Origin of the sequence: Limosilactobacillus reuteri subsp. simiae (assembly GCF_020784875.1) — a bacterium.
Lineage (GTDB): Bacteria > Bacillota > Bacilli > Lactobacillales > Lactobacillaceae > Limosilactobacillus > Limosilactobacillus reuteri_H.
Map to the genome: position 1 here is coordinate 1 of NZ_JAJGUI010000089.1, position 87,484 is coordinate 87,484.

Consider the following 87,484-nt stretch of genomic DNA (forward strand, 5'->3'; position numbering starts at 1 on the left):
TAATGGTCCTTTAGAAGGCATCAATCGCAAAATCAAAACTCTAAAACGAACTTGTTATGGTTTTGCCAATCAAAAATTTTTCTTTTTAAGAATCGATTGTATTTTTTCGTAAAAAAAAATACCCCCTACATTTTCGTAGGAAGTATTTTTAGTCAACCATACCAGTTGACAGATATCCAAAAAATTGAGGCTAATCACTTTCGATAGCCTCTTTTTACGAATATTGTTACGATATCGTGGAAATTAATTACCTTCTAAAATTTTCTTAGCATCTCTAATTTGTTGACGAACTTGATCAAAACCAGTTCCACCATAAGAATTCCGCCGTTCAACCGCGACTTTAGGTTGTAAGCAGGTATAAACATCTTCTTCAATTTTGGGCGAAATCTTTTTATATTCGTCTAATGGAATATCAACAAGATTTGTCCCTGTCTTAAGTCCCTTCAATACTAGCTCACCGACAATCTCATGCGCTTCCCTAAATGGAATTCCTTTAGTAGCGAGATAATCTGCTAATTCAGTGGCATTAGAAAAGTCATGATGAGTTGCATGCTCCATGGCTTCTTTCTTTACTTGAAGGGTGGCAATCATCCCTGTCATGATCTTGATGCTTGGAAGAATCGTCTTCACCGCGTCGAATAATCCTTCCTTATCTTCTTGCATATCCTTGTTATAAGCAAGCGGAAGTCCCTTCATTGTCGTTAATAAGCCAAAAAGATCACCATAAACTCGCCCAACTTTACCACGAATCAATTCTGCCATATCAGGGTTCTTCTTTTGGGGCATAATCGAACTACCAGTAGAATATGAATCTGCCAATTCTAAATAGCCAAATTCATAACTACACCAATAAATCAGTTCTTCACATAACCGTGACAAGTGCATCATCAAAATACTTGCGTTACTTAAAAATTCAAGGGCAAAATCCCGATCAGAAACGGCGTCCAGTGAATTATGATATGGTTCAGCAAAACCTAAATACTTTGCACTTAATTGTCGATCAATTGGGAAAGTGGTCCCAGCTAAAGCAGCCGCTCCTAGGGGTGATAAATCCGTGTGCTGCTGGTTAAATTCAAAACGTTCAACATCTCGCTGAAACATTTGGAAATAAGCCATGAGATAGTGCCCATACGAAATTGGCTGAGCATGTTGCATATGAGTGTACCCTGGCATAATCGTTTCAACATTTTCTGCTGCTTTATCTACTAATTCTGCCTGTAAGTTTTTCAATTCATTAATGATAATGGGCAACCGCTTCTTTACATATAAATGAAGGTCAGTTGCAACTTGATCATTTCTGCTCCGCCCAGTATGAAGCTTACCAGCAACGGGGCCAATTTCTTCTGTCAGCAATGCCTCAATATTCATATGAATGTCTTCATTGTCAATCGAAAATGGGAGTCCTTCACTAGTTAATCGCTCACGTAACTTCTTGAGTCCAGCAATAATCTTATCAGCATCATCTGCTGATAAGATTTGTGTTTCTTTCAGCATTTTTACATGGGCTAATGAGCCTTCAATGTCTTCTTGAGCCATTTCTTGATCAAAACTGATTGACGCATTAAATTGGTTAACTAGTTGGTCACCGGCTTCTTCAAACCGGCCACCCCACATTCTCTTAATAGGCATCGCTTGTATTCTCCTTTACTTTCTTTTTATTTTTGTTTTGTACTTGAGCATAGACCTTATCTGGTAATTCCCAAAGTTTAATAAAGCCAGTAGCAGCTTCTTGGTCAAATTCATCAGCAGAAGTGTAAGTTGCCAAGTTCTTATCATAAAGTGAATTTGGTGATTTCCGACCTTCACAGATTACATTTCCCTTAAATAATTTAACCCTTACCACTCCATTAACAACCGCTTGTGATTCATCAATAAAAGCAACTAAAGATTTCATTAATGGTGAATACCAAAGCCCATTATAAATAATTTCACTCATCTTTTGTTCAATTAATGGTTTAAAGTGCGCTACTTCCCGTTCTTGGGTCAGGTCTTCCAAGTCTTTATGGGCTGCCAATAAAACAGTTGCAGCTGGGCATTCATAAATTTCCCGTGACTTAATACCAACAAGCCGGTTTTCAACGTGATCAATCCGACCAATCCCATGACTACCAGCTAATTTGTCCAATTTCATAATTAACTGGTCAAGCGGCATTTCTTCACCATCAATTGCTGTAGGAACCCCTTCATTAAAGGTAATTTCAATTGTGGTTGGGGTATCAGGGGCTTCTTCAATTGAAACTGTCCGATCATATGCATCAGCAGGTGCCGCAGCCCATGGATCTTCAAGAATTCCACATTCATTTGCCCGGCCCCATAAGTTCTCATCAATAGAATAAGGACTAGCCTTTGTGATTGGAACAGGAATGCCATTATCCTTAGCGTATTGAATTTCTTCTTCCCGTGACCAGTGCCAATCCCGAATTGGATCTTCAATCTTCATATCTGGTGCTAAAGCATGAATGCCTGCTTCAAACCGAACCTGATCATTTCCCTTTCCAGTACAACCATGGGCAATAGCAGTCGCACCGTATTGATTAGCAACTGCAACTAGTTTTTGAACGATTAAGGGACGAGAAAGTGCTGAAACTAATGGGTACTTTTGCTCATACATTGCATGGGCTTGAAGAGCTGGTAATACAAATTGTTCAGCAAAGTCACGCTTGGCATCAATCACTACTGACTTCCACGCACCAACTTGAAGACCCTTTTCCTTAATCGCTTCAAGGTCTTTTCCTTCACCCACATCAATACAACATGCAATTACGTCATACCCCTTATTTTTGAGCCACGCAATTGCAACTGAAGTATCTAAACCACCAGAATAAGCTAAAACAATTTTTTCTTTTGACATAATCTCGTCCTCCATCTCATTTGAAATTCGTTGTTTATAAATATACGAGTATTATGAATAAAAATCAATACTTTTAGCATATTTTTTCAAAAAAAACTCTTTTTATGCATAAAATATAAGCTATTCATGCATAAAAAGAGTTTATAGATAGAATAATTATTTAATTTTGTTGGTTAATAATTTGTTTATTTTGAACTGGATAGGTAATTAATTCTGATGCTTCAAGGTCTTCCTTATGCATATCAACTGCATTAATTTGACTGTTTTCGTAAGTCTTGTAGTAAAAAATGCCCTTCTTTAGGTTTGAACCATCAGAGTAGATCGTATATTCAAAAGTATCCGGTGCTACTTCATCCAATCCCTTTTGTTGTTCGACAGATTGAAGAATGTGGAAATAGTTGGTAATATTCTCAACTTCAGAATTACCAACTGGGGCATGCATCTTAGTGAATGTAGCCTTAACAAAACGACTTTCAGAATCCATTCCTCCCGGGAGAAAATGGGTCCCTAAGCCCCGGCTATAAACTGGTAGGTCGACATTAGGTGCAAATACGTTAGCCGGATTAGCAGGTGCAACACTACGATAGTTACTAAGATTTAATAATTGACGAGGAAACTCCGGATTATTTGTCAAAACACCAACTGGGTTATCATAAACATTCAATCCTTTTGCGGTGGATTCAACAGTCACAGAAGTCCCCGTTTTATCAGCAATAATCCAGTGCAGCGGTGCAGCTTGGAGTTTATCAGAAAAATTGATATTAGCAATGTTTGCATTTGAAAGTAACTTCTTCGCTTCAGCAACCGAGGAAGCAGCCGCAAGAATATAAGGAACTAATTCAAATGATGCGATATTATCTTTTCCTTCTTGGACCGGGAAATAATGAGCTGGACCATCAAAATTAAGGCCTGCCATTCCAACACCCTTTTCATTTACCCCATCAAAATATAGTGGATAGTCGTCACGAACAATCGACATTCCAATAATTGCATAATGGTGTTCAAGGTTTGGCATTTCCCGAAATTCTAAAGTCTTATTACGTGGGGTAATCACTACTTCTTGACCAAGGTTGACTTCCAAATCAAGGTTACGGCCAAAGTAATAATCACCTGCTGTATAAATTACTGATGTGCACATATAAAGGCCCCTTTTCTTTTGAATATACCTTAATTCTAGTTTAAAAAGTAAAAATGTACAGTAAAAAATGGACTGTGACATAAGTTAAGTTACTTTCATAAAAAGCAAATACGCAGTACAACAATGGCCTCTAACGTCCGGCAAAACCGATCGTTAGAGGCCTATTGTTGCTTGCGGGGGCTCGAAAACGAAGTCACAAGTGACTTCTGTCTCGCTCCCTTTTTTACAGCTGATATTACTTACTCAATTGTTCTTTTACAACCTGGTTAACTAATTTTCCATCTGCTTGACCTTGAACTTTGGGCATAACTGACCCCATTACTTGTCCAAAGTTCTTCATACTAGAAGCATTAAGCTCGTCAATTACTTCCTTAACAATCTTAGTAACTTCATCTTTTGATAACTGTTTTGGCATATACTTTTCAACAATTGCTAATTCATTCTTCGCTTGATTGATCAGATCTTCTCGTCCAGCTTTTTCAAATTCTTCAAGCGATTCTTTACGCTGTTTATATTCACGTGCCATTACCGCAATTTCTTCATTAGCGCTCAAATCGTGGCCAAGTTCAATTTGTTCATTTTGAACTGCTGCTTTAAGCATCCGGACAACGTTTAATGTTTCCTTATCCCGATTCTTCATTGCTGATACCATATCTGACGTTAATTGTTGTAGTAAGCTCATTATTTATCCTTCTTTCATATAGAAAAAAGCTCCCACCAGGCAACAGGTGAGAGCACACATTTTTAGTAACGACGACCGCGTTTGTTCTTACGCTTCCGTGCCGCTTCAGATTTCAACTTGCGTTTTACACTTGGCTTTTCGTAAAATTCACGTTTACGATATTCTTGCAATGTTCCGTTACGTGAAACTGAACGTTTAAAGCGTCGAAGAGCGTCGTCTAAAGATTCATTCTTACGAACGACTGTTTTTGACATGTTGATCCCTCCCTCCGAGCTTAAAGTTACGTATCGAGGTAGCAGGCATACTGCTTCCCTTTCACTACAAAAATTATTTTACCCAACATGGCCTACCCTGTCAACATTACTTTTAAATAAAAATTTAAATTTCTTATCCACCTATTCTTTGACTACTCCATAAGCTAAGTAAACGCTTTTAATCACTATACAAATATATGAATATTTATTCCATTTTAAGATTTTATATTGCATAAATAAACATTTAAGTGTATATTTAGTAACAATTTAATTTTACTATTCTCAAAGGAGTTATTAACTATGAAAGGTTTTAAACATTTATTACTGCTAATGGTAATTGCGTTTCCGATATTATGTACACCTATTACTGCATTAGCTGCTAACGAGAGCAGTTCAACTAGCTCTTCGTCAGCCAATAATCCATCGCAAGTCGCTAGTAATGATTCAGTGCAAAAGATTAAACAAAAAGGAACATTGGTTGTGGGAATGAGTGCTGATTATCCACCCTACGAATTCACAACCAAAGAAAATGGGAAAACTAAATATGTCGGTTTTGAAGTTTCCCTTGCTAAACAATTTGCTAAAGACTTGGGAGTAAAACTAGTTATTAAAAACATGGACTTTGACTCACTTCTAGTTGCGCTGGAAACAGGTAAAATTGATGCTATTATTTCGGGAATGAACGTTACAGCTGAACGAAAAAAGAGCGTTGACTTCTCAAATACATATTATTCCGGCGATAGTTACTTCTTAATTAATAAAGGAGATAAAGATAAGCTAGTTAATGTCAAAAGTTTTAATGGGAAAAATGTAGGAGCACAAAACGGTACGCTCCAGTCAACCCTGATTTCAAAGGAAATGCCTAAAGCAAACGGCAAAGGGCTTGCTAAACTTTCTTCCTTAGTCATTGGGCTTCAATCTCATAAATATGATGGGATTTTAATGGATGCTGCTACTGCTAAAGCCTATGCTGCCAATAATTCAAATCTTTATGCCTTTAATTCGAAATTGCCAAATACTGCTGGCGGAATTGCCATGGCCTTTCCTAAAGGTGATACCTCGTTAGTCAATGCTGCCAACCAAACAATTAAAAAAGTTAATAAAGAACAACTAATTAATAAAAAATGGATTCCTGAAGCCTCGCAATACATGAAGAGCTATAAAAAACAAAATACTGTTCTTAGCTATTGGCGTTACTTTGCTAAAGGGATTAAATATACATTAATCATTACAGTTGTCTCTGTTATTTTTGGTTTCCTATTAGGAACTCTCTTTGCACTAATGCGGCTTTCAAAGAACAAATTCTTACATTCAATTGCTGTTTGCTACATTGAATTTCTTCGGGGTACGCCAATGATGGTTCAAATCATGTTTGTTTACTTTGGGATTGGCGCAATTATTCAATCACTTCCGGCTCTCCTCGCTGGGATTATTGCCGTTTCACTAAATTCCGGTGCCTACGTTGCTGAAATTATTCGTTCTGGGATCCAATCCATTCCACTTGGACAAACAGAAGCTGCTCGAAGCTTGGGGATGAGTAAAAGCGAAACATTCAGATATGTGATTATGCCCCAAGCACTTAAAAATATTTGGCCAGCATTAGGAAATGAGCTTATTACTTTATTAAAAGATAGTTCATTAGTTTCTGTGATTGGTGTTTCCGAATTGATGTATCAAACACAATTAGTGCAATCAGCAACTTATAAAGGAGTTTTACCTCTATTCATCACAATGATCATCTACTTTATCCTCACATTTACGCTATCCAGGATTTTGCTTTACTTTGAAGGGAGAATGAAACATGCCCACTAAAATGATTGAAATTAAAAACTTACAGAAAAAATTCAAAAATAATATTGTCTTAAAAGATATTTCCGAACATGTTGATAAGGGCCAAGTAATTTGTGTGATCGGCCCTTCAGGAGCAGGTAAAAGTACTTTTCTCCGTTGCTTAAATGCGCTCGAACAACCAACAAGCGGACAAGTTCTTTTTGAAGGACAGAATCTGATTGGCTTAAGTGATAAAAAACTCGATCAGTTGCGAGAAAAGATGGGAATGGTTTTTCAAAGTTTCAATCTTTTTCCTAATATGACAGTCCTTAAAAATATCACCATTGCACCAGTTAAAGTTAAAAATATCAATGAAAAAGAAGCAACTAAAACTGCAATGGAACTCCTAGAAAAAGTTGGTTTAAGCGATAAGGCTCAACAATATCCGGATCAACTATCAGGAGGGCAAAAACAACGGGTTGCAATTGCCCGGGCCCTTGCGATGAGTCCAGCAGTAATGCTCTTTGACGAACCAACTAGTGCCCTTGATCCTGAAATGGTTGATGAGGTACTAAAAGTAATGCGCGATTTAGCTGAATCGGGAATGACAATGGTGGTTGTTACTCATGAGATGGGGTTTGCTCGTGAAGTAGCAGACCAAATCTGGTTCATGGCAGATGGGTATATTCAGGAAACTGGAGATCCAGAGGAATTTTTTGCCCACCCTACTAGCCCACGGGCACAAGACTTTCTGAAGAAGATTTTGAAATAAAATAATCCTCGTGAATAGTACACTTCAAGTACCTTTTCACGAGGATTATTTTTGTTTTATTTATTGTTCATCTGGATCTTGATCGAGCTTGTAATCAATTTTTTCATCAAATTCAATTTTAAGATCATCAAGTTGTTGTTCACTAACTTTGCCTGGAGCTGCCGTCAATGGTTCAACTGCCTTCGAGTTCTTAGGGAATGGAATAACATCCCGAATACTATCAGCTTGAGCTAGTAACATAACCCAGCGGTCCAAACCAAAGGCAAGTCCTCCCTCAGGTGGCATCCCCATTGTTAAGGCCTTAAGCAAGAATCCAAAGCGCGCTTCTGCACGTTCCTTTGTATATCCAAGAGCTTTGAGAACTTTTTCTTGAATCTTTGGATCGTGGATACGAATTGATCCTCCACCGATCTCGTTACCATTCAAGATAATGTCGTAACTTTGGGCATGAGCTTTATGAGGATCTTCCCCATCTTCAAGATAATGTAAGTCTTCTTCATTTAGCATTGTGAATGGGTGGTGAGCAGCAATCCACTTTCCAAAGCCTTCATCATATTCAAACATTGGCCAATTAACAACCCATAAGTAGTTCCATTGGTCTGGCTTAATCATATCTAGCTCTTCAGCGATTGCCCGACGAAGGTAGCCAAGTGAATCTGATACAACGTGGAAACTACCAGCAACAAAGAGGATTAAGTCCCCTTCTTCGGCATCCATTTCTTCATTGATTTGGGCAACTTGATCATTTAAGAACTTAGCAACTGGACCATTGTAACCATCAGCAGTTACCTTAACCCATGCAAGTCCCTTTGCACCAAAACGCTTAATGTATTCTTCATACTTAGAAATATCTTTCCGGGAATACTTATCTGCTCCACCAGGAACGCGAATTGCACGAACATAGTTACCATCAGCAACAGTATTAGCAAAAACCTTAAATGAACTGTCCTTTACAATATCAGAAAGATCATGAATCAACATCCCAAAACGAGTATCAGGCTTATCGGAACCGTACTTGTCCATGGCTTCTTGCCATTCCATCCGTGGGAATGGAGTCTTAACATCTACCCCCACGATTTCCTTCATTACCCGCTTAATTAAGCCTTCTGTAACGGTTTGGATGTCTTCAGGAGTTGCAAAACTCATTTCAGTATCGATTTGCGTAAATTCTGGTTGACGGTCACCACGAAGGTCTTCATCCCGGAAACAACGTGCTAATTGATAGTACTTATCAACTCCGGCTGCCATTAACAATTGCTTAAATAATTGGGGTGATTGTGGTAAAGCATAGAAATGACCGGGGTAAACACGTGATGGAACAATGTAGTCACGTGCTCCTTCTGGTGTTGACCGTGTTAAATCAGGGGTTTCAACATCCATAAAACCTTCATTATCATAGTAATTGTGTACGATCGAAGCAACCTTACTCCGCAACTTCAAATTACGCATCATTTCTGGGCGCCGTAAATCAAGGTAACGGTACTTCATCCGTAAGTCTTCAGAAGCATCAACACCATCAGTAATATCAAATGGCGTTGTTTCTGATTTTGCTAATACCTTAACCTTATCAACGGTTACTTCAACTTTTCCAGTCTTCATATCTGGATTAATTTCTTTTTCTGCCCGTAATTGAACTTTTCCTTGAACCTCAAGAACATATTGGTTACGAACCGCATTTGCGATTTCAAATGCTTCTGGATTTTCTTTTTCGTTGAATACTAGTTGAACAATTCCTTCCCGATCCCATAAATCAATAAAGATAAGTCCACCTAGGTTACGACGCTTAGCTACCCAACCCTTTAAGACAACTTCTTGTCCAACTTGCTGTTCATTTGTATCCCCAGCATAATTTGTTCTCTTCATTCTCCGCTTACCTCTTTCAGTTTTTAATAACAGTTTAAATAAAAAGCACCCTTGAAATTACAAGGGTGCAAATGCACGGTACCACCTTGGTATCACTCAAAAATAACGTCTAAACGACGGAGCATATTGCCCAGCTTCAAAAGTGTCAATCGAGGCCGAAATATTTGGAGCTCTCACCTTTCTCCAATCGCTGATAATTTCAAGTACCCGAGCATTCTTTATCAACAGCTATTAATATCTTTAATTTACATTTTTACCTTACTCGATCCCCTCATAAATGTCAATACTAAGGTTAATTAGTGCCTTATAAATCAACTTTATTTAACAACACTTGCCTAAAAATGGTATAAATAAAGTAATTTAGTAAAGGAGGAACATCAATTGGAAAGTCCAAATACAGCATGGTTTAAGCGCCTTCCATTAAAAAATCTCACTTCTGTTAAACCAGTCAGCGGTGGTGATATTAATTTAGCCTATCAAGCCACAACTACTGATGGAAATAGGTACTTTATAAAGGTTCAACCTAACCATTCACAAGATTATTTTAATCATGAAATTAATGGTCTCAAAGCTATCGGTAAGGTCATTAATACCCCGACCCCACTTTACCATGGTGAAATCGATCGGAATGCCTATTTAATTTTAAACTGGCTAGATGAAACTTGGGGTAATCAAGCCGACCTGGGATTAGCAGTTGCCAAAATGCACCAACAGCATAATGATGAATTCGGCTTTATGGATAATCATCAAACCAAGGCCCTCGTAAAAAACAATTCTTGGAACTCAAGCTGGCTTGATTTTTATATTAATCAGCGCCTAGAACCAGAAGTACAAGTGGCAAGCCAACGCGGACGATGGAATAAATGGCGGCAAGAACATTACCAACAAATGGTTAATAAATTTACTGATTACTACCAACACCATGAAGTCATCCCTAGTCTTCTTCATGGTGATTTATGGGCCGGCAACTTCTTATTTGCTGGCGATCATAAACCATACTTAATCGATCCAGATGCATTATTTGGGGATCGTGAATTTGATTTAGCCATGACAACTGTTTTTGGCGGTTTCGATAATAGTTTTTATCAGGCATATAGCAGCGTCTTTCCATTTGATGATCAGCTAGATGAACGCCTTTCGTGGTATCGTTTCTATTACCTATGCATGCATTTAATCTTATTTGGCGAAAGCTATGGTGGCGCAGTCGATCAAATTTTAAGTCAATACTAAACTGTGACATAAGTTAAGTTACTTTCATAAAAAGCAAATACGCAGTACAACAATGGCCTCTAATGTCCGGCAAAACCGAACGTTAGAGGCCTATTGTTGCTTGCGGGGGCTCCCAGAGGCTAGCTTCGCGTCGAAAAACGAAGTCACAAGTGACTTCTGTCTCGCTCCCTCTTTACTTTTTAGCGTTCATAAATAATTGTCGTGGGACCATCATTTTCCAGATCAATTTTCATCATGGCTCCAAAATGTCCGGTTTCAACAGGAATACCAGTAGCAGCTAGTTTTTGATTAAAAAGATCATATAACGGTTCAGCAATCTCAGGACGAGCAGCCTGTGAAAATCCAGGACGATTTCCATGCTTAGTGTCAGCATAAAGGGTAAATTGGGAGACTGATAAAATTGCACCATTAACATCCCGTAGCCCCTTGTTCATCTTACCGTTTTCATCCTCAAAAACACGAAGATTAGTAATTTTATGTACTAAGTAGTCTAATTTTTCTTCGGTATCATCTGGAGCAAAACCGACTAAGAGAAAATAGCCAAGGCCAATTTTACCAACAACTTCATCATCAATTGAAACTGCTGCATGATTTACTTTTTGTAAAACAACTCGCACAAGCATCCTCCTATCGAATAATTCTTTTGACAACGTAAACATCTGGAATGTTCTTTAAACCATCCATGATTAATTGCAACTGTCGTAAATTACGCACTCCGATAATCAAACTAATTGTTACCATCTTGTTATGGTCAACTTTTCCGTTAACTGAATTTAAGAAGCGAGTACTGTTATTTACTGAACGTAAAACATCATTTAATAAGCCATTTCGATTGTATCCCTGAACTTCCAAGTCAGCATTGTAGTTTGTTTTGTCGCCATTAGGATTTGCCCAATATACACTAACAATTCGTTCGCCATTCTTACGGGCAGCTTTAATATTCGGACAATCATCCCGGTGAACCGATACTCCCCGTCCCTTTGTAATGTAGCCAGTAATAGCATCTCCTGGGATTGGACTACAACAATGGCTTAAGCGGACAAGGAGATTGTCAACTCCTTCCACAACTACGCCCTCACTAGATGCTTTAGCCTGCTTTTGTTTTTCACGTTCATTTGGCTTCTCAAGAGTCTGGTGATCTTCTAGTACAGCTTTTTCTGCTGCTTGTTGGCGGTCGCTTTCAACTTGCTGACGGATATCAGCAGTAAACCGATTTCTAATACCAACGGGAGCCAAGTCACCAAATCCTAAGGCCGCAAACATATCATCACTACTATTGTAATGAGTCTCTTGAGCAACTTCCTCACATTTCTCATCAGTCATTAACTCTGCTGGCGAATATCCTGCTTCACGGAGTTCGTTTTCAAGAAGTTGTTTTCCTTCTTCAATGTTCTTTTCTCGATCATGTGCACGGAAGAATTGGCGAATCTTATTACGAGCCCGCCGCGTTGAAACCAAATCAAACCAATCACGACTCGGACCAGCTGATGATGATGAAGTCAAAATATCAACAATGTCACCATTTTTGATCTCATAATCAAGGGGTACAATCCGTCCATTTACTTTAGCTCCAGTTGTATGATTACCAACTTCAGTATGAATTTGGTAAGCCATATCAAGTGGTCCAGATCCCTTAGGCATTTCAATTACGTCACCTTTAGGGGTAAATGCATAGACCTTATCAGTAAATATATCACTCTGAATCCCTTGCATAAATTCATCTGTGCCTTGACTTTCACTTCGTAATTCAAGGATTTCTTTGACGACATTTAGCTTTTGGCTATCCTGAGTTTGTTGGATTCCATTAGTTTTTCCTTCTTTATATGCCCAGTGAGCAGCAACCCCATATTCAGCAATTTCATGCATCTTGTGAGTTCGGATCTGTACTTCTAATGGTCGTCCTTCTGGTCCAATAATTGTTGTATGCAAGGATTGGTACCCGTTAGTCTTAGGCATTGCAATATAATCCTTAAACCGTCCAGGCATTGGTTTCCAATTGGTATGGATAGCTCCAAGAGCAGCATAGCAGTCCCGGATTGAGTCAACGACAATTCGAACTGCAAGAAGGTCATAGATTTGGCTAAATTGCTTATGCTGAGTAACCATTTTACGGTAGACAGAATAAATATGTTTAGGCCGGCCATAAATTTCAACATTCGGTCCTAAGTCCAAATCTGCAATTGCCTTTTTTATCAACTTAATTGACTCATCAATATAGTCAACCCGCTGATCGCGTCGTGAATTCATCAAATGGACAATCCGGTAATATTGTTGCGGATTTAAGTACCGCAATGACAGGTCTTCTAATTCCCACTTAATCGTACTGATACCCAACCGATCTGCAATTGGCGCATAAATTTCAAGGGTTTCATTTGAGATGCGGCGCTGCTTATCAGGACGCAAATGCTTAAGAGTGCGCATATTATGAAGACGGTCCGCAAGCTTGACAATCATTACCCGAATATCCTTTGACATTGCAAGTAATAATTTACGATGAGTGGCAGCCATTTGTTCTTTATTTGATTTGTAACGAATCTTACCAAGCTTTGTATCACCATCAACGATCATTGCAATGGTTGGTCCAAAGAGTTCTTTAATATCATCTAAGGTTGCGCCAGTATCTTCTACAATATCATGTAAATATCCTGCACAAACTGTTTCGGGATCCATATGAAGATTAGCAAGGATCCCCGCAACTTGGATAGGATGAATAATATACGGTTCCCCAGATTTACGTCGTTGGTCATGGTGAGCTACCTCGGCAAAATGATATGCCTTTTCAACTAAAGCAACGTGTTCTTCATTCATATAAGAACTAACCATCTTTTGAACATCTTCATGTGTCAATTCCTTTTCTTTTGACATCGGACGACCTCCTTTCAATTACTTTTGTTGACGCATTGCCCAGGATAAGTACGCAAGCGCTAAGTAAGCAAGGGCAAAATAATAAGTATATCGGGGCATAAAGAAATACGCAGTTATCAAGTAAAGGATTGGAAAAATGAATAACTCGCCCCATTTTCGCTGGTGCCTATAAATCCAATAACCGGACCAAATACTAAAAATACCATTAATAAGGATTAAGACAATCTCTACCATTACCACTCGCGTAACAAATGGAAGCTTATCAACAACGAATGTCAATACAATCCCAATTAAAATACTAGCTAGCCATAATGGTTTGTCTAAATGTTCCCATGCTTTTTTCATAAAATTCATTCTCTTTCAACACCTATATTCAGTTTTAAATCACCGATTAAAGCTGTTCTTTATTTTACCATAAGTAAGCCAGCTACATTATGACAATTCCATTGCATATGAGATCGCCGCCATGAAATATAAAGGCGCTGTTTCAGTTCGTAGAATTCGTGGTCCTAAACCTGCTGCCACCACGCCAGCTTCATTCATTTTAGCAATTTCATTTTCCGTTAATCCACCTTCTGGACCAAAAATGGCAAGGAGCGAGTCTCCCGGGTTAAGGGCATTAAATTGTTGCGCTAAAGCACTTGTTTCACCCTGTTTAGCTGATTCTTCCCAAGCAACTATCCGTTTGGTAGCGGGATAATCGGCTAACAATTGATCAAGATTTACACTGTATTCAACCTGCGGAATTTTATTTCGATGGGATTGTTCTGCTGCTGATTCAGCTATTTTTTGCAGACGTTCGATCTTTCGTTTCTGCTTATTTCCCTGCCAATGACTAATGGAGCGAGCAGCATCGAAGAAAACAATTTTGTCTGCTCCCAATTCAGTTGCCTTTTGAACAATTAATTCTGGTTTCTCTTTAGTCTTTGGAATTCCGCAGGCAAGTATCACCGAAACTGGCAATTCACTATCAGCATCTAACTTCTGATTGATTTTTAATGTCGCCGTTGGTTCTGTAGTACTAAGAGTCGCAAGGTAAACACAGTGGTCAGCTAATACAAGCTCAACACTTGTTCCAACCTCTGCGCGCATTACCTTCAACAAGTGGTGGGCTGCTTCAGATGGCAATGTTACTTCATCAGCTGGAGTTACATTAACAAAATAGCGTTGCATTTATTTCACCTCGATTGGCTTGTGGGTAATCATTCCGTGCCAGTCCTTCATCTGCTGTTCATCGTCAATTATAAATCCTTGCTCTTGCAACTTTTGACGAATCAACGGAGCCTTATCATCGATAATTCCAGAAACAAGGAATTTGCCACCTGGCTTAAGATTTTCATATGCTTGAGGAATAAGAGGCACGATGATTTCCGCAAGAATATTAGCAACAATCAAGTCTGCCTGGGTATGGATCCCATCTAACAAGCTATTTACGCCAACTTTAACATCTTTAGCGACCGGGTTTAGTGCAAGATTCTTTTTTGCTGAGTTGACTGCTACTTCATCAATATCATAAGCATCAACTTTTCCTGCCCCTAAGTGCTTGGCAGCAATACTTAAAACACCAGAACCTGTCCCGACATCGATTACGTATTCATTACCAACAATTGTTTTTTCAAGGGCCTCCAGCATTAAACGAGTAGTTGGATGAGTCCCGGTACCAAAAGCCATTCCTGGATCAAGAAAGATTAATTTTTCTTTAGGATCTGCTGGCTCATATTCTTCCCATTGCGGAACAATCGTTAACTGATCCGTTACTCTTAATGGGTGATAATATTTTTGCCAAACCGTTGCCCATTGTTGATTATCGACGGTCGCTGCTGAGACATCATTTTCTCCTGGATTCAGGCCGTAATCCCTTAATTTTGCTACTCGTTGATGGATAGTTGGCAATAGTTCAGGAACAAATACGTTTTGTGGGAAATATCCAGATACTGCTGCGCCATTTTTTCGGTGCGGAATTGATGATGGATCGATAAATTCACCGTGGTCCCCATACTTTCCCTCATGTAAGTTTGCAAAATCAGCGGCATCTTCAATTTGAACGCCTTGTGCTCCCATATCTGTCAAAATATAGCTAACTGCTTCAACAGCCTCACTAGAAGTTATTACCTTTATTGCTGTCCAATCCATTTAATGACCTCCTTAAATAATAAAATCGTGACCACAATAAAAGTAAATGGTCACGATAAATACCAACTTAATAAAGTCTAATCATTTTCATTATCAACTTTACTAATATGTGGTCGTTCTTGTTCGCGTTTCTTTTCTTTTTCTAAATGATGACTTAAGTAATCGATTAAGTCGGACTCAGTCAAGAAAATACGGGGATGATGTTGGTGATGCAACCGAACATCAATCTCGTTAATTTTTAATCGTCCGGTCCAAGTATGGGAATAACGAACAATTACCCGATTATTTAGTCTGTGTTTACCAAAGCGGAACACATATACGTGTTGGGGTGTCATCATTGGCCGAATGTACTCTTTTTTATACATTAAATCATTGTCGCGCATAAACTGCTTAGTTCGATTCAGAATGGTAACCACCTCCTCTATTATTATTCCTGATCAATTTTAAATTAATCTCCCTAGATAGGTATATTTTAGCACAGGTCACCAACGTTCCAAAGTTTAATCTATGTTTAAACTTTAATTTTCAAAAAAATGCTATACTATGTTCACAATACTTTAAGGAAAGGTGATTACAATAGTGAGTCTCTTAATTGCTATTCTTATCTGCTGGTTGCTATGGAAGATTGGGGTTTTAACGGTTAAGTTCATTGGCCTAATCCTTCTTATTCTATTAATCGGGACATTAATTCATGTTTTACTTTGGCCAGCGATCCTTTTAGCAGTCATTATCTTAGGAGCAGGTTTATTCACTAACTAATTTATCTATAAAATCTTATAGTAATTTTTCTGCGGAATGTTATAATCATTACTGTGAGAGAAATCTCAAATAATGTATACATAAGATGAAAGGGAGACTGTTTATTATGTCTAAGAATCATCAAAAAGTTGTTCTTGTTGGTGATGGTGCTGTCGGTTCAAGTTACGCCTTCGCAATGGCACAACAAGGAATTGCTGAAGAATTTGCTATCGTTGATATTATTAAGGAACGGACTGAAGGGGACGCAATGGACCTTGAAGACGCTACTGCCTTCACCGCTCCTAAGAACATCTACTCAGCAGATTACGACACTTGCAAAGACGCTGATTTAGTTGTTATTACTGCTGGTGCTCCACAAAAGCCTGGTGAAACTCGTCTTCAATTAGTTGATAAGAACTTGAAGATCATTAAGTCCGTTGTAGAACCAATCGTTAAGTCTGGTTTTGACGGAATCTTCTTAGTTGCAGCTAACCCAGTTGACATCCTTACCTATGCTGTTCAAAAGCTTTCTGGCTTCCCTAAGAACAAGGTTGTTGGTTCAGGTACTTCACTTGATTCCGCACGTCTTCGGGTTGCTCTTGGTAAGAAGCTTCATGTTGACCCTCGTGATGTTATTGCTAACATTATGGGTGAACATGGTGATTCCGAATTTGCTGCTTACTCAAGTGCTACTGTTGGTGGCAAGCCATTACTTGACATCGCTAAGGATGAAGGTATTTCAGAAGATGAATTACTTAAGATTGAAGATGATGTTCGTAACAAGGCATACGAAATCATTAACCGCAAAGGTGCTACCTTCTATGGTGTTGCCACTGCTTTAATGCGGATTTCAAAGGCTATTCTTCGTGATGAAAATTCTGTTCTCCCTATCGGTGCCCCAATGAACGGTGAATACGGACTTAACGACCTTTACATCGGTACTCCAGCTGTTGTTAATGCTTCTGGTGTTGCAAAGGTTATTGAAGTTCCACTTAACGACCGTGAAAAGAAGGCTATGGCCGACTCTGCTAAGCAATTGGAAGAAGTTGCTAAGAACGGTATGGCAAAGTTACAAGGTAACAACTAAGCCATATTCATAAATAGAACGATAGATTATCGTGCTACTAAAAAACTCTCAGCGTTTAGTAAAACGTTGGGAGTTTTTTTCACCTATTTTTGATCATTTTTCAAGTCACGTGCAAAATCATCAAGAAAGTCTTCTATTAATTTATCCTTATAACCCTTTTTTCTAAGTTCACTCGCTAAAATTGCCGAAGTAAGCCCCTTTCGAATTGCTAACTTATGATCACCTGCGAGCCAAAACATTACTAATTCTCGATCTTCCATTTAAAATGCTCCTTTTCCTCATATGTTCAGTGTACCACTTTCGCTTATCAGAATTTGAAGGAGCTTATCAATTATTAAGGAACATCAATACCAAGTTCAGTTCCTATTTCTTTCATTTCTTGATAGGTCTTTTCATCAATCGTGACACCTTTTTCTTTATTTTCTGCTAATAAACGGTACTCACGATCACCGGGTACCCAAATTTCTTTACCAGGAATATGTTCAAGCTGGCGAATTCGATCTAACATTGATGTGGCATCTTTCTTCAATACCTCTGGATCACCAAAGAATGCTGGATTAAGAACCATTACAAATTGACTAAAATCATGTTTACCACTAACAGTATCGGCAGATATAGATCCTTGAGCTAAAATACCCGTCAATAATTCAATTACGATAGAATTTCCCATCCCCTTATAATTAGAATTTTCCTCATCATTTCCGCCAAGAGTGAGAACTCCTCCACCTTTTTGTTCCCCTTCAGTAAAGGCCGCGGTGGCAAGAATATCTTCTGCCTCTTGCGCATCAGTTACTACCTGCCGATCTTTATCAACTGCCCATTCGCCCGGCAACGGTTCGCCTTTTTTAGCATGAACTTGAATTTTTCCACCCGAAACAACACAAGTGGCACCATCAAACATAAATGGATGTGGAGAAGCAGGAAAGCCAAACGCAAAAGCATTAGACCCAAGAAAAGCCTGAGTAGCATTAGTTGGGACTACCAGGGGACGAGTGTTAGTAAGGGCAACTCCTACCAATCCAGCTTCTAATGCTAATCTTGTATAGTAACCAGCGGTGCCGAAGTGATTCGAATTGCGAATAACAGCAATTGCCACCCCTGTTTTCTTAGCCTTTTCAATTATTTTTTGAGTCGCTAAAACCGTTGCGAGCTGTCCCATATTTTGATTAGCGTCAACAAGGACGGATCCTGGTAACTCACGAATAATTTTGGCCTTATTTTGGGGAATAATCGTTCCTTCTTTAATCATCCGACGATACCATGCTAATCGTTGAATCCCATGAGATGAGATCCCGCGCAAATCCGCATCAACTAGAGTGTCTGCTAATAATTGACTGTCATCTTGGTTAAATCCCAATTTTGTAAAAACTTCTACTAGATAATGTCGTTCATCGGTTGCTTGAATTCTCATTTTTATCCTTCTCTCATTTTATATTAATTATATTTTAATAATAAAGTGAGAAATGTCAATATTCAAAATATCTTAAAGGTTAGGATCCATCTTAAATGACATCTTTGAAAGCTCACAGCCTTCAGTTAATAATTCAAAGAAAAGGGCCTTTGTCCGTTCATTATAATGGGTAGCTATTTCATGATTTTGTCCAGTTAGATAATCAGTTAGTGCCTGCCCTTCAAGACTAGCTGCTTCTTTATCAACCTGCGCAATTTTACGGCGTGCCCATTCATTTAGCTCCTTTTGGTAGTCTTCATCCTTTTCCATAAATTCTTGATAATGACTTTCAACGACCTCTGCTAAGGCTTCATTTAACCAGAATGCAGACTCTAAGTTCATTTTTTCCGGTACGTTTCGATATGATTCATCAGTATCGTCAGCATTAGCAAAAAATGGAACATAAGGGTTAAAGGCTGGGACCCCTAATTCAATCCAATGAATACTTGTTTTATATTTATTCAGATTGCGCACTTGTAAAATATGTGATTGGGCCGTCCGTGATAAAGAGATAGCCCGGTAAGTCTTACGTTCAGGAGCATCCCCCATTGGATCGTAAGGTGTCTCATTAAAATGCGATTTTAGAACATATTGGATGTCTTCATTAGCAATCTTAAATTCAGCCTTACGGATAAATGGCATTTCAGAATCTTCGGGACATTGACCCAATGAAGCGTTAGGACTAAGGTAACGTTGAGCAAACCAAGTCCGCGGTGTGTTGTAATGACGGTCTTTTTGTGTACTGGTACCAAAAATATGGCGGAAATCCCACCGGTCATGGTCAGGGTTTAATTGGTGTTCTTCAACAAACTCTTGAATTCCATCAGCCCACATATAATTATCAGGATCGTCAAAATCAATATCTTCAATTGCTACCTGGTTAGGAGTAACAGCATAACAATCATCAGGAATACGAACTGCAACCCATTGGTGACCAGTTACTACTTCCATATACCAAATATCATCTGCATCTGCAAATTGCATTCCGTTTCCCTCAGCAGAGCCCAATTCAGCAATTAATTTTCCAGTATATTCAACTCCTTCACGGGCAGAATGAATATACGGTAATACTAAAGTACAAAGTGAGTCTTCTGCCAGGCCATTTTTTACGTATGGATCATATGCTAACACCCGATCATTTGCATAAACACTCTCAGTAAAGGAAGCTGCCACATTTGCTTCATTAATTCCATCTTCTTCATTAGGTCCTGCTGTTTGATCAAGGGTAGGCGTAGAAGTATAACGCATTCCCTCTTCCGGCAAGTCTACAGTTACTTTATTGTAAGGTGATACGTAGGTTTCGTGGCGTCCTTTTACTGCCGGTTTTACTAAAAATCGCTTGGGTTCAATTGCTTTTACGCGATCTTCATTACGAGCAATATAATTAGCACCGTCGAGAGAAGCCTTTTTACCGACCATGATTGATGTACAAGCATCTTTATTTTGCATATTTATTTCCTCCTCAAATAATAGCGATTACATTATCTATGATACGCTAATTTGATGAGGACTGCAGTATTGAGAGAGTATAAAAACCCACCATATTTATCTGTTAAATTGAGGAGGAACCTTGTATTATTATTTATGGGGTTACCTTGTTTTCTATGTGATTTGGCGATTTCATTGTATCAGAAGGCGAGCTTCTTTTTAGTTTAAAAACAAAAAATCTGATATTGGTATAGGAAACGCGAAACCGCAAATCTATTTGATAACTTAACGAATTTTAATATTTAAAAGAAAAGTAGACTAATATTCTACCTTTCCCTTAAAATCCCGCATAAGGGAAAATTAAGGGAAAACTGATAAAATATTGGTCTACTTTGTGATTTTTAAAGATGTTAAATCCTATTACATCAACGTTTACTTCTCGTCCAATTGCTCATCGGTCTTCAAAACGGCCATAAAGGCGGCCTGAGGAATATCAACTTTTCCGACAGCCTTCATCCGTTTCTTCCCACGTTTCTGCTTATCTAATAATTTAGCACGCCGGTCTGGATCCCCTGTATGAATACGGGCAGTAACGTCTTTTCGGTAGGCTTTAATATTGGTCCGGGCAATAATTTTTGAGCCGATTGCTGCTTGAATTGGGATTTCAAAGTTTTGCCGTGGAATAATCTTCTTTAACTTAGCAGTAATTTCCCGACCACGTTCTGCCGCAAAATCACGGTGAGCAATAAAGCTCAATGCATCCACCTTATCGCCATTGAGCAAGATGTCAATCTTAACCAAATTACTTGGCCGGTAACCATCAATTTCATAATCTAAGGAAGCGTATCCCCGTGTAGAACTCTTTAACTTGTCAAAGAAGTCAAAAATAATTTCTGACAGCGGAATATGATAAATAACGTTTACCCGGGTATCACTTAGATATTCCATCGTATCAAAGTCTCCCCGTTTCCGTTGGCAAAGCTCCATTACTGGGCCAACATAATCATTGGGTACCATAATTGAAGCGCGGACATATGGTTCCTTAATCGCTTTAATTGAAGAAGCATCTGGCATTTCAGCCGGATTTTCCACTTCTTTCGTTGTCCCATCCGCTAATTCAACATGGTAAGTAACAGATGGTGCAGTTGTGATTAAATCAAGATTAAATTCACGTTCAAGTCGTTCTTGAATAACATCCATGTGAAGTAACCCTAAGAAACCACAACGGAACCCAAATCCCAATGCTTGCGATGATTCCGGTTCAAAAGTTAATGCTGCATCATTAAGTTGAAGCTTTTCCAACGCATCACGTAAATCATTAAATTTAGCATTATCGGTTGGATAGAGTCCAGCATATACCATTGGCGTCATTTGCCGATATCCTTCTAACGGCTTATCTGTAGGATTATCCGCACTTGTAACCGTATCACCAACCCGGGTATCTTTAATGTCTTTAATTGCTGCGGTGATGTAACCTACATCCCCAGCCATCAATACATCACGTGCTAATGGTTTAGGAGAGTTAATCCCCACTTCTGCTACCTCATATTCGGTACCACCGTTCATTAATTTAATTCGGTCACCTTTTTTAACCGTTCCTTCAACAACCCGGACACTAAGAACCACTCCCCGATAATCATCATATTTTGAATCAAAGATAAGAGCTTTCAAAGGCGCAGTTAAATCTCCTGTTGGTGCTGGGACATCCTTAACGATTTTTTCCAGAACTTCATCAACGCCCATTCCAGTCTTAGCACTAATATCAACTGCCTCATCAGTATCTAAACCAATCTCGTCTTCAATCTGCTTCTTAGTACCCTCAGGATCAGCAGAAGGTAAATCGATCTTATTGATAACAGGTAAAATTTCAAGGTCATTGTCAAGCGCTAAAAAGACGTTAGCAAGGGTCTGTGCTTCTACCCCTTGTGTTGCATCGACTACTAAGACGGCACCTTCACAGGCAGCAAGAGACCGTGATACTTCATAAGAAAAATCGACGTGGCCTGGTGTATCGATTAAGTGGAAAATGTAATCTTCACCGTCTTTAGCATGATATGTCAAGGCGACGGCATTTAATTTGATTGTAATGCCCCGTTCACGTTCTAGAGGCATATCATCAAGAATCTGATTTTTCATTTCACGTTTGCTGATTGAATCAGTCATTTCTAAAATACGATCAGCAAGCGTTGATTTTCCATGGTCAATGTGGGCAACAATCGAGAAATTCCGAATGTGTTTTTGCCGCTCTTTCATTTCTTCTAGGTTCATTTAAAAAGACTCACTTTCAACGAATATTCTTTATCTAGTATACCAAATCCTCGTTTAGAATGGGAAACCTTCTACTAGATATACAAAAAGCAGGAAAAATATTAAGCTTTTCCTGCTTCATAAAAATTATTTACTTATCCTCAAAGGCATCACGTAACTTATCAAGAACTGTCTTCTTCACACCCTTAACATCTTCACCACTAGCAGCCGCAAAAGCTAACATTGCTTCACGTTGACGTTTGTTAAGGCTCTTAGGTGTCTTAACATGGACAGTAACATGTTCATCCCCGTTACCATTACCGTTAAGGTGTGGAACACCCTTGCCACGCAAGCGGAAATTAGTTTCTGATTGTGTTCCAGCAGGAATTTTAAGGTTGACATCACCATGAACCGTTTTAACTTTTACTTCGTCTCCCAAAGCTGCTTGAGCAAACGAAATATCACGATCAACGTAAATTGTTGAACCATCACGACGGAATTCTCGACTTGGTGTTACTCGGAAGACAATATACAAATCTCCGGCTGGGCCGCCATTCTCACCAGCATCCCCTTGATGTTGGAGCCGCATTTGTTGACCATCATCAACACCGGCAGGCACCTTTACTTCTAGCTCATGACGTTCATGAACATGTCCTGCACCATGGCAAGTATCACAACGATCTTCTGGCTTAATAATCTTTCCAGTTCCATTACATTCTGGACAAGTGGTTTGAGTTTGCATATTGCCTAGTGGTGTTTGACGAACACTCGTAATCACGCCGGCACCATGACACCGCGGACAAGTTATTGGCGATTTACCAGGCTTTGCTCCGGTTCCATGACAAGTCTTACATTCTGCATCACGGTCATACTTGATAGTAGTTGTTTTACCAAAAACCGCATCCATAAAATCAAGAGTCATTGCATATTGTAAATCACGCCCTTGACGCGGGGCTGTTGGGTCCCGACGAGCACGACCACCACCGCCAAAGAATTGACTAAAGATGTCGTCAAAGCCGCCACCAAAGTTAGAATAAGCTTGACCACCACCAAAGCCGCCAAAGCCTTGACTGGCAGCACCTTGTGGGCCAGCTGAACCAAATTGATCATATTGAGCACGTTTTTGACTATCACTCAATGTCTCATATGCTTCATTAATCTTCTTAAACTTTTCTTCTGCACCAGGCTCGTGGTTAACGTCTGGGTGGTATTTTGCCGCAAGCCGACGATATGCACGCTTGATGTCTTTTTCGGATGCATCCTTAGAGACACCTAAAATGTCATAATAATCTTGTTCTGCCATATAATAAATACCTCATTACTTTATTGCTTGTTTAGTTATACCACAGCCAGCAAACGAAAGTAAAAGCCAAAGTCCTTTTTTCTGGCCTTTGGCTTTTACACTAACATTTTAAGACTGTTTACCGCAGGCTATTTCTTGTCGTCTGGTGTAACGTCCTTAAAATCACCATCAACAGTATTGTCATCATTACCGTTGTCATTACCATTTTGTTGGTTATCTCCAGGTTGACCATTAGCAGCGCCACCTTGTGCACCTTGAGCTTGTTGGTAAAGCTTTACGCTAAGGTCTTGAATAACTTTGTTCAAAGCATCCTTCTTAGCTTTCATTTCATCAAGGTTGCCGCTTTCTTTAGCCTTCTTTAATTCGTCACGAGCACTTTCAGCCTTCTTGATATCATCTTCAGGAACTTTACCCTTAACTTCCTTCAAAGTCTTATCAACTTGGAAGAGTTCTTGGTCAACTTCATTCTTCAAGTCAACTTCTTCCTTCTTCTTCTTGTCGGCTTCGGCATGCTCTTCAGCATCCTTCTTCATCCGTTCAATTTCTTCATCACTTAAGCCTGAGTTAGACTTGATAGTGATGTTTTGCTTCTTGTGAGTTCCTTGATCTTCAGCAGAAACATTAACAATACCGTTCTTATCGATATCAAATGTAACTTTGATTTGAGGAACACCACGAGGAGCAGCAGGAATATCAGTTAGTTGGAAGTTACCTAAAGTCTTGTTATCTGCTGCCATTGGACGTTCACCTTGAAGAACGTGAATATCAACAGCTGGTTGGTTATCAGCAGCAGTGGAGAAGATTTGACTCTTTGAAGTAGGAATAGTTGTGTTACGGTCAATCAACTTAGTGAAGACACCACCCATGGTTTCAATACCAAGTGAAAGTGGAGTAACATCAAGTAATACGACATCCTTAACATCACCAGTAAGAACCCCACCTTGAATAGCTGCACCAAGAGCAACCGCTTCGTCAGGATTGATTGAGTGGTTAGGTTCCTTACCAGTTAATTCCTTAACCATTTCTTGAACGGCAGGAATACGAGTAGATCCACCATTTAAGATAACTTCATCAATGTCATCAAAAGTAAGGTCAGCATCTTTCAAAGCATTCAATACTGGTTGCTTTGTCCGTTCAACTAAGTCATTAGTTAATTGGTTAAATTGTGCCCGACTTAATGTCTTTTCCAAGTGTAATGGACCGTTTTCACCAGCTGAAATAAATGGTAAGCTGATTTGTGCTTCTTGAACACCTGACAAGTCCTTCTTAGCCTTTTCAGCAGCATCCTTCAAACGTTGAAGAGCCATCTTATCTTGAGAAAGATCAACACCATGTTCTTCCTTAAAGCCATCAATTAACCAATCCATGATCTTTTGGTCAAAGTCATCCCCACCTAAATGAGTATCACCATTAGTAGAGAGAACTTGGAAGACACCGTCACCTAATTCAAGGATGGAAACATCGAATGTACCACCACCAAGGTCATAAACAAGGATCTTTTCATCTTTGTCCTTCTTGTCAAGACCGTATGCTAATGATGAAGCAGTAGGTTCGTTAATAATCCGCTTTACATCAAGGCCCGCAATTTTACCGGCATCCTTAGTAGCTTGACGTTGAGCATCATTGAAGTATGCAGGAACAGTAATAACTGCTTGAGTAACAGTATCACCAATGTAGTCTTCAGCATATTTCTTAAGGTATTGCAAAATCATTGCTGAAATTTCTTGTGGAGTATATTTCTTACCATCAACTTCAACAGTGTATCCTGCTTCACCCATGTGACTCTTGATTGATGAAATAGTGTTAGGATTAGTAATTGCTTGACGCTTTGCTACTTCTCCAACTTGAGTTTCACCATTCTTAAATGAAACAACAGATGGTGTTGTCCGACTTCCTTCTGGGTTGGTGATAATCTTAGGTTCATTACCTTCCATAACAGCAACCGCAGAGTTAGTAGTACCTAAATCAATACCAATAATCTTATTACTTGCCATAATTTATTTCCTTCTCTCACAAATTTATTGAGCTACAACAACCATTGCTGGGCGTAATACCCGGTCTTTGAGTTGATATCCTGCTTGAAGAACATTAACAACAGTTTCAGGCTTCTGACCTTCTTCGACCGGAACAGTTTGAACTGCCTGGTGAAGAGTAGGATCAAATGTTTCACCATCAGCTTTGATTTCAGTGATGCCATGATCATTTAATGCCTTTACAAGGTGATCATGGACCATTTGAATGCCCTTTTTAAGTTGCTTGCCATTATCGTCTACAACTTCAATTGCTAACGCCCGTTTAAGGTTATCAAGCACTGGTAAAATTGACTTTGCTAAATCCTGACCATCATATTTAAGGATTTGAGCCCGTTCTTTATTAAAACGATTAGTCATATTTTGAATTTCTGCTTCTGCTCGTAAATATTTGTCATCTTTATCAGCGAGCTGCTTCTTTAAGTCAGCAATCTCTTCTTTTAATTTAGAAGTTTGATCATCCTTCTTATCTGAAGCCTCTTTTTTTATATCTTTTTTAGGTGCCTTTTCATTTTCAGGCGCAGTTTGTTTTTGTTGTTCTTCTTGTTTTTCCTTGGCCAATTAACTCGCCTCCTATGAATCATAATAGTGACGGTAGAAATCTAATAGCCGTTTTGCTAATTCTTGGCGAAAGGCATTTACAATCCCAATCGTCCGTGAATAAGGCATCCTTGTTGGACCAAGAACTGCAATAATTCCTCGTCCATATTGTTCAACATTATAACTTGCAGTGATCAAGCTATAGTCATCAAGAAGCTTATTCTTAGAGATTTCTTGACCGATTTTAACGTTAACTCCATTATCTGAGGTAAGTGTCGAATCCAAGATATTCGATAAGTTATCGTTCTTATCTAATAAGCCATACAGTGATTGGATTGCATGGGGATCATGAGTACTTGCAAAATCCAGTAAGTTCAATCGACCACCAACGAAAAACCGCTCACGTGCTGCTTGAGATAAGACATTATCAAAAATGTCAAGGAAACCATCGGGACTATGCATATAATGCAGAACCTGGAGTGGGATATCATCTTTTAGTCGTTTTACCACTTCAGATAGCGGCAAACCAACTAATTGATCATTAATCATTCTAATTACTGCCTGCATTGCATCTGTGTCAATGTCCGGCGGCAAAGTGAATGACTGATTTTCAACCTCACCGCTATCAGTAACCAAGATCGCAATAACCTTATGATTTCCTAGCGGTACAACTCGAAAGCCACTCAAACGAACACTTTCTTGCTCAGGCTTTAATGTAAAAGCAGTATATGAAGTTAAGTTTGATAAGATATCTGCTGAATGTGAAATAATCTCGTCAATCTTTTGAAAACCGGTTCCAAGTGAATTTTGAATCACTACCAGGTCATTATCAGTAACTGCTTGTGGATCAAGCAAATTATCAACATAATAACGGTAACCTCGTTTCGATGGAATCCGGCCTGATGAAGAGTGCTCTTTTAAGATCAAATCATTGTCCTCTAAAACCGCCATCTCATTACGGACAGTTGCTGAACTGACCTTAAAAGGCAACTTTTCTGCTAAATGTTTTGATCCAACCGGTTGACCAGTTGATGTGTATTGACGTACAATCGCTTGCAGAATCTTTTTCTGTCGTTGTGTTAGCATCGTATATCACTTCCCCTTTTAGCACTCATTAGGGTCAAGTGCTAAACACACTGTATAATATACCAATTACTACCCTAAAAGTCAAGAAACGTCAAACAATTTTTTAAAGGAGCTTTATCCATGAAACATAAAGAACATCGCTATATTCAACCCCAGAATACTCAAGAAGCAATGTTATTAATTCAGAAGTTATTTAATAAATACCGTAATGCGCCCCTAACGAATGAACTATTAGAATACCATAACAACCTAATCTATCGCTTGCAGTCAGATATTAAAGACGAAGCAATTAAGGAGAACAATCCTAATCAACTTAAGGCCCTTGCTTCCATGACCGAAATCATGCGTAACTGGACAGCAGTGCGCTTAAACGGCCAGCCTTTTAACGGGAAAATGCGGCATTTCAAATTAGTGACTGATGGTGGATTCAAATTTGAACGAAATATTCATAAGATTAACCAGACTACCAGTCATCGGGGAAGTCGGCATTAAAAAAGAGGTTTGATGAATCTTGGTGGCGCAATTGCCACGAAAGATCAATTCAAACCTCTTTTATTTATATTTTTCTAAAATATGACGGGCGTTTTGTTCATCCTGCTTCATCTGTGCAACTAATGCATCTGCTCCCGTGAACTTTTCTTCGCCACGAAGGTACTGATACCAACGAACAACTACTTCTTCACCATACACCATTTGTTGAAAATCAAATAGATTAATCTCAACCGTTAATTGATTAGCATCGCCAAATGTTATGTTATGGCCAACACTTGCCATGCCGTCATACCACTTCTTACCGAGCTTAACTTTGACAGCATAGACCCCAATCCCAGGAATTCGCTCCTCTTCTGGATGCTCAACATTGATTGTAGGAAAACCAAGTGTTCGCCCACGAGCTAAGCCATGAACTACTAAGCCAGTTGTTTGATAAGGATACCCTAGTGCTTGGTTGGCTGCTTCTACATTACCAGCATCAATTAATTTCCGAATTTCTCGTGAACCGACCTTTTCTTGACTTCCATCCTCAGTAAATTTGGGCACAGTTACAACTTCAAACCGTCCCGCTGCATACTTAGGAAGCAATTTCATTGATGCAATATCTTCTTTTCCATAAGTATGATCAAAACCTGCTACGACTGTTTGAGCATGAAAACCTACCAGATACTCATCAACAAATTGCTGAGGGGAAAGACTTGCAAAAGACGAGGTAAAACTTATTAGATAAACCCGATCGACATCAAGATCATTTAATAATTCAAGCTTCCTATCGACTGTTGATAAATATTTAAAGCCACCCTTATATTGACGATAAACAATTCCTGGAGCATGATCATACGTCAAAACTACTAATGGCAATCCTTTTTCACGGGCAATTTCACGGGCACGTTTGATTACTGCCTGATGTCCCCGATGAACACCATCAAAGAAACCCATTGCAAGTACAATTGGCCCCGCAGGAATTAGTCTTTTTTCCAAAGGATGGTGAATTTTAATAACTTGCAACTCCTACACTCCTCAATTAACTGCAAACATTTTAGTTGGCTTATACATTTTATTTTTCGGATCAAAATGATACAGTGCTTTTACTTGTCCATCAAATGATAACACAATTTCCTTCTCACTAGTATTAAGTTCACTTGGAGAAAGCCATCCCCCATTTTGAACCTTTTTCCATTGAGCCACTTGAATCGTTAATTGCGGATAGTCCTTCAAAGCATAATCTAAAGGATACAAGTATTGCTGGAGAGTTTGGGTCGCAACAGCATCGCGAACGTCGTCTAAACTTAAAGTCTGATCAAGAGTAAAGCCTCCACTCTTCAACCGCGTTAACAAACTCATTACTCCTGGATACCCTAGTTTACGTGCAAGATCAACAACAAGCGTCCGAATATAAGTACCCTTACTACATTCAACATTAAAACGGATTCGTTGTTGTTTATTTTCCACATCATACTTTGAGCTTAGTAATTCAAATTTGCTAATAGTCACTTGTCGTTTGGGCCGTTCAACAGTTTCACCAGCTCTTGCATATTCATAAAGTTTTTTCCCATTTACTTTTACAGCCGAATACATCGGTGGGATTTGTATTATTGTCCCCGTTAATGAATTCATGGCTGATAGGATTTCACTAGTCGGGATTTCATTTGTAACTTCTTTTTCCTCAATTTTGTCTCCGTCAAGGTCTTGAGTAGTAGTCGCAAAACCAATTAAAAGCTCACCTTGATATTGTTTTCCTGATTGCATCAAATAATCAACAACTTTGGTAGCATTTCCAACACAAATTGGTAAAACACCCGCTACACCTGGATCAAGTGTTCCTGAATGACCAATCTTTTTAGTTTTTAAAATTTGTCGTAGTCGACTAACACATGCAAAACTAGTCATCCCACGTTCTTTATATAAGGGTATTATTCCATCCATCGTTATTCCTCCAAGGGGCTGTGATATAAGTCAAGTTACTTTCATAAAAGACAAATAGTGCAGTACAACAATGGCCTCCATCGCTCGTTAAAAACGAACGTTGGAGGCCTATGGTTGCTTGCAAGGGGCTCCCAGAGGCTAGCTTCGCGTCGAAAAACGAAGTCACAAGTAACTTCTGTCTCGCTCCCTTTTTGCTAATTATTTTTCTTTTTTGTGTAAGTCGTTAATGAGTTGATCAATTCGACTACCGTAAGCAACTGATGGGTCTCTTACAAATTTGATTTCTGGAGTCTTAAAAATATTAAGACGTGCGCCTAATTCACTGCGAATTAACCCAGTTGCCTTATCTAATCCAGCCTGTGCCTTCTCCGCATCAGAAGCAAGATCTGACAAGATACTGTAATAGATGGTTGCTTGCTGGAGATCACCAGTAACATCCACACCTGTAATTGTAACGTTTTGTACACGTGGATCACGAACACGTTTTAACAAGATTTCATCAACATCTTTTTGAATTTCTTGAGCTAAACGATCTACTCGATATTGTTTACTTGGCATCTTTATCTCTCCTCAGCTTTTACTTAACTGGAACTTCTTTCATCTTGTAGGCTTCAATAACATCCATTTCTTTAATGTCATTGTAGTTTTCAATTGTCAACCCACATTCGTAACCTTGCTTAACTTCTTTGACATCATCTTTGAAGCGCTTAAGACTACCTAATTCACCTTCGTAAATAACAACGCCATCACGAACTAGACGAACTTTTGCATCACGGGTAATCTTACCAGACGTAACCATTCCCCCGGCAATTGTACCAACCTTTGATGCTTTGTAGATTTGACGAACTTCTACTTGACCAATTGTTTCTTCTTTGTATACCGGTTCAAGCATTCCTTTCATCGCATCTTCAACCTCTTCAATTGCATCATAAATGACACGGTGAAGACGAATATCAATACTGTTAGAATCAGCCAATGTCTTCGCTACAGCAGTTGGACGAACATTAAATCCAATGATGACCGCATTAGATGCTTCAGCTAAGGTAACATCACTTTGATTAATAGCACCAACGGCTTGGTGGATAATATCAACACGAACACCGTCGACTTTAATCTTTTGAAGGCTTTGACTTAAAGCTTCAACTGACCCTTGAACATCGGCCTTAATGATAATTGGTAAGGTCTTCATTTGACCCTTCTTCATCGTAGCAAAGAGGTTATCTAATGTAACATGAGAAGTCTTTTGACGTTCCTTATCCATTGCTCGTTTAGCCCGTTCTTCACCTGCTGCACGGGCAGTCTTTTCATCATCAAAGACAACAAACCGATCCCCGGCTTCTGGTACTTCATTTAACCCAGTAATCTCAACAGGAGTAGATGGAGTAGCTTCTTTAATCCGACGACCATTTTCATTTGTCATTGTCCGTACACGACCAAATGTGTTACCAACAACAATTGGGTCCCCGACGTGAAGAGTACCTTGTTGAACTAAAACGGTGGCAACTGATCCCCGACCTTGATCAAGACGGGCTTCAACAACTGATCCAGCCGCATTTTGATCTGGATTAGCCTTCAATTCCAGCATTTCAGCTTGGAGTAGAATCATATCAAGTAACTCATCAAGATTCTTACCAAATTTGGCAGAAATCTTAACAAAAATCGTATCTCCACCCCAGTCTTCAGGAATCAAGTTATACTTTGCTAATTCTTCAGTTACACGATCTGGATTTGCACCTGGCTTATCAATCTTGTTGACTGCAACAATAATTGGTGTTTGGGCAGCTTGCGCGTGGTGAATAGCTTCAACTGTCTGTGGCATAACTCCATCATCAGCTGCAACAACAAGGACCGTGATATCAGTAATATTTGCTCCTCGTGCACGCATTTCAGTAAAGGCCGCGTGTCCTGGCGTATCAAGGAACGTAATTAATTGATCATTATAGTGAACTTGGTAAGCACCAATTTCCTGGGTGATTCCCCCTGCTTCATGTTCAGTAACATGAGAGTGACGTAACTTATCAAGCAAGGTTGTCTTACCATGGTCAACATGTCCCATAACAGTAACAACAGCTGGCCGCGTTACTTGATGTTCAGTATTATTTTGTTCATCTTCAAACATCTTATCAATGTCTGAAACGTCAACTTGAACCTTTTCTTTAGCCTCAATACCGTAATCAGTTGCTAATAATTCAATTGTATCCTTATCAAGTGACTGATTTTGGTTGATCATTACACCAAGCATAAATAACTTTTTAACGATTTCTGCTGGTGAACGGTGTAAGATCTTTCCTAAGTCTTGAGCATTCATCCCATCAGTATATTCTAATACTTCTGGAAGCGGCTTATCTTTTCGTTGTGTTGGTTGCTTATGAGCTACCTCACGTAACCGCTTGTTCTTATTGTGTTTCTTGTTCTTCTTATTTTTCTTATTAAAGCGTTTGCCATTACGGCCTTGATCGTTATTTAAGCTGCCGCCAAATCGCCCACCGTTGTTTTGGTGTTGATTATTTTCTTTTGTTCCATTGTTTGGTCGACTATTGTTTTTCTTTTGTGGACGCTCATTTTGAGTTTTATCATGATCATGGTGTTGATTATGATTTTGTGCTTGATGGTTATTTTGCTTATTGTGACCATCATTTTTCTTTACTGGTTGGTGTTGATTATTAGTTGTTTTTTGTCCACCCTTTGCAAGTTGACGTAATTGTTGCGCTTGATCTGGGGTAACAGAAGACATGTGACTTTTAACTCCCATTCCTTGCCGATTGGCCATATTAACTAAGTCTTTGCTAGGCATTTTTAATTCCTTAGCTAATTCATAAATTCGTTCTTTGGCCATATGCTCACACTCCTTATCTCATAGTTAGTAGTTCCTCAAACTTTCTTGCAAAACCTGATTGCATTACACAAAAAACTGTTCGTGCTTGCCCTGTTGCCTGGCTAAGTTGTTCTCTAGTGAAATCTGTTGAAAAAGGAATGCCATAAAATTTACATTTATCAGTAATCTTTTTTGCACTAGCTTTTCCAGCATCTGAAGCTAGGAATACAAACTTTGCCTTTTTAGTTTGAATATTTTTTAAGACAATCTCTTCCCCACTTTGAAGTTGCCGGGCACGCCGAGCAATTCCAAGGAGGTTTAAGACCTGTTCTTTATTTTTGATCATTACCAAATAACTCTTGTCGTGCCTGTAGGTGGTCTGCATACTTGATTAATTCATCATAAAATGATTCATCAAGTTGAACATGAAAAGCTTTTTCAAAAGTTTTTTCTTTCTTAGCGCGCTTTGCAATATCCACATCTACTGCAACATATGCTCCACGACCAGGCTTTTTACCAGTTGGGTCTAAGGAGACTTCATTTTCCTTATTCTTAACTACCCGAATCAGTTGCCGTTTAGGCATCATTTCACCGGTAACAATGTCTTTACGCATCGGTATTTTTCTCTTTTTCATTATTTTCACCCCGCTGCTTAATTTCTAGTTATTCTTCGTTATTGTCAATATTTTCTTCTGAATCAGCTACTTCTTCAGATTCTTGGTCATTTTCAGTCATTTCAGATTCAGACTTGATATCAATTTTGTACTTAGTCAAACGAGCAGCAAGACGAGCATTTTGTCCCCGCTTACCGATGGCTAAGGATAATTGGCTATCTGGGACAACGACAGTGCATGAACGTTCTGTTTGTCCTTCAGTTGTTTCTTCACCTTCGCTATCCTCAGTTTCGCTTGTTGCCTTCTCCTCGTTAAAGATTACATCAAGTACTTCTGCTGGGTTCAAAGCATTAGCGATAAATTTAGCCGGATCCTTAACGTACTCCACAATATCCATATTCTCGCCATCAAGTTCATTAACGATTGCTTGGACACGAGAACCTCGAGGACCAACGCAAGTCCCAACTGGATCAACATTAGGATCATTTGAGTATACTGCAACCTTAGCACGATCGCCTGCTTCACGAGCAATATTTTCGATTAAGACAGTTCCATCTTTGATTTCAGGCACTTCTCGTTCAAATAATCGCTTCAAAAGTTCTGGAGCAGTCCGGCTAACAAAAATTTGTGGGCCCCGACGATCGTCATTTACTTTCGTTACATATACCTGAATCCGATCATGGACGTGGTAGTGCTCATTAGGCATCTTATCTCTAAAGCCCATGGCACCTTCTACACCATCTCCTAAATCAACATATGTGAAACGCTTATCTTCTCGTGAAACTTCACCAGTGATAATCTCGTTTTCATAAGTCTTATATTTGTCGTAAATGATTTTCCGTTCTTCTTCACGGAGACGTTGCATTACCACTTGTTTAGCAGTTTGGGCAGCAATCCGACCAAAATCACGAGGGGTAACTTCTTCGCGAATTTCATCACCAATATCATAACCTTGGCCATGAGGGAGCTTCCGTGCATCAGCTAAACTCATAAATTCGTTGCTGTCTGCTTCGACTGCTTCTTCATCATCAGTAATTGTTTTTACAGCGTAGACTTTAATATTACCAGTCAATGAATTGAATTCTACTTCAACATTCTTATCACCGTAATTTTGCTTGTATGCTGATTCAAGTGCTTGTTCTAACGCTTCAATAACAATCTCTTTCTTGATACCCTTTTCTTTTTCAAGATAATCAAGGGCGCCAATCATCTCAGTGTTAATTTTTGGCTTACTCACCTTTCGACACTCCTTTAATACTAGAATTTAATCGCTAATCGGGCCTGGGCAATTTTCTGACGATCAATCGTAATTTGCCGATGACGAGTCTTATCTAAATAATCCAACGTAATTTCTTTACCAGATAATTGCGTTAATGTACCCTCATAAACCTTTTGACCATTAATCTGTTGGTAAAGAGAGATGTGAATGTAATGGTCAATTGCTCGTTGATAATCTTCCTCTTTCTTTAGTGGGCGTTCAGCACCTGGTGAGGAAACTTCTAAAAAGTAAGCCTGTGGAATTGGATCAGGTTCAACATTATCTAATGCTTCACTTAATTCATCACTGACAAGTGCGCAATCTTCTAGCGTAATCCCACCGTCTTTATCAATATAAACGCGGAGGTACCAGCTTTTACCTTCTTTTACAAACTCTAAGTCATATAAGTAAAAATCATGGTCCTGTAAAATCGGCGTTACAAGATCTGTTACAGTTTCTACAACACTGCTCAAACGTGTCACCTCCATTATTTGCAATAAAAAGAGCGAGCATCTCTGCTCACTCCCACGAGTTATTTACCATAATCTATTGTAGCATGTAACATCGCTACTGGCAAGCAATGAAGCATGTTTTCATTATTATTCCTTAAAACAAGCTAAGTTGATTTTCGTCAGGCAGCTTATCTAATACATGATTATCGGTGAGGAAGTCAATAAGTGTCTGCGAAACCTTTCCGCGCTCTGCCAAATCTTCTTTAGAAAGGAATGGCCGTTCTTCACGTGCGGCAACAATTTGCTTAGCAACGTTTAGCCCTAATCCAGGAACTGCCCGGAATGGTGCAATTAATGAATCACCATCAATCAACCAATCGGAGGCATCCGATTTTTCAATATCAACCATCTTAAATTTAAAGCCCCGTTCCAGCATTTCATTAGCTAGTTCAAGAATTGTTAAGAGATTCTTCTCTTTTGCACTGGCATCATTTCCCTTATCATTGATTTCTTTCATCCGTTGCTTAACCGCATCTTTACCATGAGACATCGCTACTACATCAAAGTCATCTGCGCGCACGGAGAAGAATGCACAATAATAAACTAACGGGAAATAAACCTTAAAGTAAGCAATTCGTAGAGCCATCAAGACATAAGCAGCCGCGTGCGCCCGCGGGAACATATACTTAATCTTCAAACATGAGTCCATATACCATTGTGGAACATTAGCTTCATGCATCTTTTCTTGCCAATCGTCTGGAATTCCGCGCCCCTTCCGTACGTGTTCCATAATTTGGAAAGAAATTTCTGAGTCCATTCCATAGTGGATTAAGTCGGTCATGATGTTATCACGACAACCAATAACATTAGCGATAGTGGCAATTCCCTGTTTGATTAGTTCCTGGGCATTATCTAGCCACACACCAGTCCCATGTGAAAGACCTGAAATTTGTAATAATTGGGAGTAATTTTTCGGATGAGTATCCTCCAGCATCCCCCGGACAAATCGCGTCCCGAATTCCGGCAATCCTAGTGTACCAGTTTTACTTTGAATTTGTTCTTCAGTTACCCCTAATACCTTAGGACTAGAGAACAAGGCCATCACCCCTGGATCATCCATTGGAATCGATTGAGGATCAATTCCTGATAAATCTTGCAAGGCACGAATCATCGTTGGATCATCATGTCCCAAAATATCCATTTTAAGAATATTATCGTGAATCGAGTGGAAATCAAAGTGAGTTGTTTCCCAGGCAGCTGTTTGATCGTCAGCAGGATACTGTACAGGTGTAAAGTCATAAATATCCATATCATCAGGAACAATAATGATCCCAGCCGGGTGCTGACCAGTAGTTCGCTTAACGCCTGTGGCTCCTTTTGCTAAGCGATCCTCCTCTGCCTTTCTAAATTCCTTTTCTGTATCTCGTTCGTAAGCCTTCACATATCCATATGCCGTCTTATCAGCAACCGTACCAATCGTCCCGGCACGGAATACATTTTTTTCACCGAATAAAACTTTCATATAGTTATGGGCAATTGGCTGGTAGTCACCAGAGAAGTTTAAATCAATATCTGGCACCTTATTACCCTTAAATCCAAGGAAAGTTTGGAATGGAATATCATGACCGTCTTTTACCATTAGAGTGCCACACTTTGGACATTTTTTATCTGGCAAATCGAAACCTGAACTATATTCCCCTTGCGTATAGAAGTGGGTAAACTGACAATTTGGACAACGGTAATGTGGTGGCAACGGGTTAACTTCCGTAATTCCCGAAAGCGTTGCAACCACACTTGAACCAACAGATCCCCGCGAACCTACTAAGTATCCATCTTTATTGGACTTAGCTACTAGTCGTTGGGCAATTAAATAGTGAACAGAGAATCCGTTCTTAACAATACTGTTCAACTCTAATTCAATCCGGTCCTGAACTAATTGTGGCAAAGGATCACCATACCATTTTCGCGCAGTATTCCATGTCCGATCTTGAATTTCCTGTTCGGCCCCCTTCATATGCGGTGGATAAAGTTTATCTTTTACTGGCCGAATATTGTCATCAATCTCAGCTGCAATCTTATTACTATTCTCCACAACTAATTCGTGGGCTTTTTCTTCACCGAGAAAAGCAAATTCATTTAGCATTTCATCAGTGGTCCTAAAGTGCACTTCTGGACGCTCAGTTCGATTTAACGGGTTTGCGCCACCTTGCGAATTAATCAGGATCTTACGGTAAATTCCATCATGTGGATCAAGGTAATGGACATCTCCAGTGGCAACCACTGTTTTTTCCAACTCATCCCCTAGTTTGACCATATTTTTGAGGATATCTTCGAGGTGGTCTTCATCTGCAATCACGTGTTGTTCAAGCAACGGTGCATAGTTTGGCTTGGGCTGAACTTCAATAAAATCATAGTAGCGCGCCTTTTCTAGTGCTTGATCGTACCCCTTCTCCATCATCGCGGTAAATACTTCCCCCGATGAACAAGCAGTTCCCAAAAGCAGTCCTTCACGATATTTCGTCAGCACTGTCCGCGGGATTCGCGGTACCCGGTAAAAATATTCAACGTTTGATAGTGATACTAACTTAAATAAGTTTTTCAAGCCAGCCTGGGTCTGCGCAAAAATCGTTACATGAAAAGGTCGCGCATGACGGTAAGCATTATTTTCTTCCATATGCTTGTTTAAATCATCCACATACTTCACATCATAACGGGCTTCAGCATCTTTCAAGAACTTATAAAGCAAGTGTCCTGTAGCTTCCGAATCATAGTTAGCACGGTGGTGATGTTCCAATGCTACCTTAAACTTTTTACTAAGCGTGTTTAATCGGTATCCTCGCATATCAGGATATAAGAATCGCGCCAGTGGTAATGTATCGATTACTGGTTCCGCGATTTTTCCCATTTGATGACGTTCATAGCCAGTATTCATAAAACCCATATCAAATGCAACGTTATGACCAGCAATGATACAGCCCTTACAAAAGTCCTTAAACATCTGAAAAACTTCTTCTTCAGTTTTTGAACCCTGAACCATTTCAGTGGTGATACTAGTTAAATTAGTTGTTTGTTCTGATAACGGGAAACCCGGATCGATGAATTCATCAAAACGTTCTAAGACATTTCCATCTTGCATTTTAACTGCAGACAATTCAATTACCTTATCGTAAATTGCCGATAACCCTGTCGTTTCCACGTCAAAAATGACATAGGTCTGATGAGCGAGTTCTTCATGATTCTCGTTATATACCAATGGAATTCCATCATCAACAACATTAGCTTCCATTCCATATAGCATTTTAATACCCGTTTTTTGGGCCACACTAAATGCTTCCGGAAAAGCCTGGACATTCCCATGATCGGTTACCGCAATCGCTGGATGTCCCCACTTATGAGCACGAGTTGCAAGCTCAGTAATCGAATTAGTGGCATCCATCTGACTCATTGTTGTATGCGTATGAAGTTCAACTCGTTTATCATCTTGAGGAGCTTTATCTTGACGCGCTGTATGAGTTACTTCATTAACATCATAGGCCGTGATTACCAAGTCTCGCATCCAGGTATCTTCTTGTACAGGCCCGCGAACTTTCAGCCACATTCCTGCTTTGATATTGGCAAATTGTGCTTCTTCATCACTGTTACGTGAGAATTTCTTGACAGCAAAAGAAGAAGTGTAGTCCGTAATTTCAAAGGTTAATAATTGACGACCTGAGCGTAGTTCGCGAATTTCTGCATTAAATACATATCCTTCAACAACCACGGACCGCTCTTCACCCTCAATGTCTTTCATTTGAATAACATTCTGCTTACTATCAATCATCCGGCCAAGTTGAACTGGGCCATCAGCAGGAGCAACTGGTGCACTTTTCTTTGCCGTTTTCTTTGCGGCCTCATTTTTCTTAATACGGGCAGCCGCCTTGGCAGCAAGCACGGCATCAGCTTTCTCGTGTTTAGCCTTTAATTCTTCAATTTTTGCTTGCGAGGCTGACTGGTCAACAAATGGGTGAATCCTAAATTTAGGAAAGCCTAGCTCTTGGTATGACTTTTCAATCTTATCTAATGCTTTCTGTGCTAGTAAGTCTTTAATTACCTCATTTTCAACAACCAGCGTTACGCGACCCTCCTTAACCTCGGGAGCCGTTTGTAAGCAAGCTTGTTGGAGCATTGGTGTATCACTAATTGCCTTATTAATGATGAACTGCCAATAATTAGCTATCTGTGATTCATCAAGTTCTGTCATGGGAGTACTAATCTTCAAACTAACTTTAGCAATATCTTTAAACCCTAGCTGTAAGCTCTGGTTGAACTGCGTAAATAGGTCATACGGTAAAGCTTTATTAAAGATTAAGTGAAATTCCCAGTGCCGAGACTTTTTATGAACAACAACTGATTGAACTGCGGCATTTCTGAATGCAGAATTGTCTTTTTCCGGAAAGTGAATTTGTTCTAATAGTTTTCCAAATAATTCTTGGCGACTTAATCCCACGTTCTAATCCTCCTACTTAAAAATGTGGTGCGAGTAACGTTACTTATCTTAACATCGCAGCCACATTAGTTTAAATTATTTGTTTTTTTCTTCGTTCAATTGCTTTAGTAAAATTCCCACCGTATTTACTAGCTCTTCCTGTTTAACTTCAACAGTTTCACCAGTTTTACGGATCTTAATTTCAACAATACCATCTTGAGCTTTCTTACCAACAGTAACCCGAATTGGAATACCAATCAAGTCTGAATCAGCAAATTTAACCCCTGCTCGTTCTTTTCGGTCATCTACTAATACCTCATAACCAGCTTCAGTTAATTGTTGATCGATCTTATCAGCCATTGCCATTTGGTCTTCTTTTTTCGCATTAACTGGAATTACATGAACATCAAATGGAGCAATACTATCAGGCCAGACAAGACCATTTTCATCAGCATTTTGTTCAGCAACGGCGGACAATAGACGAGTTACACCAATACCGTAGCTTCCCATGATTACGTCTGTCAACCGACCATTGCTATCAAGGACTTGGGCACCAAGTTTACTTGAGTAATGAGTACCTAACTTAAAGATATGACCAATTTCAATTCCGGGAGTAAATTTAAGCGGTTGGCCATCAGGAGCAATTTCTCCTTCTTTAACATTCCGGAAGTCACCAAACTGATCAACGCGGAAGTCGCGATCAATATTAGCATTAACATAGTGGTAACCATCTTCATTGGCACCACATGCCATATTAACTAAGACCTTAACATAATTATCAGCAAGAATTTTTACTTCTTCGCCTACTCCTACAGGTCCAAGTGATCCTGGATGAGCATTGAGGTACTTTTCGGCATCTTCTTCTGTAGCTAATTCTAGTTCTTCACAATCAAGAGCATTTGTTACCTTTGCTTCATTAACTTCATCGTCGCCACGCATTAATACTAAGACTGGTTGGTATTCATCTTCACTCATTTTAGCAATGTACAGCATCGATTTAATTACTTGATTAGGATCAAGATCTAAACTTTCTGCAGCTTCATCTACCGTATGAGCACCCGGAGTAGCCTTCTTCTCGATTGATGCAGGAGCTGCTGTTTGTTGTACACCAGTAAATTTACTTTCAGCCTTCTCAATATTGGCAGCGTAATCCCCATCGGTATAAGCGATTATATCTTCTCCTACTTCAGCAGGCGCAGAGAATTCTTGTGAGTTCTTACCACCCATGGTTCCCGAATCAGCGAGAATAACTTTATAGTTTAAGCCAATCCGATCAAAAATGTTCCGGTAAGCCTTTGCTTGATTATTGTAGGCTTCGTCTAATCCTTCTTGATCTGCTGAGAAAGAGTAACCGTCAAGCATTTCAAATTCTTTCCCACGTAGAATACCGTACCGAGGACGATCTTCATCACGAAACTTATCTTGTAATTGATAAACTACTAATGGAAGCTTCTTGTACGACTTAATACTATCACGCAATACTTCAGTAAAGGTTTCTTCATGAGTTGGGCCCAAAATAAAGTCACGGTCACGACGATCTTTAAGTTTGAAAAGATTATCACCATAGCTTTCGTAACGCCCAGATTCCTTCCACAAATCAGCTGGAAGAAGTCCCGGCATAAGCATTTCAACCGCTCCTGCCTTATCCATTTCATCACGAATAATATTTTCTACTTTGCGAATAACCCGGTAAGCTAATGGTAAATATGACCATACCCCCGCAGATACTTGGTAAATGTATCCGGCACGAATCATCATCTTATGACTTAAGGCTTCCGCATCACTTGGGGCCTCTTTTTTTGTTGGAATTAATACCTTTGACTGTTTCATTAAAAAATATACTCCTTTGTTTTTTTAATTACCGAATAAAATATCTTTGAATATCGTTCCATGTTACTAGAACCATAAGTGTTAGTAAGATTAGGAAACCAATCATTGTGATAATTCCCTCAGCTTTTTCAGGAATTGGTCGCCGAATGATCGCTTCAACAATATTCAATAACAATTTTCCGCCATCCAATGCTGGAATTGGTAATAAGTTAACAATTCCTAAGTTGATTGATAAGAGGGCTAAGAAATTTAAAACTCCATTGATTCCCAATGAGGTGGCTTGCGATGTCCCAGCATAAATTGCTACCGGTCCCCCAAGGTCATTTAAGCTAAACCCATGAGTAACCATGTGGCCAAGAACACTAAAGATTAATGTTCCTGCTTGGATAAATTGTTGCCAACCAAACTTCAGACGCGCAGCTAAACTCTTTTCTTGCTTTTCAACAATTCCAATTTGGCCAACTTTCTGATGCCCTCGCTCAACTGCTTTTGGTGTTAGCTTAGTATGATATGTCTTATTACCACGCTCATACGTTACTGATACTGTCTTGTTAGGTTTATTTGAAATATTAGTTGAAAGGTCAGTCCAATTATTTATTTTTTGGTTGTTAACCTTAACAATCCGATCGTTTGCTTTTAAGCCCGCTTTGGCAGCTACGGAACCGGCATTCACTTGCCCTAACTGATTACTATTAGTTGGTACGCCCGTTAAGGTGAAACCAAGAATGATAAATACTACTAAGGACAAAATGAAATTATTCATTGGACCAGCAAAATTAGTCATCATCCGGGCAGGAAGACTTGCTGAACGAAATTGCACATCACGTGGAGCAATCTGTACCTCGGTTCCGTCTCGTTCAATAATCATTGCATCATGGTCAACACTATATACCTTTAGCTGATCTTCGTCCCCATTGACATATCCTTTTATCCATAAGCCATCTTCTAAATCACAAGCAACTAATTGAAGAGGAATCCCCTGAAATAAGGTTGTTTTATCACTAGCATTAATACTAATAACTTTATCTTGATCATTTAGTTGAATCGTTAGCGGGGTACCTGGCTTTAACTCATCTTGGTCCTCATCATCAGCCCCAGCTAAACGAACATAACCACCGAGGGGCAAAATTCGAATAGTATAGGTAGTACCATTTTTTCGTCTCCACCAAATTTTTGGACCCATTCCTATTGAAAATTCACGAACCAGAATTCCTGCTCGTTTAGCAAAATAATAATGACCATATTCATGAACAAGGACAAGGATTCCAAAAACAATAATAAATGTAATAATTGTTATTATCAAAAAATCTCTTCCTTACGTTTGATTAAATGATCCCTAATAAATGAAGCATTGGCATAACAATTAGCATACTATCAAACCGATCTAAAATTCCGCCATGGCCTGGAAGAATTTTTCCTGAATCCTTCACACCATAGTAGCGTTTTAATGATGATTCGATTAAGTCACCAAATTGACCGAAGATTGAAAGAATCAAAGTAACGAATATCATTGTTACCCAACCTGCACCAACAGGGATAAAGTAGCAATAAATAGCCAAAATAATAACAGCAGCTAATGTACCACCAATTGAACCTTCCCAAGTTTTATTAGGACTAATCTTAGGAGCGAGTTTATTTTTACCAATTTTTCGGCCAATTAAATATGCTCCACTATCTGTAATCCAAACGATTAACATTCCATATAATAGCGTTTGAAAATTGATTGCACGAGCAGCAATAAAATAGCGAAATCCCATTCCAATATAGAGCATTGCTAATGTTAAAACCCCAGCATCATCGAAAGTAAAGCGTTGTTTTCGAATAACCGTATGTAATAGAAGTAAAACAACTAAAATATAGAATCCGAACCATCGAGTTGCAACACTAGGCAAGAAGTCAAGCCAGCTATCCGGCAGTATTAATAATGCAACCCCCAGATAACTGATCAAAGCTTCAAACGAAATTACAAACATTTTTTTCATTACCAATACTTCTGACATTGCAACCATCCCTAAGGCAACGGCTGCAATTGTTAATGGCCAATGACCATATATAATAAGCGGTATAAAGATTGCAAGTGCAATTACCGCGGTCGTTATTCTTGTTTTCAAAACAAAATCCCCTTATTATTTATTGATTTTTTAGCCCACCGAACCGCCGATGACGTCCTTGATAGGCAATTATTGCTGATCGCAATGAATCTTCATCAAAGTCTGGCCAGTGTTCTGAAACAAACTCCAATTCACTATAAGCAATTTGCCACAGCATAAAGTTACTAATCCGTTCTTCACCACTTGTCCTGATTAGCAGATCAGGGTCCGCAAATTGACCCAGTTGTGCTGACATCAAGTACTTACCAAAGGAAGCTTCATCAATATCCGCAAGTGCCAAATTCCCATTTTGAACGTCTTCTACAATCTTTTTAGCAGCTTGAGTGATCTCATCTCGACTCCCATAGTTCAAAGCAAAGTTGAGAATCATTCCTGTACAGTGGGCTGTATCAGCCATTGCATCTTTAACAGCTTTTTGCGTAGCTTCAGGTAGCTGCGTAATATCTCCCATCACTGTCACCTTAACATTATGTTTGACAAGATCTGGAACAAATGTTGAGAAGAAGCGGACAGGCAACTGCATTAAATAACTTACCTCTGAAGAAGGACGTTTCCAGTTTTCGGTTGAAAAAGCATATAATGATAAGACTTTTACCCCTAATTCACTGGCAGCAATTGTAATCTTTTTTACTGTTTGCATTCCTTGCTTATGACCAGCAACCCGTGGAAGGTGCCGTTTCTGCGCCCACCTACCATTGCCGTCCATAATAATTGCAATATGGTTAGGAATACGTTCCATATCAAGTTGCTGATTTATTTCATCATGTTTACTTTTGGAAAACACCAATTGTTCCTCCATTTTTTATCATGTACTTAAGATTAATTACAGACACTTCTTAAAAATTCACGTCTGTCAATTAATTATAGCTTTTATTATACCAGAGGCAAATTTCGATTTGTCAATCCACAGGAAATTGTTACATAGTTTTATCATAACAATTCAATTTTAGCCAAATTGAACTACTCCCACTTAGCTAAACCTACGGTTTAATGCTTGAAGTGGGAGATTCTGGAAACATCGCATACTTACCCTACCGATTCTGAACGAACCTTCAAGCAGAGGTTACGACTATTAACCAAGGCTCGTCCCGAGCCGAACTTTATCTATCGGATAGCTAATCCTTTTTGCAAGATGACTTGTGCAGCGTTAATATCACGATCTAAATGTTTACCACAGTTTGGACAATCCCACTCACGTGCCGCTAACCATTCCGATTTATTCAATCCTAACCGATGATTATTCTTCCCACAATTAGCACAAATTTGGCTAGTATATGACGGATTGACCTGAATAAGCTTTTTACCGTACCAGTCACACTTATATTGCAATATATCTACTAATTTTGACCAGCTAGCGTTAGCGATTGCTCTAGCTAAATGGTGATTCTTCATCATTCCCTTAGTATTAAGTTTTTCCAACACAATGATGTCGTACTTTTTGACCAATTTAGTAGTGAATTTTTGTAGCTGATCCAACCGTTGGTTGGCAATCTTTTGCCGATACTTCGCCACCATAATACGAGCTTTCTGATAATTCTTAAAATCGTCTAATTGCCGTGGAACTAACACTTTATTATGATGATCCCAGGCGATTTCCTGCTGGGCCTTTAAGAACCGACGACTACGCAATTTCTCCCAACGATACAACTTTTTACGGTATTTGTCTTCAAAATGATTGATCGGTTCCTTGCATCCATCTGAAAGATTAAGTAATGACTTAAGTCCTAAATCGCCACCAATATATTTACTTGTTTTAGGAAGAGTTTGGTTTTCGCTTTCCACTAAAACAGTAATGTAATATTGACCAGCAACGTTCAGACGAACAGTGACATTCTTAATTTTACCCATTGGCAATCGACCAGCTCTAAAATAGACGATACCGAGTTTTGGTAACTTTATATGATGGCAATCTAAAACTTTAATATTGCCATTAACGTACTTTGAATTGTAGCTCTGAGAATATTTTCTGGATTTAAATCGAGGGAACTTATTTTGACCTTTAAAAAAGCGTTGAAAAGCATCGGCTAAATTGCGATTAGCACTTTGCAAAGCAGTTGATTCTGCTTGTTTCAACCAAGGATACTCAACCTTAAGTTGTTTCAACAGATTATTCATCCCAAAGGCATTCACAAATTTAGCTTCCGGATTGTTCTTGCGCCGTTCAATTTGCATATTAAGCATTTGATTCCATACAAAACGAACACAACCGAAGGTTTGCCAGAGCTGATTTCGTTGTGCTGAATTTGGATAGATGCGCATTTTAACGGCTTTTAGAACCATTATTTTCTCCCTTGACTTTCAATATATCGTTTTAAAACTTCTAAAGGCGCTCCACCAGTGCTAATTAAGCAATAGCTTTGTGTCCAAAAGGCTGATTTCCAAAGATACTGCTTGATTTCTGGAAATTGTTTTTTGACCATTCTGGAGCTAGACGATTTGTAAGCATTTAAAAATTTAGCCATTTCCGTATGAGGCGTTGCTCTAAACAAAACATGTACGTGGTCCTGATCATGATTCCATTCTTGCAAATTAATGCCGTATGCTTGTCCCACAACTACAAAACGATGTTTAAGATATTCAGATATTTCATCGTTAATTACTTTTCGACGATACTTAACCACCATTACCAAATGGTAATTAAGTAAGTATACTGAATGCTGATTTCTATCTAATTCTATTGTTATCACCACATTTTATAGATATATACTAAATATATCATAGAACAAAAGAAAAAGCACTAACGTGCTTTAAGAGAGCGATTCATCCCCTACTTATAGAAATGGGGGTATTCTCGCAAATTTATGGATAAAAAGGTTGTGGACTTACGCAAAGTTCACAACCTTTTTATTTCTGAAAACTAGCCTTCCATTAATTCCTTTTCTTTTGCATTTGCAATATCTTCAAGGTTCTTAATTCCAGCATCTGTTTCGTTTTGAACTTTCTTTTCAAGATCATGGAATTCATCATCATTAAAGTCGCCGTTCTTGTTACCCTTCTTTAAGTCATCCATCGCTTCACGACGAACGTTTCGAACTGCAACTTTTGCCTTTTCTAATTCAGCTTTAACGTCCTTTACTAATTCTTTCCGCCGATCTTCAGTTAATTGTGGAATGATTAAGCGAATTGAACTTCCGTCGTTTTGAGGAGTTAATCCTAAATTAGATGCATAGATTGCTTTTTCAATTTCTTCAAGCACGCTTTCATCATAAGGGGTGATTAATAATTGCCGTGCTTCTGGAATTGTGATTGATGCAACTTGATTTAATGGAGTTGGTGCTCCGTAATATTCAACTTTAACAGAATTTAATAAACTTGCATTGGCTTGACCCGCACGAATATCAGCAAGTGTCCGTTGAAGTGCATCACCTGATTTTGCCATTTTTTGTTTGGCATCATTTAAAATTTCTTTTCCTGTAGCCATATTATCAGTCTCCTTCAATTGTTGTACCAACTTCTTGACCAGTTACTACTTTCATAATATTGCCTGATGTGTTCAAGTTGAAGACTACCAATGGAATATGATTGTCCATCGATAGTGAACTAGCAGTAGTATCCATTACATGTAAATTCTTTTCAATGATATCCATATGGGTTAAATGATCAAACTTAGTAGCATCCTTAACTTTATTTGGATCAGCTGAGTAAACACCGTCAACCCCATTTTTACCCATTAAAATGGCATCAGCGTTGATTTCTGCTGCTCGTAATGCGGCAGTAGTATCAGTTGAGAAGTAAGGGCTTCCTGTTCCACCAGCAAAAATAACGATTCGATCTTTCTCTAAATGACGAATAGCTTTCCGCCGAATATATGGTTCAGCAATTTGGCGCATTTCAATTGAAGTTTGTACCCGGGTAGGAACACCAATTGATTCAAGCGCATCTTGAAGTGACAAGGCATTCATGATAGTTGCTAACATTCCAATGTAATCAGCTTGCGCACGTTCCATCCCTAATTCAGCACCAGTAACACCACGCCACATGTTACCACCACCAACAACGATGGCAATTTGAACACCCAAATCATGAACTTCTTTTAATTCTTTAGCTACATCCTTTAAAACGGGTGGATTAATCCCAAAACCCTTGTCGCCAGCTAATGCTTCTCCACTGAGCTTTAAAATTACTCGCTTATATTTAATATCTGCCATATGATATCCTCCTTGAATTGGTAAGTTAATTTTTAAAAAAGGACGCACTACATTGAGTACGTCCTCCTTTTGACCGAACGCTTAGTTCATTTGGTCCTTAACTTCTTGAGCAAAGTCATCTTGCTTTTTTTCGATTCCTTCACCGACTTCGTAACGAATGAAGGACTTCAACTTACCATTCTTGCTTGAAACGTATTGTTCAACAGTTTGGTCAGAATCCTTAACAAAGTCTTGATCTGCTAAACAAATTTGTGAAAGGAACTTGTTTAAACGACCTTCAACAATCTTGTCAACGATCTTTTCAGGCTTTCCTTCGTTTAAAGTTTCTTCCTTGAAGATAGCACGTTCATGGTCAAGACGTTCTTGAGAAACATCATCACGAGTCATGAATTCAGGATTGATAGCTGCAACGTGCATTGCAACGTCTTTAGCAGTGGCATCATCAGCACCTTCTAAGACAACTAATGCAGCAATTTGACCACCTTGGTGTAAGTATGCACCAAAGCTATCGCCGTCATCCTTTTCTACAACAGTAAACCGACGAAGGCTAACCTTTTCACCAGTCTTTTGTGTAGTACTGATAATATCATCATTTAATGTACCATTTTCAGTTTTGATTTCTAATGCTTCTTCAACATTAGCAGGCTTATTTTCACTAATTAACTTAGTAACCTTCTTCAATAAGTCCTTAAATGGTTCACTAGCAGCAACGAAATCAGTTTCTGAATTCAATTCAACGATTGCAGCTGTATTACCATTAACAGCAATATCAGCTAATCCTTCAGCTGCAACACGGTCACTCTTCTTGGCTGCCTTAGCAATACCCTTTTCACGAAGGTAGTCCATTGCTTTGTCCATGTCACCATCACTAGCAACTAATGCCTTCTTAGCATCCATGATACCAGCACCGGACTTTTTACGTAATTGCATAACTTGAGCAGCTTTAATTTCAGCCATGACGAAATCTCTCCTTTTATAATCTTTTTTGAAAAAAGGGCTGTTTAGTACTTAGGCCAGAATGGTCCGTACAAAACAGCCCAAGAATTTAATATTTTTAGTCTTCTTTACCTTCAACGCTGTTCTTCAAGTTCTTTAATGAATCTTCGCTAACAGTTTCGTTAGCAGCGTTATCATCAGCAGTTTCTTGTTGAGCATCGTCTTGACCTTGCTTACCTTCAACAAAAGCATCAGCCATCTTTGAAGTGATTAAGCGAACGGCACGGATAGCATCATCGTTTGATGGGATAACGTAATCAATGTCGTCTGGGTCAGTGTTAGTATCAACCATAGCTACAATTGGAATGTGTAACTTTTGAGCTTCCTTAACAGCAATTTGTTCCTTGTGAGGATCAACAATGAACATAACATCTGGGATCCGTGGCATATCTTCAATACCACCAAGGAAACGTTCAAGCTTTTCACGTTGCTTAGTTAAGACAGCAACTTCCTTCTTAGGAAGAACATCAAATGTACCGTCTTCGCTCATCTTCTTAAGTTCCTTCAAACGAGCGATCCGTGATTGGATAGTCTTCCAGTTGGTCAAAGTACCACCTAACCAACGGTGGTTAACGTAGTATTGACCTGCACGAGTAGCTTCTTCTTCAATAGCATCTTGAGCTTGCTTCTTTGTACCAACAAATAAAGCAACACCATCGTTAGCAGCAACATCCTTCATGTAGTTGTAAGCAGTATCAATTAACTTAACAGTCTTTTGTAAGTCAATGATGTAAATACCGTTACGTTCAGTAAAGATGTATTCTTCCATCTTTGGGTTCCAACGACGAGTTTGGTGACCGAAGTGGACACCGGCTTCAAGCAATTGCTTCATAGATACAACAGACATAAATATACCTCCAAATTGTTTTTCCTCCCCAGTCTTCTTCTGGCAATGGGACTATTTAAGCACCCTCACCACCATCATTCTGGGTGTGAAATTGGCGTGTAACACCGAAATATAGTATACAAAAAACCTTGCAAACTGACAAGGTTTTTCACTTAACTTATTTTAAAATTTAACTAGTTTATCTGACGTCCCAGTTTTAATTAAATCTAGATTGGCAGACAAACTCATCTTAACCATATTTTTGATTGCTTGATCAGTATAGAAAGCAATATGTGGCGTGATTAAAACATTTGGCCGATCAACTAAATCCTTAAATTCGTTATAATCAACTTCTTGGAAATCAATTTGCTGGTTAAAAATCTTGGTTTCACCAGTCATTACGTCTAGAGCAGCTCCTCCGACTTTACCGCTATTCAATGCTTCGATCAATGCCTTTTCATCGACTAATGGTCCACGTGCAGTGTTAACCAGTAAGACCCCGTCCTGCATCATTGCAAATGTTTTTTCATTAAGCATTTTATCTGTCGCTGGAACATGCGGTAAATAAAGCGAAATAATTGTTGCCCGTTTATATAATTCATCAAGGCTAACGTATTCAACAATTCCCTCTAGTTCCTTGTTTTGGTGACGGCTATATGCAATCACTTTTGCACCAAAACCAGCAAAGATTTTAGCTGCCGTAGATCCAATATTTCCTGTTCCAACTATCCCGACAACCTGCTTATTCATTTCCTTAGCAATATGCGGTGCCCAGTTATAATCTCCTTTTGCTAATTTTAAATAAAATTCTTTTGTTCGACGTAAAAGATTGAGTGCTTGAGTAACTGAAAATTCAGCAATCGCAGCTGGGGAATAAACTGGTACGTTGGTAATTTGGAAACCAAGTTCTCGTACTAATTCATGATTAAGATTATCAACCCCAACATTCCGCAATGACATCTTTGTAATACCATTAAACGCTAATTGACGTAAGGCCTCATCTGAATAAGGCTTTTGCTGGAATACTACTACTCCATCGCTTCCTTTAGACAAGTTGACTGTGCTTTCGTCTAAAAGTTTAGTTGTTGAGTCTACAGTTACTTCAGGATGTTCCTCTTGCCATTCCTCAATGTAAGGGACTTCATCCTGATAAACACCATACATATAAATCTTCATCTTAATTCCTCCGTAGTTTCAATAAATTAACACCATGGTCTAGTAAAAATTTTTCTTTTTGGCGGCGGGTTTGATGTTTAAAATAATATTCCGCACTTAAGGCATCGTGCTTTGATTCAAATTCCTCTGAATAAATAAGCTTTAGCGGATGACGCTTTTTCACACGAGTATATTTTGCCCCTTGATAAGTCTGATGGGTATGAAAGCGCCGTTTAACATTGTTGGTAAAGCCACAATAAAAGCTATTATCCGCGCAATACAATACATAAATATAGTATTTCTCACTTGCCATATAATAACTCCTGAACCGCTGGAGTATACTCGTTATCTGCTCCATGAACAATCAATGGTGGTACTACTTTTACTCCTCCAGGTCGGCCATCCTTAATCACTTCAAGCAACAAAATATTCGCATCACGATCAGGTTTAGGATGAATAAATTGAATTCTTTTAGGGGCTAATCTATTTTCCTGACACACTTGTAAAATCTCACCTAAACGATCTGGACGATGCACAAGATACCCATGACCATTCATTTTTAATAAACCACTCATCTTTTTAATAACTGTCACTAAATCAGTCGCTATTTCATGACGAGCAATCGCTAAAGCTTTATTTGGATTTTTCTGACTTTGGGCTGTAACTGGGAAATAAGGAGGATTACAAAGGACAATATCAATCGAGTCCTTAGAAATATAATCATTAACGTTAGCGATATCATCATTAATGACGGTATAACGATCTTGTAAATCATTTAGCAAAATTGTCCGTTTAGCCATATCAGCAATCTGTGGTTGTAATTCAACTTCAGTAAATGTTCCGCCAAGCTTATCGTGGAGAAAAATGCCGATTGCCCCATTTCCAGCGCATAAATCAACAATTTTCAATTTCTGTCGATGATTGGGACGCACGAAATTTGCTAATAAGACAGCATCTAGTGAAAAAGCAAAATAATGGGGATTTTGGATTATCCGTACATCCTGACTATATAACTGATCAATTCTTTCATTCTTTTTTAGAATATTTCTGTTTTCCATTATGTCCTCCATTATTTTTGTACTTGCAAGATCCACTTTTTTTCGTCATACTGAGGAACGAAAACTTAATTTTGTTATAGATTGGAAGATTGACATGTTGTACACTTTCCTCGTTAAAATCGTTAATCCATTTTTAAATTTGATTAACGGGCGACCTAAAATATACAATCGGGAAAATATCCCCGAAGGCAATTATATTATTATTGCACCACATCGTACTTGGATGGATCCTGTCTTACTAGCACTTGCCGTATGGCCAAAAAAATTTAGCTTCATGGCCAAAAAAGAACTTTTTAAGAATCCAATTGCTAGCAAATTCTTAAAAGCGTTAAATGCTTATCCAGTTGACCGGAAAAATCCTGGACCGTCTGCTATTAAAAAGCCGGTTACAATTTTAAGGAAAACTGACTTATCGACCATTATTTTTCCTAGCGGATCGCGCTACTCATCTAAATTAAAAGGCGGGGCCACCGTGATTGCTAAAATGGCAAATGTTCCCTTAGTTCCTGCTGTTTATCAGGGTCCTCTTAAGTTTAGCCAGCTATTTACCCGTAAGCCGCGCCAAATTGCATTTGGAAAGCCTATTTATATTGACCGCAAACAACGACTTACTCCTGAAGTACAGGCTGATTTAGAAAAGCAAATGCAAGATGCTTTTGACCAATTAGATAGACAAATCGATCCCAATTATAAATATGTTGTTCCTCCAAAACCGAAGAATGATGAATTTTAATTTCCAATATAAAAGGATGTGATAAAAATCACATCCTTTTATATTATTTACGATTTGACTTTTTAGCTTGTGCTTTCATCGCTTGCATCATTTGATGTAATTTACGACTGGATGGTTTTTGACCCATTTGAAGCATCATTGTCCGCAGCATCTCTTCCGAAATCGGTGGATTATTGCGGAGGTAGTTTTCCATGTATTTACGTGCACCAAAGAAGCCGATAACCAAACCGACTAATAATGCAAGAATCATTAGCATGATCGTCATACCCACAATTACTTCCTCCTTTGCTCGTTACCTATCCATCTTACACGAAAGAGCAATTTTTGAAAAGAGCAAATCGCTGTTAATCGTCACGAAGTCCTTTTTTACGTTGAATTTCACGAACCTTTTCAGGAGTAACCTCTTTACCTTCTTTATCAAAAATCCGCATCATTTCAATATTACTACGCATTGCTTCTCTAAAGTTCTTTAGGTACTCCTTACGTAAACGATCTCGTTCTTTAGTTTCTTCCTCAGTCAAACCTTCTTCTTTATTCTTATGAGCAAGTTCATTAATCCGCTTCAATAAAGCATCTTGTTCTTTCGATTCAGCCATTATAATCATCTCCTTAATAAAGTCGATTTTACTTATTTTATAAAATTAATGCAAATCACGAACGTACGTTTGAAATATGCATCTATCTATGATAAGCTTAACACAATTAATGATAATGAGGTGTCAATATGGCAAAGGTAGCAAAAAATAAACAAATGGCCGTCCTAAATTATATTCATAAACAAGTTGAAGATCATGGCTATCCACCGACTGTTCGTGAAATTTGTAGTGCTGTTGGACTGTCTTCAACTTCAACAGTCCATGGACACATCTCTCGCTTAATTGAACAAGGATTCTTACAAAAAGACCCTTCTAAGCCTCGAGCACTTGAGATCACACCCAAGGGACTTGATATTTTAGGTGTAAAACCGATTCAAAAAGAAATTCCAATGCTTGGTGTTGTTACGGCTGGACAACCAATTTTAGCAGTTGAAAATGCTACTGAGTTTTTCCCGATACCTCCTTCTATTCAAGATAATAATGATTTGTTTATGCTTACCATTCGTGGAACTAGTATGATTAAAGCAGGGATTTTTAATGGCGACCAAGTAATTGTGCGTAAACAATCCACCGCTAAAAATGGTGATATCGTTATTGCAATGAATGATGATAATGAAGCTACTTGTAAACGATTCTATAAAGAAAAAACACGTTTTCGTTTACAGCCAGAAAATGATACGATGGAGCCAATCTTCTTAGACAATGTAAAAATCCTTGGTAAAGTAGTGGGACTATTTCGTGATCATATTTTCTAAATAAAAAAGGGAGTCCATTTTGGGCTCCTTTTTTATTTAGCTTCATAAATCCGTTGATGATCCTTTTGCCCTTTAAGAACGAAAGGTAATGGATCATTAGTAACATCAAACTCGATATCCTGGTCATTCATTCCTAATTGACTACTGAATAGTTTTTCGTATTCTGCTACCGAAACCTGGTGACGATGTTCTAGTTCTTCTTGAATATTATTCATATAATGCTCGTAGCCATCTTCTAGGATTCCTGTGTAGAACTCTCCTTCTGCACCAGAACCATAGCTAAATAACCCAATTCGGCTTCCAGCTTTTAAGTCACTATTTTGTAACAATGACATTAATGATAAATATAGGGAGCCAGTATAAAGGTTACCAACTTGACGCGAAAATAGTTGACTTGCGGTTAATTGTGTTCGTAATCGTTGAGCTACTTCATCATTACGATCTTTGAGCAGCCCTTCTAACCCTTTCTTTCCCATTTTAGTAAACGGCATATGGAATGTAAGGGCAGCAAAATCCGCTAAATTTCGCCCAGTTAATTGCTGGTAACGGGTAAAAGTTTGAAGGAAGAATTCAATATAAACATTAGTAGAGTATTTTCCATCTACTAAAGCTTCTGTTGCATATAACGGCCGCCAAAAGTCCATTATATCCTTACTATAAGCAACAGTTGTATCTTCAAGGGTTAGGATGTGAGGGTTACGCGAAATCAACATTGCAACTGCTCCAGCTCCTTGAGTCACCTCTCCTGGAGTATTTAATCCATAACGAGCAATATCAGCAGCGATCACTAATACAGTTTCTTGAGGATTAAGCGCCACTACCCCCTTTGCAAATTGGATAGCAGCTGTTGCAGAATAACACGCCTCTTTCATTTCTACCGTTCGGGTGAAGTCGCTAAGCCCTAATAAGCGTTTAATGTAGATTGCACTCGCTTTTGAATTGTCAATTCCTGACTCAGTTGCCACAATTACCGTTGAAATATTTTTCTCTAGTTCAGGAGTAAGTAATTTTTTCGCTGCCGTAGCTCCTAAAGTCACAATATCTTGCGTAGGTGGCACAACTGCCTGTAGATCCTGCCCAATTCCAATGGTAAATTTATTAGGATCTACGCCGCGTTCTTTTGCTAATTCAACAAGGTCTAAATAGTCATTTGTTGTTGCAAAAGCCATTTTGTCAATACCAATTCTCATTTCTTATCATCCTCTTGTCAAATAATTATAACTGATCCATCGTCTTATTTAGTAATTCATCGACCTTATTATTTCCAGCATTCGTTGCATGACCCTTAGTCCAATCAAAATGTAAATTAGGGAATTGAGGTAAAAGGGCAACTATTTTTTCCCATAGCTTCTGATTTGCTACCGGCTTGCCACCAGCGGTTAACCATCCCCGTCGCTGCCAATTAGTTAACCAACCTTTCATAATTGGGTCAAGTACGTAATGTGAATCCAAAATCGCTGTAATTGATTGATCTTGGAGGCCAAGTTCTAATAGTTTAGTTAGTGCTTGGATTAAAGCTGTAATCTCCATTTTATTATTAGTAGCCCCAAATTCGCCAGCAGTTCCTGTATAAGCTTGATCTTTAGTTTGAATAAAATAAGCCCAGGCCGCTTTATCATCTGCCTTAACATGCTGCCCCAACTTATTGCCATGATTACGGGAGCCTCCATCAGTATAAACAAGAATATTATCAGAATAATCAACTGCTTTAGTTGATGGCACGGTATTTCCCGTAGCCTGAAGCCATTCATTAGCACCTTTAAGTGTTAAAAAACTTTTGAACTTAGCATTTGGATATCCATTAACTTCCTTCTGACATTCAGCCCAAGTTTTATATATTCCTGGATGACGACCTTTTTTAACTGCATAATATTTTTTTACCATAAAAATCCCCTAATTAAATTTCAAATTACATCATATATTAGAATATCATATCAGCAAGAAATCATTTCTGCAAAATTATTAAATAGCTATTTCCTTGATTGATATTCTCTTTACGCTTTACAATTTTTTTGTTACAATAATAAAGTTGAAATGGAGACATACTCAAGTGGCTGAAGAGGACGGTTTCGAAAACCGTTAGGCGTGTAAAAGCGTGCAGGGGTTCAAATCCCCTTGTCTCCTTTATCTAAAGTTTTGCTGATATTCAATAGTTGTTAAAACGTTGATATATCAGCTTTTTTATTTTTCGAGTTACGCTAAAAAACACTATTTTTAATCAATTCTGCGGAAAAACTGCGGAAAAATCTAGCAGGCAAGGTAGACGATGAATAACATGTTCACCGTCTTTTTTATTGCATAAAAAAAGGACGCCTATTAAGCGCCCCCAACCGGTTCGGTTTAAGTAATCAACTGAAACCATTTTGCACACCGGCATACTAATTCTCATACACGTATTATAGCACAAATAAATTATGGTACAATGATTAAGCGCACCGAAGACTTAATCACTCTTTACTAAGCGCAAGTTTGGAGGTGACTCCCTTGCATTGGTGTGTACTAATTCTCATTGTGCCTAGTAAGCACATTAAACACCTAATTAAAAAACTGTTCAAGTAACAGTTCAAGCGCTCTGGTCTTTTTAGACTGGGGCGCCTTTTTTATTGTTAAGGTACCACTGTTGGGGAATCATTTCTTCTAAACACAGTAAAGCCTTAGTCGTCCATCGGGAAACTCGGGAAACAGTCGGGATATACCGGTTACTGTCTAATAGGTTGCTATAATTCTCTAACCGTTCTAAGAGTTGGTCAGTCGGTAACCCTACCATATAACGATAGTAAAGTATATCTCCATACAACTCATATTCATCACCAATATCTTTAATATTTTGAACAGCTTGCAAGCGCCGGTTAGCTTCTTCATTATCATTGTGGTAGTGAAGAAACCGTTTAGTGGGGTCTTTATACCCTTTATTCTTTGGCATTCCGTCCAACTGTATCGCTCTAGGGCGCTCTTGCAATTTGACGCTTACCACATAATCTTGATATTCCTCTAGCCAATTAATTAACGCTTGCCGTGTCCATCTGTCCATGAATCAAACCTTCCTTTATATAACTCTGGTGTTGCTATCCGGTGCTTTAATCGAAAATGTTGGTCATTTAATAAATCCTGTAGTAATTTTAGTGCCTTATCCTTACGATGTCGTAAACCACTCTTAGAAAAGCCAAGTTTGGTGGCTAACTGTATTAGATTGCCTCTGTGACACAATGAAACTTCAATTACACGGCCACCAATTGGTTCAAGTTCTTTAATTGCTTTTAGAGCGTTAACCCGTGATTGTAGCTGTGCCTTATATCGAAAATAATTATTATCCTTTGGTTGTAAACTATATCGCCCTATCACTATCAATCTAAGAAGCTGATAGTCACGGAAATAAGTTGTCACATCTTTTATGCTTAGTCTCATTCTTTTATAAAATCCTTAGCGCTTGGTTGGTGCTTATGATATCTACGGTTTTTCCGGTGGTCAAAACAGATATTCTTGTAAGCCGTTGTAACGTAATAACTACCATACCCACGATAGAAAGAGTGGCACCGTTGCCAAACAAAACCCAGTACTTGCATATTGCGCTTAAATTGCCAAGAACTTAACGGCTTTAAGCTTTGCTCTTTACAATAAGCTTGATAATCATGATACAAGGCCATACAAGGGACGTAAGCTTGTCGGTCTTTATATACCCGGTCAGAATAAACATAAGCTAACACAGTAGGGTGGCCTTTATCCTTGTTCCGTACCCTAAAACTACTATCTTTAAGTTGTGGTCGCCACACACTTGGTAAGACTAACTTTCCACGATAAAAGCTTCCTACTCTTACCACGTTTAACCACCTACCTATTCAAAAATGTTAACTGGTTGATGATGTTCTACCTTATATTGACTGTGATTATTAGGATGAGAGTTTAATACACTCATTGCCTCTTCTTTCGGGTCAATCATCTTACGGCTAATCCATTCGCCTTCTTCTGGCTTGTCGTAAAGAATGTTATTTCTCTGGTATACGCCTAAAATTGATAGTGACTTTTCCACCTGTTGCCATGCGTCTGTAGTTTCCCATTCACTACCAACGTGTTTGGTATTACGGTAACTCTTAACAAGAGCGAATAATGAAGGATTATTCTTTGTCTTACTGAGTAATGTATTAACTTCATATGCGCCAAGTGTCTTACTGTCATCGTTAGTGAGTTCTCGAATGTAATCAGCTAACTCTTCACTGTCCATTGCATTAACCATTGAATTCCAGTCTTGCCGGTGTAGAAGTTCCTCTTGAGGACTATCGTACTTCTTTTCCTTGTTCTTGAAGTATTTAATATAATCCTGTTGCCATTGCTTTAATTGCTTAATTTGATCTTTAACACCCTCGTGATAGTCCCTCATGATTGCATGAGCTGAGGAATCAATATCAGCGATAATATCAGCACGGGGATGTTTATTTTTCATACTTGACTGGCAATAATCCTTTAACTTTTCTACCCGTTTGATTGCTTGATTGTAGTAATCAGCGTTGTAAGGAGTATTGGCCATTGCCTGTTGTTCTAGCGCAATTTGTTTATCAACTTTCTTTGGTGTTGGTTGTGATGTTTCTAGGTCAAGCCCTAGATTTTGTCTAAGCTTAGCCAAGAGAGCGTCTGTGTCAATGCGGTTATAATCATCCATATTTATTTCCTCCGTCATTCGTTAAATACATATATATTAAATAACTATACATTATAGCTATATTATACCACTTTGTTGTCATTAAAATCTTTATTTTAATGACAGAATACTGATATGTTAAAATTATCAAAAAAGGTGATTATTATATGTTAATGCCACCGTTAGACATTATGGATAAGATAGATTGGTCAAATCCAGATATTCCTAAATTGAAGGGTAAAGTTTCTAGGAAAGAGAAAGAGACTTTCCGAAAGTTTATACATGAGTTGAAAGAGAGTGGAAAAGTTTACAAAACCAAAAACGGTTTCGGAGCAAAGCATTATTAAATTAAAAGGAGAGGTGAAAAATGGTTTTGCAAAAGCTTATAAAGGAATTTCAACAAGTAGAAGCAACTTACAACTTACCATCGCAAATTTGGAAATGGATATTTAGCTTTGGTCGATCCATTACATCCTAATGAAAAAGATTATCGTGACGGTATAAAGGCTATGAAGCTAGCAATTAAGAATAATGTGCTCCTTTCTACTATGGCAGAGGGAACGATTTACTAAGCATTCACACAATAGTGAGTGCTTTTTATTATCACTTAAACCATCGATTGCCCGCTTATTCATATTTCGTTATGTCTGAGAGCAAAATAAAAGAGGGTTCCTTATCGAAATCCTCTATATAATGCTTATTTATGACCAACGCCCCTTCATAGAAACATTATTACCTAATTGAGTATCAATAGTAGGTGCAACTATATTACCTACTTTGTTACCGTCCATGTATACATCACCGGACTTGTTAACTAACTCTTGCATTAGAGCTTCTACTCTATTCATAACCGTTGTATCACCTTGCATAGTAACAGTACCACTATAGGTGCCACCTATCATGTTGTTTAGATTAGAAAAAGAATTCCTCAAGCCTGTATCATCAATCTGTGAAGGTAGGATGGTTATTATTGCTGAATTAGCTAACCTTTCAGCAGCACCTTCAACGATGGCAAGCTGTCCTAAAATTCCGTTTGCAAATCCTTCAGCGGTATAGCCACCAAGTTCTCTCATAACACGTGATGGTGAGTGAATCTTTAAGAATTTCTTAGCGGCATTGACTGCTGAACTAGCCATGTTTTCAACGGCGGAAATAGCGTTACCAATAGCACCTTTCACACCATTAACAAATCCCATAACGAAATCACGACCAGCAGAAACCATTGAACTACCAACGTTTTTTATCACATTCAAACAGGCTTTAATACCATTACTAAAAATAGTCTTTGCTTGATTCCAAATGTTAGAGAATACGTTCTTGATTGCATTCATAAACGAGGTAACTACCCCTTTAATTGCATTTCCAATTGTTTGAGTAACACCTTTAAGAGCATTCCAAGCACCAGACCAATCTCCATTGATAGCGGCCATAATCGCGGTAATAATTCCTTGAATTATCGACATAACAGTTTGAATAACTGATTGAATAGCATTCCAAATGGTTGTAACAACCGTTACTAGACCTTGCCACGCTGCTTGAGCTACAGAAACTATACCTTGCCATAAACTAGACATAAAACCGGTAAAGCCAGTCCATGCGCTTTGAATCGTACTTACTACCGTTGTAACTATTGTTACTATTGCGCTCCAAACCGTAGTAGCCACCCCAACTAAAGCTTGCCATGCGCTAGTGAGCCATGAAATAAAGCCTTGCCACAGCATTTGACCGGTCTTAGTTTGCGTAAAGAAATAGACTAACGCTGCAACCACTCCAGCTATAACGGTGACGATTCCTAGAGGCGTACTAAGTGCAATTTGAAACGCTACCCATGCTAACTTAGCCATATCAATCGCCGCTTTAACACCGCTAAACACAGCCATTCCAGTTTTTATAGCTGCAAAGGCACCAACAGCACCAGCCAATCCAGCTATAAACGATTGGACAATTTCATTATTGAAAGCAGCCTTTAAGAAATTACCAAAGTTTTTAATATAAGGAGTTAAGGAAGTAATAATCTTACCCAGTGCTTGAAAACCTTTCTCAGCGGCTTTACCAATATTAGAAATATTCTGTCCAATTGAAGAACCTATTACATCGGTAGAAAGCTTATTCAGTGAATTTATTACGTCTCCAATCCCACGTTGAATAGCAAGCTTAGCGTTAGTCAGTGCGGTTGAAATACCGGCAGTGCTTGCTAAAGCGATTTTATGGAGTGATTTAATACCACCTCCACCGTTCTTGTCTAAATCAATTAACGCATTTTGAAACTGGTCAACTGAAATTGTACCATCCGATAACCCTTGCTTTAATTGAGCAGTCGTAAGTCCCATGTTCTTAGCTAAGGCGTTTAACGCTGTCCCCATTCCAGAATCAATCATTGAATTCCACGTTTCAGCGTCAACTTTCCCGGCTGAAAAAGCTTGTGATAACTGTTGTACTGCATTTTCTGCTTGTGCTGAGCTACCACCAAACCCAATTACAGAGTCGTTAATCGCTGACCATACCTTTTGCGCTTGTCCCAAGCTCTTAGTAGTACCAGCGATTAACTGGACACCTCTAACCGCTTGATCTAGTCCAGTAGGTAATCCTTTAATAGAGTTCTGCAAGCCTTTCATCGCTGCACTGGTTTCTTTAGCTGAAAAACCCAAATTAGCAAACACACGCTGTGAATTGCTTAGCGTATCGATCCGGTTAATTGCTCCACCAACGGAATCTTTAATAATTCCTAAGGCTTTACTGGCAACCTGCACAATTCCAAAAGCTCCAGCCATGCTTTTCATTGAAGCCATCATTCCGTTACCAGCGTTGCTTACAGTCCCTTGTGTTTGACTAGCAGCACTACCTAAGCTTTTTAAGGAACTACCAGCGTTTTGCATCGCTGAAGAAAAGCCCTTATCCACAGCGCTGATAACAGCTTGTACTGAAAACTGTTCCGCCATTCTATTTTCTCCTTTCTATTTTTGATTCTTTATTACTGATTTAAAATAGCAAAAAAGCACCGGCCTACTTATTCAGTTAAGCCAATGCCTTACTTATATTATACTATATTTGTTAGTCCTTTACCCACTCTAAACGTGCGCCATTACTGGCTTTCACATGGTATAAGTGACTTTTTCTTTTACCCCTTGAAGTGACTATTTGAGGTATTCCATCACTTGATACATTCACTTTAATTGACCACCCCAACTTGTCTAATTCTTCAAACCAATTAGGGTGTAAGTTCATTTGCACTTGCAAAAGCATTAAGCATTTTCTGAGCCTTAGTGAAGCTACTTTTCCATACTTGTTATATGTATCATCGGCTATATCTAAAAATGCGTTATTTACTTTCTGTGCTTTATACACTTTCATATTACTTAGCTCCATTTACTCAAATCAACGTTAGCAAGTCCCACCATCCGATTAAGTGTTTCATTGGCTTGGTGCTTGGCTTTCCTAATACCATTGTTTAATTCTTCTTTAGTTCGAGCAATATAATAGCCACCCGTCTTATTAGAGTTATCTGTTACTATCGGTACTCCTTTCTTAGTTGCTGACAAAATCGCTTCACGGATTACCCGCTTGGTTGTACTTAATAGGTTTGCTAGTTCTGCTTGTGACACCCGCCTTTGTCCGCCTTTTGGAATCATGCTTATTACCCGTTTCTCAAAAGTGGTGAGGTCTTGCTTAAAATACTGATAATCTAAGGTCACGGTGATAAGACTATGACCATTGCCATCGTCAATAATATATGCGTTATTTGCTTTCACATTAGGTCATCCTTTCAAATAACTAGAATAGTTAATGGGGTTAACAGTTTTTAACCCGCTTTGTAAAACTGTAATTGCTTCTATACCAGTGTTTGCATCGTATTGCATAGTAGAGAAATTATGTTAAGTCACGCTTTGATAGGATCATTCCAGCCGAGTACGTTACTGTTATCTTCACCTTCAACCTCTGCTACTAGCCGTTTCAATTCACTAATTCGGCTGTTAATTGCTGTTAAGTATTCCTCATTGTCGGTATACGCTACACCGTCCAAGTAACGCTCTACGTTCGGAATATACCGAGTATATGGCTGTCCGTATTGATTGAATATCATGTTTAATCTTCCTTTCTGTCTTAGGGGAATGATACCCCTACTGTGATAGCTCCATCATCATGTAACCACCCCAACTCTAGTTTTAGGTGGCTATCTTGTGTTGGATTATAGGGCGTCTCACCCTACCGGTGTTATCTGGTCACTGCCTCAAGCTATCACGGGTGTGTGTGAACGGTACGGCTGGACAGTACGGGACACCTTAACCGTCCATCTCTTAATCCCATGATACACAACGCTTTAGACCTTACTAAGGACAGTAGGACACTACTTTTAGAAAGAAGTATATATATTTACATTACTTATATTCCTGTGTATTCTTTTTAAAGTTTCTCGCGTAGATTTTGACGTCCACCGTCCGTCCACTGTCCTAATCTTTTGTGGCTCTAAGCGTTAGGAGATGGACACTTTCACCGTCCTGCCGTCCGCCCGATTAGTCTGCCGTCCGCTTGTAACCTTTTTTCTCTTTACCAAAAAGCTTGGTGTGGTTTGTCTTTTTCCAGTGAGGGTCATTACCAAAAACCATTGAAATTTTAGAAGTAAGACCATTTCGGCCGCCACGTGCAATTTCGCGACCATCTTGCTGAAAGACGACCTCCAGCAACTCAGCGTTAGTAAACTGTGATAATTTATGAAGCTGATTTTGCGGTATTATCTGAAATTCTTTGATATTTTGGTTGTATTTACGATATTCGCCGTGTTCTTTGAATGCTTTGAAATACTGTTGACGTTGATAAATGCTAAACTCATCCCAATCATCTGGTACTAGTAACTCACTATATTGAAGCATTAAACTGGTTTGCATATCCATAACAGTAGCTTCGGCTTGCTTTTCGTGAGCGATCGCCTCCATTTTTTTAGAAAGCATTAACGGGTGCCCTTTATCAAATAAGAATTTGGCTTCGGCTAATACCTGTAAGATATCTGGATTATTGTAGTCACCAGGTTCTGGAATTTTTTTAGTAGCTCTGTCTTTCTCACAGTGAATTGGATAAAAGCGACGATTACCAGTTAAATCGTGTAAATATTCCGATTGATTAACCGTTCCAATAAACACGTTTTTTCGAGGATGACCACCATTATAATGACCGTAGGGAGAACGGTACTGGTCGTTCTGCCTAGAAATAAATGCTTTCGTTTCAGCAATTCCCGTTTTGCCCATAGCATCCAACTCGCCAATTTCAACAATCCAACTATCATGAATTTTGAGTAAGTTATCCTTATCTTTGCTACCACTCAAACTAGATAAATCGTCTAGGAAATATTGCGGTGGTGTTAATAAGCTAACTAGTGTAGACTTCCCCGTTCCCTGCCTATCATTAAGAATCGGTACCATGTCAAACTTCACTCCGGGCCGATAAACACGTGCAATTGCACCAACAAGCCACGTTTCGGTAACGGCTTTTACATAAGGAGTATTATCAGCACCCAAATAGTCAATGAAGAAGTTTGCTGCCCGTTTCTTGCCATCCCACTGAACACTTTCAATACGCTCTTTAACAGGGTTATAGCTATTTGATTGAGAGGCCAATACAATTCCGTCAGCGACTGCTCTTTCTGAAGGAATGAACCGATAATATCGTTGCACCTCAGCACTTAGCTTTTTGGCAAAATCATCCTTTAATTGTTTGAAACCCGTTTGACGGCTTTCTCGATACTCTGGTTTTTCGGTAAAATCGTTGTACCGTAGCAATCCTTGATAGTGTGGGTCTTGCGAAAAGATTAAACGACAATTTTCGGACGCGCTAGGCTGAATTCCACCTTTCTTGGTTCTTAACATGAACCGTTTAGCGTTTTCGGTGTCCAATACATTGGTTCCAGTTGCTTTTGTGATTAAACAGTCAGTAGCGCGATTAATAATTGCCATTCGTGCTTCCGAATTGTCATTATCAAGTTCAATAGCTAAGTCAGAAGCCTTATTAATATATTGGTAAGCTTCTTTACCAAACTCTTTCATTATGATTTTTGCCATTCTATTAGCTATCTTTAACGTGGTTTCCTTACCTTTATCGGTAACGGCATCTGTCTTGTACTGATTAACAAGCCCCTCACAAGCGGTTGTAATTATTTTTGCATAGTCAAGACTCCCGTTTTTATTACCACTCTCTTGGTCAATCTGCTTCTTGATTGCCTTTGCCTCATCCATATTCTCAATTGCTTCACTGCATTTATCTTTATCAGCCATCTGAGTGGCCTCCCTCTTCTTTTATTTGTAAACTCCATTCGGGACTTCCTTTCACACACCAATGCTTTATTCATTCTTTTTAACCGACACTGCCATCTTTAACAGTTATCTTAAAGCCATCATTCCACCCCCATTGTCTGATTGCTGTTATAACCGCCTTGTTTCCACTTAATAGCCCGTTCAATAGTCTGATGGCCATAAGTAGTGTATTTACCATCTTTAGTTGGGATAAGCCTATACCACCGTGCGTGGTCAAATAAGCCCGTCCACATAAAAACCTCGTTGATTAGGTGGGTATTCCATTGTTGGAACTGTTGATTACAGTGATAGGCAATAACACCACACGCCTTAAAATCTAATCGATTATCTTTGCGAGGATGTTTTAACCAGCCTAAGAACTGATTACAATCTTGTTGGTCACTCATAATTGCTTTAATTAGCTGATATGCCTCTTTACTTAAAGGCTGGTCTGGTATACCCCAACACCATTCGTTCCAGCCTTTAACACCAATGTTAGTAGCCACTAAAAATTGTTCTTTTGCCCCACGTTTAACACCAGGCAAACGACTTAATTTACTAGGGTTCTTATCGCTTTCATCTGGATTAAAACCATAACGTTTGAGGGTGTCGTAAAGGTATCGAACTCTTTGGTCATACTCTTTACGATTATCAGCATTAATTTTTACAATTGCATGGAGAGACTTTCCACCGGAATATACTAATGTGGCAATTGGTAAGTTTAACTGCTGATACAAGCGGTACTGTTCTTCAATCGAGGTACTATCACTTTCCACTAAGACGTACCTATATTGAGTTACATTCTTATCCGTAATGCCTTTACCGTCCATTGGATTAACCCTAATCCATGCACCAGCTTCTGTATTAAGCCCTCTAAAAATTACTGATAAACTGTTCTGGCCTTTGTTTAAAGCGTCTGTTAAAGCCTTAGTAAGTTCACCTGCTGTATGTCGATAGGTATAACTTGTGTCGTCATTGCCTTTAGGAGGATAAGGTTCCCACTTACCATTCCGTTGAAAACTTCTAGTGGTATAGGCAATGTGTTCATCCCCCTTAAACAAAGTATTTAAGAAAGTTAACAATTGAGTAATCGGATTAGGATCAAGCGGTTCAATCTTAATTGATTGGTGGTTATTATTTGCTGGAGTCTTTTTACGATAGACAGGATGCCATCCCCCAGCCTTTGCCAACTTAGTAATATACGCCCCAGTAACTGGTCGTCCGGTTTCCTTGAAGCTATTCCACGCTCGTTGACAGCTCCTTAAAGTGTAGCGAGGGTGTCCGTTACTGGTTTTAGTATCGTCACGACTAGACCACTCATCAAAAGTAGAGAAAGGTTGGTTTTCATGTTTAAGAGCCATCCCCACCATGACCCACTCACGTTCTGTTAATTGAGCAGGGTTAACATAATTCAACATCTCGGGGTAGTTCCATTGATAATCCATCATTTTTTAGCCACCTCTTCAACAGTGTGTTCCATTGCTTCCAGTTCTCTGATTTCTTCTTGTCGACTAGCAATTTCTTTCTTTAGCTCATAAATCCGTGCCTTAGCAAGGGTCGTGTGCCGAGTACTTGCTAATTGTATTAATGTCATTTGCTTTCACCGTCCTTCTTTAGTAAACCGTCCAGTTGTGCTTGTGTTAACTGGGTTAAGACTGCTAATAGGCTTTCAATTGCTGGTGCTGATTGTGCCATACTAGTGGCAATTAATCCGGATTCCTCTGTAGTTAGTCGGTGAGATTGTGCCTTATCAGTAATTGGCTGTAATTCGTCTCTTAGTGCCTGTAATAGGCCGTTAATGTTGTATTGTTGTGCTATATTATTAGATATATCCATTTCTATTAGTCCTTCCTTTAATTTGTAGCTAGGACTTGGTATAATGGAGATAAAAAGTTGTGAAACAAAATAGCTGTATTTGTTACACATTACCTTCTAGGCTTTTATCAAAGAACGTTCGCCAAAACCTTGCTTTGATTTAAGTCTTTTTTTGTACCCACATTTATGCCAAGACGCTAATAACTGCTAAAGTTAACATTACTAGTGGTAGATAAGCCCAAAACCATTCATCGGGGGCTGTCTGCCACTTTTTTAAATACCATTGATTAAATTTCTTCATAAGTTCTCACGCCTTGCCTGCTAGGTTTTTATTGCTCTTGTGACTTACGAAATTCTTGATACCAGTGGTCAAAATCTGACCGCTTAATAATCCATTTACCGCCTATCTTGACGAATGGAACGTTATACTTACGAATCCACTCATCTAACGTTGCTCGACTGACGTTAGAATACTGGCAAAGTTGACCTTTACTCATATACTCGTGTATCTGGCGCTGGTTGGCCTTGTCTGCCGAATCAGCTACAATCTTTAGCACCATTCGTTCTAATGACTGTTCAAATTCCGGCGGTAGACTGAAACTTGCCTCCATGTTATTCACCTCAGTTCTTTACTACGGTTTGCTTATCGTTGGTAATATCTGAATTAGTGTATTCATCAATTAGCCAATCAGTCAGTTTCTTATAGGTGCTGGGTGCTACTTTACGAACACCTTTTTTAAGCACTCGGTCAAGCGTCCAACGGCTTAAACCAATTTGATTAGCTAAACCAATAATAGGTAACTCTAATTCACCACGTTTACGCTTAATAGCTAATACCTGTTTGTCTGTAAGCATTACTGTCATATATATCACCTCCTTTTTAGCTACAGCTATGTAGCTGGTACCATAATTATATGCTACGACCACGTAGCCGTCAACAGTAATGTAGCAAAAATTAAAAGAAAATGTTATTATTGTTGAAGTAGAATAGAGGTTTTGTTATGAATAAAAAAACAAATAGAATAGGCGAATTGCGAAAAGCAAAAGGCCTTAGCCAAGAAGGATTAGCAAAGGAAACTAATTTGACTCGACAAGCCATTAGTCTTTATGAAATTGGGAAAAGAGAACCTAAGTTAGTTACGTGGCGTAAACTTGCCAACTATTTTAATGTTACAACCGCCTATCTAATGGGACTTTCAGACGATAAAGATGGTTGGAAAGCAGTAGAACAGTATACCGGCTTGTCAAAAGAAGATATAGAATCCGGCAAGCTTAACAAGCGAACGATTGAACGAATGAATGATGATATTCTTAAGTTAGGTAGCCCTTCTGATATATCTAATTATCTTTACCTTTTACTTGCCATTGACACTAATTTAACCAAGAAAGGAAGCATACTAGAGGATGATAAGAAACTAGCTCATCAATTACTAGATAACCTATTAGACAATCACAACTAAGCTCCCACATGGGTAACCACACATCAACTAGGGGTGGCGCCCTTATCCGCTTTACCTCACTTCACGCCTTGCCTGCTAGTGGTACGAAACGAGGTAATTAATTATGAGTTATGCAAAGAAAGCTAAAAAAGGCTATTACGGAATAGCGGAATACAGAGACAGAGACGGCAAACGTCACCAAAAATCAGCAGGGTGTTTTAAGCTAAAACGAGAAGCGATTAAAGCTGCTCAACAATTAGAAGATAAATACAGCCATGTGAATATTGATATGCAAGCTGTCACTTTTGCTGATTACTACCAAAACTGGTTTTCAATCTACAAGGAAAACAGTTCTTTATCTGATATTACTAAAAGCCGTTATCGTACTTTTTTAAAAACGATAGCGGACTACTTCAAAGACACTAAATTAGTTGATATTAAGCGCTCCACTTACCAGCAATTCATTAACTGGTATGGAGCTAATCACGCTTTTAGTAGTGTTTCAAAGTTAAATGGTGCAATTCGTGCTTGTGTTAGTTATGCAGTTGATGATGATATTATCGCTAAGGATTTTACCCATAACGTCCAGTTAGTCTACAACGAGGACAACCAAACTAAAGTAGAATATCTTACTAATAAAGAGATAAAGTTGCTAAAACAAGCTGTGGTGGCAAATTTAAACCACTACAATACAAGCCGTTACATGATACTCACCGCTATTTATACGGGGATGAGAAAAAGCGAAATCCAAGCGTTAACGTGGAATGATATAGACTTCTTACATTCCACTATCGCTATCACTAAATCATGGGACGATACGAAAAAAGCTTTCAAAACAACTAAAACGGAATCCAGTCAACGAACCATTAAGGTTAATCGTCAATTACTGAACCGATTAGCTGAGTTGAAAGCTAATAATACAACGATGGTTTTTCAAAATGTCTTTGGTACTATTCCTACCAGTAACGCCTTGAATAAATGTCTACGGTCTATTATGAGTGAATGCGGTATCGATAAGCAAGGTTTTCACTTTCACTCATTGCGACACGTCCATGTAGCCTATCTGTTGAGTAAAGGTGTTGATATATACGCTATCTCTAAGCGATTAGGTCACTCAAATATCACTATTACTCTAAATACTTATTCATATTTGATTGATGAGTACAAAGCTAAAAATGATACTTTGATTATTGACAAATTGGCGGAACTTTAAGAATTGCGGAAAAAGTGCGGAAAAACCAACGCTAAGCCTTGATATATCAACACTTTCAAATCCCCTTGTCTCCTTTATCTAAAGTTTTGCTGGTAGCCAATCGTTGTTAAAACGTTGGTATATCAGCTTTTTTATTACACAAAAAAGGACACCTATTAAGTGCCCTAATCTGTCTTGAACTAATCTTAGGTTATTTAGTTTTATTGATTAGCAATATCGTATGTAGTTTTGCCATCTTTGGCTGTATATAATGCCTTACTAGAATCACTTGGATTCATAATACTAATTGAATATCCTTCACCTAATGCTTTTTCTACTTGCCCTGAATTGCTTTTAATCGACTTAGTTAAGTTAGGCCACCCCATTTGTTCAGCCTGACTTGGATCTTGCGCTAAAGCTTTCAATGCTTCAACCGTATTATCATCAGTTGGCGTGATCTGGAATGTCTTACTATCTTCGTTATAATCAACTGAACCTAATTTTGAATAACCCTTTTGCATTTGACGCAAAACAGCCATTGTCTTACTTTCTTGTTGCGCTTCATTTGCACTTGAATTGCCAATCGTTAATCCATTCGAAAATGATGAAAAACTACTGGACCGCGCCACTTGTGAAGATGAAGTACTTTGGCTTGAGCTAGCAGAATTATTATGATGAAAATAAGGTAAATTAATCACACCATAAACAATTGCGATAATACTCAATACAACAATGATTGTCCCGCTTTTCCATTCGCGATACTGTTGCCATGAATTAGCAAGATAAAAACCACCCAAAATCAAAAATAGGGCTCCCATTATTACTAAGAAAATCATAAATTAACTGGCTCCTTTTTATCAACGTAATGCTATTGTCCCGCATTCATTTTATATATACAACTATAATTTAAAAAGAAAAAAGGCTAGTATCCCCAGCCTCCTCCTAATTAAAATTCCATTAATGCCTTCATATCGTAATCTTTAAGCTTATTGCGACCATGAAGATCTTTTAATTCGATTAAGAATGCACAGCCAACAACAATACCACCCATTTGTTCAACCATATCGATTGTTGCAGAGATAGTTCCTCCTGTAGCTAAGAGATCATCCACAACAAGAACCCGTTGTCCCGGTTTAATTGCATCGGCTTCCATTTGCAAGGTAGCTGTTCCATATTCTAAGTCATAAGATGCACTAATTGCTTTTCTTGGCAACTTACCCTTTTTACGTGCCGGAGCAAATCCAACACCCAGTTCACGAGCAATAGGACACCCAACAATAAAGCCTCGCGCTTCTGGTCCTACTACCATATCTACCTTTTTATCCTTAGCATAATCAACTAATTCGTCAGTAGCTTGCTTAAAGGCAGCCCCATCAGCCATTAATGGCAAAATATCTCGAAAGATAATACCCTTTTCTGGATAATCAGGAACACTAGCTACGTATTTATAAAGGTCTAAAGCCATGAGATAAATAGTCTCCTTATTCTAAATTTAAATATTTCAATAACCAGTTAGCAACCGTTGCCGCATCATTAAAAAGCAACTGTTGTTCAACTTTATATTGTGCTAATTGTTTTTGATAACGTTTAGTTTGCGTTAAATCAGTCTTATTAGTTGGCTCATTAAACTTTAACACGTCATCTTTTATTGTAACAAATCCTGCTTCAGAAAACACTTGAATCATTAGATTTAATCGATCCATATTAATCTTTAAATGATTGCTAACTGCTTTAGCTTGCATGGGCCATTTTAATTCTTTTTGTTTATAAATAAATCGATAAAGCTGTGCAAAATCATTCCGTGTTGGCAGTCCAGCTAAATAGGCACTTTTTCGCTGATACAGTAATAAGCGAATAGTTGCTGGTTCTCCTTCATCCTCTGCAAAAATCCGTTTTAGCATTTCTTCACTAGATGGGCAGTCAACCAGCGTTACTTGTTGACCAGAAAAATCAGTCTTAATTGCTTCTTCGATCGATAAAGTATAGCCAGGAGCCACATGGGGAGCAATATTTTCTCGCAATCTTGGCTCTCTTACAATGTAATAATCTGAAGAACTAAAAAGCTGAGGAGTTAGTTTATTCGTGCGTTCATCAATAATTACCGTTCCATTAATTTGGAGATCTTCTAACATCAGTTGGACACTTTTTTTACCACGCCACTCATTAAGACTAACTTTAACGGCTAAATTAATTTGTCCGGTTGGCACGGATAATAGTGTTGCCAAATTTCCTTGACCAAAAGCGACGACTGTTAGATTTTTCTTATCACTTACAATCGAAAATTTTAAATGCTGGTGTTCCTGTCCCATTGTTTTGACATCGACAACTTTAACGTTATTTAATTCAAAAACCGGTTCCATATTTCCTGGACCAAATGGAGCAACCCGTTGAATATCGTTATATAACTGTTGGGTAACATCAGCTGGTGCAAGTTTCATTGCGATTGGAAGAGGTTGCTTTACCGTTGGATCAAATTTTTGTTTGCCTGCTTCTTCTTCCAAGGCTATTTGCAGAGGTACAATATTTTTCTGATCAAAAGAAAGACCACAAGCAGCAGGGTGCCCGCCAAATGTCGTAAATAGTTCACGATGAGCCTCCAAGGCATTGAACAGGTTAAAACTGTCAATGCTTCTACCAGATCCTTTTATTAAGGTCGGATTATTTTGATCAGTTGATGCGATAATTGTTGGCTTTCCGGTCTCATTCATAATTCGACTGGCAACAATTCCTAATACACCTTGATGCCAACCTTTCCCAACAATTAATAAGGTCCTTTTCTGCTGGTTAGCTGAGCTATTAGCCTGTTTTTCTGCTTCTTTCATAATCTCAGCAACTAGGTTCTGACGTTCTTTATTAGCCTGATCTACCTCTTTAGCTAATTTTTGTGATTCATTCTCATCTAAACTCGTCAGCAGCTTAACTCCATCATTAGCATCAGCAATTCGGCCAAGCGCATTTAGCCGTGGTGCAATTCCAAATCCAATATCCTGATCAGTTAGATTGTTAGCTTTAATATCAGCTAACTTCATTAAAGCCGCTAATCCCGGACGCATCCCCTGCCGTAATTGCTGAATGCCATAGGAAATTAACGCATGATTTTCGTCCGTAACGTTTACTACATCAGCTATTTCACCAATTGCAACTAAGTCCAGTTCTTCAACAGGAAACTCACCAGTTAAAGCCCAGGCCACCTTAAATGCAACACCAACGCCTGACAAATCAGGAAAAGGATAATTACTACCAGGATAGCGAGGGTGAACGATCGCAACCGCATTAGGCAAGTCAGCAGGCAACTCATGGTGGTCAGTAATTACAACATCTACTCCTGTTGCCATTACCTTATCGATAACATTTTTTCCGCTAACGCCATTATCCACCGTAATAAAAAGCTGGGTACCATTATCAATAAGGCGTTGGTAAGCGTCCATGTTAGGCCCATATCCATCTGTAAACCGATTTGGGACATAATAATTAACATTGGCACCGATAGATAATAACGTTTCATACATTAAGGATGTGCTAGTAATTCCATCGGCATCATAATCACCATAAATAGTAATTTGTTCCTGCTTTTCAACTGCCTGCTCAATTCGCTCAACTGCTTTATCCATATCATGCAATAAGGTTGGATCATGGATCTCTTCCATCGATGGTTCAAAGAATTTTTTTGCTTGTTCGGTTGAATCGATTCCTTGCTGAGCTAATAATGTTGCCAATATTCTAGAAATGCCTAACTCTTTTTCAAGATTATCAACAGTTAATGAGGGAGCATTATCGGCAAGTTCCCACTTAAATTTTGTATCAATCATTTAAAATTAACCACCATTTCAACGCCAAAATTAAACAAGAGGCTGGGATAAACTCAGTCTCTTTTATTTTGCCCCTTTCATTTTTTGAAAGAAACTGCTAAATTCTGCAATTTCACGAAAATAAGGGAGCATATTATAAGTTCTTCTTATCCTGTTGGAAATCAAAAAATTTCTTAATTGCCCAGTCACCTAAACCGGGAATAACTTGGTATGCCCAACCAAGATAAGCCACATATCCTGGAACATTAATTTCCCTCGTCTTATACCCAACATTATTCCAAATTCGTCGAGCTAAGTCTTCAGGAGAGATAAACATCCATTTTGGTAAATGGGCCCGATACGTATAATCATTATCCGCTTTATCAAAGAAAGGCGTATCAATTGGACCAGGATTAACTGTCAACACTTGGACACCATAATCAGCAACTTCCATTCGTAAAACATTATCAAACTGGATTACTCCGGCTTTTGTTGCTGAATATACAGCGCTATTTGGTGTAGGTAATTTACCAGCTAATGAACCCATATTAATAATGGCCCCATACCCTTGATCCATCATTTGTTTAGCTACACACCGACTAATATACATTAAGGCTAAGAGGTTCGTATGTACCATTTTTTCCATTGAGCTGTAAGATTCCTTAACTACGGGAATAAAGTCACCAAGCCCAGCAGAATTAATTAATACATCGATTCCTCCTACTTCATGTTGAACCTTCGAAAGCACATCATCAATCTGATCAGGGTCGGTGACATCTAATTGATAAGCAAATGCTGGCCGACCTGATAAGATCAGACATTTTTTAGCTACCTCTTGCAACTTCTCAAGATTACGAGAAGCAACAACAACAATTGCGCCGCGGCGAGCTGCCTCAAAAGCCAACTCTTTGCCGATTCCACTTGAACCACCAGTAATTAATACAACTTCATTTCGCAGAAAACGTAACGTCTTTACTCTTCTCAGCATCTTTTGCCATCTCTTTTCATTTTTTGAACGGAATATCAATTACATCAAAATCATTAACAACTCGAGTATCAGGAATAATATTACGAACTTGATATGCCAATTGATAAGCTGCTTTACCAGTGTATCGTGCTGAAATATGATTTAACAATAATTTTTTAACACCAGCTTTTTTCGCAATTTCAGCTGCTTGTTTACTGGTTGAATGGTAATAATTGTGTGCCATCTTTGTCTCATCTTTAGCAAAAGTACTTTCATGCACTAATACATCTGCATTTTGCGCCAACAGAATTGCATTCTTCGTTTGTCTAGTATCACCTAGAATTGCAACAATACGTCCAGGTTGAGGAGTGCCAATAAAGTCATGACCATCTAATACTCTACCATCAGGAAGAGTAACCGTTTTTCCAGCTTTTAGTTGGCCGTAAATTGGCCCAGATGGTACTTTTTGTTCTCGTAATTTCTCAACTTGTAATTCTCCTGGATGATCCGCTTCTTCAATTCGGTAGCCAAAACAAGCGATTTTATGATCTAACTTTCGTGCAACCACTCTAAAACCATGATCATTAAATAGTTCCCCGTCATCTGTTATTTCAACAAAGTGCAAAGGATAACTGAGGCGTGACTCACTTACTTGCAAAGAAGTCTGAACATACCGCTTTATTCCTACTGGTCCATAGATCGTCAATGGTTCAGTTCCTCCTTGAAAAGAGCGGGAACTTAGTAAACCAGGTAAACCAAAGATATGATCACCATGCAAGTGAGTAATAAAGATTTTTTCTATCTTTCGTGGCCTAATTGTCGTATTGAGAATTTGATGTTGAGTAGCTTCTCCCACATCAAATAGCCAAATTGCGTTTCGTTCTTCTAACAACCGCAATGCAACGCTTGCTACATTACGTTGCTTACTTGGGGAACCAGCGCCTGTTCCTAAAAATTCAAGTTGCATTTATATTTTTCCTACCTTTGCTACGTATAATTTTATTGAATAAATTCAAAAACAAATTTTTCAATTCTTACAAGATCACCATCTTGTACACCTTTAGCTCTTAACGCGTCATCAACCCCCATATGGCGAAGTTGACGAGCAAAGCGTAATTGACTTTCTTCATGAGTTAAATCAGTCATCTTAAATAACCGAATAAGTTTTTCACCGCCCAATACCCAGGTGCCATCTTCATCCTTGGTAATAGTAAAGTCCGCTTCATCTTTCTTGTCAGGAGCAGCAGCACGATATTCAGCGACCAATTCTTTATCATGACTCTCACTATCAAATGCGGGCGTCTTATCTAAGAGATCAGCCGTTAATTGCATTAATTGTTGGACACCTTGATGAGTAACCGCTGAAATAGGGAAAATCTCTGGCTGCTTTTCTAAAGTCTTATCTGCTGCCAAATCAGCTTTAAAAGCAGCTAAGTTATCGGCAGAATTTGGCAAATCCATCTTTGTCGCAACTACAATTTGTGGTCGCTTTAATAATTCAGGATCGTAATTAGCAAGTTCCTTATTAATTTGCCGGTAACGTTCAATTGCTTGATGAGGATCTTCACTACTCATATCCACTAGGTGAAGAAGAACACGGGTACGTTCAATGTGCCGTAAGAACTTCAATCCAAGGCCGATACCCTTCGATGCTCCTTCAATTAAACCAGGCATGTCAGCCATCGCAAAATCACGGCCATCTGGTAGCATTACCATTCCGAGATTAGGAGTTAATGTCGTAAATTCATATGCAGCAATTTTAGGCTTAGCACCGGTTACTACTGATAATAAAGTTGACTTTCCAACAGAAGGGAACCCAATTAATCCGACATCAGCAAGCATCTTTAGTTCTAATTCTAAGTAATGGTCTTCTCCTGGTTCACCATTTTCAGCAATTTCAGGAGCAGGGTTTTTAGCACTAGCAAAGTGAATGTTGCCGCGACCACCACGGCCACCTTTAGCCACTACTAATTCTTGGTCTTTTTCAACAAGATCACCAATAATCTCGCCGGTATCAAGGTCCCTAACGGTAGTACCTTGGGGAACAGCAATAATTGTATCTTCTGCACTTGGACCAGTCATCTGTTTACTCATCCCATTGCCACCATTTTTAGCTTTAAAAATTCGATGATAACGGAAATCCATTAAAGTCCGTAATCCTTCATCAACTTTTAAAATGATGCTACCACCACGGCCACCATCACCACCAGCGGGGCCGCCGTTAGGAACATACTTTTCACGACGAAATGCTACCATTCCATCGCCACCCTTACCTGCATGTACTTCAATTTTTATTTGATCAACAAACATATTCATAATGATTGTCTCCGTTCTTTAGTCTATTATTTAGTATATTTAAAATTTATAAGCCTGTCAAAACTCAATCATGACTACTACCCTTCGCCACCTCAGCATTTTTCTGCAATGAAACTTTGATTAACTGGGCAGTAGGTCGATTAATCCCTAGTGAATGGATTTCATCAACTGATGCTTGAGCAATTTTGGTAATTGATCCATATTTTTTAAGCAATTTTGTTCGAGTTCGGGGCCCCACTCCCTTAATTTCATCCAACCGCGAGCTCAACGAATGCTTGGTATGAACGCGCCGGTGGAAAGTAATCGCAAACCGGTGAACCTCATCTTGAATGCGTTGAACTAAGTAAAAGCCTTGGCTCCGTGGATTCAAATTAATATGGTGATCATCATCCCCGAACAATAAGTCAGCGGTTTGGTGTTTATCATTCTTTACCATCCCGACTACCGGAATATCAAGACCAAGTTCATTCTCTAAAACATCTTTAGCCGCATCCATCTGAATTTCGCCACCATCCATAAAAATCATATCCGGCATTGGCTTGTTTTCTTTTAAGAGACGCGAATACCTCCGCCGAATAACTTCACGGGTACTGGCAGCTTCGTCAGCATGATTAATCACCGTTTTCAATTTATACTTCCGGTAAAAATTTTTAGCCGGTTCCCCATTAACAAATACAACCATTGCACTAACGGGATCAGCCCCCTGAATATGAGAATGATCAAACGCTTCAATCCGGTGACCTTCTGGAAGTCCAAGGGCATCCGTAATCTCTTTCATCGCACCGGTAGTCTTACTTTGGTCCATCTCAAGCAGTCGAAATTTTTCATCTAAAGACAACTGAGCATTTTCATGTGCCATTGCTAAGAGGTCCCGTTTTTCACCACGAACCGGTGTCCGAACTGGTATCCCTAATATTTCACTTATTTCTTTATTGGGAAGCCCCTTAGGAAGAAGAATTTCACGAGGCAAAATATTATTGCGACGATTATAAAACTGGAGAATAAAGCTAGTCATTTCTTCAACTGCTGTATCCACGATTGGAAATAGGCGTTTTTCTCGTTTCATCAACCGCGCCTGCCGAATAAAGAAAATTTGAATAGAAAGCCACCCTTTATCCATATAGAAATTAAATAAATCACGAGGGGTTTTATCATTTGAAATAATCTTTTGTTTTTCAACTGTCACTTCAATATAGTGAAGCTGGTCTCGAATTTCAGCAGCTCGTTCAAACTCCATGTTTTCTGCTGCTAGTTGCATCTTTTTGGTTAACTGTCGCTTAACTGTCGCTGTGTTTCCACTCAAAAATGACTTAATTTTTTTAATTTGCTCTTCATATTCACTCTTAGGAACTTCTTTAAAACAAGCTCCTAAACATTGTCCCATATGGTAATACAAACACGGACGACCTTGATACCCATTACATCGTCTTAATGGGTAAACCTTTTGAATAAAATGCATCGTCTCCTCCGCAGCATAGACATTTGGATAAGGGCCAAAATAATATCCACCATCTTTTTTTATTTTACTAACGATCTTAATTTGAGGATCCCGCTCATTTGTTATTTTTATGTAGGGATAACCAGTTCCCTTTTTTAATTTAATATTGAAATAAGGTTGATGTTTTTGAATCAGCGTTATTTCAAGCAAGAACGACTCCTTATTAGTCGAAGTCACAATGGTTTCAAAGTCCGCAACTTCCGAAACCATTTTAGCTACTTTACCGGTGTGACTACTCTTAAAGTAAGAGCGAACCCGATTCTTTAAATTTTTAGCTTTACCAACATAAATTATCTGATCATTAATGTTTTTCATCAGGTAGCAACCCGGCTTGTCAGGTAACAATGCTAGTTTATGTTCTAAATGTTCACTGGCCATCGCAAAATCCCTCCGAAAAATTATCTAACAATATATTATATCTGAAAAATCATCATTAAGGCAAAGAAAGTGTTTAGAAATAATTGTACATTTAGCAAAATTTATGCTAGCATTTTGTCAAATATAAAAAAGGAGCTAAAAAAATGGGATTAGTTACTAGAAGAAGCGAACAGCTTGATAAATTATTTGATCAATTTGCGATTGATCCTAAAAAACCAAAAGCAACTAAAAAAAATGACGATAAAAAAGAAAAAGATAGCAAGGATAAAGAAAAGAAATAATGCAAAAGCGGAGATGTGATCACTCATATCCCCGCTTATTTTTTTAATCTTGTTTTTTAAAACCAGTCGGATAGCGCTGATTTAATTCCTCAATATTTGCTTTGGCGACCTCTTCAAATGGAATATCGGCCCATTCTGCAATTTGAGATAAATACCATAAGACATCACCCATTTCGTGGATTAGTTCCTTACGATCTAATTTTCGACTACGAAAAGTATAGTTTTTTACTAAATCAACGACTTGTCCTGACTCGCCAGCTAATCCTAATGCACAATTTGTTAAAACTTGTTCATTCCCATATAAGGTTCGTTTTGCTGCATTTTGGTATTCATTAAAATCCAACTTAGTTCTTCCCCATTCGCTCTTCAATCCACTGCCAAACATCATCTTTACCCTTTTTCTCTGTAGCTGAAAATAGAATAATCGGTGTTGAACTCTCAACATCAAGGGTCTTTTTGATAAGGCTTAGTTGGCGATTCCATGCACTTCGTTTTACCTTATCAATCTTTGTCCCTACGATTAATGTTGGAATATTATAATATTGTAACCAATTATACATATTTACATCATCAGGGGTTGGTTCGTGCCGTGCATCAACTAATTGAATAACTCCGCGTAATTGTTCACGTTGGGTTAAGTATTGTTCGATCATTTTTCCAAATCGTTCTCGCTCTTTTTTCGAGACTTTGGCATACCCATATCCTGGAACATCGACAAAATATACCTTATCCTCAACGTCATAGAAATTTAACGTCTGGGTTTTACCTGGCTGACTAGACGTATGAGCAAAATTGCGCCGGTTGATTAAGACATTTGTCAACGATGACTTCCCAACATTTGAACGACCAACTAAAGCGATTTCTGGAATATTTGTTTTAGGATATTGTTCATCACTTACGGCACTAATTGTTAAATCTACATTGTGAACTTCCATTTGCTTACCTCATTTCATTAAGAAGCTTTTTCATCCTTTAAAACATAACGAGGTTCTGTATGTTGCGTTACACATCGTTTATCAATAATTACCTTTTCTACATCTTTACGACTTGGCAAGTCAAACATTACATCCCGCATTACATCTTCAATAATCGAACGGAGACCACGAGCACCTGTATTTCGCTTGATTGCTAGTTGTGCCATTGCTCGTAATGCACCATCAGTAAAGGTCAACTTACTTCCATCAAGGCGAATCAACTCTTGATATTGCTTAACTAATGCATTCTTTGGTTCAGTAAGGATTCGAACAAGGTCATCTTCGTCAAGTTTTTCAAGAGCAGTCATTACAGGTAATCGTCCGATAAATTCTGGAATCAAGCCAAACTTAAGAAGGTCTTCTGGGATAACATGTTGCAAAATATTTTTATCCGTAACTTCTTCAGCTTCTCGTGAGTCTGTTCCAAATCCAATTGTCTTATCACCGAGTCGTTCCTTAACAATTGTTTCGATCCCATCAAAGGCTCCCCCCACAATAAAGAGGATATTCTTTGTATCGACTTGGATAAATTCTTGCTGTGGATGCTTACGCCCTCCCTGAGGGGGTACATTAGCAATTGTTCCTTCAAGAATCTTTAAAAGAGCTTGTTGAACCCCTTCTCCAGAAACATCACGTGTAATTGATACATTTTCACTCTTCTTTGCGATTTTATCAATTTCGTCAATGTAAATGATTCCTTTTTCAGCACGTTCTACATCAAAGTCAGCAGCCTGAAGTAATTTAAGGATAATATTCTCAACGTCTTCACCAACGTATCCAGCTTCAGTTAAAGTTGTAGCATCTGCAATTGCAAACGGAACATTTAGAATTCGGGCAAGTGATTGGGCAAGATAGGTTTTTCCAGAACCAGTTGGACCAATTACGGCAATGTTGCTCTTTTGAAGTTCTGTATCATTATTATCGCCACTCATCATTGCATTAACCCGCTTATAGTGGTTATAAACAGCAACTGCTAATGTTTTTTTAGCGTCACCTTGACCGATTACATAGTCATCCAGTTCGTTAACAATCTCTCCTGGAGTTGGCACACGGAAAGCTTTTTTAGCTTCATCTTCTGCTAGTTCCTGATCAATAATTTGCTTACAAAGGTCAACACATTCGTTACAAATATAGACGCCAGGACCAGCAACAATTTTTTTCACTTCATCTTGAGACTTTCCACAAAATGAACAGTGAACTGAATCCATACCAGTGGTATCTTCAAACATAAATGAACCTCCTCTAAGACTTATTAAAACATAATAACAAAATTACTGTTTAATTTCGACTAAATTACTCAGTAAATTCTTTTCTACTTTATCTTACTAATATTTGATTAAAATAGCGAGGCTGGAAGAAAACTACTGTTTTCTTCCAGCCTCATTGATTAGTAATTATTTAACAAATTACTTGTCAGACTTTTCGTCATCCTTAACTTGCTTTGCTGAATCAGCAACTAAGTCAACAGCCTTACGGATCTTAATGTCATGCATTAACATGTCTTTAGATAATGCCTTCTTAACAGCATCTTCTTCCATACCGTATTGCTTTGCAAGGTCAGAAATTTCTTTAGCAATTTCTTCATCAGTAGCATCTAAGTTAGCATCGTCAACAATTGCTTCTAAGACAAGGTTAGTCTTTACACGTTGAGCAGCATCATTAGCAAATTGCTTCTTCAAATCTTCTTCCTTTGTACCAGTAATTTGGAAGTACATTTGAGGACTGATACCTTGTTGTTGCATTCCTGCTAAGTATTGTTGCATTTGACGGTTAGTGTCATCATCCAACATTGCTTGTGGAATATCTTGGATTTCTGCATTAGCAACAGCCTTATTGATAGCAGCATCTTCAATAGCAGCCTTAGCTTGGTTATCCTTTTCTTCTTGAAGTTGCTTCTTAGTCTTTTCCTTTAATTCAGCTAAAGTATCAACATCTTCGTCAACGTCCTTAGCGAAATCATCGTCAAGTTCTGGTAATTGCTTTTCCTTGATTTCGTGAATCTTAACCTTGAAAAGTGCATCCTTGCCAGCAAGATTCTTAGCATGGTAATCTTCTGGGAAGGTAACATTTACATCAACATCTTCATCAGCGTTGTGACCGATTAATTGATCTTCAAAACCTGGAATAAATGAGCCTGAACCTAATTCTAGTGAGTAGTTTTCGGCTGAACCGCCATCAAATTCTTCACCGTCAACGCTACCCTTGTAATCAATAACGACAGTGTCGCCCTTTTCGGCTGGCTTATCTTCTTTTAATACAAGTTCAGCTTGTTGTTGACGCTTAGTTTCAAGTGCATCATCAACATCAGCATCAGTAACAGTGGTGTCTTGAGCAGGAACTTCCATACCCTTGTATTCACCTAATTTAACTTCTGGCATAACGTCAACTTCAGCAGTTAATACCCATGGTTGACCCTTTTCCATGCTCTTAATATCAATCTTAGGTTGATCTACAGGTTGAATGTTAGTTTCCTTTACTGCTTCGTTATATGCATCAGGTAATACCTTGTTTAAGGCATCTTGATACAATGATTCTTCACCGTACATTTGGTTAAAGATTTGACGAGGGACACGACCCTTCCGGAAGCCCGGAACAGTGATCTTTTTACGAGTCTCAACGAAAGCTTCGTCAATTCCCTTGTTAATAGTGTCGACATCAATTTCAAATGTCAATGTACCTTTGCTGGCATCGCTATCGCGTTCCCATTTTGCTGACATTTTATTTCCTCCAATAACAAATCAATTTGACTAATTAATATTTATAACTAGTCTTTACATACTATATTAGTTTACCGTAGGAGACCAGTAATTGCAACTTATTGACGGCTGATCCCCAAGTTATTTTCAAATATTTTTGTTAAAGAAAAAAGACTTGGGTTTCCCCAAGCCTTTCAGCACATCTGTACTCAAAAATTAGTCTAAGATGTCGGATACAACACCGGCACCAACAGTGTGTCCACCTTCACGAATAGTGAACTTAAGACCCTTTTCAAGAGCAACTGGCTTTTGTAAGTTAACAGTGAATGTAACGTTATCACCAGGCATAACCATTTCTACACCATCTGGTAATTCGATAGTACCAGTAACATCAGTTGTGTGGAAGTAGAATTGTGGACGGTAGTTTGAGAAGAATGGAGTGTGACGTCCCCCTTCTTCCTTAGTCATAACGTAAACTTCACCCTTGAAGTTCTTGTGAGTTTGGATTGAACCTGGTTCAGCCAAAACTTGACCACGTTGGATTTGGTCGTGTGAAATACCACGAAGAAGTACACCAACGTTATCCCCAGCTTCACCAAGATCAAGAGTCTTGTGGAACATTTCCAAACCAGTAACAGTTGACTTAAGAACGTCTTCAGTTAAACCAACGATTTCAACTTCGTCACCGACCTTAACAGTACCACGGTCAATACGACCAGAAGCAACAGTACCACGACCAGTGATAGTAAATACGTCTTCGACAGGCATCATGAATGGCTTGTCAGTAGGACGCTTTGGAGTTGGAATGTAGTCATCAATAACATCCATTAAGTGAAGGATAACTTTTTCTTGTTCTGGGTCACCTTCAAGTGCCTTAAGAGCAGATCCACGAACAACTGGAACATCGTCACCAGGGAAATCGTATTCGCTAAGTAAGTCACGAACTTCCATTTCAACTAAGTCAACTAATTCATCATCGTCAACTAAGTCAGTCTTGTTCAAGAATACAACGATGTATTGAACACCAACCTGACGAGCAAGAAGAATGTGTTCACGAGTTTGTGGCATAGGACCATCAGTAGCGGCAACAACAAGGATAGCACCATCCATTTGTGCAGCACCAGTGATCATGTTCTTAACGTAGTCAGCGTGTCCAGGGGCATCGATGTGTGCGTAGTGACGCTTTTCAGTTTCGTATTCAACGTGGGCAGTGTTGATAGTGATACCACGTTCCTTTTCTTCTGGAGCAGCATCGATATCAGCGTAATCTTCTGCCTTTGCTAAACCTTTGGCTGCCAATACCTTTGTAATAGCAGCAGTTAAAGTAGTCTTCCCGTGGTCAACGTGGCCAATAGTACCAATGTTAACGTGGGGTTTTGTACGTTCATAATGTTCTTTTTCAGCCATTAATGAAAACCTCCTGATAATTTACAAGTATAATGCCAGATCATCTGATTCGGTGACTGACATACCCTTATACATATTGTACAACTTCTTTTCGCCAATTGAAAGCTTTAATCTTAGGCTCTGAAGAAGAATTCTTAAATATAATATCAACTATCTGTTCATTTGTAAATGTATTTGACTAATGTTTTTCTATTAATTCGTCAATCTGCTTACCTAGTCGTTCCTGCCAGGTACTAGAAACTGTATTTGTTGCGACTTTCTTTCCTTCTATTCTTGCGATTAAAACGTCTGTCCATTCATCAATGTCCTCAATAATTTGATTAATTCGCGGATACAAAAACATTACCTGTAATTGAAATTCTTGAATTGCCAGCTTTTCTGTCTGCGGGTTTTGATTTCCACACTTTTCCGTAATTAATCTCTTACCTTCACTAACGATTGGCAATAAATTTAAAGGCTGAATATCGGCTGGCACAATTGTATATTCTTTCTTATCTAGCCAATAAACAGTAACTGGATCTGCAACTTGTAACTTACTAAGCAGCTCAACCAAACTAGACTTTACCAATGAATGAGTGTAGGGGTCACGAAGCAGGAATTTAGCACCTGTAATAAATTCATTTAAGGGAAGTTTAAAAGCCGCCTGCAACCTACTTTGCTGCTCTTCAAGGGAGTAATCTCCTAAATGATAAAAGTCTCGCAAACGTGTTTGTAATGTCTCCTGGTACTCTTGACGAGATTTTTCCTCACCCATTGTAACAATTGTCAGCAAATCTTCCTGCCATTGCGAAAGACTACTAATCACCTGTCTTGCTAAAACAAATAATTCATTTTGACACAAAATTTTAATGGCAATTTGAGCATCTGCCAAGCTATCAAACATTACTTCTAAATACTCAAACAAGTAAGTACAAGCCCTGGTATATTGTTGAGAATGATACAGAGCGATGATCGTCAATCGACCTATTTCTGAATCATCAACCTCGTTTATAAGATCTTCCAGAATATTACTAGCTTCTTGCCATTTTTCTTCAGCAATTAATTTTTGAGCCTGGAGATATTGATCTTGTTGGGTTTCGTTCATTTTTATCACCCTTTTTTATTTCATTACTTTATACAATTGTTCATAAAAGCAGTTGAGGCTGGGAGAAAAACGAAAGTTTTCTCCCAGCCTCCCTTCACATTACTTATATTAAACAGCTACTTCTTTTCTTTTGCCATTCGTTTTTTACCACGACCACGATGATGTTCTTTCGTTGAACGTGACTTCGCAGATTTCTCTTCTTTCTTCTCAACATTGTTTTTAATCTTCTTTTGATGTTGATTAATCTCCATAATAACTGGCAAAATAACTGGATGCCGTTTAGTTTGATCAAACAAGAATCGGTTTAATTTATCACGAACATCTTGTTTCAAGTGACTCCAATCAAATTCCTTTTGATCTAGATTTTCTTGAACAATCTTTTCAACTAAGTCAGCACTCTGTTGCATTAGTTGACGGTTAGTCTTTACAAACACGAATCCTCGTGACGTAATTTGTGGTCGAGCAACGATCTTTTTCTTTTTTCGATCAATAGTTGCCACCACAACAAAAATCCCATCCTCTGACAGGACGCGCCGATCTCGTAAAACAATATTACCGATATCACCGACACCTGTTCCGTCAATCATAGTATTACTTACATCAATATGTTCTCCAACATGGAATTTACCATTTTTGTAAGTCAGAACATCACCCTTATTAACAAGGAAGATATTTTCTTTTGGAACTCCTACTTCTTCTGCTAATTCCGCATGACGATCTAACAGACGGTATTCACCTTGAATTGGAATGAAGAACTTGGGTTTCATGAAGTTCAACATTAATTGTTCATCATTTTGGTTAGCATGTCCAGAAGGATTCAAATCATCAGAAATAAATTTAACCTCTGCTCCTGTACGATAAATCATATCTTTTGTCTTTTGTACCTCAGTCTCCTGCGCATAAGAAGGAGTAGTAGTGACAAAGACAAGATCGGTACTCGTTAATTGTAAATTAGGATTATCGCCGTTTGCAATTTGCTGTAATGACTTAATAGGTTCACCCATTTTACCAGTTTCTAAAATAACAACTTGGTTTGGTTCGAGTTTTTCTGCTTCCTTGCGACTAATAAATAAGTCATCTGGTAAGTGTAACTTTCCCAAAGACATTGCTGTATCAATAATTTGTTCAATATCTTTTCCAGATAAAACAATCTTCCGACCAACGGCTACAGCAGCATTGATAATCTGCTGTACACGCATAATATTTGAAGCTACACTAGCAACAATAATTCGACCATTTTGATATTTAAAGGTTTCTTTAATATAGTCTCCAATATCTTGCTCACGAGCAGACGCACCCGTAATTCCGGCCCCAGCAGAATCACTTAAAAGTGCTAATACACCTTGTGATCCAATTTCCGCTAAACGAGCAAGGTCTGTTTGATAACCCTTTTTAGCTGTCTGATCGAATTTAAAATCACCAGTGTAAACAATATTTCCTGCTTTAGTTTCTAAAACAACCCCTAAAGTTTCAGGAATAGTATGGGTCGTCTGGAAGAATGAAACTGTAACATCATTAAAATCAATTGCTGTTGACGCATCAACAACATGAAAATCATTAAACTTCTTAACTTCCTTATGGTTTTTAACTGCCAGCTTTGCTAAGGCAATCGTCATCTCGCTTCCAAATACCGGAACATTAAAGTCCATCAAGAAATACGGGAGTGCTCCAATTGAATCTGCATGTCCGTGTGTTAAGAATACCCCGACTATCTTGTCCTTATGTTCACGAAGATATTCCCAGTCAGGAATGACAACATCAATTCCCATTAATTCATTTTCAGGATACTTTAACCCCGTATCCAAAATGAAAATTTGGTCTTCAATCTCAACGGCGTACATATTTTTACCATTTTCGCGTACACCACCAAAAGGAATAATTTTAATATTATTATCCATTGATTTGGCTCCTTTAATATTTAGTTTTGAACCCCTTATCGATTACAATATGTAGCGATAAGAATTTTATATCGTTCATTATAGTTATAAATATCTTACCACAATCAGTGAAAATAATGGAGTAAAAACAAAAAACACCTTGCCTCCAAGTAGAAGGCAAAGTGCTTTGATAATAAAATATTACCGACGTAAACCTAACTTTTGGATAAGTTCACGGTAAGCAGGTAAATCAGTCCGACGTAAGTAAGCTAATAAGTTACGACGGTGACCAATCTTCTTCATTAAACCACGTTGTGAATGGTAATCGTGCTTGTGTGTACGAAGGTGATCGTTCAATTCGTTGATGTCAGCAGTTAAAACAGCAACTTGAACTTGAGTAGAACCAGTATCTCCTTCGTGAGTTGCGAATTCCTTAATAATTTGATCTTTACGTTCTTTTGAAATAGCCATGCTATTTTCCCACCTTTCAATATTAATGCGCCTAAGATCTAAGTATAACGTCGGTGAGGATCGTTAAACTGAGAAGAGGCAATTAATTACTTGTTTGAAGTAACCTATACAAATATACATAAAATTTACTAATGTTGCAACTATTTCTATGAAATTTTGACTTGATCGTCGTTAGCTATTGCATTGCTCGCTAGTCTTTTGTATAATGACAAATGTTGAAAATTCTGGTCAACTGAAAATCGGGTAACGGAGGTGAAACTCATGCCAATTATCAAATCAGCAATTGAACGTGTTCGTACTAGTGAAAAAGCTGAAGCACGTAACGCTTCACAATTAAGCCAAATGCGGACTGCTATTAAGAAGTTCGATAAGGCAAAGCTTGCTGGCGCAGATAACCTTGACGACTTATACAAGGCTGCTATCTCAGCAATTGACCGTGCCCACTCTAAGGGCCTTATCAAGGCTAACAAGGCTGCACGTGACAAGTCACGTCTCTCAGCACGTTACGCTAAGTAATAAAAAAGCAACTATTAAGTTAGTTGCTTTTTATTTTTAACTTTTTATAAAAAGAGGAGGCTGGGAAAAAACTCCTAGTCCAAAATAAAAACCGGATGATGAATTGTTTGAACAATTCATCATCCGGTTTTTATGTACACAGGAAATCGTTCCTGATATGATGTAATTACCCCT

The 87,484-nt window shown here is 38.6% G+C and carries 89 protein-coding genes and 1 tRNA gene; 15 read left to right on the forward strand and 75 right to left on the reverse strand.

Annotated features, from left to right (window positions below):
* On the forward strand, positions 1–112 hold a 112-nt coding region (locus LMC10_RS02140; RefSeq protein WP_229268840.1), incomplete at its 5' end, for a transposase.
* A 131-nt stretch (positions 113–243) separates the two neighbouring features.
* Here LMC10_RS02140 and argH read toward each other — a convergent pair.
* The 5 genes from argH to rpsU form a co-directional block, all read right to left on the reverse strand.
* Entirely contained in the window at positions 244–1,629 is a 1,386-nt protein-coding gene (gene argH, locus LMC10_RS02145) for an argininosuccinate lyase (protein ID WP_085678293.1), read from the reverse strand.
* Positions 1,619–2,851, reverse strand: coding sequence for an argininosuccinate synthase (locus LMC10_RS02150; RefSeq protein WP_035152705.1), 1,233 nt, complete (start codon positions 2,849–2,851; stop codon positions 1,619–1,621). The genes argH and LMC10_RS02150 overlap by 11 nt, the downstream gene beginning before the upstream one ends.
* A 160-nt stretch (positions 2,852–3,011) precedes the next feature.
* Positions 3,012–3,989 carry a choloylglycine hydrolase gene (gene bsh, locus LMC10_RS02155; RefSeq protein WP_229268800.1) on the reverse strand — a complete coding sequence of 326 codons (978 nt, stop codon included), beginning with the start codon at positions 3,987–3,989 and terminating at the stop codon, positions 3,012–3,014.
* A gap of 235 nt (positions 3,990–4,224) precedes the next feature.
* Positions 4,225–4,671 (reverse strand): GatB/YqeY domain-containing protein, encoded by a 447-nt coding sequence (locus tag LMC10_RS02160; protein ID WP_003665848.1) that lies wholly within the window; start codon positions 4,669–4,671, stop codon positions 4,225–4,227.
* 62 nt (positions 4,672–4,733) lie between these two features.
* Entirely contained in the window at positions 4,734–4,925 is a 192-nt protein-coding gene (rpsU, locus tag LMC10_RS02165) for a 30S ribosomal protein S21 (protein WP_003665847.1), read from the reverse strand.
* A 300-nt stretch (positions 4,926–5,225) separates the two neighbouring features.
* Between rpsU and LMC10_RS02170 the strand changes: the two genes are divergently transcribed.
* Together LMC10_RS02170 and LMC10_RS02175 are read left to right on the forward strand one after the other, a co-directional pair.
* Positions 5,226–6,737, forward strand: coding sequence for an ABC transporter substrate-binding protein/permease (locus LMC10_RS02170; protein ID WP_169473548.1), 1,512 nt, complete (start codon positions 5,226–5,228; stop codon positions 6,735–6,737).
* Positions 6,727–7,467: an amino acid ABC transporter ATP-binding protein gene (locus LMC10_RS02175; RefSeq protein WP_003671089.1), complete on the forward strand. Its 741-nt coding sequence runs from the start codon at positions 6,727–6,729 to the stop codon at positions 7,465–7,467. Before LMC10_RS02170 ends, LMC10_RS02175 begins: the two co-directional genes overlap by 11 nt.
* 60 nt (positions 7,468–7,527) lie before the next feature.
* Here LMC10_RS02175 and aspS read toward each other — a convergent pair whose 3' ends face one another.
* Entirely contained in the window at positions 7,528–9,330 is a 1,803-nt protein-coding gene (gene aspS / locus LMC10_RS02180; RefSeq protein ID WP_229268801.1) for an aspartate--tRNA ligase, read from the reverse strand.
* A 381-nt stretch (positions 9,331–9,711) separates the two neighbouring features.
* Between aspS and LMC10_RS02185 the strand changes: the two genes are divergently transcribed.
* Positions 9,712–10,560: a fructosamine kinase family protein gene (locus LMC10_RS02185; RefSeq protein WP_229268802.1), complete on the forward strand. Its 849-nt coding sequence runs from the start codon at positions 9,712–9,714 to the stop codon at positions 10,558–10,560.
* 179 nt (positions 10,561–10,739) lie between these two features.
* Here LMC10_RS02185 and dtd read toward each other — a convergent pair whose 3' ends face one another.
* The 6 genes from dtd to LMC10_RS02215 form a co-directional block, all read right to left on the reverse strand.
* Positions 10,740–11,177, reverse strand: a complete 438-nt coding sequence (gene dtd / locus LMC10_RS02190) for a D-aminoacyl-tRNA deacylase (RefSeq protein WP_003665822.1) — start codon at positions 11,175–11,177, stop codon at positions 10,740–10,742.
* A 10-nt stretch (positions 11,178–11,187) separates the two neighbouring features.
* Positions 11,188–13,425, reverse strand: coding sequence for a RelA/SpoT family protein (locus LMC10_RS02195; protein WP_229268803.1), 2,238 nt, complete (start codon positions 13,423–13,425; stop codon positions 11,188–11,190).
* Positions 13,426–13,443: 18 nt separating this feature from the next.
* Positions 13,444–13,770 (reverse strand): hypothetical protein, encoded by a 327-nt coding sequence (locus LMC10_RS02200; protein WP_229268804.1) that lies wholly within the window; start codon positions 13,768–13,770, stop codon positions 13,444–13,446.
* Positions 13,771–13,857: 87 nt separating this feature from the next.
* Positions 13,858–14,598: a 16S rRNA (uracil(1498)-N(3))-methyltransferase gene (locus LMC10_RS02205; RefSeq protein ID WP_229268805.1), complete on the reverse strand. Its 741-nt coding sequence runs from the start codon at positions 14,596–14,598 to the stop codon at positions 13,858–13,860.
* Positions 14,599–15,558, reverse strand: a complete 960-nt coding sequence (gene prmA / locus LMC10_RS02210) for a 50S ribosomal protein L11 methyltransferase (RefSeq protein ID WP_229268806.1) — start codon at positions 15,556–15,558, stop codon at positions 14,599–14,601.
* A gap of 77 nt (positions 15,559–15,635) precedes the next feature.
* Complete coding sequence (locus tag LMC10_RS02215) at positions 15,636–15,941, reverse strand: hypothetical protein (RefSeq protein WP_003668153.1); 306 nt, start codon at positions 15,939–15,941, stop codon at positions 15,636–15,638.
* A 196-nt stretch (positions 15,942–16,137) separates the two neighbouring features.
* On the opposite strand from LMC10_RS02215, the gene LMC10_RS02220 reads away from it, so the two are divergent.
* Together LMC10_RS02220 and LMC10_RS02225 are read left to right on the forward strand one after the other, a co-directional pair.
* Complete coding sequence (locus LMC10_RS02220) at positions 16,138–16,317, forward strand: hypothetical protein (RefSeq protein WP_003668154.1); 180 nt, start codon at positions 16,138–16,140, stop codon at positions 16,315–16,317.
* Positions 16,318–16,423: 106 nt separating this feature from the next.
* On the forward strand, positions 16,424–17,383 hold the full coding sequence (locus LMC10_RS02225; protein WP_003665815.1) for an L-lactate dehydrogenase: 960 nt from the start codon (positions 16,424–16,426) through the stop codon (positions 17,381–17,383).
* 83 nt (positions 17,384–17,466) lie between these two features.
* Here LMC10_RS02225 and LMC10_RS02230 read toward each other — a convergent pair whose 3' ends face one another.
* From LMC10_RS02230 to hrcA, 8 genes are all read right to left on the reverse strand, one after another.
* On the reverse strand, positions 17,467–17,643 hold the full coding sequence (locus tag LMC10_RS02230) for a hypothetical protein (RefSeq protein WP_003671106.1): 177 nt from the start codon (positions 17,641–17,643) through the stop codon (positions 17,467–17,469).
* 74 nt (positions 17,644–17,717) lie between these two features.
* A complete protein-coding gene (locus tag LMC10_RS02235; protein ID WP_078009097.1) occupies positions 17,718–18,794 on the reverse strand; it encodes an Ldh family oxidoreductase in 1,077 nt (358 codons plus the stop codon).
* A 72-nt stretch (positions 18,795–18,866) separates the two neighbouring features.
* Positions 18,867–20,282 carry a C69 family dipeptidase gene (locus LMC10_RS02240; RefSeq protein ID WP_229268807.1) on the reverse strand — a complete coding sequence of 472 codons (1,416 nt, stop codon included), beginning with the start codon at positions 20,280–20,282 and terminating at the stop codon, positions 18,867–18,869.
* A 411-nt stretch (positions 20,283–20,693) separates the two neighbouring features.
* On the reverse strand, positions 20,694–22,529 hold the full coding sequence (lepA, locus tag LMC10_RS02245; protein ID WP_003665812.1) for a translation elongation factor 4: 1,836 nt from the start codon (positions 22,527–22,529) through the stop codon (positions 20,694–20,696).
* Positions 22,530–22,659: 130 nt separating this feature from the next.
* Positions 22,660–23,811 carry a molecular chaperone DnaJ gene (gene dnaJ, locus LMC10_RS02250; RefSeq protein ID WP_229268808.1) on the reverse strand — a complete coding sequence of 384 codons (1,152 nt, stop codon included), beginning with the start codon at positions 23,809–23,811 and terminating at the stop codon, positions 22,660–22,662.
* Positions 23,812–23,939: 128 nt separating this feature from the next.
* Entirely contained in the window at positions 23,940–25,805 is a 1,866-nt protein-coding gene (gene dnaK, locus LMC10_RS02255) for a molecular chaperone DnaK (protein WP_003674311.1), read from the reverse strand.
* Positions 25,806–25,829: 24 nt separating this feature from the next.
* Entirely contained in the window at positions 25,830–26,402 is a 573-nt protein-coding gene (grpE, locus tag LMC10_RS02260; protein ID WP_065532822.1) for a nucleotide exchange factor GrpE, read from the reverse strand.
* A 12-nt stretch (positions 26,403–26,414) separates the two neighbouring features.
* Complete coding sequence (gene hrcA / locus LMC10_RS02265; protein ID WP_019254153.1) at positions 26,415–27,467, reverse strand: heat-inducible transcriptional repressor HrcA; 1,053 nt, start codon at positions 27,465–27,467, stop codon at positions 26,415–26,417.
* A 120-nt stretch (positions 27,468–27,587) separates the two neighbouring features.
* Here hrcA and LMC10_RS02270 point away from each other — a divergent pair, with 120 nt between their 5' ends.
* Entirely contained in the window at positions 27,588–27,959 is a 372-nt protein-coding gene (locus tag LMC10_RS02270; RefSeq protein ID WP_003674316.1) for a hypothetical protein, read from the forward strand.
* A 60-nt stretch (positions 27,960–28,019) separates the two neighbouring features.
* Here the strand turns inward: LMC10_RS02270 and ribF are convergent, their stop codons facing one another.
* The 22 genes from ribF to LMC10_RS02380 form a co-directional block, all read right to left on the reverse strand.
* Complete coding sequence (gene ribF, locus LMC10_RS02275; RefSeq protein ID WP_020843060.1) at positions 28,020–28,967, reverse strand: riboflavin biosynthesis protein RibF; 948 nt, start codon at positions 28,965–28,967, stop codon at positions 28,020–28,022.
* Positions 28,968–28,979: 12 nt separating this feature from the next.
* Positions 28,980–29,885: a tRNA pseudouridine(55) synthase TruB gene (gene truB, locus LMC10_RS02280; RefSeq protein ID WP_229268809.1), complete on the reverse strand. Its 906-nt coding sequence runs from the start codon at positions 29,883–29,885 to the stop codon at positions 28,980–28,982.
* 198 nt (positions 29,886–30,083) lie between these two features.
* Positions 30,084–30,443: a 30S ribosome-binding factor RbfA gene (gene rbfA, locus LMC10_RS02285; RefSeq protein WP_003665800.1), complete on the reverse strand. Its 360-nt coding sequence runs from the start codon at positions 30,441–30,443 to the stop codon at positions 30,084–30,086.
* Between the two features lie 19 nt (positions 30,444–30,462).
* Complete coding sequence (gene infB, locus LMC10_RS02290; protein WP_065532820.1) at positions 30,463–32,721, reverse strand: translation initiation factor IF-2; 2,259 nt, start codon at positions 32,719–32,721, stop codon at positions 30,463–30,465.
* Positions 32,722–32,734: 13 nt separating this feature from the next.
* Positions 32,735–33,046 carry a L7Ae/L30e/S12e/Gadd45 family ribosomal protein gene (locus tag LMC10_RS02295; RefSeq protein WP_003665798.1) on the reverse strand — a complete coding sequence of 104 codons (312 nt, stop codon included), beginning with the start codon at positions 33,044–33,046 and terminating at the stop codon, positions 32,735–32,737.
* Positions 33,033–33,335, reverse strand: coding sequence for an RNase P modulator RnpM (rnpM, locus tag LMC10_RS02300; RefSeq protein WP_003668183.1), 303 nt, complete (start codon positions 33,333–33,335; stop codon positions 33,033–33,035). Before rnpM ends, LMC10_RS02295 begins: the two co-directional genes overlap by 14 nt.
* A gap of 28 nt (positions 33,336–33,363) precedes the next feature.
* Positions 33,364–34,551, reverse strand: a complete 1,188-nt coding sequence (nusA, locus tag LMC10_RS02305; protein WP_229268810.1) for a transcription termination factor NusA — start codon at positions 34,549–34,551, stop codon at positions 33,364–33,366.
* A gap of 20 nt (positions 34,552–34,571) precedes the next feature.
* Complete coding sequence (gene rimP, locus LMC10_RS02310) at positions 34,572–35,045, reverse strand: ribosome maturation factor RimP (RefSeq protein ID WP_229268811.1); 474 nt, start codon at positions 35,043–35,045, stop codon at positions 34,572–34,574.
* A 133-nt stretch (positions 35,046–35,178) separates the two neighbouring features.
* The gene (locus tag LMC10_RS02315) at positions 35,179–39,510 is read right to left on the reverse strand and encodes a PolC-type DNA polymerase III (protein WP_229268812.1); all 4,332 of its coding nucleotides are present in this window, start codon (positions 39,508–39,510) and stop codon (positions 35,179–35,181) included.
* A 75-nt stretch (positions 39,511–39,585) separates the two neighbouring features.
* Positions 39,586–41,319 carry a proline--tRNA ligase gene (locus tag LMC10_RS02320; RefSeq protein WP_229268813.1) on the reverse strand — a complete coding sequence of 578 codons (1,734 nt, stop codon included), beginning with the start codon at positions 41,317–41,319 and terminating at the stop codon, positions 39,586–39,588.
* A gap of 28 nt (positions 41,320–41,347) precedes the next feature.
* Entirely contained in the window at positions 41,348–42,622 is a 1,275-nt protein-coding gene (gene rseP, locus LMC10_RS02325) for an RIP metalloprotease RseP (protein WP_003668192.1), read from the reverse strand.
* A 22-nt stretch (positions 42,623–42,644) separates the two neighbouring features.
* Entirely contained in the window at positions 42,645–43,430 is a 786-nt protein-coding gene (locus LMC10_RS02330; RefSeq protein ID WP_003671145.1) for a phosphatidate cytidylyltransferase, read from the reverse strand.
* A 19-nt stretch (positions 43,431–43,449) separates the two neighbouring features.
* Complete coding sequence (locus LMC10_RS02335; RefSeq protein WP_029507551.1) at positions 43,450–44,229, reverse strand: undecaprenyl pyrophosphate synthase; 780 nt, start codon at positions 44,227–44,229, stop codon at positions 43,450–43,452.
* Between the two features lie 305 nt (positions 44,230–44,534).
* Positions 44,535–45,710, reverse strand: a complete 1,176-nt coding sequence (locus tag LMC10_RS02340; protein ID WP_229268814.1) for an RNA-guided endonuclease TnpB family protein — start codon at positions 45,708–45,710, stop codon at positions 44,535–44,537.
* The gene (tnpA, locus tag LMC10_RS02345) at positions 45,710–46,108 is read right to left on the reverse strand and encodes an IS200/IS605 family transposase (protein ID WP_035167654.1); all 399 of its coding nucleotides are present in this window, start codon (positions 46,106–46,108) and stop codon (positions 45,710–45,712) included. Before tnpA ends, LMC10_RS02340 begins: the two co-directional genes overlap by 1 nt.
* A gap of 179 nt (positions 46,109–46,287) precedes the next feature.
* Complete coding sequence (gene frr, locus LMC10_RS02350; RefSeq protein WP_035157866.1) at positions 46,288–46,851, reverse strand: ribosome recycling factor; 564 nt, start codon at positions 46,849–46,851, stop codon at positions 46,288–46,290.
* Between the two features lie 4 nt (positions 46,852–46,855).
* Positions 46,856–47,578, reverse strand: coding sequence for a UMP kinase (gene pyrH / locus LMC10_RS02355; protein WP_003666862.1), 723 nt, complete (start codon positions 47,576–47,578; stop codon positions 46,856–46,858).
* Between the two features lie 81 nt (positions 47,579–47,659).
* Positions 47,660–48,535, reverse strand: coding sequence for a translation elongation factor Ts (gene tsf / locus LMC10_RS02360; RefSeq protein WP_003666861.1), 876 nt, complete (start codon positions 48,533–48,535; stop codon positions 47,660–47,662).
* A gap of 97 nt (positions 48,536–48,632) precedes the next feature.
* Complete coding sequence (rpsB, locus tag LMC10_RS02365; RefSeq protein ID WP_003666860.1) at positions 48,633–49,421, reverse strand: 30S ribosomal protein S2; 789 nt, start codon at positions 49,419–49,421, stop codon at positions 48,633–48,635.
* Positions 49,422–49,583: 162 nt separating this feature from the next.
* Positions 49,584–50,576, reverse strand: coding sequence for a D-2-hydroxyacid dehydrogenase (locus LMC10_RS02370; protein WP_003671158.1), 993 nt, complete (start codon positions 50,574–50,576; stop codon positions 49,584–49,586).
* 1 nt (position 50,577) lies between these two features.
* The gene (locus LMC10_RS02375) at positions 50,578–50,868 is read right to left on the reverse strand and encodes a GIY-YIG nuclease family protein (RefSeq protein WP_003666858.1); all 291 of its coding nucleotides are present in this window, start codon (positions 50,866–50,868) and stop codon (positions 50,578–50,580) included.
* Positions 50,858–51,613: a tRNA1(Val) (adenine(37)-N6)-methyltransferase gene (locus LMC10_RS02380; protein WP_229268815.1), complete on the reverse strand. Its 756-nt coding sequence runs from the start codon at positions 51,611–51,613 to the stop codon at positions 50,858–50,860. Before LMC10_RS02380 ends, LMC10_RS02375 begins: the two co-directional genes overlap by 11 nt.
* 94 nt (positions 51,614–51,707) lie before the next feature.
* On the opposite strand from LMC10_RS02380, the gene LMC10_RS02385 reads away from it, so the two are divergent.
* On the forward strand, positions 51,708–52,346 hold the full coding sequence (locus LMC10_RS02385; RefSeq protein ID WP_229268816.1) for a lysophospholipid acyltransferase family protein: 639 nt from the start codon (positions 51,708–51,710) through the stop codon (positions 52,344–52,346).
* 43 nt (positions 52,347–52,389) lie between these two features.
* Here LMC10_RS02385 and LMC10_RS02390 read toward each other — a convergent pair whose 3' ends face one another.
* Positions 52,390–52,617: a YneF family protein gene (locus LMC10_RS02390; RefSeq protein WP_003666855.1), complete on the reverse strand. Its 228-nt coding sequence runs from the start codon at positions 52,615–52,617 to the stop codon at positions 52,390–52,392.
* Positions 52,618–52,690: 73 nt separating this feature from the next.
* A complete protein-coding gene (locus LMC10_RS02395; RefSeq protein WP_003674333.1) occupies positions 52,691–52,942 on the reverse strand; it encodes a DUF896 domain-containing protein in 252 nt (83 codons plus the stop codon).
* 128 nt (positions 52,943–53,070) lie between these two features.
* Here LMC10_RS02395 and lexA point away from each other — a divergent pair, with 128 nt between their 5' ends.
* Positions 53,071–53,697, forward strand: a complete 627-nt coding sequence (gene lexA, locus LMC10_RS02400; protein WP_003666853.1) for a transcriptional repressor LexA — start codon at positions 53,071–53,073, stop codon at positions 53,695–53,697.
* A gap of 32 nt (positions 53,698–53,729) precedes the next feature.
* Here the strand turns inward: lexA and LMC10_RS02405 are convergent, their stop codons facing one another.
* On the reverse strand, positions 53,730–54,887 hold the full coding sequence (locus LMC10_RS02405) for a hydroxymethylglutaryl-CoA synthase (protein WP_229268817.1): 1,158 nt from the start codon (positions 54,885–54,887) through the stop codon (positions 53,730–53,732).
* A gap of 25 nt (positions 54,888–54,912) precedes the next feature.
* Positions 54,913–55,581 (reverse strand): ribonuclease H family protein, encoded by a 669-nt coding sequence (locus tag LMC10_RS02410; protein WP_229268818.1) that lies wholly within the window; start codon positions 55,579–55,581, stop codon positions 54,913–54,915.
* A 152-nt stretch (positions 55,582–55,733) separates the two neighbouring features.
* Here LMC10_RS02410 and LMC10_RS02415 point away from each other — a divergent pair.
* Positions 55,734–55,821: transfer RNA gene (locus LMC10_RS02415), tRNA-Ser, on the forward strand.
* A gap of 457 nt (positions 55,822–56,278) precedes the next feature.
* On the opposite strand, the gene LMC10_RS02420 is transcribed toward LMC10_RS02415, so the two are convergent.
* From LMC10_RS02420 to LMC10_RS02435, 4 genes are read right to left on the reverse strand one after another with little or no spacing between them, the layout of a single operon-like run.
* Complete coding sequence (locus LMC10_RS02420) at positions 56,279–56,728, reverse strand: hypothetical protein (protein WP_229268819.1); 450 nt, start codon at positions 56,726–56,728, stop codon at positions 56,279–56,281.
* On the reverse strand, positions 56,701–57,102 hold the full coding sequence (locus LMC10_RS02425; protein ID WP_229268820.1) for a hypothetical protein: 402 nt from the start codon (positions 57,100–57,102) through the stop codon (positions 56,701–56,703). Before LMC10_RS02425 ends, LMC10_RS02420 begins: the two co-directional genes overlap by 28 nt.
* Positions 57,099–57,515, reverse strand: a complete 417-nt coding sequence (locus LMC10_RS02430) for a hypothetical protein (protein WP_229268821.1) — start codon at positions 57,513–57,515, stop codon at positions 57,099–57,101. Before LMC10_RS02430 ends, LMC10_RS02425 begins: the two co-directional genes overlap by 4 nt.
* 14 nt (positions 57,516–57,529) lie before the next feature.
* Positions 57,530–58,351 carry a hypothetical protein gene (locus LMC10_RS02435; protein WP_229268822.1) on the reverse strand — a complete coding sequence of 274 codons (822 nt, stop codon included), beginning with the start codon at positions 58,349–58,351 and terminating at the stop codon, positions 57,530–57,532.
* A 276-nt stretch (positions 58,352–58,627) separates the two neighbouring features.
* On the opposite strand from LMC10_RS02435, the gene LMC10_RS02440 reads away from it, so the two are divergent.
* Positions 58,628–58,783 (forward strand): hypothetical protein, encoded by a 156-nt coding sequence (locus LMC10_RS02440; RefSeq protein ID WP_229268823.1) that lies wholly within the window; start codon positions 58,628–58,630, stop codon positions 58,781–58,783.
* Positions 58,784–59,031: 248 nt separating this feature from the next.
* Here the strand turns inward: LMC10_RS02440 and LMC10_RS02445 are convergent, their stop codons facing one another.
* The 10 genes from LMC10_RS02445 to LMC10_RS02490 form a co-directional block, all read right to left on the reverse strand.
* Positions 59,032–61,269 (reverse strand): tape measure protein, encoded by a 2,238-nt coding sequence (locus LMC10_RS02445; RefSeq protein WP_229268824.1) that lies wholly within the window; start codon positions 61,267–61,269, stop codon positions 59,032–59,034.
* A gap of 112 nt (positions 61,270–61,381) precedes the next feature.
* Entirely contained in the window at positions 61,382–61,681 is a 300-nt protein-coding gene (locus tag LMC10_RS02450; protein WP_229268825.1) for a hypothetical protein, read from the reverse strand.
* 5 nt (positions 61,682–61,686) lie between these two features.
* Positions 61,687–62,079: a hypothetical protein gene (locus LMC10_RS02455; protein WP_229268826.1), complete on the reverse strand. Its 393-nt coding sequence runs from the start codon at positions 62,077–62,079 to the stop codon at positions 61,687–61,689.
* Positions 62,080–62,207: 128 nt separating this feature from the next.
* On the reverse strand, positions 62,208–62,411 hold the full coding sequence (locus LMC10_RS02460; RefSeq protein ID WP_229268827.1) for a hypothetical protein: 204 nt from the start codon (positions 62,409–62,411) through the stop codon (positions 62,208–62,210).
* 430 nt (positions 62,412–62,841) lie between these two features.
* Positions 62,842–64,593 carry a virulence-associated E family protein gene (locus tag LMC10_RS02465; RefSeq protein WP_229268828.1) on the reverse strand — a complete coding sequence of 584 codons (1,752 nt, stop codon included), beginning with the start codon at positions 64,591–64,593 and terminating at the stop codon, positions 62,842–62,844.
* A 119-nt stretch (positions 64,594–64,712) separates the two neighbouring features.
* On the reverse strand, positions 64,713–66,059 hold the full coding sequence (locus LMC10_RS02470; RefSeq protein WP_229268829.1) for a PriCT-2 domain-containing protein: 1,347 nt from the start codon (positions 66,057–66,059) through the stop codon (positions 64,713–64,715).
* Entirely contained in the window at positions 66,056–66,205 is a 150-nt protein-coding gene (locus LMC10_RS02475) for a hypothetical protein (protein WP_229268830.1), read from the reverse strand. The genes LMC10_RS02470 and LMC10_RS02475 overlap by 4 nt, the downstream gene beginning before the upstream one ends.
* Positions 66,202–66,447, reverse strand: coding sequence for a hypothetical protein (locus tag LMC10_RS02480; RefSeq protein ID WP_229268831.1), 246 nt, complete (start codon positions 66,445–66,447; stop codon positions 66,202–66,204). The genes LMC10_RS02475 and LMC10_RS02480 overlap by 4 nt, the downstream gene beginning before the upstream one ends.
* A gap of 308 nt (positions 66,448–66,755) precedes the next feature.
* Entirely contained in the window at positions 66,756–66,923 is a 168-nt protein-coding gene (locus LMC10_RS02485; RefSeq protein ID WP_229268832.1) for a helix-turn-helix domain-containing protein, read from the reverse strand.
* Positions 66,924–67,047: 124 nt separating this feature from the next.
* Positions 67,048–67,290, reverse strand: coding sequence for an XRE family transcriptional regulator (locus tag LMC10_RS02490; RefSeq protein ID WP_229268833.1), 243 nt, complete (start codon positions 67,288–67,290; stop codon positions 67,048–67,050).
* Positions 67,291–67,427: 137 nt separating this feature from the next.
* Between LMC10_RS02490 and LMC10_RS02495 the strand changes: the two genes are divergently transcribed.
* Positions 67,428–67,886, forward strand: coding sequence for a helix-turn-helix domain-containing protein (locus tag LMC10_RS02495; protein ID WP_229268834.1), 459 nt, complete (start codon positions 67,428–67,430; stop codon positions 67,884–67,886).
* 103 nt (positions 67,887–67,989) lie between these two features.
* Positions 67,990–69,078, forward strand: coding sequence for a site-specific integrase (locus tag LMC10_RS02500; protein ID WP_229268835.1), 1,089 nt, complete (start codon positions 67,990–67,992; stop codon positions 69,076–69,078).
* Between the two features lie 200 nt (positions 69,079–69,278).
* On the opposite strand, the gene LMC10_RS02505 is transcribed toward LMC10_RS02500, so the two are convergent.
* The 7 genes from LMC10_RS02505 to uvrC form a co-directional block, all read right to left on the reverse strand.
* Positions 69,279–69,893 (reverse strand): DUF308 domain-containing protein, encoded by a 615-nt coding sequence (locus LMC10_RS02505; protein WP_094502572.1) that lies wholly within the window; start codon positions 69,891–69,893, stop codon positions 69,279–69,281.
* A gap of 110 nt (positions 69,894–70,003) precedes the next feature.
* Positions 70,004–70,522 carry an adenine phosphoribosyltransferase gene (locus LMC10_RS02510; protein WP_229268836.1) on the reverse strand — a complete coding sequence of 173 codons (519 nt, stop codon included), beginning with the start codon at positions 70,520–70,522 and terminating at the stop codon, positions 70,004–70,006.
* A gap of 16 nt (positions 70,523–70,538) precedes the next feature.
* The gene (gene recJ / locus LMC10_RS02515) at positions 70,539–72,866 is read right to left on the reverse strand and encodes a single-stranded-DNA-specific exonuclease RecJ (protein ID WP_229268837.1); all 2,328 of its coding nucleotides are present in this window, start codon (positions 72,864–72,866) and stop codon (positions 70,539–70,541) included.
* Between the two features lie 133 nt (positions 72,867–72,999).
* On the reverse strand, positions 73,000–73,833 hold the full coding sequence (locus LMC10_RS02520; protein WP_153707173.1) for an SDR family NAD(P)-dependent oxidoreductase: 834 nt from the start codon (positions 73,831–73,833) through the stop codon (positions 73,000–73,002).
* Between the two features lie 16 nt (positions 73,834–73,849).
* Positions 73,850–74,779 carry a ribonuclease Z gene (gene rnz / locus LMC10_RS02525; RefSeq protein ID WP_019254076.1) on the reverse strand — a complete coding sequence of 310 codons (930 nt, stop codon included), beginning with the start codon at positions 74,777–74,779 and terminating at the stop codon, positions 73,850–73,852.
* Positions 74,780–74,811: 32 nt separating this feature from the next.
* Positions 74,812–76,128: a GTPase ObgE gene (gene obgE / locus LMC10_RS02530; RefSeq protein WP_065532803.1), complete on the reverse strand. Its 1,317-nt coding sequence runs from the start codon at positions 76,126–76,128 to the stop codon at positions 74,812–74,814.
* A gap of 64 nt (positions 76,129–76,192) precedes the next feature.
* Positions 76,193–78,004, reverse strand: a complete 1,812-nt coding sequence (uvrC, locus tag LMC10_RS02535; protein WP_229268838.1) for an excinuclease ABC subunit UvrC — start codon at positions 78,002–78,004, stop codon at positions 76,193–76,195.
* A 143-nt stretch (positions 78,005–78,147) separates the two neighbouring features.
* Between uvrC and LMC10_RS02540 the strand changes: the two genes are divergently transcribed.
* Entirely contained in the window at positions 78,148–78,285 is a 138-nt protein-coding gene (locus LMC10_RS02540; RefSeq protein ID WP_003668237.1) for an SPJ_0845 family protein, read from the forward strand.
* Between the two features lie 43 nt (positions 78,286–78,328).
* Here the strand turns inward: LMC10_RS02540 and LMC10_RS02545 are convergent, their stop codons facing one another.
* The 8 genes from LMC10_RS02545 to rpsO all read right to left on the reverse strand — a co-directional run bounded on the left by LMC10_RS02545 (position 78,329) and on the right by rpsO (position 86,794).
* Positions 78,329–78,628, reverse strand: a complete 300-nt coding sequence (locus tag LMC10_RS02545; RefSeq protein ID WP_003674350.1) for a nucleoside triphosphate pyrophosphohydrolase family protein — start codon at positions 78,626–78,628, stop codon at positions 78,329–78,331.
* 1 nt (position 78,629) lies between these two features.
* Positions 78,630–79,220 (reverse strand): ribosome biogenesis GTP-binding protein YihA/YsxC, encoded by a 591-nt coding sequence (yihA, locus tag LMC10_RS02550; protein WP_003668240.1) that lies wholly within the window; start codon positions 79,218–79,220, stop codon positions 78,630–78,632.
* 17 nt (positions 79,221–79,237) lie between these two features.
* Positions 79,238–80,488 carry an ATP-dependent Clp protease ATP-binding subunit ClpX gene (gene clpX, locus LMC10_RS02555; RefSeq protein ID WP_003671194.1) on the reverse strand — a complete coding sequence of 417 codons (1,251 nt, stop codon included), beginning with the start codon at positions 80,486–80,488 and terminating at the stop codon, positions 79,238–79,240.
* A gap of 177 nt (positions 80,489–80,665) precedes the next feature.
* On the reverse strand, positions 80,666–81,976 hold the full coding sequence (gene tig, locus LMC10_RS02560; protein ID WP_003666837.1) for a trigger factor: 1,311 nt from the start codon (positions 81,974–81,976) through the stop codon (positions 80,666–80,668).
* Between the two features lie 195 nt (positions 81,977–82,171).
* A complete protein-coding gene (gene tuf, locus LMC10_RS02565; RefSeq protein ID WP_003666836.1) occupies positions 82,172–83,362 on the reverse strand; it encodes an elongation factor Tu in 1,191 nt (396 codons plus the stop codon).
* Positions 83,363–83,540: 178 nt separating this feature from the next.
* Complete coding sequence (locus tag LMC10_RS02570; RefSeq protein WP_229268839.1) at positions 83,541–84,446, reverse strand: hypothetical protein; 906 nt, start codon at positions 84,444–84,446, stop codon at positions 83,541–83,543.
* A gap of 116 nt (positions 84,447–84,562) precedes the next feature.
* Entirely contained in the window at positions 84,563–86,344 is a 1,782-nt protein-coding gene (locus LMC10_RS02575; RefSeq protein ID WP_085650559.1) for a ribonuclease J, read from the reverse strand.
* 180 nt (positions 86,345–86,524) lie between these two features.
* On the reverse strand, positions 86,525–86,794 hold the full coding sequence (gene rpsO / locus LMC10_RS02580) for a 30S ribosomal protein S15 (RefSeq protein WP_003666833.1): 270 nt from the start codon (positions 86,792–86,794) through the stop codon (positions 86,525–86,527).
* 261 nt (positions 86,795–87,055) lie between these two features.
* Here rpsO and rpsT point away from each other — a divergent pair, with 261 nt between their 5' ends.
* A complete protein-coding gene (gene rpsT, locus LMC10_RS02585) occupies positions 87,056–87,310 on the forward strand; it encodes a 30S ribosomal protein S20 (protein ID WP_003666832.1) in 255 nt (84 codons plus the stop codon).
* Positions 87,311–87,484 lie beyond the last annotated feature (174 nt).

Excerpts from the sequence above, each read along its gene's own strand:
- argH (WP_085678293.1), bottom strand. The coding sequence starts at position 1,629 with ATGCCTATTAAGAGAATGTGGGGTGGCCGGTTTGAAGAAGCCGGTGAC.
- LMC10_RS02150 (WP_035152705.1), bottom strand. The coding sequence starts at position 2,851 with ATGTCAAAAGAAAAAATTGTTTTAGCTTATTCTGGTGGTTTAGATACT.
- bsh (WP_229268800.1), bottom strand. The coding sequence starts at position 3,989 with ATGTGCACATCAGTAATTTATACAGCAGGTGATTATTACTTTGGCCGT.
- LMC10_RS02160 (WP_003665848.1), bottom strand. The coding sequence starts at position 4,671 with ATGAGCTTACTACAACAATTAACGTCAGATATGGTATCAGCAATGAAG.
- rpsU (WP_003665847.1), bottom strand. The coding sequence starts at position 4,925 with ATGTCAAAAACAGTCGTTCGTAAGAATGAATCTTTAGACGACGCTCTT.
- LMC10_RS02170 (WP_169473548.1), top strand. The coding sequence starts at position 5,226 with ATGAAAGGTTTTAAACATTTATTACTGCTAATGGTAATTGCGTTTCCG.
- LMC10_RS02175 (WP_003671089.1), top strand. The coding sequence starts at position 6,727 with ATGCCCACTAAAATGATTGAAATTAAAAACTTACAGAAAAAATTCAAA.
- aspS (WP_229268801.1), bottom strand. The coding sequence starts at position 9,330 with ATGAAGAGAACAAATTATGCTGGGGATACAAATGAACAGCAAGTTGGA.
- LMC10_RS02195 (WP_229268803.1), bottom strand. The coding sequence starts at position 13,425 with ATGTCAAAAGAAAAGGAATTGACACATGAAGATGTTCAAAAGATGGTT.
- LMC10_RS02200 (WP_229268804.1), bottom strand. The coding sequence starts at position 13,770 with ATGAAAAAAGCATGGGAACATTTAGACAAACCATTATGGCTAGCTAGT.
- LMC10_RS02205 (WP_229268805.1), bottom strand. The coding sequence starts at position 14,598 with ATGCAACGCTATTTTGTTAATGTAACTCCAGCTGATGAAGTAACATTG.
- prmA (WP_229268806.1), bottom strand. The coding sequence starts at position 15,558 with ATGGATTGGACAGCAATAAAGGTAATAACTTCTAGTGAGGCTGTTGAA.
- LMC10_RS02215 (WP_003668153.1), bottom strand. The coding sequence starts at position 15,941 with ATGCGCGACAATGATTTAATGTATAAAAAAGAGTACATTCGGCCAATG.
- LMC10_RS02225 (WP_003665815.1), top strand. The coding sequence starts at position 16,424 with ATGTCTAAGAATCATCAAAAAGTTGTTCTTGTTGGTGATGGTGCTGTC.
- LMC10_RS02230 (WP_003671106.1), bottom strand. The coding sequence starts at position 17,643 with ATGGAAGATCGAGAATTAGTAATGTTTTGGCTCGCAGGTGATCATAAG.
- LMC10_RS02235 (WP_078009097.1), bottom strand. The coding sequence starts at position 18,794 with ATGAGAATTCAAGCAACCGATGAACGACATTATCTAGTAGAAGTTTTT.
- LMC10_RS02240 (WP_229268807.1), bottom strand. The coding sequence starts at position 20,282 with ATGCAAAATAAAGATGCTTGTACATCAATCATGGTCGGTAAAAAGGCT.
- lepA (WP_003665812.1), bottom strand. The coding sequence starts at position 22,529 with ATGAACCTAGAAGAAATGAAAGAGCGGCAAAAACACATTCGGAATTTC.
- dnaJ (WP_229268808.1), bottom strand. The coding sequence starts at position 23,811 with ATGGCAGAACAAGATTATTATGACATTTTAGGTGTCTCTAAGGATGCA.
- dnaK (WP_003674311.1), bottom strand. The coding sequence starts at position 25,805 with ATGGCAAGTAATAAGATTATTGGTATTGATTTAGGTACTACTAACTCT.
- hrcA (WP_019254153.1), bottom strand. The coding sequence starts at position 27,467 with ATGCTAACACAACGACAGAAAAAGATTCTGCAAGCGATTGTACGTCAA.
- LMC10_RS02270 (WP_003674316.1), top strand. The coding sequence starts at position 27,588 with ATGAAACATAAAGAACATCGCTATATTCAACCCCAGAATACTCAAGAA.
- truB (WP_229268809.1), bottom strand. The coding sequence starts at position 29,885 with ATGGATGGAATAATACCCTTATATAAAGAACGTGGGATGACTAGTTTT.
- rbfA (WP_003665800.1), bottom strand. The coding sequence starts at position 30,443 with ATGCCAAGTAAACAATATCGAGTAGATCGTTTAGCTCAAGAAATTCAA.
- infB (WP_065532820.1), bottom strand. The coding sequence starts at position 32,721 with ATGGCCAAAGAACGAATTTATGAATTAGCTAAGGAATTAAAAATGCCT.
- LMC10_RS02295 (WP_003665798.1), bottom strand. The coding sequence starts at position 33,046 with ATGATCAAAAATAAAGAACAGGTCTTAAACCTCCTTGGAATTGCTCGG.
- rnpM (WP_003668183.1), bottom strand. The coding sequence starts at position 33,335 with ATGAAAAAGAGAAAAATACCGATGCGTAAAGACATTGTTACCGGTGAA.
- LMC10_RS02320 (WP_229268813.1), bottom strand. The coding sequence starts at position 41,319 with ATGAAACAGTCAAAGGTATTAATTCCAACAAAAAAAGAGGCCCCAAGT.
- LMC10_RS02335 (WP_029507551.1), bottom strand. The coding sequence starts at position 44,229 with ATGGAGGAACAATTGGTGTTTTCCAAAAGTAAACATGATGAAATAAAT.
- LMC10_RS02340 (WP_229268814.1), bottom strand. The coding sequence starts at position 45,710 with ATGGTTCTAAAAGCCGTTAAAATGCGCATCTATCCAAATTCAGCACAA.
- frr (WP_035157866.1), bottom strand. The coding sequence starts at position 46,851 with ATGGCTACAGGAAAAGAAATTTTAAATGATGCCAAACAAAAAATGGCA.
- pyrH (WP_003666862.1), bottom strand. The coding sequence starts at position 47,578 with ATGGCAGATATTAAATATAAGCGAGTAATTTTAAAGCTCAGTGGAGAA.
- tsf (WP_003666861.1), bottom strand. The coding sequence starts at position 48,535 with ATGGCTGAAATTAAAGCTGCTCAAGTTATGCAATTACGTAAAAAGTCC.
- rpsB (WP_003666860.1), bottom strand. The coding sequence starts at position 49,421 with ATGTCTGTTGTATCTATGAAGCAATTGCTTGAAGCCGGTGTCCACTTC.
- LMC10_RS02370 (WP_003671158.1), bottom strand. The coding sequence starts at position 50,576 with ATGAAGATTTATATGTATGGTGTTTATCAGGATGAAGTCCCTTACATT.
- LMC10_RS02375 (WP_003666858.1), bottom strand. The coding sequence starts at position 50,868 with ATGGCAAGTGAGAAATACTATATTTATGTATTGTATTGCGCGGATAAT.
- LMC10_RS02380 (WP_229268815.1), bottom strand. The coding sequence starts at position 51,613 with ATGGAAAACAGAAATATTCTAAAAAAGAATGAAAGAATTGATCAGTTA.
- LMC10_RS02385 (WP_229268816.1), top strand. The coding sequence starts at position 51,708 with ATGTTGTACACTTTCCTCGTTAAAATCGTTAATCCATTTTTAAATTTG.
- LMC10_RS02395 (WP_003674333.1), bottom strand. The coding sequence starts at position 52,942 with ATGGCTGAATCGAAAGAACAAGATGCTTTATTGAAGCGGATTAATGAA.
- lexA (WP_003666853.1), top strand. The coding sequence starts at position 53,071 with ATGGCAAAGGTAGCAAAAAATAAACAAATGGCCGTCCTAAATTATATT.
- LMC10_RS02405 (WP_229268817.1), bottom strand. The coding sequence starts at position 54,887 with ATGAGAATTGGTATTGACAAAATGGCTTTTGCAACAACAAATGACTAT.
- LMC10_RS02410 (WP_229268818.1), bottom strand. The coding sequence starts at position 55,581 with ATGGTAAAAAAATATTATGCAGTTAAAAAAGGTCGTCATCCAGGAATA.
- LMC10_RS02420 (WP_229268819.1), bottom strand. The coding sequence starts at position 56,728 with ATGGACAGATGGACACGGCAAGCGTTAATTAATTGGCTAGAGGAATAT.
- LMC10_RS02425 (WP_229268820.1), bottom strand. The coding sequence starts at position 57,102 with ATGAGACTAAGCATAAAAGATGTGACAACTTATTTCCGTGACTATCAG.
- LMC10_RS02435 (WP_229268822.1), bottom strand. The coding sequence starts at position 58,351 with ATGGATGATTATAACCGCATTGACACAGACGCTCTCTTGGCTAAGCTT.
- LMC10_RS02445 (WP_229268824.1), bottom strand. The coding sequence starts at position 61,269 with ATGGCGGAACAGTTTTCAGTACAAGCTGTTATCAGCGCTGTGGATAAG.
- LMC10_RS02450 (WP_229268825.1), bottom strand. The coding sequence starts at position 61,681 with ATGAAAGTGTATAAAGCACAGAAAGTAAATAACGCATTTTTAGATATA.
- LMC10_RS02460 (WP_229268827.1), bottom strand. The coding sequence starts at position 62,411 with ATGATATTCAATCAATACGGACAGCCATATACTCGGTATATTCCGAAC.
- LMC10_RS02465 (WP_229268828.1), bottom strand. The coding sequence starts at position 64,593 with ATGGCTGATAAAGATAAATGCAGTGAAGCAATTGAGAATATGGATGAG.
- LMC10_RS02470 (WP_229268829.1), bottom strand. The coding sequence starts at position 66,059 with ATGATGGATTATCAATGGAACTACCCCGAGATGTTGAATTATGTTAAC.
- LMC10_RS02475 (WP_229268830.1), bottom strand. The coding sequence starts at position 66,205 with ATGACATTAATACAATTAGCAAGTACTCGGCACACGACCCTTGCTAAG.
- LMC10_RS02480 (WP_229268831.1), bottom strand. The coding sequence starts at position 66,447 with ATGGATATATCTAATAATATAGCACAACAATACAACATTAACGGCCTA.
- LMC10_RS02485 (WP_229268832.1), bottom strand. The coding sequence starts at position 66,923 with ATGAGTAAAGGTCAACTTTGCCAGTATTCTAACGTCAGTCGAGCAACG.
- LMC10_RS02490 (WP_229268833.1), bottom strand. The coding sequence starts at position 67,290 with ATGACAGTAATGCTTACAGACAAACAGGTATTAGCTATTAAGCGTAAA.
- LMC10_RS02495 (WP_229268834.1), top strand. The coding sequence starts at position 67,428 with ATGAATAAAAAAACAAATAGAATAGGCGAATTGCGAAAAGCAAAAGGC.
- LMC10_RS02500 (WP_229268835.1), top strand. The coding sequence starts at position 67,990 with ATGAGTTATGCAAAGAAAGCTAAAAAAGGCTATTACGGAATAGCGGAA.
- LMC10_RS02505 (WP_094502572.1), bottom strand. The coding sequence starts at position 69,893 with ATGATTTTCTTAGTAATAATGGGAGCCCTATTTTTGATTTTGGGTGGT.
- LMC10_RS02510 (WP_229268836.1), bottom strand. The coding sequence starts at position 70,522 with ATGGCTTTAGACCTTTATAAATACGTAGCTAGTGTTCCTGATTATCCA.
- recJ (WP_229268837.1), bottom strand. The coding sequence starts at position 72,866 with ATGATTGATACAAAATTTAAGTGGGAACTTGCCGATAATGCTCCCTCA.
- LMC10_RS02520 (WP_153707173.1), bottom strand. The coding sequence starts at position 73,833 with ATGCTGAGAAGAGTAAAGACGTTACGTTTTCTGCGAAATGAAGTTGTA.
- rnz (WP_019254076.1), bottom strand. The coding sequence starts at position 74,779 with ATGCAACTTGAATTTTTAGGAACAGGCGCTGGTTCCCCAAGTAAGCAA.
- obgE (WP_065532803.1), bottom strand. The coding sequence starts at position 76,128 with ATGAATATGTTTGTTGATCAAATAAAAATTGAAGTACATGCAGGTAAG.
- uvrC (WP_229268838.1), bottom strand. The coding sequence starts at position 78,004 with ATGGCCAGTGAACATTTAGAACATAAACTAGCATTGTTACCTGACAAG.
- LMC10_RS02540 (WP_003668237.1), top strand. The coding sequence starts at position 78,148 with ATGGGATTAGTTACTAGAAGAAGCGAACAGCTTGATAAATTATTTGAT.
- yihA (WP_003668240.1), bottom strand. The coding sequence starts at position 79,220 with ATGGAAGTTCACAATGTAGATTTAACAATTAGTGCCGTAAGTGATGAA.
- clpX (WP_003671194.1), bottom strand. The coding sequence starts at position 80,488 with ATGTTTGAAGATACCACTGGTATGGATTCAGTTCACTGTTCATTTTGT.
- tig (WP_003666837.1), bottom strand. The coding sequence starts at position 81,976 with ATGTCAGCAAAATGGGAACGCGATAGCGATGCCAGCAAAGGTACATTG.
- tuf (WP_003666836.1), bottom strand. The coding sequence starts at position 83,362 with ATGGCTGAAAAAGAACATTATGAACGTACAAAACCCCACGTTAACATT.
- LMC10_RS02570 (WP_229268839.1), bottom strand. The coding sequence starts at position 84,446 with ATGAACGAAACCCAACAAGATCAATATCTCCAGGCTCAAAAATTAATT.
- LMC10_RS02575 (WP_085650559.1), bottom strand. The coding sequence starts at position 86,344 with ATGGATAATAATATTAAAATTATTCCTTTTGGTGGTGTACGCGAAAAT.
- rpsO (WP_003666833.1), bottom strand. The coding sequence starts at position 86,794 with ATGGCTATTTCAAAAGAACGTAAAGATCAAATTATTAAGGAATTCGCA.
- rpsT (WP_003666832.1), top strand. The coding sequence starts at position 87,056 with ATGCCAATTATCAAATCAGCAATTGAACGTGTTCGTACTAGTGAAAAA.